The sequence below is a fragment of the Sediminibacterium sp. genome (genome assembly GCF_051861365.1).
In the GTDB taxonomy this organism is placed as follows: Bacteria; Bacteroidota; Bacteroidia; order Chitinophagales; family Chitinophagaceae; genus Sediminibacterium.
On the sequence record NZ_JBHYCW010000003.1, the window covers coordinates 84,799 to 174,365 of the forward strand.

General features: G+C 38.8%; 69 protein-coding genes and 1 riboswitch. Of the genes, 37 read left to right on the plus strand and 32 right to left on the minus strand.

The genetic code is table 11. The features are described from left to right. Positions 1 to 58 precede the first annotated feature (58 nt). Genes ACTIEV_RS02070 through ACTIEV_RS02080 form a run of 3 tightly spaced genes read right to left on the minus strand, consistent with a single transcriptional unit; the run spans position 59 to position 4,986 of the window. Positions 59 to 1,438, minus strand: coding sequence for a RagB/SusD family nutrient uptake outer membrane protein (locus tag ACTIEV_RS02070; protein ID WP_322196028.1), 1,380 nt, complete (start codon positions 1,436 to 1,438; stop codon positions 59 to 61). Positions 1,439 to 1,455: 17 nt separating this feature from the next. Next, entirely contained in the window at positions 1,456 to 4,659 is a 3,204-nt protein-coding gene (locus tag ACTIEV_RS02075; RefSeq protein ID WP_322196029.1) for a SusC/RagA family TonB-linked outer membrane protein, read from the minus strand. 60 nt (positions 4,660 to 4,719) lie between these two features. Then, the gene (locus ACTIEV_RS02080) at positions 4,720 to 4,986 is read right to left on the minus strand and encodes a hypothetical protein (protein WP_322196030.1); all 267 of its coding nucleotides are present in this window, start codon (positions 4,984 to 4,986) and stop codon (positions 4,720 to 4,722) included. A 325-nt stretch (positions 4,987 to 5,311) separates the two neighbouring features. Here ACTIEV_RS02080 and ACTIEV_RS02085 point away from each other — a divergent pair, with 325 nt between their 5' ends. Next, positions 5,312 to 5,545, plus strand: a complete 234-nt coding sequence (locus tag ACTIEV_RS02085) for a helix-turn-helix domain-containing protein (protein ID WP_322196031.1) — start codon at positions 5,312 to 5,314, stop codon at positions 5,543 to 5,545. 149 nt (positions 5,546 to 5,694) lie between these two features. Here ACTIEV_RS02085 and ACTIEV_RS02090 read toward each other — a convergent pair whose 3' ends face one another. Together ACTIEV_RS02090 and ACTIEV_RS02095 are read right to left on the minus strand one after the other, a co-directional pair. After that, the gene (locus tag ACTIEV_RS02090; protein ID WP_322196032.1) at positions 5,695 to 6,699 is read right to left on the minus strand and encodes a hypothetical protein; all 1,005 of its coding nucleotides are present in this window, start codon (positions 6,697 to 6,699) and stop codon (positions 5,695 to 5,697) included. A gap of 135 nt (positions 6,700 to 6,834) precedes the next feature. Continuing rightward, positions 6,835 to 8,190 (minus strand): thioredoxin family protein, encoded by a 1,356-nt coding sequence (locus tag ACTIEV_RS02095; protein WP_322196033.1) that lies wholly within the window; start codon positions 8,188 to 8,190, stop codon positions 6,835 to 6,837. Between the two features lie 510 nt (positions 8,191 to 8,700). Between ACTIEV_RS02095 and ACTIEV_RS02100 the strand changes: the two genes are divergently transcribed. The 4 genes from ACTIEV_RS02100 to ACTIEV_RS02115 all read left to right on the plus strand — a co-directional run bounded on the left by ACTIEV_RS02100 (position 8,701) and on the right by ACTIEV_RS02115 (position 16,335). After that, positions 8,701 to 10,410: an amidohydrolase gene (locus ACTIEV_RS02100; RefSeq protein ID WP_439515972.1), complete on the plus strand. Its 1,710-nt coding sequence runs from the start codon at positions 8,701 to 8,703 to the stop codon at positions 10,408 to 10,410. Positions 10,411 to 10,509: 99 nt separating this feature from the next. Beyond that, positions 10,510 to 13,773 carry a S41 family peptidase gene (locus tag ACTIEV_RS02105; RefSeq protein WP_322196035.1) on the plus strand — a complete coding sequence of 1,088 codons (3,264 nt, stop codon included), beginning with the start codon at positions 10,510 to 10,512 and terminating at the stop codon, positions 13,771 to 13,773. A gap of 151 nt (positions 13,774 to 13,924) precedes the next feature. Further along, entirely contained in the window at positions 13,925 to 15,280 is a 1,356-nt protein-coding gene (locus tag ACTIEV_RS02110; RefSeq protein ID WP_322196036.1) for a Gfo/Idh/MocA family protein, read from the plus strand. Positions 15,281 to 15,288: 8 nt separating this feature from the next. Continuing rightward, positions 15,289 to 16,335, plus strand: coding sequence for a phosphotransferase enzyme family protein (locus ACTIEV_RS02115; RefSeq protein ID WP_322196037.1), 1,047 nt, complete (start codon positions 15,289 to 15,291; stop codon positions 16,333 to 16,335). 12 nt (positions 16,336 to 16,347) lie between these two features. Here the strand turns inward: ACTIEV_RS02115 and ACTIEV_RS02120 are convergent, their stop codons facing one another. Next, the gene (locus tag ACTIEV_RS02120; protein WP_322196038.1) at positions 16,348 to 17,388 is read right to left on the minus strand and encodes a sensor histidine kinase; all 1,041 of its coding nucleotides are present in this window, start codon (positions 17,386 to 17,388) and stop codon (positions 16,348 to 16,350) included. A gap of 151 nt (positions 17,389 to 17,539) precedes the next feature. Here ACTIEV_RS02120 and ACTIEV_RS02125 point away from each other — a divergent pair, with 151 nt between their 5' ends. Further along, entirely contained in the window at positions 17,540 to 19,009 is a 1,470-nt protein-coding gene (locus tag ACTIEV_RS02125; RefSeq protein ID WP_322196039.1) for a M28 family peptidase, read from the plus strand. A 206-nt stretch (positions 19,010 to 19,215) separates the two neighbouring features. On the opposite strand, the gene ACTIEV_RS02130 is transcribed toward ACTIEV_RS02125, so the two are convergent. From ACTIEV_RS02130 to ACTIEV_RS02145, 4 genes are read right to left on the minus strand one after another with little or no spacing between them, the layout of a single operon-like run. Then, positions 19,216 to 20,493, minus strand: a complete 1,278-nt coding sequence (locus tag ACTIEV_RS02130) for an alkaline phosphatase family protein (protein WP_322196040.1) — start codon at positions 20,491 to 20,493, stop codon at positions 19,216 to 19,218. Positions 20,494 to 20,553: 60 nt separating this feature from the next. Further along, positions 20,554 to 21,156 (minus strand): phosphatase PAP2 family protein, encoded by a 603-nt coding sequence (locus ACTIEV_RS02135; protein ID WP_322196041.1) that lies wholly within the window; start codon positions 21,154 to 21,156, stop codon positions 20,554 to 20,556. A 44-nt stretch (positions 21,157 to 21,200) separates the two neighbouring features. Beyond that, positions 21,201 to 22,457, minus strand: a complete 1,257-nt coding sequence (locus ACTIEV_RS02140) for a homoserine dehydrogenase (RefSeq protein WP_322196042.1) — start codon at positions 22,455 to 22,457, stop codon at positions 21,201 to 21,203. A gap of 6 nt (positions 22,458 to 22,463) precedes the next feature. Then, complete coding sequence (locus tag ACTIEV_RS02145) at positions 22,464 to 23,645, minus strand: cystathionine gamma-synthase (protein WP_322196043.1); 1,182 nt, start codon at positions 23,643 to 23,645, stop codon at positions 22,464 to 22,466. Between the two features lie 174 nt (positions 23,646 to 23,819). Continuing rightward, positions 23,820 to 23,934, minus strand: a riboswitch (SAM riboswitch). Between the two features lie 185 nt (positions 23,935 to 24,119). Between ACTIEV_RS02145 and uvrA the strand changes: the two genes are divergently transcribed. Beyond that, on the plus strand, positions 24,120 to 27,038 hold the full coding sequence (gene uvrA, locus ACTIEV_RS02150; RefSeq protein WP_322196044.1) for an excinuclease ABC subunit UvrA: 2,919 nt from the start codon (positions 24,120 to 24,122) through the stop codon (positions 27,036 to 27,038). A gap of 49 nt (positions 27,039 to 27,087) precedes the next feature. Here the strand turns inward: uvrA and ACTIEV_RS02155 are convergent, their stop codons facing one another. Then, positions 27,088 to 27,552, minus strand: a complete 465-nt coding sequence (locus tag ACTIEV_RS02155) for a GNAT family N-acetyltransferase (protein ID WP_322196045.1) — start codon at positions 27,550 to 27,552, stop codon at positions 27,088 to 27,090. A gap of 104 nt (positions 27,553 to 27,656) precedes the next feature. On the opposite strand from ACTIEV_RS02155, the gene ACTIEV_RS02160 reads away from it, so the two are divergent. Beyond that, positions 27,657 to 29,132 carry an NAD(P)/FAD-dependent oxidoreductase gene (locus ACTIEV_RS02160; RefSeq protein WP_322196046.1) on the plus strand — a complete coding sequence of 492 codons (1,476 nt, stop codon included), beginning with the start codon at positions 27,657 to 27,659 and terminating at the stop codon, positions 29,130 to 29,132. Between the two features lie 136 nt (positions 29,133 to 29,268). Here ACTIEV_RS02160 and ACTIEV_RS02165 read toward each other — a convergent pair whose 3' ends face one another. From ACTIEV_RS02165 to aspS, 4 genes are all read right to left on the minus strand, one after another. Next, the gene (locus ACTIEV_RS02165; protein WP_322196047.1) at positions 29,269 to 30,630 is read right to left on the minus strand and encodes a M28 family metallopeptidase; all 1,362 of its coding nucleotides are present in this window, start codon (positions 30,628 to 30,630) and stop codon (positions 29,269 to 29,271) included. Positions 30,631 to 30,728: 98 nt separating this feature from the next. After that, entirely contained in the window at positions 30,729 to 32,006 is a 1,278-nt protein-coding gene (locus tag ACTIEV_RS02170; RefSeq protein WP_322196048.1) for a replication-associated recombination protein A, read from the minus strand. 42 nt (positions 32,007 to 32,048) lie between these two features. Continuing rightward, positions 32,049 to 32,564: a hypothetical protein gene (locus ACTIEV_RS02175; protein WP_322196049.1), complete on the minus strand. Its 516-nt coding sequence runs from the start codon at positions 32,562 to 32,564 to the stop codon at positions 32,049 to 32,051. A gap of 88 nt (positions 32,565 to 32,652) precedes the next feature. After that, positions 32,653 to 34,485, minus strand: a complete 1,833-nt coding sequence (gene aspS / locus ACTIEV_RS02180; RefSeq protein ID WP_322196050.1) for an aspartate--tRNA ligase — start codon at positions 34,483 to 34,485, stop codon at positions 32,653 to 32,655. Between the two features lie 134 nt (positions 34,486 to 34,619). On the opposite strand from aspS, the gene ACTIEV_RS02185 reads away from it, so the two are divergent. Both ACTIEV_RS02185 and ACTIEV_RS02190 read left to right on the plus strand, forming a co-directional pair. Continuing rightward, positions 34,620 to 35,765 carry an MFS transporter gene (locus ACTIEV_RS02185; protein WP_322196052.1) on the plus strand — a complete coding sequence of 382 codons (1,146 nt, stop codon included), beginning with the start codon at positions 34,620 to 34,622 and terminating at the stop codon, positions 35,763 to 35,765. Between the two features lie 102 nt (positions 35,766 to 35,867). After that, the gene (locus ACTIEV_RS02190) at positions 35,868 to 36,314 is read left to right on the plus strand and encodes a hypothetical protein (RefSeq protein ID WP_322196053.1); all 447 of its coding nucleotides are present in this window, start codon (positions 35,868 to 35,870) and stop codon (positions 36,312 to 36,314) included. A 74-nt stretch (positions 36,315 to 36,388) separates the two neighbouring features. Here ACTIEV_RS02190 and ACTIEV_RS02195 read toward each other — a convergent pair whose 3' ends face one another. Continuing rightward, entirely contained in the window at positions 36,389 to 36,526 is a 138-nt protein-coding gene (locus tag ACTIEV_RS02195) for a hypothetical protein (protein WP_178889742.1), read from the minus strand. A gap of 582 nt (positions 36,527 to 37,108) precedes the next feature. Further along, complete coding sequence (locus ACTIEV_RS02200) at positions 37,109 to 37,480, minus strand: hypothetical protein (protein WP_322196054.1); 372 nt, start codon at positions 37,478 to 37,480, stop codon at positions 37,109 to 37,111. Between the two features lie 38 nt (positions 37,481 to 37,518). Between ACTIEV_RS02200 and ACTIEV_RS02205 the strand changes: the two genes are divergently transcribed. Genes ACTIEV_RS02205 through ACTIEV_RS02215 form a run of 3 tightly spaced genes read left to right on the plus strand, consistent with a single transcriptional unit; the run spans position 37,519 to position 38,955 of the window. After that, a complete protein-coding gene (locus tag ACTIEV_RS02205) occupies positions 37,519 to 38,475 on the plus strand; it encodes an IS1595 family transposase (protein WP_322196055.1) in 957 nt (318 codons plus the stop codon). Positions 38,476 to 38,485: 10 nt separating this feature from the next. Then, positions 38,486 to 38,638 (plus strand): hypothetical protein, encoded by a 153-nt coding sequence (locus tag ACTIEV_RS02210; RefSeq protein WP_322196056.1) that lies wholly within the window; start codon positions 38,486 to 38,488, stop codon positions 38,636 to 38,638. Next, positions 38,635 to 38,955 carry a hypothetical protein gene (locus tag ACTIEV_RS02215; RefSeq protein ID WP_322196058.1) on the plus strand — a complete coding sequence of 107 codons (321 nt, stop codon included), beginning with the start codon at positions 38,635 to 38,637 and terminating at the stop codon, positions 38,953 to 38,955. The genes ACTIEV_RS02210 and ACTIEV_RS02215 overlap by 4 nt, the downstream gene beginning before the upstream one ends. A gap of 304 nt (positions 38,956 to 39,259) precedes the next feature. Here ACTIEV_RS02215 and ACTIEV_RS02220 read toward each other — a convergent pair whose 3' ends face one another. Continuing rightward, positions 39,260 to 39,661, minus strand: coding sequence for a hypothetical protein (locus ACTIEV_RS02220; protein ID WP_322196059.1), 402 nt, complete (start codon positions 39,659 to 39,661; stop codon positions 39,260 to 39,262). 52 nt (positions 39,662 to 39,713) lie between these two features. Further along, positions 39,714 to 40,814: an NAD(P)/FAD-dependent oxidoreductase gene (locus tag ACTIEV_RS02225; RefSeq protein ID WP_322196060.1), complete on the minus strand. Its 1,101-nt coding sequence runs from the start codon at positions 40,812 to 40,814 to the stop codon at positions 39,714 to 39,716. A gap of 109 nt (positions 40,815 to 40,923) precedes the next feature. Between ACTIEV_RS02225 and ACTIEV_RS02230 the strand changes: the two genes are divergently transcribed. Next, positions 40,924 to 41,469, plus strand: a complete 546-nt coding sequence (locus tag ACTIEV_RS02230; protein WP_322196062.1) for a hypothetical protein — start codon at positions 40,924 to 40,926, stop codon at positions 41,467 to 41,469. Positions 41,470 to 41,498: 29 nt separating this feature from the next. Here ACTIEV_RS02230 and ACTIEV_RS02235 read toward each other — a convergent pair whose 3' ends face one another. From ACTIEV_RS02235 to ACTIEV_RS02250, 4 genes are all read right to left on the minus strand, one after another. Further along, on the minus strand, positions 41,499 to 47,882 hold the full coding sequence (locus ACTIEV_RS02235; protein ID WP_322196063.1) for an alpha-2-macroglobulin family protein: 6,384 nt from the start codon (positions 47,880 to 47,882) through the stop codon (positions 41,499 to 41,501). Between the two features lie 526 nt (positions 47,883 to 48,408). After that, on the minus strand, positions 48,409 to 49,281 hold the full coding sequence (gene sucD, locus ACTIEV_RS02240) for a succinate--CoA ligase subunit alpha (protein ID WP_322196064.1): 873 nt from the start codon (positions 49,279 to 49,281) through the stop codon (positions 48,409 to 48,411). Between the two features lie 97 nt (positions 49,282 to 49,378). Continuing rightward, positions 49,379 to 50,218, minus strand: coding sequence for a DUF4198 domain-containing protein (locus tag ACTIEV_RS02245; RefSeq protein WP_322196065.1), 840 nt, complete (start codon positions 50,216 to 50,218; stop codon positions 49,379 to 49,381). Positions 50,219 to 50,363: 145 nt separating this feature from the next. Then, complete coding sequence (locus tag ACTIEV_RS02250) at positions 50,364 to 52,349, minus strand: PKD domain-containing protein (protein WP_322196066.1); 1,986 nt, start codon at positions 52,347 to 52,349, stop codon at positions 50,364 to 50,366. A 305-nt stretch (positions 52,350 to 52,654) separates the two neighbouring features. Between ACTIEV_RS02250 and efp the strand changes: the two genes are divergently transcribed. The 4 genes from efp (at position 52,655) to ACTIEV_RS02270 (ending at position 56,469) form a co-directional block, all read left to right on the plus strand. After that, on the plus strand, positions 52,655 to 53,221 hold the full coding sequence (efp, locus tag ACTIEV_RS02255; protein ID WP_178889926.1) for an elongation factor P: 567 nt from the start codon (positions 52,655 to 52,657) through the stop codon (positions 53,219 to 53,221). A 248-nt stretch (positions 53,222 to 53,469) separates the two neighbouring features. Beyond that, on the plus strand, positions 53,470 to 53,952 hold the full coding sequence (gene accB / locus ACTIEV_RS02260) for an acetyl-CoA carboxylase biotin carboxyl carrier protein (RefSeq protein WP_322196067.1): 483 nt from the start codon (positions 53,470 to 53,472) through the stop codon (positions 53,950 to 53,952). 136 nt (positions 53,953 to 54,088) lie between these two features. After that, positions 54,089 to 55,426: an acetyl-CoA carboxylase biotin carboxylase subunit gene (accC, locus tag ACTIEV_RS02265; protein WP_178889924.1), complete on the plus strand. Its 1,338-nt coding sequence runs from the start codon at positions 54,089 to 54,091 to the stop codon at positions 55,424 to 55,426. A gap of 113 nt (positions 55,427 to 55,539) precedes the next feature. Continuing rightward, complete coding sequence (locus ACTIEV_RS02270) at positions 55,540 to 56,469, plus strand: proline iminopeptidase-family hydrolase (protein ID WP_322196068.1); 930 nt, start codon at positions 55,540 to 55,542, stop codon at positions 56,467 to 56,469. 73 nt (positions 56,470 to 56,542) lie between these two features. Here the strand turns inward: ACTIEV_RS02270 and ACTIEV_RS02275 are convergent, their stop codons facing one another. Both ACTIEV_RS02275 and ACTIEV_RS02280 read right to left on the minus strand, forming a co-directional pair. Then, on the minus strand, positions 56,543 to 56,905 hold the full coding sequence (locus tag ACTIEV_RS02275; protein WP_322196069.1) for a hypothetical protein: 363 nt from the start codon (positions 56,903 to 56,905) through the stop codon (positions 56,543 to 56,545). Between the two features lie 257 nt (positions 56,906 to 57,162). Beyond that, positions 57,163 to 59,346, minus strand: coding sequence for a glutamine synthetase III family protein (locus ACTIEV_RS02280; protein WP_322196070.1), 2,184 nt, complete (start codon positions 59,344 to 59,346; stop codon positions 57,163 to 57,165). A 251-nt stretch (positions 59,347 to 59,597) separates the two neighbouring features. Here ACTIEV_RS02280 and ACTIEV_RS02285 point away from each other — a divergent pair, with 251 nt between their 5' ends. From ACTIEV_RS02285 to proC, 5 genes are all read left to right on the plus strand, one after another. Then, positions 59,598 to 60,122, plus strand: coding sequence for a hypothetical protein (locus tag ACTIEV_RS02285; protein ID WP_250685027.1), 525 nt, complete (start codon positions 59,598 to 59,600; stop codon positions 60,120 to 60,122). 223 nt (positions 60,123 to 60,345) lie between these two features. Beyond that, positions 60,346 to 61,068 carry a head GIN domain-containing protein gene (locus tag ACTIEV_RS02290; protein WP_322196071.1) on the plus strand — a complete coding sequence of 241 codons (723 nt, stop codon included), beginning with the start codon at positions 60,346 to 60,348 and terminating at the stop codon, positions 61,066 to 61,068. 178 nt (positions 61,069 to 61,246) lie between these two features. Then, entirely contained in the window at positions 61,247 to 63,451 is a 2,205-nt protein-coding gene (purL, locus tag ACTIEV_RS02295) for a phosphoribosylformylglycinamidine synthase subunit PurL (RefSeq protein ID WP_322196072.1), read from the plus strand. 2 nt (positions 63,452 to 63,453) lie between these two features. Continuing rightward, the gene (gene rfaD / locus ACTIEV_RS02300) at positions 63,454 to 64,473 is read left to right on the plus strand and encodes an ADP-glyceromanno-heptose 6-epimerase (protein ID WP_322196073.1); all 1,020 of its coding nucleotides are present in this window, start codon (positions 63,454 to 63,456) and stop codon (positions 64,471 to 64,473) included. 150 nt (positions 64,474 to 64,623) lie between these two features. Further along, positions 64,624 to 65,424, plus strand: coding sequence for a pyrroline-5-carboxylate reductase (proC, locus tag ACTIEV_RS02305; RefSeq protein WP_322196074.1), 801 nt, complete (start codon positions 64,624 to 64,626; stop codon positions 65,422 to 65,424). A 131-nt stretch (positions 65,425 to 65,555) separates the two neighbouring features. Here the strand turns inward: proC and ACTIEV_RS02310 are convergent, their stop codons facing one another. Continuing rightward, positions 65,556 to 66,434, minus strand: coding sequence for a dienelactone hydrolase family protein (locus ACTIEV_RS02310; RefSeq protein ID WP_322196075.1), 879 nt, complete (start codon positions 66,432 to 66,434; stop codon positions 65,556 to 65,558). Positions 66,435 to 66,757: 323 nt separating this feature from the next. On the opposite strand from ACTIEV_RS02310, the gene ACTIEV_RS02315 reads away from it, so the two are divergent. Continuing rightward, on the plus strand, positions 66,758 to 68,404 hold the full coding sequence (locus ACTIEV_RS02315) for a CTP synthase (protein WP_322196076.1): 1,647 nt from the start codon (positions 66,758 to 66,760) through the stop codon (positions 68,402 to 68,404). Between the two features lie 169 nt (positions 68,405 to 68,573). Here ACTIEV_RS02315 and ACTIEV_RS02320 read toward each other — a convergent pair whose 3' ends face one another. Then, the gene (locus tag ACTIEV_RS02320; RefSeq protein ID WP_322196077.1) at positions 68,574 to 69,773 is read right to left on the minus strand and encodes a DUF4407 domain-containing protein; all 1,200 of its coding nucleotides are present in this window, start codon (positions 69,771 to 69,773) and stop codon (positions 68,574 to 68,576) included. Positions 69,774 to 69,968: 195 nt separating this feature from the next. Here ACTIEV_RS02320 and yidC point away from each other — a divergent pair, with 195 nt between their 5' ends. Both yidC and ACTIEV_RS02330 read left to right on the plus strand, forming a co-directional pair. Further along, positions 69,969 to 71,816, plus strand: a complete 1,848-nt coding sequence (yidC, locus tag ACTIEV_RS02325) for a membrane protein insertase YidC (protein WP_322196078.1) — start codon at positions 69,969 to 69,971, stop codon at positions 71,814 to 71,816. Positions 71,817 to 71,928: 112 nt separating this feature from the next. Then, positions 71,929 to 72,558, plus strand: a complete 630-nt coding sequence (locus ACTIEV_RS02330; protein WP_322196079.1) for a hypothetical protein — start codon at positions 71,929 to 71,931, stop codon at positions 72,556 to 72,558. 13 nt (positions 72,559 to 72,571) lie between these two features. Here ACTIEV_RS02330 and ACTIEV_RS02335 read toward each other — a convergent pair whose 3' ends face one another. Next, positions 72,572 to 72,928: a hypothetical protein gene (locus ACTIEV_RS02335; RefSeq protein ID WP_322196080.1), complete on the minus strand. Its 357-nt coding sequence runs from the start codon at positions 72,926 to 72,928 to the stop codon at positions 72,572 to 72,574. A gap of 133 nt (positions 72,929 to 73,061) precedes the next feature. On the opposite strand from ACTIEV_RS02335, the gene ACTIEV_RS02340 reads away from it, so the two are divergent. The 3 genes from ACTIEV_RS02340 (at position 73,062) to ACTIEV_RS02350 (ending at position 76,068) form a co-directional block, all read left to right on the plus strand. After that, positions 73,062 to 74,483, plus strand: a complete 1,422-nt coding sequence (locus ACTIEV_RS02340; RefSeq protein ID WP_322196081.1) for a tetratricopeptide repeat protein — start codon at positions 73,062 to 73,064, stop codon at positions 74,481 to 74,483. An 82-nt stretch (positions 74,484 to 74,565) separates the two neighbouring features. Further along, positions 74,566 to 75,330, plus strand: coding sequence for a phosphosulfolactate synthase (locus tag ACTIEV_RS02345; RefSeq protein ID WP_178889674.1), 765 nt, complete (start codon positions 74,566 to 74,568; stop codon positions 75,328 to 75,330). A gap of 3 nt (positions 75,331 to 75,333) precedes the next feature. Continuing rightward, positions 75,334 to 76,068: a shikimate dehydrogenase family protein gene (locus ACTIEV_RS02350; protein ID WP_322196082.1), complete on the plus strand. Its 735-nt coding sequence runs from the start codon at positions 75,334 to 75,336 to the stop codon at positions 76,066 to 76,068. Between the two features lie 97 nt (positions 76,069 to 76,165). On the opposite strand, the gene ACTIEV_RS02355 is transcribed toward ACTIEV_RS02350, so the two are convergent. The 3 genes from ACTIEV_RS02355 to ACTIEV_RS02365 are packed head-to-tail and all read right to left on the minus strand — an operon-like array spanning position 76,166 to position 77,716. Beyond that, positions 76,166 to 76,600: an acyl-CoA thioesterase gene (locus ACTIEV_RS02355; protein WP_322196083.1), complete on the minus strand. Its 435-nt coding sequence runs from the start codon at positions 76,598 to 76,600 to the stop codon at positions 76,166 to 76,168. Next, positions 76,597 to 77,184 (minus strand): RdgB/HAM1 family non-canonical purine NTP pyrophosphatase, encoded by a 588-nt coding sequence (rdgB, locus tag ACTIEV_RS02360; RefSeq protein WP_322196084.1) that lies wholly within the window; start codon positions 77,182 to 77,184, stop codon positions 76,597 to 76,599. Before rdgB ends, ACTIEV_RS02355 begins: the two co-directional genes overlap by 4 nt. 1 nt (position 77,185) lies before the next feature. After that, positions 77,186 to 77,716, minus strand: a complete 531-nt coding sequence (locus tag ACTIEV_RS02365; protein ID WP_322196085.1) for a hypothetical protein — start codon at positions 77,714 to 77,716, stop codon at positions 77,186 to 77,188. Positions 77,717 to 77,779: 63 nt separating this feature from the next. Between ACTIEV_RS02365 and ACTIEV_RS02370 the strand changes: the two genes are divergently transcribed. Then, entirely contained in the window at positions 77,780 to 78,178 is a 399-nt protein-coding gene (locus ACTIEV_RS02370) for a hypothetical protein (protein ID WP_439515973.1), read from the plus strand. Positions 78,179 to 78,193: 15 nt separating this feature from the next. Then, positions 78,194 to 78,844: an aminotransferase class IV gene (locus ACTIEV_RS02375; protein WP_439515976.1), complete on the plus strand. Its 651-nt coding sequence runs from the start codon at positions 78,194 to 78,196 to the stop codon at positions 78,842 to 78,844. Positions 78,845 to 78,993: 149 nt separating this feature from the next. Here the strand turns inward: ACTIEV_RS02375 and ACTIEV_RS02380 are convergent, their stop codons facing one another. Beyond that, entirely contained in the window at positions 78,994 to 84,021 is a 5,028-nt protein-coding gene (locus tag ACTIEV_RS02380) for a hypothetical protein (protein ID WP_322196087.1), read from the minus strand. A 271-nt stretch (positions 84,022 to 84,292) separates the two neighbouring features. Between ACTIEV_RS02380 and rpsL the strand changes: the two genes are divergently transcribed. The 6 genes from rpsL to ACTIEV_RS02410 all read left to right on the plus strand — a co-directional run. Next, the gene (rpsL, locus tag ACTIEV_RS02385) at positions 84,293 to 84,673 is read left to right on the plus strand and encodes a 30S ribosomal protein S12 (RefSeq protein ID WP_026767866.1); all 381 of its coding nucleotides are present in this window, start codon (positions 84,293 to 84,295) and stop codon (positions 84,671 to 84,673) included. Between the two features lie 36 nt (positions 84,674 to 84,709). Next, on the plus strand, positions 84,710 to 85,177 hold the full coding sequence (rpsG, locus tag ACTIEV_RS02390; protein WP_178889681.1) for a 30S ribosomal protein S7: 468 nt from the start codon (positions 84,710 to 84,712) through the stop codon (positions 85,175 to 85,177). Positions 85,178 to 85,701: 524 nt separating this feature from the next. Further along, positions 85,702 to 86,172, plus strand: a complete 471-nt coding sequence (locus ACTIEV_RS02395; protein WP_322196088.1) for a hypothetical protein — start codon at positions 85,702 to 85,704, stop codon at positions 86,170 to 86,172. 16 nt (positions 86,173 to 86,188) lie between these two features. Then, complete coding sequence (locus ACTIEV_RS02400) at positions 86,189 to 86,683, plus strand: T9SS type A sorting domain-containing protein (protein WP_439515974.1); 495 nt, start codon at positions 86,189 to 86,191, stop codon at positions 86,681 to 86,683. 206 nt (positions 86,684 to 86,889) lie between these two features. Next, positions 86,890 to 87,729 carry a hypothetical protein gene (locus tag ACTIEV_RS02405; RefSeq protein ID WP_322196090.1) on the plus strand — a complete coding sequence of 280 codons (840 nt, stop codon included), beginning with the start codon at positions 86,890 to 86,892 and terminating at the stop codon, positions 87,727 to 87,729. Between the two features lie 90 nt (positions 87,730 to 87,819). Beyond that, on the plus strand, positions 87,820 to 89,567 hold a 1,748-nt coding region (locus ACTIEV_RS02410), incomplete at its 3' end, for a beta strand repeat-containing protein (protein ID WP_439515975.1).

Sequence of the window (89,567 nt, forward strand, 5' to 3'; positions counted from 1 at the left end):
AAGCAAGTGATTAAAAGGATGCTTTTATGAATGGTATACATATGATTGATTTAAAGGGTTATCTGGGATTTTGTTGAATTTGGCTTTGCTCGATTTCTTCTGCCGGTATGGGCAGGGTATACAGGGGACTATTGGGTGGCAACGTGATCGTATTGCCATTTAAGACTCTAATCAAGCTAATAGATGCACCTTCACTATTGAATCTTTTGAGATCCAACCAACGATGTCCACGCCATACCAATTCTTTTCTTCTTTCCGTCAGCACTTTGTTCAAAGCATCATTTGCATTGATGGCAGTCAATGGCTGAAAAGTGCCTATGCGGAATCGTTTGGCTAATAAAGTATTAAGATCTGTCATGGCTGCTTGGGTATTACCTGCCCTAGCATAGGCTTCTGCTCTTATTAAGTAGATTTCATCCGTTGCCAATCCGGTAAAGACAAAAACAGTTCCACTATATCCTCTTTTGAATCCGATATCATTTCCGGAAATGCTTCTAAAGAAAATATTCCTGCGAAGGTCATTGGTTGCATAGGAGCGGTAAAGTGTTGTATCTGCCCATGCTACAGCAGAAATAGTTTGTAACAAACTATAATTGTTGGCCTGGCAATAGTAGATGGTTTCATCGTTTGATCTTGGAAATGGGGTGACAGCAGTTGCACTGATGGTATTGTAATCTATCAATGACCGGTACAACTGTAGACTGCTGTCTGCAAAAAGTAATGCGCGATCGTATTGTTTGGTGTACAAACAAACCCTTGCCAATAAACCATAAGCAGCAGCTTTAGAAGGTCGATTTTTTTCTGTAATGGGTTGCTGAAGAGATAATAATCTGACTGCTGTTGCTAGATCCGTTTCTACTTGATCAAATCCTTGTTTCAGTGAGGACCTTGTAAAAATCTTATTAATGTCGGTACTTGTTCTGAGCGGAATACCCAATTGTGTTGTTGCAGTCTGTGGATGATAGGCCGGTGCAAAATGTTGTAAAAGACTTGTAAATGCATAGGCTCGCAAAAACAAGGCGGATCCTTTTATATCATTCAAAAGTGGTTGCTCTGATTGGAGCGGTTTGATCTTCTCACATTGTTCCAAAACGATATTTGCATACAATACCTGTTGGTAAGGAACAGACCAATCACTGTTTTGTCGAATTGAAGCATACAAATCTTTCTCCCAACTATAGGCATTTCTTTCCAATAGGTTTGCAGCCAACCAGTTGGTAGAGGAGAGATAATAGTTATCAGCAGAGAGTTCACCCAAGCCCGGTGAAAAGGTAAAAATATTGGTATTGTCAAGTAACCATCTCAGCTCTTCCAAGGAAGTGGGTATGATGATACCACTATTGGGTTTCTTTTCTAAAAATTCTTTTTTTGAACAAGCGAAAGTCATCCATGCGATGGTAGAAATATATAGGATGGTAATGATGTTTTTTATTTTCATGATCTTTTTTTTGAGGGTTAAAAATCAACATTGATACCTAAGGCATAAGACCTTGGTGTAGGATTTCCGGTAACGTGGTTGGGATCGATGCCCTGTTGATTGGCTCTCCAAATGATGCCTATATTGTTGATATAGCCATACAGTTGTGCTCTTTTAATGATTTTGTTTTGCCATTTATGAACAGGTAAATCATAAGAGAGTCGCGTATCTCTTAATCGAATATGGTTTCCATTTTCAACCAAAACTTCTGCGTATTGGTAGAACTCATCTCTTGCCGGAACTGCCGGATACACCCTGGAAGGAACCTGTGTATTTTTTTCGTCTCCCGGCTTTTGCCATCTCATCATGTAATCACCATGTACGAGGTTGCCATATTGTATCATGCTGCTGTAATGTGTGTTATAAGCAACAGAGGATCTTCTAAAGTAAAATCCCCATTCATACACGATATTGAATGAGAAAGCAAATCTGCCCCATGATAAATCGTTTCGGATACTTCCGAAAGAAGTGGGTCTACCTGAACCAAAATATTTTAAATCGGCAAAAGAAGCCGGTGTCACCAATGCAGAATAATTATTGGAGGGCTGTCCTTGTATGATTCCCAATGGATCCCCGTTGTTACTGCTCAATCCTGCCCATGGGTATGCAAAAACAGCCGACCAAGGTTTACCCTGCAAAGGGTTTAAAGGCATTGAGCTGAGATAGGATTTAGCCTGTTGCGGGGTTACTAAATATTTGGTTACAATATCCTGAGAATGACTGTAGAGTAAATGAATGTCCCAACGCCATTTTTTTCGCATAGCTTGGATATGCAGATTCAGGTCCCATCCTTTGGTTTCCAGATTGGCGATATTTTGTCTGAATTGTGCTACACCTGTTTGAGTAGGAACAGGACTGTTACCAATCAAATCCTTACCAGATTTTATATAGTATTCAATGGATCCGGAAATGCGTTGATTCCATAATGCAAAATCTACTGCTGTATTCCACATGCCAATTCTTTCCCAAGACAAATTGGGGTTCGGAGGGTTAATGATAAAAGATGCAGGTTGGGCAAACACACTACCCAATCCAATACCTGCTGTGGTGAAAGCTGTTGTTGATTTATCCAGATTGCCATTAAAACCATAGGTTGTTCTTAATTTCAATTGATTCACCCACTTTAACTTTTGTATGAATGACTCTTTATGCAAATTCCATCCCAGCCCCATTGACCATAGTGGTACCCCTCTTTGATTGGCATTAACTCCGAAAATATTGGACTCATCTTTTCGAATGCTAAGATTCACCAGATAGCGTTGGTTCAGTACATATCCTGCATTCAAAAAGTAGGATACAAAGCGATCGGTTAATTTTCTTTGTGTATTACCCGTTGCAATACTTCCCGGGTTTCCGATGGGTAAAGTGGGTAATTGTGAAACGGAGTTCACAGGTATATCTGTTTGATTTTCTTCATTGTAACCGTACCGCCTGAAACTTGTATTACTGTTATGATAATCTCTTACTTCCGCACCAGCCACTGCAGTTATGCTGTGTTTTTCAGCAATGGTTGTTGTATAATTCATTTGTAATCGCAGATTATGCGAATAATACTGCGTGATGGATCTATCCATGATCCCACCAATGGGTATTTGTCTGGTAGGTACACCGGTTATATAATTGGGAACCGTAAAACGGTTGATAAGATCTCTGGTAAAATAGGACTGTCGGGATCTGTGTTGATGCCCATGTTGATTTCCTTGTTGCCACTGATAACTTAAACTAAGTCCCCAACCTTTTTTGAAAGTATAGTTGAAAGTTTGTAATAAACGCAGGTCTGTAAGCATGGATCGATTGCTAACATGATCTCTATCATCTAAGGGACGATAGGTCCAATCCAATAATTGTCGCTGCGCAATGGTATCCAGCCATTGACTTCTATAATCACGATACACAGGTAGACCTGTACCTTGTGGGTCTACCAGATCGGTGTAAATCGGATAGCTGGTAAGGGTGATATCATTGTACGTGATTGTTCTGGTATTGGTGAGTGTTAAATCTGTTGTAGATTCTAATTTCGAAGGGAGTATTTGCCAGTGTTGGCGTGTGCGGAGTGTGAATCGTTCATTTTGGTTGCCGATCAAATCTCCTTGGTTCTTATCATAACCGATTGCCCAATGGTATTGACCCAAGTTATGACGACCATCCATTGAAAGTGTGTATTGTTGGTTCATGGATGGTCGATAAAAATGATCATTCAAGTCTTTTCGATAATCTTGCTGGATCAGGTTGTTGACAAGCTGTAAAGAATCTGCTGCTGTAATAATTCCTGCTCTTCTTTGAGCCAGCATGGTAATCAACGGCGAGAGGGAAAGATGAGGTGTATTGATACGTCCATTATAATGGCCACGGTCAAAAAGAAAAGTTTCTAAACCCATGTATTCACGTGCATCGGTTACTGGTTGATACCGGAGATTGGGTCGTTCATGGAAAGTGCTGTTCATGTTGAAACGAAATACCGGTTTTGCGGATTGGGTTCCTTTTTTGGTGGTGATAACGATCACTCCGTTTCCGGCACGTACTCCCCATATAGATGCAGCTGAAGCATCTCGCAGTATGGTGATATCTTCTATGTCGTTGGGGTTGATGGTAGATATATCTGCATCATAGGGAAAATTATCTAAGATGATCAGCGGCTCAGTAGAGGCAAATAGTGTACTTCTTCCTCTGATCATGATGGGAGATTCATTGACGCTGGGATTTCTATTGCGATTGAAAAGGAGGGAGCCAGCAATACCATCCAGACGATCCAAAATGTTACTACCAACTCTCCTTTCTAGCAATTGATTGTCAATTTTGACAAAAGAACCGGTGGCTCTTTCTTTCGGTGTGGTTTGGTAGCCGGTATTGACAATGACTTCTTCCAAGTTTTGTACCATGGGCTCCATGAATAATCGTAGAGGAAAAGTGGTGTTTTCATCTAATGTGATTTGTAACAGTTGATAACCCATATGAGTAGCGATCAGGGTATCTGATCCGGTGAAATTGCCGAGACTAAAAAATCCATTTTCATCTGAGCGTGTTTTTTTTCCTGTTTTTTTCAAGGTCAGACTCACCAGATATATGGGAGTACCATTGGTTGTTTGATAGATTGTACCGGTTAATATTCTATTGGATGGTTGATGAATTTGTGTCCAGCCAAGTAATGGGCATAGCAATGCCAGTAAGCAAAATTTTCGCATTTTTTACAGTTAATTAGTGAGCAATAAAGTGAGGATAAGGATGAGCAGACGCTCTAATGGCTACACCGGATTTTTTGGTTTTTTGGCATACTGGGTTTTGAGTAAACACCAGGCAGTACCAAGTGGATGAACGAGGATAACGTGGTTTTTCATTTTAAAACCTTGGCGACGCGTAATGATTTTCAGATGTGGACGGTAGGTAGGTAAACCTTCTTTCTCCCTAAATATTTTTCGTTTGAGTAAATGACAAAGAATAGCATCCAGTGTTTCTTTTGAAACACCGGAACGAATCACCCATAACATTGTATCCAAGCGGCATGGTTTCATGCGTATAGCTTTTATGATCAATAATGTTGGGGAGTCTTTGTGTAAGAGAGGTCTGAAAAAAGGACGTGGAACTCAACTTACCGCTATAGAGGTCCTAGGAGACCCATGCACGAATAAGAGAGCCCACGCCGTAACGTGGGCATTCCACTTATTGTCTCATGCATGTTGAAATTTCCTAGGTTTCTATAGCGAGACTCAAAGCGAATGCTTCAATAGCTTATATGAAGAATCGCAATTTAAAAATTCTGAGTAAATATACTGAAATTATCATATAAAGGGACATATCCCTTTGATTTTTTTGCACATTTTGTCTCACTTGCCAACTGTGGCAGAAACAAATAAAATAGATCGCTTCGTTATTCAAAGAGTGAAAGATTTTCGTGTAGAAAACGGAATGACTCAAATGGCTTTGTCGCAGAAGTTAAATATGAGCGATAGTTTTATTGGTCATGTCGAAAGCCCCAAACGCAGAGATAAATATAATCTCACACACTTGAATGCGTTGGCTAAAATATTCAAATGTTCTCCCCGAGATTTTCTGCCGGAAAAACCTTTGTAGTCATAGCCTGATCTAACAGCCTCTTAAAGGAAATAATAAGATATGTTCTTATTCCTTCTTCTTCAGTACAAGACAATCAGCACTGCTGCGCTTTTCCTCCGTTATAAGTGCGTTACAAGTCCGTTATAGGTCCGATATTCATTCGATATTCATTTGACTATCGTCCACTGCTCATTCGAGAGCTCTTCTAGACTACGGAGGGGTATCTGTACATAAGGTAAAGGGTATTGTATATAGGTTTGATAGTATCGGTCTTTTACAGGGATGCTTAGTTGCACAGATAAGTTTATAAGTCTCGATAATAGAAACGATCGTGATAAATTTTTAAAGCTAGACTGTATTAAATCAAAAGCTACATGTAGTTGGCTACTGTCTTTGATATAAGGCTGTGTAGTATTGAAAAGTTTAAAATAAATAAATGTTTCGGTAATTTTTACCAATATAGTATTTGCAGCATCAGCATTTAAATCTTTTTGACTGACAATTTTTTTAAAAGTTCTTCTTTCCCAAGATTTAAACAAACTGGAGGAGCGTTCTAAGCTCTTAAGTTTACTAAATAAATATATTGAATCTAAAATGGCAAACTGATGAATAAAATCATGTGCAATTTTTCTATACTCATCAGTCATTTTTTTTGAATGGTTGTATGAAATCAGAAAGGATAGTCTTTTCTTCTTAAGATGTTCAATTTGAGTAGCTCTGGATTTTAATTCACGTAAGCTTATGACATTTAGTAATCTAGTAGAAGGACAAAAGATATCCGTTTCATGAATCATCTCATTTAAAAAGTTCAAGTCATTTGTTCTTTTATTGTCTAGTTTATTGTTAAAGTGTAAAACGCCTTGATTATCTTGGCTTATTTCAACTCGTTCACCTGGATATAGAATATATGGGCAATTGGTAGCATCTTCCTGTTGTATTATCGTGAGTGGAGTAGCTGAATAAATTTTATTTTCTCCTTTCAGTAATTTTAGATTGTTTCTCTCTCCTTCTTTATTTGTGAATTCAAAGTTCAACTTATATTTACTGCCATCATTTATTAGTACTGAAGAATCTTTTATTTCTATGTATACCATTTTATCATTACTATACTGAAAGCCAGATACAATATTGAAAGGTATAGCTAGTAGTAAAATGAGGATGATGCGTACCATAATTCTTTTTTGATATGTCAGTAATACCGGTCGCTGCATTTATATAATTTATATTCTTTTGCTAGGAGTGTTTAAAATCAGGAGTTGATATAAAAAGTAAAATCAATAATTGACTGTGTATAATATACGCGATAATTATTGGACAATCAGCTTTCCTTTTTTCATCTGCATAAGCTGTTTTTGATACATTTCTGTTGCATCACTTTCTTCTAAAACTTTTGATGCAGCAATCGCTAAAGTCTGATATCGAATAGCTTCCTTTTGATCTTTAAGCTTATAATGTACTTTAGCCAGATTATTCAATGAATGTGGATATATGTTTTTGAAGTAAGTGGTATCAAGTAAACAAATATCTAAAGCATTTTTTGCCCATTTTTTTGCAGCTAAAAGATGATCTATATTGTTATCATTATCTATGATATAATCTGTTATTGAATTGTACAGCCTAACAAATTGTACACTTTGAGTATGTTTATAATCTAGCTTTGCCTCTTGTATCTCTTCAGGAGTTGCATCTTTATAGTCTTCGCTATTTATAAGTTCTAACAAAACAATACTATCTAGGGCAGCCATTTTTTTGAGCGTGTATTTAGAGAGTTGGTTTTTTATAAAGGAATCTGCTTCTTTATAAAACTTAGTTTTATTGTTAAGGCCAGAGAAGTACTTGAGCTTGACTGTTGATATATTGTCAAAAATATTTTTTTTATCAGTATACTTTAATACCAGATTTAAGAGGCTATCACTTTTAAATTCAATGGCTTTGCCTAAAGTCTTTTTTCTTGCATTTTCAATATAATATTCAATCGGGTAAGCATTTTTTAGCGATTGTAATTTTTGCTTATTATCTATAAGAGTTTCAAGTCCGATCCCTACTTGTAAACTCTTATTGATCCGATTTCCATTGTCTATCAGAAGTTGAAGGGTCTCAGTTCTAATTCGTTCTTCTCGTGGTAGTAGTTGAATATAATGGTCAAGCAAATCTGAGTTATCTAATTTCAGTTTCGTTCTTCGACTTAAGTAATCTTTTAAAAATAAAAGATCGTGACTCTTTTGCTTAAATAGACTGTCTAACTCAAGAACTGTAATACTTTCTTTTGATTCTATTATGGCATTTGCAATTTGCTGACTAAAATCATAGGATGACATGTATCCAACCGTTCTGTAAACTAAAACTCCTTGATTATTCAGAAAAAGGTATGTTGGATACGAAGTAACATTATATTTCTTCGCTAATGAAATTCCTTGTCCTTCCTCAGCATTTACTTTCAAAGAAATACAGTTTGAATTGACTTGCTTTATAATGCTACTATCTGTAAATACCTCACGATCCATTCGTTTGCATGGACCACACCATGTAGTATAAAAATCAATTAAGATCAATGGCTTATCTGATTTTTGAATAATATTATCCAGTTCAAATTTTTCAATAAAATCAATTCTTTGGGCATGAACTTGATTGATGAATAGGAGTAAATAGATAATGTATTTCATTATTGACGCTTATTTTAGCAATATCCTTTTTTTTGAAGGCTATTATATATCATAAGACAAAAGGGAAGAAGTTTTACATAAAATTGATTCTAGCATTTTAATTCTTCTCTTTGTTAGTATGTATTCTTTTATGTCTTGCACCAATTGTTTAAATATACGAACCCTTTATTCATATAACATTTTTTTTAACTGTTAAAATTTTGAAATTTTCTTCTCTATGATATCTCACATTTTTCTTCTTCGCAGGGTGTCCAAATAAAAAGGAAGTTCGTCGCATCGTCTCTCGATCTCGCCTTGGGCGAGAGAGGGGACATTGCGGTGTTACACAGATAGGGTGATTGTGTTTAATAGTAGATTTAAACATACTGAAACAAAAGTGATCGTGTAAAATAAAACCATAGGTTGTCTCGGTTCGGTCACCGCAACGTCCCCAATCTTTTGCCTTTGGCAATAGAGGGAGATGATGCAGAGAAAAAAATTGCCTACATTAGATATCCTTTAATTGCTCGTATGAGAAAAACCCTACTGCTGCTTTTATTAGCTGTCCTTGCACTGCTATCCATGAAAAAAGATCCGTTGGTTACGGATATCGCTGATCAATTGTATATCAATGGACATATCTGGACTACTGACCCTTCCCTTCCTTTTGTAGAAGCATTAGCAGTAAAAGGAGATAGAATTCTGGCAGTAGGTTCCAATGCTGATTTGAATCAGTTTAAAAATGCTTCCACCAAAGTAATTGATCTGAAAGGAAAAATGATGATGCCCGGATTCAATGACGGACATGTTCATTTTTTATCCGGCTCCTTAGGTTTAACAGTCGTAGATCTTGTAGACGCTAAAACCATGCAAGAAGCAATTCAGATGATTGCTGACTATGCGAAAAAACATCCTGAACTACCTTGGATCACCGGTGGCGGCTGGCAATACAGTTTATTCCCCGGAGGATTACCCAATAAACAAATGTTAGATGCCGTCATTCCAGACAGACCTGTTTATTTAAAAGCCTATGATGGTCATAGCGGCTGGGCCAATAGTAAAGCATTATCTATTGCAGGAATTACGAAAGAAACAACATTCAAAGGTTTTGGTGAATTGGTGAAAGATAAAAATGGAGAGCCTACCGGTGCTTTCAAGGAAAGTGCAACAGGCTTGGTAACTCGATTTGTACCGGGGCCTGATAAAGCAGCCAAGTTCAATGCATTACTAACAGGATTAAAGTATGCTGCTGCTCTGGGAATTACCAGTATTCAGAATGCAAGTGGTTCCAGAGAAGAATATGAATTGTATGATTCATTACTGAGAACTGATCAACTCACTCTACGAACTTCTATTGCATTCAGTGCCGGAAGAAGTCCCAACGAAAAAGATATCATCGGCTGGAAATCGATTAGGTCACAAAACAAAAATCCAAAATGGTTGAAAACAACAGCTATTAAATTTTTATTGGATGGCGTGATCGAATCACATACAGCAGTAATGATTGATCCCTATAGCGACTTATTACAATTGGATAGTATTTACAGAGGTCAATATGCCATACCAATTGATCAATATGAAAAATGGGTGAATCGATTGGATCAAGAAGGATTTCAAATCTATACACATGCTATTGGCGATGCTTCTGTACGATCTGTATTGAATGCTTATGAAAAAGCCATGGCTACCAACGGACAACAAAATAAAAGACACAGAATTGAACATATTGAAATGACCACCACAGTGGATATTGAAAGATTTCATCAACTCGGTGTATTGCCTTCTATGCAACCCATTCATGCATATCCCGGAACCATTGATGTGTGGAGTAAAGCAGTAGGAGAACAAAGATTACCCTTGTCATTTCCTTGGGCATCATTTCTGCAAAACAAAACCAAATTGGTATTTGGTAGCGATTGGCCTGCTTGTATCAGTTTAAACCCCATTCGAGGTATCCATAATGCAGTGAACCGAATGACAACAGATGGTAAGCCTGTTGGTGGCTGGATTCCTGCACAAAAAATCAATTTGCAAGATGCCTTGTATGCCTATACCGCAGGTGCTGCTTATGGTTCTTTTGATGAACAAGAAAAAGGGCAACTTAAAAAAGGGTACCTGGCGGACTTTATTGTACTCTCACAAGATCTTTTTAAGATCAAACCGGAAGATATTTATAAAACAAAAGTGGAGTTGACAGTTGTAGGCGGTAAGAAAGTTCATCCAACTGGTCTTTATGAATAAAAGCAGCAATAACACTATAGAAAACGATAGCATATTTTTTAGAAATGCATTTTAATATAGTAAGATTATAAACGAATCGCTTATTTGAAAACCAACCATATGAAAAATAAATATTTCGGTATTTGCAGAATAGTTTTCTGCCTTGTACTCTTAAGTACATATGGTACTTTGTTTGCGCAAGGTACTATGTTACTTCGTCAACCCAATGCCAGTAAAGATCATATCGTCTTTGTACATGCAGATGATATTTGGGTCACTACTATGAATGGTGGAGATGCCCGTAGATTAACATCCGCTATGGGAACAGAACTCAATCCTAAAATCAGTCCTGATGGTAAATGGGTAGCTTTTACCGGTCAGTATGATGGTAATACGGATGTATATATTGTTTCGATTGATGGTGGCGAACCAAAAAGAATGACATGGCATCCCGGTGCTGATATTGTTCATGGCTGGTTGCCTGATGGAACGGGTGTTTACTTTACTTCCGGCAGAGAAGGATATCCCACTGTGAATACCAAGTTCTTTACAGTCAGTGTCAAAGGAGGAACGCCAACTGCCATGCCTTTACCTTTTGGTTTCTCCGGTACTTTATCTCCTGACGGACAAACCATGGCATACCTGCCTTATAGTTTGTGGGATCCTGAATGGAGAAACTATCGTGGTGGTCAGGCACAGCCCATCTGGTTATTCAATATGAAAACCTTTGAAACAGTAAAAACGAAACAAGGAGATAGAGAAAGACATAGTAGTCCGACCTGGAACAATGGTATTTTATATTTCTTATCTGAACAGGATTATATCAATAATGTGTGGTCGTATGATCCGAAAACAAAAGCACAAAAACAGATCACGTTTCATAAAGATTTTGATATCAAAAATGTTTCTGCTGCCAATAATAAATTGATCTATGAGCAAGGAGGTTATTTACATAGCTATGATATTACAACACAAAAAACACAAAAGCTGGAGATTCATGTGAAAGCTGATCTGAATTGGGGTCGCCCTCGTTGGAATAATCTTAGTGGGGGTAGTCTGATTAATGCGAGTTTATCTCCTACGGGGAAAAGAGCACTGTTTGAGAGTAGAGGGGAAATATTTACCGTACCCAAAGAAAATGGAGATTGGAGAAATATCACCAACTCTACAGGTGCTGCTGACAGATCACCTATTTGGTCGCCTGATGGACAAAAACTTGCTTGGTTTTCAGATGCCAGTGGTGAATATCAGTTAATGGTAAGAGATCAGTTTGGATTACAAGAGGCACAAGCATTTCCGATTCCGAATAAGAAATTTTATTTCACACCTGCCTGGTCGCCTGATAGTAAATACATTGCATTTACAGATACCGATTATAATATCTGGTACATGGATGTGAAAACAGGTACCATTAAAAAGGTAGATACCGATCGTTATGCGCATCCTAACAGAACCATGAAGCCTGTTTGGTCACCGGATAGTAAATGGATTGCGTATGTTCAGTTGCAGAACAATCAGTTCAAAGCAGTAAAAGTATACAATCTTGAAACCGGTGTGAGTAGGCAATTAACGGATGGTTTATCTGATGCTATTGATCCGCAATGGGATGAAACTGGTAAGTACTTATACTTTTTAGCAAGTACTGATTTTGGATTGGCAACAGGTTGGTTGGATATGAGTAATTACAATTATCCGGTAACACGTACATTATACATTGCAGTACTGAGTAAAGATGCAGCATCTCCATTAGAACCCAAAAGTGATGATGAACCCGTGAAGAACCCTGCTGATACCGGTTCTAAACAAACAAAACCAACAGCCGCTTCCGGTGTTCAAGTGAAAATTGATTTTGATGGATTGGATCAGCGAATCATTGCTGCGAATATTCCATTGAGAAATTATACAGGCTTAGTAGCAGGACCTGATGGCACCGTGTTTTATATGGAAGCAATACCCAATCAGCCTGGTGTAGTATTGAATAGATTCAGTACGAAAGATCAAAAAACGATTGAGTTTGCTAGAGCTGTGAATAGTGCAGTTACCAGTGCTGATCGCAAAAATTTATTGTATCGTTCAGGTGCCGGATGGTACATCGTTGGTACGTCGGCAGCTCCTCGTCCGGGTGAAGGCAGATTGGCAACCGATGCCATGAAAGTATATGTGGATCCCGGTAAAGAAGCAGAACAGATCTATAAGGAAGGATGGCGTTTGCAAAGAGATTTTCTCTATGTGGATAATGTACATGGTGCACCATGGGATAAGATCTATGAGTGGTACAAGCCTTGGGTAAAACATGTAAAACACAGATCAGACCTTAACTATATCATTGATATTATTAGTGGAGAAGTAGCAGTTGGACATTCTTATGTGAGTGGTGGTGATTTCCCGGATGTGCCCACTATTCCGGGTGGATTATTGGGTGCAGACTATCAAGTAGATAATGGTTATTTCAAGATCAAAAAAATATATACCGGTGAAAATTGGAATCCTGAATTAAGATCGCCGTTGAGTGGTCCGGGTATCCATGTAAAAGCGGGAGACTATTTGCTGGAAGTGAATGGAGAAAAATTGGATGCATCCATGAACTTGTATCGTTTGTTTGAAGGCACTGCCAATAGACAAATTAAAATCAGGGTGAATAGTAAGCCTACTTTAGAAGGCTCTCAATTGATAACAGTTGTTCCCATTGCCAATGAAGCCGCACTGCGTTCTCGCGATTGGGTAGAAGGCAATCGTCGAAAAGTAGATGCATTATCCGGAGGCAAACTGGCTTATGTATATGTGCCGAATACAGGTGATCCCGGATATACTTCATTCAATCGTTATTATTTTTCTCAACAGGATAAACAAGGTGCCATCATTGATGAAAGAAATAATGGTGGAGGATCTGCTGCTGATTATATGATTGATGTGATGAGTAGAAAATTACAAGGATACTTCAATAACAGGGTAGAAGGGCATCGCGTTTCAACCACACCGATGGCTGGAATTTGGGGTCCTAAAGTGATGATCATTAATGAAAATGCAGGATCAGGTGGTGATCTGTTACCGTATATGTTTAGAAAGATGAAACTGGGTCCATTGGTAGGAACAAGAACATGGGGTGGACTGGTAGGTACTTGGGATACACCGCCGTTCATCGATGGTGGAAGAATGGTGGCACCCAGAGGAGGGTTCTTTGATACAGATGGTAAATGGGCTGTAGAAGCAGAAGGTGTGGCGCCTGATATTGAAGTGTTTCATGATCCAAAAGTGATCATCGAGGGACGAGATCCACAATTGGAAAGAGCTGTTCAAGAAGCTTTACGTTTAATGCCTACACAAGGAATTGAATTGAAGAAAGAACCTACTCCACCGATTCGATCCTTCCGTCCGAAGAATTAGTATTGTATCATTTTATTTTTATCGCCTGATCTTTTTGATCAGGCGATTTTTTTTAAATAGTAATCTGGGATTATCTGAATAGGTATTCTTTGGATAGCACTTACTATTTTATTTTTTATCCCTTACATTGTGGTTGTCTAAAATAAATGCCATGTTAAGAAGAAAATTTATTGCACAGACAGGATTAACAGCTGCTGCTATGACTGTACTTCCTTCCATCAACACCTATGCTGAAACAAAAGCAGAAAAAGTACGTCTAGCCATTATTGGAACAGGTCTTCGTGGACAAAATCATTTGGACTTGATCTTACGCAGAGCTGATACAGAGCTAGTAGCCATTTGTGATATCAATGATAAAATGCTGGAATCAGCTAAAGCCATGATTACGAAGAGTGGTAAAGCTATGCCACAGGTATTTACGGGAGACCCTTATGCATGGAAGAAAATGATTACAACCCATCAGCTTGACGGTATCATCATCGCTACTCCATGGGAATGGCATAAAGAAATGATTATCGGATCCATTCAAGCAGGTATCAAATATCTTGGCTCTGAAGTAATGATTGGCATTAGTTTGGAAGATCATTGGGAAGTGGTACGTGCTGCAGAATCTGCAAAAGCGCATGTGATGATGCTGGAAAATGTTTGTTATAGAAGAGATGTGATGGCGGTATTGAATATGGTTAGACAGAACTTGTTTGGAGAGTTGATTCATTTACAGGGAGGCTATCAACATGATCTTCGGGAAGTGAAATTCAATGATGGAATTCATCCTTATGGTCATGGTGTAGAGTTTGGTGAAAAAGGATTTTCTGAAGCTGCATGGCGTACGGCTCATTCTGTGAATCGAAACGGAGATTTATATCCAACACATGGTATTGGTCCGGTTGCTCACTATATCAATATCAATCGTGGGAATCGTTTTGTTTCATTGTCTTCATTTGCTTCCAAAGCAAGAGGCTTGCACAATCATATTGTAAAGAATGGAGGTGAAAACCATCCCAATGCCAAAGTGAAATTTAAGTTGGGAGATGTAGTTACCACAAATATTCTTTGTGCCAATGGCGAAACCATTTTATTGCAGCATGATACCAACTTACCAAGACCCTACTCTTTGGGTTTTAGGGTGCAAGGAACCGAAGGAATCTGGATGGATGTAAACAAGGGGATTTATCTGGAAGGTAAATCGGCCAAAGCACATCAATGGGATAATAGTAAAGAATGGTTAGATAAATATGATCATCCTTTATGGAAAAGATGGAGTAAGGAAACAGATGGTGCGGGACATGGCGGTATGGATTTTTTTGTGATCCACTCATTTATAGAATCCATTAAAAGAAAACAAGCAACGCCTATGGATGTATATGATGCAGCTAGTTGGAGTGCGATTACACCATTGAGTGAACAATCCATTGGTTTAGGTAATCAGACTGTTCCATTCCCTGATTTCACCGGCGGGCAATGGATGTATCGAAAGCCCATATTTGCATTGAATGATGAATATTGATACATGCTATGTCAAATCATATTCCTCCCATATCGGTATTGAAAGCGTATGACTTACATGATCTTTCAGTAGAAGTAAGTACAATTAGTAATGGGTTGATCAATCATACCTGGAAACTAAGTAACGGCAACAATACCTGGATTCTTCAAAGAATCAATACCACTGTTTTTCAACAACCTGAATGGATTCAAGAGAATATTGAGCAACTAGGTAGGTATATTCAATCCTTTAATCCCCAATACCTATTTGTAAAGCCGCTGAGCGCGTCGGATGGAACTACTTTAGTACAACAAGATGGAAATTTTTATCGATTGTTTGTCTATATCCCAAATTCACAAACGATCACAGTAGTAGAGAATGTTCAACAAGCAAAAGAAGCGGCTTTTCAGTTTGGGAACTTCACCAGACAATTTGCCAATTTTGATTGTTCCCGGCTACATACAACGATCAAAAATTTTCACGATCTTTCGTTTCGATATGAACAATTTCAGCAAGCACTTCGTAATGGCTTACAAGAACGTATCCTAGAGGCTGAAAAATGGATAGCTTTATTGGCATCCTGCTCTTTTATTGAACAAACTTATCGATCTATACTGATTGATCCGGAATTCAAAGTGAGGGTGACGCACCATGATACCAAGATCAGTAATATTTTATTCGATCAAAATCATCATGGACTATGTGTAATCGATCTGGATACGGTGATGCCGGGTTATTTCTTCAGTGATCTGGGTGATATGTTCCGAACATATTTATCTCCGGTGAACGAGGAAGAAAAAAACCTGAGTTTAATTCAGGTACGAACCGATATGTATAAAGCCATTGTAGATGGATATGCGCAAGGTATGGGAGATATTCTCACAGAAAAAGAACGACAATCTTTTTTTGATGCAGGTGCTATCATGATTTACATGCAGGCACTTCGTTTCATGACTGATTTTTTGAATGGGGATCAGTATTACCAAATCCGGTACCCGACACATAATTATGAACGTACAAAAAATCAGATTACTTTATTACAGCATTATTTGAATAAGAGAGAAGCGCTTGAGTAGAGAAACAGAATTCTATAAAGGGATACAAACAGCGGCTTTGATCATACCCGCTTCAGGGTTGTCTACTAGAATACGCGCTTTTTGTCCATAGATACTATAAATACGTTTTCTGATCTCACTCAAATGTTCATTTTCCTGTTCTAAGTAATTCGAGAAGTTGCCTGAGCTAATGACACCAAAGCAATGTAAGTCCTCCTTGTATTCAGAATAAATATGAATACTACCTGTCTTAATTTGATCGTCAAAACCATGTCGAATTGCTTTTTCTACAAGATACTGCATCACCATTGCAGGAACAGGCTGGTCTAAAGTATCTTCTTCAATATCATATTGAACAAATAGCTGGTCTGCAAAACGAATCTGTTCTAGGGCAATATAATCTTTGATGATTGATAACTCTTTTTCAAAAAGCGTTTTTTCAGCCTTGTCAACCTGAATACTGTTGCGCAAAATATTACTCAACATGGTAATGGCTTTCCGGGCTCTTACAGGATCATCTGTAACGAGTGATCGAATACCATTCAAACTATTGAATAAGAACTCCGGATTGATATGCGATTTTAAAGTAGTGATTTCTAATTCACTCAATAGGTTCTCCAGTTTGGCTTGTTCTATATTTTGTTCTCTGGTTTTTTGTACAAAATGATAAACGAAGTATAGTAGATTCCAGATTAGTACAAAATGGAAATAGGAAAATGCAAATCGGATCGCGATATCCAGAAAAGAGAAACTGGCGAGATCAAAAGATTGAATATCCATCCACGATTCTGTAGCAACAATACTAACACCAATAAAAAATGAAAATATCAAAGAGAGTATACTCAAAGAAAATATCTGCTTCTGCAGACTAAGTTTTAGGATCCCCAATCGCTGAATGACCATGCGCATAATATGGGTTAGCCAAAATCCAATAAAAACATGGGTGAGTAATTGCTCAAAAAAATGAGGCTGTGGAGCAGCACGTATGGATAAATAAAAGAAAATATAGATCAAGCAGTAGAGAGACCATCCCGCTGTTTGAAAGATCCAATATGTTCTTTGGTGTTTATTCATACGGGACTAAGATATTAAATATGTACATATCCCTTCAGGCAATGTATATGTTCGGTCCAACACCGATAAAATCAGGTAAATAGGCTATTTATAGATTATTCTGTTCATGTTCCGTAATAATCTATAAATTTCACGTTCATAAATATCTGATATGATCAAACAACTAACTATCGGATTAGCAGCGATGCTGTTGATCAATACTTTGACTCTTGCACAGGCAAAACAAGAGTGGAATACTATTTTTAAAACCATTAATGATGAAGTACAGCAAAACTCAAAAGCCTATAGTGCTTTAAAAGATGCCACTGAAACCATTGGTCATCGTCTCACCGGTTCGAAGAATGGAGAAAAAGCTGAAGCCTATGCATACAATCTTCTAAAATCCTATGGATTTAAAGATGTAAAATATCAACCTTTTGAAGTAGAAAGTTGGAGCAGAGGAACTTTATCTGTTCAGATCGGAACCAATACATCTGCTTTAAAGGAGGTGAAATCTGTTTCCTTGGCACATTCTCCCGTAGCTGCAGATGTTACACTTGAAGTAGCAGATATGGGCAATGGATTGGAAGAAGACTATTTAGCCAATCCCGGAAAAGTAACCGGAAAAATTGCACTGGTATACTTAGGTGTATTGCCAGGTTCTAAGCCGGGTACCAGAAGTTTACATCGTTCAGAGAAAACTGCATTGGCCACCAAATATGGAGCAAAAGGAATTATTATCATCAATACAGCAGATGGTGGAATTTTATTAACAGGCACTGCATCGGTAACAGGAAAACTAATACCTATTCCTGCAGTTTGTATTGGTAAAGAAGATGGAATGGCTTTCAAAGCTGAAGTAGCAAAAGCTACGCACTTTGCACATATCAAAATGACCAATTTTTCCGGCATGATCAAAGCAAGAAATGTAATTGCTACCATCAAAGGAAAAACACTACCGAATGAAAAAATTGTAGTGGGGGGACATTTAGATAGCTGGGATCTAGCAACCGGTGCTATTGATAATGGTATCGGATCTTTTTCGGTACTGGATATGGCACGTACTTTCAAAGTTTTAAAATTACAACCACAACGCACCATTGAATTCGTAATGTTCATGGGAGAGGAAGAAGGTTTGTTAGGCTCAAAAGCTTATGTAGAGCAAGCTGTTAAAAATAAAACCATTGATCAGTTGCGTTATATGCTGAACTATGATATGACCAACGATCCTAAAGGCTATTCAACTACTGCTGAAGAAAGTAAAGAATTGTTTCAATCGATAGGCGCCATTGCAAAAAGTATAGATACTAGTTTCACCAACATTTTCAGAAGTGGAGCCGGATTGCATAGCGATCATCAACCATTTATGTTGCATGGTGTTCCAACAGGAGGTGCAGCAGGGGGTAGATTACCCAATAATGCTGGCCCTTGTTATCATGCAGATTGTGACGATTTTAAATTGGTAGATCCACAAGGAATGAAGAATACGGTCAGATTCAATGCCATGTTGTTATATGGTATTGCAGATACAGATATCATCAAAGCGAAACACTTTACCGATGCTGAAACCAGAGAGTTCTTATTAAAAAACAATCTTAAAGAACCGCTAAAAATAGCAGGGGAATGGCGTTGGGAAGACTAGGATGATAGAATACGAAACAAGAAATACGAAACAAGAAATAAGAAACAAGGGACAAGAAAGTTCCAAGAGATAATACTCAAGTTTAAATAGCGCCGGACTTTAGTCCGGCGAATAAGAGAATGAGAAATAAGAGATAAGGAGGTTGTAAGAGCTAATATTTACAGCAGAAGGTGAAAGCATCGATCTTGAATCTTATACCCTGTGCCTTACTTGTTCCCTGTTTCTTGTTTCTTATTTAATACTGCTCTAAGTATTTCTGCTTTCCCATCAATTCTTGCTGCATCATATTGCAGTCCGAGTATATCTGCAATTAATGGATAAACATGAATGTTCTCAAATCCCTGAATACGTAAGTCTTTTTTAAAAGCGGGACCCCATGCCTGAAAGCTGGCACGCATATCGGGATGATGAGGGTCATAACCATGTTTTCCCGGACCAGTAGGGCGTCCAGCTCTATTGAAAACCTTGGGGAGACGAGCTAAAAGAATGATATCGCCGATTCTATTGTAACGATCATCGGCAGTGCTGTAATGTAAATTAACAGGCATGTTTGATTTTAAATACACATCATAATCTATAGCATTCTTTTTCAAAGTCTCATAAAATGGAGTGATGGCATTTTTGTCTTTTGCATACAATTGTAATACAGCACTACCTGAATTCATGGAAAACAATGTCGTATCTATCAACGGATAGGGAATGGTATTTTGATGATCTACTTTTGCCATACCATGATCGGCAACAAAAACAAAATTTACCGGTAATCCGGATGCAGCAGCAACTGCTTGAAGTTTTCCAATGCTTTCATCTACAAATTGAACTGCTTCAGCTGTTTCTTTACTATCAGGGCCAAAACTGTGTGCTGCATGATCTACTTCTGGGAAATAAAAACTAATAAAATGCGGTCTTTTATCTTTCGGTAAAGCCAGCCACTGTTTCACCGTTTCAATACGTTGATCGATACCAATTTTTTCATTGTAAAAATAATGATAGGTAGGCGGTAATTGTTGTATAGGAGCTTCAGACGCTACCCAATAAAAACTAGCAGCAATCATTTGTTGTTGCTCTGCTAACACCCATAACGGGGTTCCCCCATACCAGTATGGATCCGCTACCATCTTCTTGTCCTGCATACCATAGGTTTGCTGACGCCCACGATCATAAAAACTATTGTCTACTAGACCATGATGCGCAGGGTATAAACCTGTTACAATCGTATAATGATTTGGAAAGGTAAGGGATGGAAAGGATGGCTGCATGTAATCAGCTACTACACCTTGTTTTCCCAATGCAATCAAATTTTTTGCATCGTATTTTTTAGCAAAATCACTTCTGAAACCATCAGCCGATATAAGAATCACATAGGGTTTATCCTGCTGATGAGTGGCATTTTGTCTACCCGGCATGATTTGCTGGGTAGTATCTTGTGCAAAAGAGCAGATGGCACAAAAAATAAATAGACTGAAAATTATTTTTTTCATCATGTCAGAAGATTGAATTACAAATCTAATCAGATATAGTCTAAAGTCTGTGTGACTTTACTGTCAATTCTTGACCCATTTGTTTTGAATAGTGATCGATATCAAAATCGTTAAGATGGCGGCAATAATACCTCCTGCTACATCTATCGGAAAATGTTGTGCTAAATAAATGCGCGAATAGCCGGCTAGGATGGCATATAATAATCCAACAGGTAATACCCATTTTTTATTGATGAGTATAGTCCCTAAAAGAAAAATGGTAAAAGCAGTAGTGGTATGTCCGGATGGAAAACTATTCAAACTATGCAATTCTACCCCGTTAACACTATGAAATAAAGAATGATCCGGTATCGCCAAGGTAGGACGAGGAACTCCTTTGAAAAAAATATTTTTACTCAGCTGGGCGAATAGGGTAGAAAAAACAATGGAACTGATAACCAGTAATAGCGGTCTCCTTTTGAAAAAAAATGTCAATAAAACAATGGGCACCCATATAACTCCATCTGCCGTATGGGTCCAATATTGGAAGAAATAGTCCGCAGACAGTCCAAGATCATTATTGAGTAATAAAAAAGCGTTTTCTTTCCCCAGCCAAAATGAAAGCGAAAAAAGTACCATCCCTATAACAAGTGAAATCAGGATTGCGTACTTGGTAGTTTGCTTCATAGATCAAAGCTAAGAAAAGGAAAACGCTTTTCTATGATTTCTGATCATACAATTCCGGCCAATTCCAAACTTTTCTTTTTTAGTTTGATGATGTCTAGGTTATCAATGATGGGGTCAGTAGATAAGATCAGTGAGGTATTATTCTCCTTCCACCAGCTTCCTTCGATCAGTTTGCTGACATGTAATACACCTACCAAATATTTTCTTTCTGCATCCGCATGCCATTCTTCAATCCATTCAAAATCTTCTTTGGAAATATATTTCCAGTCATCAAAACTAACATACACTTTTAAGTAATAATCAGTGGTCAGTTCATGTGGTCGGTGATGATATAGTTTTTTGTATTCATATCTGTAATTATACCTGAGTGCTGATATATCACTCAATACCGCAGATGCGGTAGGGAAGCTGCCGGCACCTTTGCCATAAAAAAACTGCTTGTCTGCAAATCCGCTCTCAATTACAACACCATTGTACTCGTTTTTCACAAATGACAATGGCTCATCCAGTTTTACAAACTGTGGTAAGACAAATGCGGCTACTGAACCATTCTTCAATTTTTTTGCCTGAGCAATTAACTTGATATCATAATGTTTCTCTTTCGCAACCAATGCATCACTTAGCTGAATATTTTGAATACCACTAAAGAGAACGTCTTCCGGACTGGTAATAATACCATAAGCATGGTTCAGCAGAATCACCCATTTATTCAAAGCATCATAACCTTCTACGTCAAGTTTAGGATTACTTTCAGCAAATCCGAGTTGTTGCGCCAATAACAAAGCCGATTGAAAATCGAGCTTGTCTTCAAACATTTTAGTAAGAATAAAATTGGTAGATCCATTCACGATCGCTTTGATGGAATGAAGCAGATCATTGTCATAATACTCTTCCAGGTTTCTGATCACCGGTATAGAGGCACAGGCTGATGATTCATACAGGAAAGGCAATCCTGTTGCTTCTTGTAGTTGCAGTAAAGCAGGTAAGTTTTCTGCAATCATTTTTTTACTGGCACTGACTACTGCTTTTCCATTGTTCAAAGCAGTTGAAACAATTTCAAATGCAGCTTTAGCATCATCAATTACTTCTACAATCACATTGATCTCCGGGTCATTCAATAGTATTGTTCGATCTGTAGTAAAAAGAGAAGTAGGCGCATCTCTCTTTTTTTCAGGGTTACGAATACATACTTTTTTTATAGATGCTTTCAGTGATGGGGTTTGTTGTAAAACCTTGTAAAGACCTTCGCCTACTACGCCAAATCCAAATAATCCAATTGTTAATTGCTTGTGAGCTTCCATGATTGATTATGCTATTAATGTTGATGAGAATTGATGATTCAATGATGTTGATTTTTGAAAAGCTTGATCCAGATCCTGTATCAGGTCTTCTGTTTCTTCCAAACCAATGGATAAACGAATCAAACTATCTGATACGCCTGCAGCCCTTCTTTTTTCAGCAGGAATAGATTTATGAGTCATGTTAGCAGGATGTGAGATCAAGCTCTTGATACCGCCCAAACTTTCTGCCAGTTTGAATAACTGTGTCTGTGTTACAAAATCAATAGCGGCCTGTTCGGTGTCATTTTTTAAAGAGAAGGATACAATACCCCCAAAACCTTTTGATTGTTTTTTGGCGATGTCGTGATTGGGATGCGATGGCAATCCCGGATAAAATACTTTGTCAACAGCCGGATGTTGCTCCAAAAACTTAGCTACTTCAAGTGCAGATGCACAATGCTGACGAATACGTAAATGCAAGGTTTCAATGCCCCTGATCACCAACCAACTGTCGAACGGACCTAAAACAGCTCCACAGGCATTTTGCAGATACTTCAATCGGTCTCCTACCACTTTATCTTTGGCAACTACAATACCTGCAATCAGATCGCTATGACCGCCGAGGTATTTGGTAGCACTATGAATTACAATATCAGCTCCCAGTGAAAGAGGTTGTTGTAAGGCGGGTGAAGCAAAAGTATTATCCACGCAAAGTAAACAGGCATTGGCTTTAGCTACTTGTGCAATCGCGGCGATATCAGAAATCTTGAGCGTTGGATTGGTAGGCGTTTCCACCCATATTAGTTTTGTTTGAGGAGTAATGGCATCCACCACTTTGGCAATATCTGAAGTGTCGACATAATGTACTTTAATGCCAAACTGTTCATACACATTGTTGAATAAGCGAAAGGCACCGCCATAAATATCATCCACCGCAACTATTTCATCTCCTGTTTTCAGTAGTTTGATGACTGTATCGATAGCGGCCAATCCGCTGGCAAATGCCAATCCGGTTTGACCATTTTCCAGTTTTGCAATCAATGATTCCAATGTTGCGCGGGTGGGGTTGCCACTTCTCGCATAATCATATCCTTTATTCACACCGGGAGCATCCTGAACGAAAGTGGATGTTTGGTAAATAGGCACAGATATAGCACCGGTAAGTGGGTCAACAGGAATGCTGTGAATCAGTTGTGTTGCGTTGCTCATGTTAAACAGTTTTGTTCCTTTCTTTTGAAAGGGTGAATGATGTTGTTATATTTTTTTGTGCAACTGATCGAGAAGGAGTGGACTTAACTGATGAGCATAAAAAAGCTCATCTGTTAAGTCAGATGAGCTTGAAATATATAGAACGGCGAACCGTTTTGAATCAAACTTTACTCTGACTTATCTTCTCCCGCGTGAACGAGATCGGATTTGGCACCTTCATATCAACGAGTGATGATATGGGTTGCCAAGGCTTCATCGGGCCAATTCCCTCTGCCTTTCTTGATAAGTTGTTGTTTAAAGAACTGGTACAAATGTATAAGCAGCTTGGTCAAATTACCAAATTCTGTTTCAAAAAAAATAATTAATTCGCTGAAACCCTTTGCTAGAAAGGGTTTTAATTTCTACTTTTTTTCCTAACAGTCGTTCGGTTTCAACTTTATGGCTACTTAGATGTTCTTATCTTTACACATCATCATGGCAAAAAAGATCAGTAAGGAAGCAGTTATTCATCCTGTTCAGCATCAGGAAGAAACCATCTCCGTATTTGGAGCACGCGAACATAATCTGAAGAATATCGACATCAATATTCCTAAAAATAAGTTGGTGGTTTTTACAGGTGTGAGTGGAAGTGGTAAATCATCTCTTGCATTTGACACCATTTATAATGAAGGTCAGCGCAGATACATGGAAAGCTTTAGTGCTTATGCAAGACAATTCATGGGCGACATGGAAAGACCTGACGTGGATAAAATCACCGGACTATCACCCGTAATATCCATCGAACAAAAGACCACCAATAAAAATCCAAGATCCACCGTTGGTACCGTTACAGAAGTCTATGACTTTTTGCGACTTCTGTTTGCAAGAATCGGCGAAGCCTATAGTTATAATACCGGTAAGAAAATGGTGAAATTCAGCGAAGAAGAAATCGTTGAAAACATTTTCCAGAAATACAAACAAAAAAAGATCACTTTACTGGCGCCACTCATTCGCGGACGAAAAGGACATTATCGTGAACTGTTTGAAGATATCCGTAAAAAAGGATTTTTGAAAGTGCGCGTAGATGGCGAAATTATTGACCTTACACCTAAGTTACAGGTAGACCGATACAAGATCCACGATATTGAAGTGGTCATCGATCGTTTACAGGTAACTCCGGATATGAAAGTGAGATTGAGTCAGAGTGTACAACAGACTTTACGCATGGGTAAAGACCTGATGTTTTTGTTGTTGAATGACACACAAAAAACAGTGCAATACTCCAAGCAACTCATGTGTGAAGATACCGGTATCAGTTATGAAGAACCGTCTCCCAATGCATTTTCTTTTAACTCACCTTATGGTGCATGCCCGGTTTGTAAAGGTTTGGGAAATGTATATTCAGTGAGTATGGAAGCTGTATTGCCTGATCGCTCTCTTTCGATCAAAGAAGGTGGTATCGCTCCTTTAGGCGAACAGCGAGATGCGTATATGTTTAGGAATGTAGAGACATTGGCGAAAAAAAATAAAATCAGCTTAGATAAACCGATCAAAGACCTCCCAGAAAAATCACTCAATATTTTATTATACGGTAATCCTGAAGGCATTACAGAAGAGATCATCGATATGGATGAAGTGTCTGGCGGAATGCCTTATGATGGTGTATTTGAAGGAATCATCCCCATGCTGAAACGATGGTTTACGGGTACGAGCAGCAGTGAAACACTCCGCGAGTGGGTAGAACAATTCATGGAGTTAAAAACTTGTACAGAATGTAATGGTGCCAGATTAAAAAAAGAGAGTCTTTGGTTTAAAGTAGATGAAAAAAATATCGCTGAATTGAGCCATCTAAATCTGGATAAATTACATCAATGGTTTACGAATATTGAAAAGCGTCTCGATACAAAACAGAATGTCATTGCAAAAGATATTTTGAAAGAGATCAGGGAAAGACTTCAGTTTCTACTGGATGTAGGGCTTACTTATCTCTCCTTGAATCGTCCGTCCAGAACCCTGAGTGGTGGCGAGTCGCAGCGTATACGTTTGGCTACGCAGATCGGTTCTCAATTACAAGGTATCACTTATATATTGGATGAACCTTCTATCGGACTACATCAACGCGACAACCATCAGCTCATCAAAGCGCTTCAAAATTTGCGTGATATCGGCAATACGGTATTGGTGGTTGAACATGATAAAGACATTATGTTGGCAGCCGATCATCTGGTAGATATTGGTCCGCGTGCAGGTAGTTATGGTGGACAAATTGTTGCTGCAGGTACTCCAAATGAGGTATTGAATAGTTCTTCTGAAACCGCCTTATACTTGAATGGTAAAAAAAGTATTGAAGTACCTGCTGAAAGACGAGCCGGTAATGGTAAAGTATTGGAATTGAAAGGCGCTTCAGGGAATAACCTGAAACAAGTAAGCGTAAAATTTCCTTTGGGTAAATTGATTGTAGTGAGTGGAGTAAGTGGAAGTGGTAAGTCTACACTGATCAATGAAACTTTATATCCATTGCTCTCTAAACATTGTTACAATAGTCGAGTAACACCTATGGACTTTAAAAGTATCAAAGGTTTAGAGCATGTAGATAAAGTAATAGAGATCGATCAATCTCCTATTGGAAGAACACCAAGAAGTAATCCGGCTACTTATTGTGGGTTCTTTACGGAAATTAGAACCTTGTTTGCTTCTGTTCCTGAGGCAAAAATTAGAGGATACAATGCCGGACGTTTCTCTTTCAATGTAAAAGGAGGAAGATGTGATATGTGCGAAGGTGGAGGTATGCGTGTGATTGAAATGAATTTCTTGCCGGATGTATACGTGCATTGTGAAAAATGTAATGGAAAAAGATACAATAGAGAAACACTCGAAATACGATACAAGGGAAAATCCATCAGCGATGTGTTGAATATGACCGTTGATGAAGCCTGTGATTTCTTCCAGCCTGTTCATTATTTGTATAGAAAAATAAAAGTATTACAGGATGTAGGTCTGGGTTATATCACACTCGGACAATCAGCAGTTACGCTAAGCGGAGGAGAAGCACAACGTGTAAAACTGGCTACTGAGTTGGGAAAAAAAGACACCGGTAAAACATTCTATATCTTGGATGAACCTACTACCGGACTTCATTTTCAGGATATCAGACATTTGCTGGATGTGTTGAATAAACTGGTAGATAGAGGTAATACCGTACTAGTGATTGAACATAATTTAGATGTGATCAAAGTAGCCGATCATATCATTGATCTTGGACCGGAAGGTGGGGATGGTGGTGGATTGATTCTATTTGAAGGTACTCCTGAAGAAATGATTCATAATAAGCAAAGTCATACTGCAAGGTTTGTCAAAGAAGAATTAGCTGTTAGGCCGCAAACTTCAAGTAGCAAGCTGCAAGGAAGAAAATAAGTGTATTATTACTTGAATATTGAGCACTTGTCTTCTTCCTTGTCCCCTGTCACTTGTCACTTGAACCTTCCCTTTTCATTTCAATATGTGGAATATTGTCTTCCAGATACATGTCACTGACCTGTACAAATCCCAATGACTCATAAAATTTCTGTAGGTACAATTGTGCTCCAATCCTGATGGGCTGATCTCCGAAAAGTACTTTACAGGTTTGAATGGCAGTCTCCATTAATGTTTTACCGGCACCGGTGCCTCTGTAGGCGGGGGAGCTTACCACTCTGCCAATGGATACTTCAGTGAAAGCCAATCCTGCCGGAAGTAATCGGCTATAAGCTACTAATTGGGTTCCATCCCAGCCCATCAGGTGCCAAGACGACAAATCTTTTCCGTCAGCATCCAGATACACACAATTCTGTTCTACTACAAAAACCTCACTTCTTAAATGCATGATCGCATATAATTCATGGGGTGTTAATTCAGTAAAGGGCTTATAATACCAATTAAAGGTGCTCATGTATATGATTAAATGATGATGGTGGGCAAAAATAATGGTAGTCCCACATTTATTTCACAACTTTGGCGCATGACAGGGAAATTATCCTGTATTTCTACAACAATATGAAAAAAAGAATAGCCATTATCGGCGCCGGACCTGCGGGACTTACTGCAGCTTATTTATTGGCAAAAGACGGACAACAAGTGACCGTGTTTGAAAAAGATCCACAATATGTAGGAGGAATTTCCAGGACAGAGTCATACAAGGGATATCATTTTGATATCGGTGGACATCGGTTCTTTTCTAAATCAAAAGAAGTGGAAGATTTCTGGACAGAAATTTTAGGTGATGAGATGTTGGAAAGACCAAGAAGTTCCAGGATTTATTACAACCATAAATTCTTTTCTTATCCATTGGTAGCTTTTGAAGCACTCAATAAACTGGGTATCATAGAAAGTGGTTTATGTGTATTAAGTTATCTGAAAGCAAAAGCATTCCCAATTAAAAATCCAACCAACTTCGAAGATTGGGTAACAAATCAGTTTGGTAAACGACTTTTCAATATTTTCTTTAAAACATATACAGAGAAAGTTTGGGGTATTCCTTGTAAAGAAATCAGTGCTGATTGGGCGGCACAACGTATCAAAGGACTTTCATTGAGCAGTGCTATTTGGAATGCTTTATTCAAGCCTGCTAAAAAAGCTGGAGATAAAGATAAAGTGATCAAAACCTTGATCGATTCATTTCGTTATCCCAAACAGGGGCCTGGTATGATGTGGGAAGTGTGTACTGAGAAAGCAAAAGCCAATGGGATGATACTTGAAATGAATTGTGGTGTTCAGAATATCAGTTATTCCCATCAAAAATGGACAGTACACACGACTTCCAAAGGGTCTATTGGTGATTTTGACTTTGTACTTTCATCCGCTCCTATGCGTGAATTGATTGCCAGTGTACAACCGGCATTTCCTCAACAGGTGTTAGAAGCTGCTGCTGCATTGTCTTATCGCGATTTCCTGACCGTTGTATTGATTTGTAAAGATGAAGATGCATTTAGCGATAACTGGATCTATATCCATGACCCAAGTGTGAAAGTAGGTCGTGTACAAAATTTCAAGTCTTGGAGTCCATATATGGTTCCGGATCTATCGATGTCTTGTTATGGATTGGAATATTTCTGTTTTGAAGGTGATGGATTATGGACCAGCAGCGATGCGGACTTGATTGCATTGGGGAAGAAAGAAATCGAAAAGATCGGGTTGACAAAAGGAACTTCTGTTGTAGATGGTTATGTCGTTCGTCAACCCAAAGCCTATCCTGTGTATGATCAGGATTATAAAGAACGCGTAGCATTGGTTCGGCAAGGAATCAAAGCTTATCCAGGTTTGTACTTGGTTGGAAGAAATGGTATGCATAAATACAATAACCAGGATCATAGTATGATGACAGCCATGCTGGCTGCAAAAAATATCATTGCAGGGAATGAGTTATTTGATATTTGGGAAGTGAATGAAGATGCAGAATACCATGAAGGAGGCAATCGCGGAGCAGAGGATAAAGTTGCGGGAAGAATGATCCCTACGAAAGTGAATGCTTGATATCATTAGCCACAGATTCACAGATTTTCATGATGTATTTTGATGATTGCATTTATCTGCGCTCATCATGACAATCATGAAAATCTGCGTTCCATAAAAGCAATAATCTGTGAATCTGTGGCAAAGATTGCCGCTCTTATCTCCCCGGAACAGGCACCACCGGTAAACTTTCGTTTCCTGATTCATTCACAGATTGCACTGCGAAGAAATAATTGTCTTTGGAATACGGTAATTGATAGCTGTTATCCGTAGTGAATATTTTTTTCTGCCAAACAGCACTAGTAGTTTCACGCATCAGAATATAATATCCTTTTACTTTTCCTGTCTTAGGTGTTGCCCAAGTCAATAAGCTATAATTGGTCAATCGTCTGGTTTCGATCTTCACATCTTCCGGCATAGCAGGTGCTTTAGCGAGGTTAGCCAGATTACTTAAGTTAATAGCCGTATTTTTACGCAGGTATTCAAAATCCATAAACTCAGGTAAGTCACCATATTGAATACCATTTTCAAGACGTACATTTTGGTGTTGATGATAATAGTTCTCATTCATTTCTGTAAAACGAACAGCTGCATAACCCTGTTCTACAAATGAAGTATGGTCACCACCACGTAGGAATCGATCATTGCGATAGATCATCACTACTTCCAGATTATCTACATAACGTTCTCCCACTTCTTTAACATATCGTGCCAGTTGTCGGGCTTTGCCATCATTCTCCAATCCCAGTTGACGAATATTCCTAGCAGCTTTTTCTGTTTCATAGGCAGGCAAACCTTCACTAAATACGCGGATACGTGTATTATCAATGATATTGGTTTCACTGGTATTATTGCTACCCATGATATCATTGTTCAATACCGCTTCAATATTCCAACCTTGGTTTTTTGCCTTGGTCGCCATAAATTTTGCACCCAATAATCCTTGCTCTTCACCACTTACAGTCACGAAAATGATGGTGGCGGGAAAACTTTTTTGGGTCATAATTCTTGCGCATTCAATCACGGCAGCACAACCGCTGGCATCATCATTGGCGCCGGGAGCATCACCAACACTATCTCTTACATTGGTACGCATATTATCGAGGTGACCACTGATAACAAATATTCTTTTATCTGCCGTATCCGTTCCTTTCAGAATACCTACCACATTGCCCAAAATAACCGGTCTTTCAACCCTGCTTCCTGCAACGGGTTGAAGGGTAGTGGTATCAATAAAAGAGGAGAATCGTCCGTTAGACTTTTTAGCGAATTCATTGAATTTTTGCAAGAGCCAATTACGGGCTGCTCCAATTCCACGATTGGGGTCTGATTGTGTACTCAATGTATTTCTGGTGCCATAGCTCACCATTTTGAGAATATAGGATTTGAGTGAATCAGCATTCACTTCTTTTACCATTTTTTCAATTTCCGGATCGCGCTGAATCAATGTTTGTGCAGATGAATAGAGTCCGAAGGATGTCAGGGCTAGAACAATCAATAATTGTTTTGTGATTTTCATAATATTAGCATTGGGTCTTAAAACTACATATAACAGCCATTCTTGTTGAGAGTTCTGTAGATAAGTCGGTAAAAGCCAACCGGTGAAGGGTGAAATGCTTAGTAATTGTATTTATCCTTCCAGCGGTCTTTCAAAAATTTCCTTAGTTCCTGTTCACGGGCATTATTGCCGGGTTCATAAAATTTTGTTCCGGCAATTTTTTCGGGTAGGTATTCTTGCGGAATGAAATTGCCTTCGCCCATATGTGAGTACTGATAGCCTTTGCCATAATCCATATTTTTCATCAATTGTGTAGGGGCATTTCTGATATGCATGGGAACAGGCAAATCACCATATTTATTAACGGCTGATAAAGCATCATTGATGGCTACATAGGCTGCATTACTTTTTGCAGAAGATGCGAGATAGGTAGCACATTGCGATAAGATGATTCTACTTTCAGGGTAGCCGATCTTATTGACTGCGTCAAAAGTGGTATTGGCCAAGAGTAAAGCATTGGGATTGGCATTGCCAATATCTTCACTGGCAAAAATGACCATTCTGCGTGCAATGAACTTCACATCTTCACCACCTTCAATCATTCTAGCGAGCCAATAAACAGCACCATTAGGATCACTACCGCGCATACTTTTGATAAATGCAGAAATGATATCGTAATGCTGTTCACCCTGTTTATCATATAAAGCCACTTTCTTTTGCGCTACTTGCATCACCAATGCGTCAGTGATTACAATCTCTTTCTGTGCGGTTTTGTTGGCTTCTGTACTAATCACTAATTCAAATAAATTCAAGAGTTTTCTAGCATCTCCTCCGGATATATTAATCAGTGCAGTTGTTTCTTGAATGGTTACCGTAAAATTTTGAAGTACTGCGTCTTTTTGTAAAGCATGTTGTAATAAGCGAATCAAATCATCATCTTGTAATGATTTCAACACATACACCTGACACCTGCTCAATAAGGCACTATTCACTTCAAAAGAAGGGTTTTCTGTGGTGGCGCCAATTAATGTGATGATCCCTTTTTCGACAGCACCTAATAAAGCATCTTGCTGACCTTTATTAAAGCGATGGATCTCATCAATGAATAAAACAGCCCCACTTGTATGCTTGGCTTCTTCGATTACTTCCCGAACATCCTTCACACCACTACTGATGGCACTTAATTGAAAATAAGGAGCTTGTAAACTATGTGCAATAATATTGGCAATCGTAGTTTTGCCTACCCCCGGTGGTCCCCATAGCAACATAGAAGGGATATGCTTATTCTCAATAGCAGTTCTTAAAATACTGCCTTTACCGGTCAAGTGTTCTTGTCCGACAAGATCATCCAATGTTTCAGGACGTATTCTTTCTGCTAATGGAATATGACTGTTCACCTTTGTAAAATACAGAAAAGATATTTTCTGATCGAGGAAATATTAAGACAGTGGAGATGATTGGAATACATGTGCGAATTGCTTCAGCATTTTAAATGTCAAGATCACATGCACCAAAATAAGGATGCTGACTACCAGCATAAAACCGGCTACGCCTTTGATAATAGAAACAAAAAGACTGGAATCAATGCCCTCAGGCAAATTTGGTTGTGATTCCATGGCGCGTTCCACAAAATCCTGTAAAGCAACCGGACCGAGCATGTAAATACCTATGGCATTTAAAAAGAAGAGAGCACCCATACCCAGACAAACAAAAGCATTCACTCGAATCCAATCGCGCAACGAAGATTTGCAGGGAGCATTTCGGTCAATTCCGTTGGATAAAAATTTAAGACTTGAAAATGTATAAATCACCAAACCGGCAAACATGAATAACATGAACCACATGGGTGGATTGCTTAATGCCGGGATCAAAATCAGAAAACCCATCAAACCAAAGAAACAGGCAACGGGAATAAGGATATAAGTCAATATTCGGTAAATGGTTAATTGTTTCATAGCCTTAAAGTTGATAACAGTATGTTTATTTTAAGCTACAGATGCACAGATTACATGAACTAATCTGTGCATCTGTGGCTTAAATAATTTACTGATTTTTAAGATCCAATTTAATTTGCAATTCATCAAACTGATGTGCGTCAATACTACTTGGTGCATCGAGCATAACATCTCTTCCACTATTATTTTTCGGGAAAGCAATAAAGTCGCGGATACTTTCACTTCCTCCAAGAATGGAACAAAGTCTGTCGAAACCAAATGCAATACCACCATGTGGGGGAGCACCATATTCAAAAGCACCCAATAAGAATCCGAATTTGTGTTGTGCTTCTTCCTCACTCATACCCAAGGCTGCAAACATTTTTTCCTGCAATTCACGCTGGTAGATACGAATAGAGCCACCTCCAATTTCATTTCCATTCAATACCATATCATAAGCGTTGGCTTTGATATTTGAATAAGGATGTTCTAAATATTTATCTGCGTTCTCAATAACCGGATTGTTATTGATCATTACACTGATCTGATCAGGCTTCGGAGAAGTAAAAGGATGGTGACGTGCTACCCATCTATTTCCTTCTTCATCATATTCAAATAATGGAAAATCCAATACCCATAATAATCTGAATTCATCTTCTTTCCTAAGTCCCAAACGTTTACCCATTTCAAGTCTGAGTTCACTAATGGCTTTACGCGTTCTTTCTTCTCTTCCCGCCAATACCAATATAAGATCTCCTGCTTTTGCGCCTGCCGCATCAGTAATGGCTTTCAGTTTATCTTCTGTATAAAATTTATCGACACTGCTTTTGTAAGTGCCATCTGCATTACACTTGATGTACACCAAACCCTGCATACCAATCTGCGGACGCTTCACCCATTCTGTTAATTCATCTGTTTGTTTACGCGTATATTCACTACAACCCGGTACAGCAATGGCCAACACAGTTTCAGCATTATCGAATACACCAAATCCTGCACCATTAATGAGTTCACCGGTTGCAACGATTTTTCCACCTTTGAGAAAAGCAGATTTCAAATTAGCGATCTGCATGCCAAAACGGATATCGGGTTTATCATTACCGTAGGCCCACATCGCATCTTCCCAGGTCATGCGTTCAACCTTGTCGGTGTAGTCAATATTCTTCACCTGTTTGAATATGCTTTTGATCATTCCTTCAAACATGGTGAGAATATCTTCTTGTTCCACAAAAGACATCTCACAATCTATCTGTGTAAATTCAGGCTGACGATCTGCCCGCAAATCCTCATCTCTGAAACATTTTACAATCTGATAGTATCGATCATAGCCACTCACCATCAATAACTGTTTGAATGTTTGTGGTGATTGTGGCAAAGCATAAAATTGTCCGGGATTCATTCTGGATGGCACCACAAAATCTCTGGCTCCTTCCGGAGTAGATTTGATCAAAAAAGGTGTTTCGATATCCATGAAATGATTTTCATGCAGATAATTGCGAGCTGCACGATTTACGGCATATCGTAACTCCAGATTTTTTTTGACAGCATTACGACGAAGATCAAGGAAACGATATTTCATACGTAGGTCATCACCTCCATCCGTATCATCTTGAATCGTAAAAGGAGGAACGGCTGCTTTATTCAAGATCTTAAAACTGCTGATATGTATTTCAATATCTCCGGTAGGAATATTGGGATTTTTATTACTTCTTTCAGCAACAGCACCTGTAGCCTGAATCACAAACTCTCTTCCCAATGGTTGTGCATCCAATTCAGTATTGAGTTCTTCACCAAATAACAATTGAGTAATACCATAACGATCACGAAGATCCACAAAAGTGATCGCACCAAATTTGCGAACGGTTTGTACCCAACCGGCCAGGGTCACTTGTTTTCCGGCATCACCGGTTCTTAACTCTCCACAAGTATGTGTACGGAACATAGAAATTTTTTTTGAGTCCATGGACCATGGACGATGGACCATGGTCTTGCAAGGCCGCAAATATACTCCAAAACCCCCAAGCCCCGAGAGGATTTGACGATGGAAAAACTGTGATTTTATACCATCTTTGTAGAATGCAGGCAAGCCGAACACGCAAAGTGAACAGAATATCTGTTGCCGTTTTCTTTTTTATGGCCGGTATTTGTTTCGCCAGTTGGGCGAGTCGAATACCGGATATTAAGTTACAATTGGGATTAAGCGATGCAGGATTGGGTGCTGTATTGCTTGCCCTGCCTTGTGGATTGATGCTCAGTTTGCCCGTTTCCGGTTGGGCTGTTACTCGTTTCAGCAGTAAGACCATGGTAACCATTGCTGCAGTAGGTTACCCACTTACATTGATTGTAATTGGTTTAGTAACCGCCACCTGGCAATTGGCAGCGGTATTATTCGTATTCGGAATTTTTGGGAATTTATATAATATCTCTGCTAATACACAGGCAGTAGGGGTTGAATCATTGTACCAACGATCCATCATGGCTACCTTTCATGGTATCTGGAGTCTGGCCGGATTTTCAGGTGCTGCTGTTGGTACTTTTATGATTGCGCAACAGGTAGCGCCCTTGCATCATTTTATCATTGTTTGTATTTGTTGTTTGGTGGTGGTGTTATTGGCGCAAGGAAAGATATTACCTGAAGATGCCAAATCAACAACCAAAACACCACTTTTCGCAAAACCGGATGCGACCATATTAAGATTGGGATTAATTGCATTTGGTTGCCTGGTATGTGAGGGCACTATGTTTGATTGGAGTGGTGTATACTTTCAAAAAGTAGTAAATGCTCCGAAAGAATTGGTAACACTGGGTTATTCTGTCTTTATGGGAACAATGGCTACCGGCAGATTTGTAGGTGATAAACTGATCACAAGATTTGGTATTCAACGTATGTTGCAAACCAGCGGTATTATCATCTGTACCGGATTATCCATTGCCGTATTATTCCCAACACTGGTACCGGCAACCATTGGTTTTTTTCTGGTAGGTTTTGGCGTATCTTCTGTTGTTCCGCTTGTATATAGTGCAACCGGAAAATCAAAGACCATGTCGCCGGGAGTGGCTTTGGCTGCTGTTTCTACGATTGGATTCTTAGGATTTTTAATCGGTCCACCCTTAATTGGTTTTATTGCTGAGATAGCAGGATTGCGTTGGTCGTTTACGGTGATCGCGTTGATTGGACTGTCTACCACCATCATGGCTACTTTCATGAAATGGGATCGTTAAATAAAATCTAAAAGGACTCGGTTCTTCTGTAAAATCATTTTTTGGTCAAAGAATTGAATGTTGTTCTATGTAACAACTTTTTGCACCCTGAAATGATTTTGTATGAAACGACTTTTACTTTTTTCTACACTGATTGTATTCCTTTCTTCTTGTTCAAAAATTGTAGTGATTCCTGAACAAAGATCTATTGAAGGATCTTGGGTATTAGCAGAAGCCTCACGCAGCAATGGTTTTGGCTGGCAATATTTTCGATCCGGTTTGGAAGACGGCGTATTTGATTTTTATAGGAATGGTAATGCTGAATTTGATGATGGCTTTAGTTTGATGCGCGGAACATGGCGTATCAGAACCGTTTCTGGTGGTTACTATGATCAATATGGCAACTATTATGATCGACTCCATGATAGTTGGGAAGTGAATGTATACGATGCTTATAATCGTAGTTCCATCGATATGTATTTTGATGAGATCGTAGTATACAACAATCGCATTGTAGCTACACATTATGATGGTTACTATATTCAACGCTATACATTCCGAAGAATATAATCTGTGAATCTGTGGCAATAGATAGCCACAGATTTACAGATTTAGGGTGGGATGTTTTTCATACTGTTACCCGTTTATTTACGGACTGTTTTAATGGTGTTGACAATCGCTGCTCTTTTAGCAGCAGTTTGTTTTCGTTGTTGATGTTTCGGGTTGCCAAGGCAGAGGAATAACAGGGCACTGCCGGCAATCACCACTACAAATGGTTTCATTTTTTATAAGCATAGAATGGTTAGGAAAAGGTATAGGTCGACCCTTACCGTCACTGACGGCACCATTGGGAACCTGAGATATAGGGTATTAGAACACAGCTGCAGCTATGCACCTCTATACCCTAATTCAGGTTTTTTTCCGGAAATGGTGAACGGGAAGATTTAGTTCAGATGAACTTCTGGTGGCTTCACGCGCTGGCGGAAACGAGCAAACAGAAATTCGGTGTGGTGGTTCATATTACATGGGAGCGAGGCTCCATTTATTTTGAAGACATAAAGGTATATGGGGGGTGAATATGCGCATATAAAAACAGGGATAAACGGGACTTGCGCTTTCACAAACGGTAAAGTACCTGTGATGAACGACTATGACATACAATGATGGACTAAACTTGAATAACAATGAGTTGCGCATTGAAAATGCAGAAAAAGAAGTATCAGAAGAAAGTGCATTAAGTAGGGATGAACGGAAAGTATGGGAACTTTTGGAAGCTACGAAAACAGACCCCGAACTAACGAGTATTTTAGCTGAAATGGATATTTTAAAAAATAAGTTTGAAGCCAGATTAGCGGAATTAAGGGCTACTTACCCTGAAAAGTATAAGGAGTTATTTTTGAGAAGTACATCTCCACTCCCTCATCGTTAAGAAGCCTAAACTGTCCTGCACCTCCGTTTAGAAACCAAATTCGATATTCTTTAACCTCATCTTTATCTATCGTGTGTAACCAAGTTTCAAAAAATTCAGGCTCATCTTTCGCATCTGTTAATACAATTTTATATTCCATTGGCGGTGTGATTGGCACAAGGATTTCTTGTTCACTTGCGTGTAATTTTCCTGTTTTGCCAACAGATGAGGTCGGATGAAAAAACATAAACAACTGATTATCCTCTCTAAACCAAAAACCAATTAACGCATCTTCAATAGCTAATATTCTTTGCTCTTTTACCGTCATAAAATTTGCTTTGAAACAAAATACTAAAAACTATTTATATGTTCAAAAACTTACATGAGTTAATTGCCCAGATGCCCGATGAAAAAAGTTGTCGGTTGTGGTTAGCTGAACAAAGATGGAACGGTAAGCCTGTATGCCCTCACTGTGGTTTTGATGGGAAGATATATGTGATTGAAGGGGGTAAAAAATACAAATGCGGTTCACAGACTTGTTATAAGAAATTCAGTGTAACAGTAGGTACATTTTTAGAAGGTAGCAATATCCCGTTAAATAAGTGGCTTATGGCTATCTATATATGTACAGGACATAAAAAAGGGATAAGCAGTTATCAGTTGGGGAAGGATATAGGAGTAACGCAAAAATCCGCTTGGTTTATGCTCCATAGAATTAGGGCTATTATGACCGAAAAGGTAGATGTACAAATGACGGGAATAGTGGAAGCGGATGAAACGTATATGGGTAGGAAATACAGGTCTGACTATGTGGGATTAAGCCCCGAAGAAATAGACTACAAACTAAAAACACCGCAGAACAAGAAAGGGGCTGTTTTAGGCATAGTAGAAAGGTCAACGGGTAAAGTAAACGTAAAAGCATTTAGCGAGATCAAACGGGATGCACTTACCGACTATATGAGAGATAAGGTAGAAGAAGGAAGTACACTGCATACAGATGAAAGCAGCTTATACAGGAAATTAGAGCATAATGGATATGGAAGGGAAACCGTAATCCATAGCCGTAAGGAGTTCGCTAAAACGTCTGTAACAGGGTATAGAGTACATTGTAATAATGTAGAGGCTTTTTGGTCAGTAATGAAACGGGGAATACATGGTATTTATCATCAAATAAGCTACAAGCATTTACAGCAGTATTGTGATGAATTTTCATTCAGGCACAACCACAGACACCTAAAAGACCATGAGAAATTCCAAATAGTATTCAAAGGGTTAATCGGACGTTTACCCTATAAGGAATTGGTTGCCCCAAAAAATAACTAACTTAGTCCCTATGGCTAAGAAAGTAAAACCTATTATACTCCCCCCCGTACCCAAAATGACTAAAAAGGCACTTGCAGAAGAAAAGCCTTTAAAGGTCAATTTAACAGCAGATGAACTTTTAAAAAAAATCTTAAATAGTCAAATTAAAAAGAATAAAAAATGAATATAGTTTGGCAAATGTATTTAGATGATAATACCTGTTTTGACAATATTACCGCAGAAGAAAAAATATTATTTGATTGTATATGGGATTATGTAAAAGGTAGATTAATGCCTTTAAAGGATGAAATAGACAAGGAAGAAGCAAAAGACATGGGAGTAAAAAATAAAGGTGTTATTATCGGATTCCCGTATAAGGGAATAGGGTGTCAAGGCTATTCAAATGAGTTACAACAAAAAATATTGTCATGTTTTGACCAAAACGGGATAGATGCAATGTATTTAGCCTGTAATGAGAAATTAAAAGCCCTTAATAATTGACCACAAAAACAAAAAGCCACCCCAATTAAAATCCTTCCAATTAATTGGATTGCCTCCTACTACTGTTCCTTTAAATTTATCTAAGTCTATATAATCTTTAGATGTCATTCACCATTTACTAACTAAGGCTTTTACTTTCTCTTGTCCTTAATAGTAAGTTGATACGGCGTTGGCGGCAAAATAAGTGTATCGGCGGTGTTTGGCCTTGATGAGTGGTAATACTGATCAACAATCGAAAAACCATCAAAAAACAGTATCCATTCAGCATGAATCATCTAGTGATGCTTTTCTGAAGAATACCGCATTAATAAGCTTCTTTATGTCTAGGTTTCCAGATCAGGTAATAAAAAGCCAATATGAGAATACCTGTTACAAAAGGAATGAGTGCGAGATCTTTATACGTGTAATGAGCAAAAAGTATCTTTTCATCAAATTCTAAGAATTCAGTGATCATCCAGTAGGAGTTGGCACTGATCCATACAGCAATGGCGAGATTATGACAGAGTTCAGAAACGATATGTCTTGTTCTCCAACTTATGACCAATGCAATAATAAGCGTAGGAAAGATCATGGAGATGCCAAAAACAGCAAAGCCTAAACACCAGGCCACATCTTTAAACAACCAGAATACGATGTGCAGATTTTCCATTTTGCGATAGCGCAAGGGAATAATATAGTCTTGTTTGCTCCCGCCAGGTTCAGCCATTGATTTTAGTTTTTTGAAGGTAATGGCTGCAATATTAATTTTTTGTCACCAATCAGCGGCTTAAAATGCGTGTAAATCTTGTGACATCAGCGGCTGGGGTCATAGGTTTTCCTTCCGTCAGGTATTGTGCAAACTCATGGGCAAAATAAGGAGCCAACGAACATCCTTTTGTTCCCATTCCATTAAAGACACCCACTGACGGATGCAAAGGATGTAATCCTACAAAAGGTCTTCTCTCCATATTGGTCGGACGTTCAGCAGCCATATGATCTAAAATCTGATAGGGCAGTTTCAACCAATATTTCAGTTGTTCTTCTGTTTTCATCCTGAAAGTTTCTGATGGATTAAGATCTGTAAAATCCCATTCATAGTTAGAACCTATCCACCATAACCCATCTTGCCAAGGAACCAGATGGATACCTTGTTTATAAATATTGGTAGCAGGCAATCCTTCAATAGCAGCGATGATGGCTTGACCTTTATTCGGCGCATAAGGTAATAGATGGAAGTATGGATTTTGAAAGCCGGCAGCCCCTTCACAACAAATGATTGACTTCGCCGTGATATGTTGATATTGTACTTCAGATGCTTTGATGGTACAATCTTTCCAATCAAATCTTTGTTCTAATAAAATACCTTTCTGTTGTAATTTTTTTCTCCATTCTTTTAATAAGCGGTTTAGATCAATCAACCAGCAAGGATTGATTTCTCCAACTCCAAAATCAAACTGAAAAAAAGATCTTAGTTCTTCAATTTCATCAGGTATGCGCAGGTATTCTTGTTCTTCCGGTAATCTTTCTTTGAAAGCCAACATCATTTGTGGTGTTGGATGAAAATCCAGAATATTGGTTTGCCTGATCAGGGAGGTATTTAATTCTTTTTCAAATGCGCGATACACTGCTACCGCAAAAGGCATGATCTTTTCAATTTCCCAGGTTCGTACAATTCTTCTGCCGGTAACCGGGTTGATTACACCACTGGCTACTTTAGAAGCGGTATAAGGACCTGGTTCATCTATGACCAGAACTGTTTTACCTGCCTTCAATAAGTTATGACTCAGCATTGTTCCACAAATCCCTTGTCCAACGATTATATAATCCACCACCATATTCGTAAGCGATAATAAGCTGCAAAGTTCATTAAATAGGTTCATTCTTTTGCATGGAATATCTTTTATCCTTTCTTGAAACCGTCAATCCAAAAATAATATGACGCAGGCATCATTATTGGGTTGGGCTGTGTCATGCTTCAAAATCAATTGCATGAAAAAACTGTGGATGGGTTTATTACTGCTGTGTATTTGTTCTGAAACGATAACAGCACAATCAAAAAAATTTCGATTAACACTATTGCCAGAGGCCGGCTTGGTAAGTTTTGATGGAAAGAGTGGAAGCGGCTGGGGGCTATATGCAAAAGGATCATTTGTTACCGGTTCAACAGGAGCATTAACGCTAACAACAGGAATAGGAAGAGCTAGTTTGAAGAAGCTGATTGGTTCCTCTGAAGACTATGTCATACGCTCTATCCCTGTATTGCTTGGATATGAACATGCCATGGGGAATTTCAGAATAGAACCACAACTAGGTTTGGGAGAGTTGGGTGGTAAATATACTTTGTCGGGAGTGGTAGCTCGTCCATCCGTTGCTTCCTTATTTTCAGCACTGACCCTTAGATACCAATGGAAACCGATATCGGTTGGTCTCAGAGCCCAATACCAAAAATCCATTGAAGGAAAAGAGGTAGGAACATGGTATCGTTCAAGAATGGGATTTTACACCATTCAGGTAGGTATGCCCCTGGTGAAATGATCTTTGATTTTTTGATCAAAAAATCAAACTTATTCTTCTACCCTCAATATCATTCCCCCCGAATTGGCTGTAAACTCAGGTGCGTACATACATTGGATACTTGCATTACCTGTTGAGAATACGCCGGTGTGGGTGATGTATACAGGATAGTCGAATACATAAGTCCCTTTATTCAGTTGACCAATAAAGAAATTTGTACTGGCATCTTTGGTGCTTTCATAATAGCCAAGTCTGTCTTGCCACTTGAATCCACTCAACACATTCACAGGTTCCATGGTGGCAGATCTGGTATCTTTTAGGTGGAGGTATTCCATCGGACGATCACTTTTGATGATCATTCTGACGATTACTTTATCGCCGGGTTTTACCACATCATTTTCTTTTAATGCTTCCAGTACTTTGCCGGCATTGCTATTTTTCTCAACAAACAATTCTTTGGTAATTGACAATGGAGTTGCAGAAGGAGTGATCTTATCCATATCCTCAAAATATTGCCAATGTACAGCACCCCATGATATGGATTCCTTAGATCCTGTTCCTTTTGTTTGTACCGTGATTTGAATATTTCCCATCTCTGGTTTTACCAACCTACCCTCTACACGTTGCTGGTAATAACCTGTACCTACTTCTTTTGTATGGGTTTGGTTATTATAAAGTGTATTACCTAATTGGATGGTAATATTTTTATCTGTGTGCAGCAGGTCTGTACCTGTCATAATCAATGAATAAGCGGCATCGGCAGTTGCTACTGTGGTATTCCAATGATTGGTTTGTTTGTTCAGCAGCAACCAGTTTCTGGCGTGATTAATACTTTTTTGTCCGCCTACAAAATTTTGATCTTGCAAGACTTCTTGCAAAAATTGGATCACTGTACTTTGATGTTCTATCTGTGAAGTATACCATGAATAGCCGGATCGATCTTTCCAATAAACGGTTGCTTTTGATGGATCTTCCACAGCATTTTCTAAAACAGGGCTAAGAATATTTACATTCACAAACCTCTTTTCGTTATTTCTAAAATAAACCAAGCCTAACAAAGACTTATTGTAAATACTTTGTCTTTGAATATTCTTCTTACCAAGATCATAATAATAGCTATAAGCATCATAAGTACCGGTTTGCTGAATATCTCTAAAGAAACTTCTCATATACAGATACTGAAGTTCAAATCCGGAAAGTATCGGCTTGATAGAATCGAGCTTTGCAGCTTTTAATACACGGTAGTCTCTAGTGATACTAGCATCAAGGAATTTTATGGCTTTATCGATGAGGGGTTTAAGTCTGATAGCAATATCCGGTGTCATCGCTCCCAGTCTTTTTAGTTTACCAATACCTGTCATGACATAATTGGTCATATATCGATCTGCATAACCACCTTTAAACCAACTAAAGCTACCATCGGGCAGTTGCATGTCTTCTAATTTTTTGATCAATTGATCTGATTGTTGGTTCATGCGAAAGACATCAAATAATAACGCCAAGTTTTTGTTTTTCTGTTCTTGTGTTTCGGCTTCAAAAACCCAAGGTGTTTCTTCCAGCATTACTTGTTTCAAAGATTCGTTCAATTGCAGTTTGCTTTTCAAAGCAACCGTATCTTTTTGCCAAGCTTCAAATACTTTTTTGATTTTGGCATCCTTATTTATGATATAGTGTGCCAATGCATTTGCATAAAACCTATTAAAGGTTTGTTCAACGCACTCATATGGGTATTCCATGAGATAGGGTAGAGAACGGATGGCTTCCCAAATGGGATTGGCTGTGTAGCTGATGGTTAATGCTTCATGTGTTAAACTCGGACTATTGGCATTGATGAGTTTTTCAAAACGAAATTTTTGTGTGGTATCTTTTGTAATGAGGATGGGTAAACTTTCAGTCACCAATTGTCTGTTTGTCAAGACAGGAAGCGTATTTTCTTCGCCATCACTATAATTACCTGCCTTTGCTACCAATCGCCAAGTAAGGGCACGATTGAAACTAAAAGGTATTTGGATAGGAAATTTTACAACTGAACTCTGTTTAGCAGGTACGGTAAAATATTGTGAAGGAAATACATTTTGAAACCAGCCATCCACTAAAGAACCCGCACTTGCATCAATGAGTTCCAGCATTATTTGTCCTGATAGCTCCTGATCACTTAAGTTAGAAACTTTGGCACTGAATTCCATTTTATCGCCTTCACGCATGAATCGAGGAGCATTGGCTTGCACCATTAAAGTTTTCTGGGTAATGACATCAGCTTGACCACTGCCAAAAGCTAGGTCTTTGTTATGTGCTATCGTCATCCATTTCCATTGTGTAACTGCTTCCGGCATCGTAAAACTGAAACTGTAATTGCCGGTACTGTCTGCATGTAGATGCGGATAAAAAAAGGCTGTTTCATTAAAATTTTTACGAATGACTACAGGCGTTTGAGCATTTTTTGTGGTAATAATCAAAGCACCCTTTTCGGCTTTCTGTCCAAAGCGTTTAACTGCTTCAACCGGCTCGAGATACTCCGAAGAAATAATATCGGCAGGATTAATATTCGAAATACTAGGCACAATGACACCATCCACTAATAACAAACTACCCGGCACTATCGTAGAAATACCTGCTCCTCTAATTTTAATATCACCATATCCTACAGAAGCATCATAAGAAAATAATCCCGTGGCGGTATCGTCATTAAGACCGGTAGTAGCTTTTTTAGCAGCGGCTGTTAAAACCGATGGCGGACTCATGGCTTTATTCTGATCCATCAACTCATTGCGATGGTTACTAAAATAATACTTCGATGTGTATTGCAAACTTTCTATCAAATGCTTTTTTGCTTGGATAGAAAGCAAGCTAGAAGGCTGTTGAGACCAATATTTAAGATTCTGAACCATCAAATCTTCGGAATTTGTGGCTATTCTGTCCAGCTCAACCTCTTCATACTGAACAAATGGAATGTCTACGTATTTGGCTAAAGATTGTTGTATGGTGAAATTATCTCCGGCATAGAAATAATTATTCCATCTGTTATTCAGCCATAATGCCGGTTTTTGCCATTGATGTTGCTTGAATTGATCTAAAGAAGCATCATACATGCCGGTGAGTACCTCGGCATCCGTATGATCACCTTTTAAACCCTTGATCTTGATCGTCCAATTTTCTTTACTTCCAGGTTCCGTTTTATTGCGATAAGAACTGTATTCAACATCCAATTGTTTATTGGTCCATGGAACATCGATCATGTATGTTTGTGTATACATCCTATTGTGAATCACATAGGCTTGTGTAATCATCATACCGCCTCTATCTGTTTCGGTTGGAGAAAAACGGATATCTGTCAATCCATTCTTGCGGGTTTGATATTCAAGAACAGCTTTTTTATTAAAGCGTTCTGTTTTGCTGATGACAAATATTTCATTAGCTGATGCTCCATGAATAAATACAGCAGTATCCCCTGGTTCAACCGTTTCTTTCTTTGTGAAAGTAAAATCATATTCAGGTGAGGGTAACTGTCTTGATACGGAATTAAATACCTTGACATAATTCACTGTTTTTACGACAGGGCCATTTTTATCCTTGGTTGTTGCTACTATTTCATAATGACCGGGTGGCAATGGTTTTGTCAAGAGAAACTTATCCGTATTTTTTGTATCAATATTAGTTTGTTGCAACACAGATACTCTTGACCATGTGGATGGATCGGATTCATTTTCATACTCATCATTAGGAAATAATGAGATGAAATCTTTTGGATTGTATAAGAATAGGTCAGGACGTTCCCATAATCTTTTTTTGATCAGTCTATCTGGATGTTGAAGTGAGGTGATTTTTATTTGAACAATGGCGGGTTCTTTTTCATTACTTAAATTGGTTGTTAATACAGGAATCTCTTTAAATAGATTAGCATCTGCCCATTCAGGTATAGTTAGAGAAAGCGATAGTGAGGTATTGCCGGTAGTGATGGCAGTTTGAGCATTTCTTGTTTCGCCATTGGCATCTGTGACCGTTGCGCTGACAGAGAAATCAAATAATTGATTGGATTCTTTATCAATATTAATATCGTCAGTAGTGGCTTTGAATTTGATTTGAAAATTACCTGCTGCATCTGTCGTGAGAATTCCTTGGCTGATCTCTCTTCTGTTATAAGAATTGGTGGGTCTTTGACGGTAATTGTAATACCGAAATCTCACATCTCTTGTTACAGTATATGTCACTTTTGCGCCATCAATGCTATTCCCTGCGAATGCTCTAGCAGTACCGGAAACTGTGATGCTGTCATTGAGTTGATAAGCTTCCTTAGGTTTTTCTAGTATTACAGAAAATGTTGGTCGCTTGTATTCTTCAACTGAAACATAGGCAGACGAATTACCATATTCTCTTTTGGTATAGATAGAGTAGCTGCCGGTGAGCCCTTGCATAGGCAAAGTGAAACGGCCACTAAATGACCCATAACTATTCAACTGATAGCGAGCAGAGTCAATCGTTTTTCTGTTGACATTTTGTAAGTACACCCAAATTGAATCCTTTGTACTGATCACTTTGTTTTGTTGGGTCACATAGTCTTTCATGGTGCCAATACCTTTGAAAAATAAGGTTTGTCCGGGTCTATAGATGGATCTGTCTGTAAAAAATAAAATTCTTTTCGTTTTATTTTCATAGTCAGCTATTTCACTGCTCTCAGTAAGTTCCTTTGTTGTTGGTTCGAAATAATTTTCATATTCAGTTCTGCTAAATGAAAGACGATCATTTTTGGTTTCAAAAGTATACTTGTAAGTTGCGTAGCTTTTTTTCTCAATGAAATTTAGATAGCCGTTTTTATCAGTCGTTTTTTTGGCAAGCAATTTTAGCTGATACTTATACAATGCAGAGTTATAAGTGTTTTCAAAGATTGATACAGTTACATTAGCCAATGGCTTACCTGTTTCACGATGTACTACAAAAATGTCATTTTTATTCTTGATATAACTAATATTGGAAATGATGAAACGTTGATGACTTAGTTTACTAACGTCATTATTTTTGAACATAGGGTCATTCGAGCATAATAATTCATATTCCCCAGATGGTAATTCAGGTAAGGCAATTTCAACACCGTGGTATTGATGATCTGTTGTTTTTGGTAAGATTTGAGCAATGGTTTTAAATGGAGAGATCGATACTATTTTTTCCCAAAACTCATTTTTCCATACCTCAGCTTGCTGATCGTCATTTCCGGCTTTTAGAATACGGATATATAATGTATCAATATTTTTATATGCTACGCGCGCTCGAAATTTTTTATTAATTGGGTTGACATGTTCTGTCTTGATAGACCAACTCGGAACTGTTATTTCCGATAAAAGTGTTCGCATTTTTTGTACGGCAGGTAGGCTGGTATCAAAACTTGATTGTACATCAGTGATTATTTTTTTTGCATGGGTAAGTGCATATCGGTGTGTAGTATCTAAAAAAGGTTGATACGAGTCGCCTTTTCTTTTTTCATTAGCTGCTAAAGCGTACCAATACGAAGCGATAGCAGGAGTGCTAGGATATAATGCAGTAGTCTTTTTCAGGGTATTTTCATAATGATGATCTTTGTTGGGAAATCTAGCTTGTTCATATGCCCATTCGATTCTTTCAAGATTGAATTGAAGTAGCCATCCCAAACTGTTTCGGTTTTTATGCTTTCTTAAAAGTTGCTGGTATAACTGTAGTGTTATGAAATGATGTGCATCATCATTCGGGGAAGTAAATTTTGTTTCTATAAATTCATTCAATTCATTCAATACAGCAGGATCTTGTAAGGAGAAAAAATCACTGGTTCTGCTGACGAAATACTCTTCAGATTTATAAAAACCAATCGCTTCCACTAAGCATAGATCTGCCAGGTCAAGCGGGGCATAAGAATAATGGCCTTTGATAAGAATGGCATCATATTGATCTACCGTAATTTTCTCAAGAGAAGAAATATGTTTTAAAATTTCCTTGAATTGCAGAGCAATGTTTTTCCTGATGTCATCAATAGTCCATGTATTGATATCTGTATTTTGATTATTCACAACAGACTTTCTGTTGTAAATGACCCATCTATTGTTTTGAAAATATTTTTGTAATTGTTTATTGAATAGTAAGCGATATAAGCTTTGTACAACGGGATCGTTATTGTTTTTTATTTCTGCTTGGAGATCGGCGGCTATTTCAATAGGTCCTTTTGCTGAAACAATATTTTCTAAAGAATAACGATAAATCAAACATTTAATCTTTTGAGCGGGGAGGTTTTGCTTATTTGCTCTCTCATACAGTTGGTTTACTTTATCCAGAGCTGTTTTCGTCAAACCATTTTTTAATATCAGTGTATCAATGTGTAACCATTCTCTGGTAAAACTGGTGTCTTTTTGTTGGGAGAATGAATTGATGGATACGAATAATAAAACTGCGAAAAGAAACTTCTTGAGCATCATGCAATGAAATTTGGTAGAAAAATACGTCCTATTTCATAGGGATGCAAACATCCTGTAATATTCATACAAAGTGAATTGGATTAACAAAAGTTTAGGGCAAAAAAGAAGCTTGCAGCAATTGCTACAAGCTTACCCCCAATTTGTAGTTGTTGTTTATCCCTGCGGACTGATTTTCCAACAAATGCAATTTCCAATTTTTTAATGATGACGCAATACCTGTAAATGGGTATTTTATCTTGGTAACAATTAAATAATAGGGAAAGAAATAAGAAACAAGGAACATGAAACAAGAAAGTTTCAAGTGAGTAAGCGACAATTTTAAATAGCGCCGGACTTTAGTCCGGCGAAAAGAGAATAGGAGATAAGGGTGAATCTATAAAACAAGAAGAGGAAGTCTCAAAAGTAAAAAGAAGGCTTTGAGAATCGCCTAAATGAAAACTTTCTCCATCAGGTACCCGAATAAAAAGAGGCTGTATCGGACTTTTGATACAGCCTCTTGTAAAAGAAAATGATATGAATTTGCTGATTACTTTTTGAGAGCTGCAGCCATTGTTTTACCAATGTCAGCAGGGCTGGCTACTACATCGATACCACATTCTGCCATGATTTTCATCTTAGCTGCTGCAGTGTCATCGGCACCACCAATAATAGCACCCGCATGTCCCATACGACGACCCGGAGGAGCGGTTTGGCCTGCAATGAAACCAACTACCGGTTTTGTTTTATTGTCTTTGATCCAACGAGCAGCTTCTGCTTCCATGCTTCCGCCGATCTCACCGATCATGATGATACCATCGGTTTCAGGATCGTTCATTAATAATTCAACGGCATCTTTTGTAGGTGTACCAATGATGGGGTCACCGCCAATTCCGATGGCTGTACTGATACCTAAACCTGCTTTCACCACTTGGTCAGCAGCTTCGTATGTGAGTGTACCACTCTTAGAAACGATACCGATGCGACCCGGTTTGAAAATAAAGCCTGGCATGATACCTACTTTTGCCTCTCCTGCAGTAATAACACCCGGACAGTTAGGTCCGATCAAACGGGTATTTTTACCCAAAAGATAGTTTTTAACTTTCACCATATCCTGAACAGGAATACCTTCTGTGATACATACAATCAGGCTAATTCCTGCATCGGTAGCTTCCATGATCGCATCTGCCGCGAAAGCAGGGGGAACGAAAATGATACTTACATCTGCACCTGCAATTTTAACTGCATCAGCTACGGTATTGAATACCGGACGATCCAAATGCGTTGATCCGCCTTTGCCCGGTGTTACACCGCCAACTACATTGGTACCATATTCAATCATTTGGGTAGCATGGAATGTACCTTCTGTTCCGGTAAAGCCCTGAACAATGATCTTCGAGTTTTTATTCACTAATACTGCCATGGTAATGGTTTCTTGTATTTGAAATTTGCGGCAAAAATAGGAGAAAATGAACGGATACCACCCAATGATCCAAACTTTGTTCAATAGATACCTCAGATCAGCGTCCGATGCTGAAAAATGAAGAGTATTCAAAATTCAAACTCGCCCAGTAACTCTGCCAATCTGCTTTTTCATCCCCATTGAGTCTTTCCATATAAACAGCACTTACCATAAATGGACCTGAATATCTTTTCACAGTCACTGTTCCGCGGTTATTCGTGCGGTATTCCTGCATCTGTGTCGCGCCATTTTTTTCTCGGTGCCAAGTCTTTACCAGCAAATTGACCAATGGCTTCCCCTTGAATAATACCCTGAATTTCACAGTTGGTAGGTTATCGGAAGGTAACCTGGCAGGGCTGGCGTAGGGGTTTTCAAATGGAATTATATCGAGCGGAAGAGTTGTCGGCTCAATACAGGCATCTGTTTTTACATCACCTACCTGGATAATGGTTTTTACAGAACGCTGATAGTATTCCTTACCCGGCTTTTGATTTTCATTATTTTTTTGCCGGAAATCCAGCGCTGTCTGCAGTCCATCTTCTTTCAAATAATCATTGAATTTGTCGCCTTCCAACTCAATATGTGAATTGATACTGTTGAATACCACCATATGCGTGCCTTCGACTTGTAATGGCAACCTGATGGAATCTCCTTTTTGGATGGATAGTTTGTCAGCAATATCCACCATTGTTCCATTGGGGAGATAATGGGTGAGTCGTTTGATTTTTTCTTTATTACCAGTCCAATTTTCTCCTGTGAAATTTTCACCCACCTGAAAACGAATCAATGCGATGTCTCGGATGGTATAAAAATATTTATCAGGGGCCAGCCAAAACTCGTGAGCGGAGAGTAAAAAGGCTGCCATGAGAAAAAAGAATGACAAAAACAGTTTTTTCATTACTGCAATGTACTTAAATGAAATCGTAATACAGCCGAGTACGGAAGACTAGTTAGGTGGTTGAAAATAGATCATCTGAAGCATGGATTTATTGCCACTGTCCAAGGGACTCCTTCGGACAGTGGCAATTTATATTACTAAACCACTATAATTTATAGAACAACCTACTATCATTACCAACAGCACTGGTTACTCTCAAGAAATAAGGACCTGTTTTTAACTCTACAGCCGGAATTTCAATAAAATTATTACCGCTGAGTAATCCTTTCTTGGTTTTCCATTTGATGGTGCCATAAATATCATAGATGCCAATCTCCACTTCAACACCCACTTTGACCCAGATCGTCGTTACAAAACGAGATATAACCGGATTGGGATTGATTTGGATGATTTTGATGCGCTGACTAATAGGTTCATTCACCGTACTGTCTTTTATTTCGAATACTTTACATACTTCACTACTACAACCCGCAGCCGTTTTTATTTTCAGACAAACTGTATAGATACCTTTTTGGCGGTATTCTTTTTCCGGTGCAACTATATTTCCACCTAATTCAGTACCGTCACCAAATTTCCATTTGCGTTCAATGATACTGTCACCAGGAACAGCTGTTGAACCCACGCTATTGAATTTGATTTTTTTCTGCGCTAGTCTTTGATCAGAGAATGTTGCAACACATCGGTTATTCGGAGCTGTGTACGTGATGTTCTCACAATACCTGCTCTCACAACCTTTTGCTGTTTTAATAACCAAGCAAACATTGTACACCCCTGATTTACGATATTGATAGATTGGGTCTTTTCTATTGCCTGTTAAAGCGGCAGCGCTATCACCAAAATACCATGTTCTGCTGATGATACTATCACCCTGTGGTGCTACCGCGCCCAGACTATTAAATTGTATGGACTGTTCTTTCTTTGTATAACTAAATATGGCTTTACAATACAAAGGTGGATTCGCAATCGTAGGATCTTTAACAAGAATGGTACTGCAATACATAGCTTCACAACCCTTGGCAGATTTTATTTTCAAACAAACGGTGTAGGAGCCGGTGTCTTTAAACGTTTTTGAGACACTCATTTCATTCCCATCAATAGCCGTTCCATCACCCAAAATCCAGATGCGCTGTATGATGCTGTCGCCATTGGATGCCAAACTTCTGGCACTGTTAAATCTAAAACTGCGATTACCGTTTTTTTCAAACGTATACATGGCAGTACAAATAAGAGGTTCTTCAATTTCAATAGTAGTACAATACCTGCTTTCGCAACCTTTGGCGGTTTTTGTATACAGACATACTTGGTATTTACCGGATTTGCTGTATTGGTACACAAGTTCTTTAGCGCCACTTTCTATTATTTTGCCATCACCCAAAATCCAGCCATACTTAACAATACTATCATTGTTGATAAAACTGCTGGTGCTATTGAAGACTACTTTTTTTCCATCTATTCGGAAACTGAATTTAGCCTGACAGGTAAGCGTTGGTTTTACGATTGAGTCGCGTACAATGATGGTTGCACATACTTTGCTTTCGCAGCCCTTTTGCGTTTTAATGTATAGGCAAACATTATACACACCGGTGTCTTTAAATTCTTTTAGTGGACTAATTTCTCTTCCCTCAAGTATGCTGCCATCACCGAAAATCCATTTTCTAAGGAGGATACTATCACCGGCAGGTACCGTACTATTTTTTGAACTGAATCGAAATGTTTTTCCCTGAAGCTTTTCATATGTCAGTACTGCTTTGCAATTCGCTGGTGGAATGCTACTACCAGGTGTACAGAGTATAAAATTACTTTCTGCGTAGTTGCTGGTGTTATTGATATTGGGATGATTGATGAGTAGTTGCCCATCACAATTCTCTGTACTCACTTTTATTTTCGTAATAGTACTGTTACATCGAATCGTATCTATATAAAAACCATTTGGATTGGTTTTTACTGTTTTGACTATACAACAAGCGGCAGACACACTACTGCTATCGATTCTAATAGTGATTACTTTGTTGCCAGCAGGTTGACCATTGCTGTATTTTACGGTACCTTTTACTATAATGGTATTCGCAAAACTGCCCAGCGGAAGTAATAAAAGCATGAGACGGCAGATCAATCGAATGACGTTTTCCATAGGTTTAGTTTTTTGATCTCTTTAACAGATACCATCTTTTTCAATACCGCAGTCCAGACCTAATATTTTTTTAATAGCGCTACTATTCTAAGTCAAAAATCTCTGCCTTATCTCTGGTTACTTCAATTCTCTGCGGTAAATAAAACATAGTTTACTGCAGAGAGCATGCAAAAGGAGTGTTTACGCAGCGGCATTTATTAATCGGGAACTTTTTTGGGGTAATTGGGAGAAAAATCAGGCATCCGACATCCGACATCATAAAATCCCCCCAAACCCCTACTTTTGCGGCAGAAATAAACCTTATTATGGCAACTACATCAGACATCAGCCGTGGCATGATTTTAAAGCTAGACGGCAGCTTATATTCAGTGGTAGAATTTGGTGAGAACAAAACAGCCCGTGCAGCAGCAAAGGTTTGGGCCAAGCTGAAAGGGGTGGATAACAAACGTTCTATTGAAAAAACCTGGAACAGTGGAGAAAACATTTTCCCAGTGCGTGTGGAGAAAAAAGCTTTTCAGTTCTTGTACAAGGACGAAAGTGGTTTTAACCTGATGAATAATGAGACATTCGAGCAGATTGCGCTGGCGGAAGAAATGATTGACGCTCCTCAGTTTCTGAAAGATGGTTCTGAGGTGTTTGTTTATATCAATACCGAAACAGATCAACCTATTGGTGCTGAATTACCTGAAAAGATTGTTTTAAAGATCACTTATTGTGAGCCGGGTTTAAGAGGTGATACAGCTACCCGCGCCCTAAAAGCCGCTACTGTTGAAACAGGTGCTACCGTAATGGTACCCTTGTTTGTGGAAGATGGCGAACTGATTCGCGTAAACACCAAGACTGGTGATTATGTAGAACGTGTTAAAGAATAATGAAATTCGTTTATAATAGGAAAGGCACTTTCGGGTGCCTTTTTTGGTTACAAAGGATAGTTGACAGTTGATAGTTGACAGAAAGAAGGATATTGTATTCCTATCAACTATCAACTGTTAAATATCAAGTGTCAACCTCAAAAAAGAATATCCCAAAATCAAAGAAATCCCCTGTTTTTATCAAAAAAAAGCTATTTTGCCCCTCGATTTGACCTAAACTAACCGATTTTACCCCAAAAATTGCCATTATGGATTTAAAGCAAATTCACGAGTTGATCAAGATCATCAATAAGAGTAATATTGGTGAAATCAGTATAGAAGATAAAGATGGTAAGGTAACCATCAAGCAGAAAGAAGAGCCTGCAGTAACAGTAGCTGCTGCTCCTGCGCAGGTTTTCCATACGGCTCCTGCTCCTGCTCCTGCCACAGCCCCAGCACCCGCTGCTGCAGCCCCCGCGGCACCTGCTGCTCCGGCTCCTAAGTCAGACAACCTGATCACGATCAAAAGTCCTATGATTGGAACTTTTTATCGCAGAGCTTCTCCCGATAAGCCTGTTCTTGCAGACGTAGGTGCAGAAATCGCACCCGGAAAAGTGGTTTGTATCATTGAAGCTATGAAGCTGTTCAATGAGATTGAAAGTGAGATCAGCGGTACCATCGTTAAAGTATTGGTGGATGACGCAAGTCCGGTGGAATATGACCAGCCACTGTTTTTAGTAGAGCCGAAATAAATAATTTGAAAATGAGGTAATTTGTCCCGCATTTTTTGCGGGATGAAAATAGGATATCCTGTTTTCAAATTTTCGAATTATCCATTAATACTTTCATTTTCAAATTTTCAAATTTTCAAATTTTCAAATTACCTCAATGTTCAAGAAAATATTGATTGCCAACAGGGGAGAGATTGCACTTCGTGTAATTCGTACCTGTCGTGAGATGGGGATCAAAACAGTAGCCGTTTATTCTACAGCAGATAAAGACAGTTTGCATGTGAAATTTGCGGATGAAGCTGTTTGTATTGGAAAACCCCATGGAGTTGATTCTTATTTGAATATACCGCACATTATGGCTGCGGCTGAAATCACCAATGCAGATGCTATTCATCCGGGTTATGGTTTCTTGGCTGAAAATGCCCGCTTCTCTCAGATCTGCGCCGATCATGGTATCAAATTCATTGGTCCTACACCTGAGATGATCAATAAAATGGGTGATAAGATCACTGCAAAAGAAACCATGATCAAAGCCGGTGTACCTGTGGTGCCGGGCGGAGAAGGATTATTGGATAGTGTGGAAGAAGCAAAAAAACTTGCTAAAGAGATCGGCTATCCTGTTATCCTCAAAGCAACTGCCGGTGGTGGTGGTAAAGGTATGCGTGTTGTGAACGAAGAGAGTGAACTAGAGAGAGCTTATACCACTGCAAGAACAGAAGCAGCTGCTGCATTCAAAAACGATGGCGTTTATATGGAGAAATTTGTGGAAGAGCCTCGTCACATTGAGATCCAGGTTGCTGGAGACCAATATGGTACTGTTTGTCATATGAGTGAGCGTGATTGTTCTATTCAACGTCGTCACCAAAAACTGGTAGAGGAATCTCCCTCACCATTCATGACACCGGAGCTTCGTAAAAAAATGGGTGAAGCTGCTTGTAAAGCTGCAGCTGCCATCAATTATGAAAGTGTCGGAACAATTGAATTCTTGGTTGATAAACATCGCAATTTCTACTTCATGGAAATGAATACCCGTATTCAGGTAGAACATTGTGTTACGGAAGAAGTGATCAATTTTGATTTGATCAAAGAACAAATCAAAATTGCAATGGGTGAGAAGATCAGTGGAAGAAACTATGAACCGCAAATGCATGCAATTGAATGTCGTATCAATGCAGAAGATCCATACAATGATTTCAGACCTTCTCCTGGTAAAATAACAGTGTTACATACTCCGGGTGGACATGGGGTTCGTGTAGACAGTCATGTGTATGCCGGGTATGTGATTCCTCCTTATTATGATTCTATGATCGGTAAACTGATCACCATCGCACAAACTCGTGAGGAAGCTATTGATACCATGTACCGTGCACTGAGCGAGTATGTGATTGAAGGGGTGAAAACAACCATTCCATTCCATTTGCAACTCATGCAGAATGAAGATTTCAGGAAAGGAAATTTCACTACTAAGTTTTTGGAAACATTTAAGATGAAATAAACTGAATCTAATTTTTATTAAGCCCCAATATTTTCTTGGGGCTTTTTTATTATACACTTTTCATCATTGAAATATTATTTTTAGTAGTAAATGGTTTTTATGAATAGAAAATTATGGATCCATATTTATACTTTGTTTTAGTGATTATTGTATGTGGCTGTGGAACAAGTTCTTCTATTTTGCCTCATGAAGGCTATGCTCAAGTAAAAGGAGGACGAGTATGGTATCGCGTATTTGGTGAAGGCAAAGGCACGCCCATCATGATGTTACATGGTGGTCCGGGTGGAACCAGCAGATCGTTTTATCAGTTTGAAGAGATCGGAAAAGATCGCCCCGTTATTATTTTTGATCAACTGGGTGGAGGCAGATCAGATTATCATACCGATACAATATTGCTGACTGTAGATAATTTTGTAGAACAAGTGGAAGCAGTACGAAAAGAATTAGGATTAACCTCTTTTTACTTGCATGGACATTCGTGGGGAACGGCGTTGGCTTTAGAGTACTATCTCAAATATCCTCAAGCTGTAAAAGCGATTTCATTTAATAGTCCATACTTCAGTACAAAAGTTTGGAAAGCAGATGCTGATACGCTGATTGCATCTTTACCCGATTCTATTCAACAATACATAAGGACAGGAGAACAAACCCATACATTCGACTCGCCTGAATACCAACGAGCCAATATTTTTTTTGTGAAAAATTTCGGATTGAGGACAGAGCGAAGAAAAAGTCATCTCGATACTGCTGATGTCAAGAGTAATAAATTCATTTATCGCTACATGTGGGGACCCACTGAGTTCACTGCTACAGGTTCTTTGCTGAATTATGATCGCATTGAAAGCTTGAGAACCATTCGAGTACCGGTACTTTTTATTACGGGAGCATTTGATGAAGCCAGACCACAAACAGTACAGCGTTTCCAGCAAATGATACCGGGAGCAAAGTTTACTGTGATACCCAACGCCGGTCATTCAACGATGCATGATAATAAAGAAGAGAATATTAAAGTGCTGAAAGCATTTCTTGATCAACTGAAATAAAATTAGCCACAGATTCACAGATTAAATTGAATGGTAATCTGTGCATCTGTGGCTAAAATCAATGAGGTAATAATTATCTACCACCACCTCTACCGCCACCCGGACGAGTAGCAAAAATATCCATTACTTTTTTAATTTGCTCTTCAGGGATACCAGCCTTTGCCATTCTTTTTGCTCTAATCTCGCTCCACTCTTTCATTTTTGCTTGTCTGTCTTCCGGACTCATGTCTCTCAGATTTGCGCCAGCCATGATATTACGATCCATCATAATGGCAATAACCGAGTCTGTATGAACAGGTGAAAGTCCAGCAGGCTCAAGTCGCTGTTTCATCATGGCGATTCTTTCTTCAGGTGTCATTTGTGGTCCGCCACCACCTTGTGCCATTGCAGCAGAGCTGATCAGTACAACGGCTAATAATCCGATTAATTTTTTCATGTTTTTGAGTTTAGTTTTTATTAGACAGAAAGTTATCATTTAGGTTTATTCAGCAAAAGAGGTTTTCGGTGAATGGTGATTAGGTAGTGGTGAATGGGGCGATGGTAGTCCATGGTCGATGGTCCATAGTCCATTGCAAGAAATGAAGTCAATGTCATCTTCCTACTATGGACTATCGACTATGGACCATGGACTAAAAAAAGCCCCACGCCGGGAACGGCACAGGGCTATGATTGCTCAAGTCAAAAAGAAAACGTTTATCTTAAAAATAACATTTCACGATACTTAGGCAGTGTCCATTTTTCATCATCAACGAGGTGTTCCAGTTTGTCAACATGGTAACGGATCTCATCGAAATAGGTAGACTTAATAGATTCGTATGCGATGGCTTTCTCACGTGAGTGCTCAATATTGTTGGCTACTTTACGCGCTTCTACCATGGCATTTACTTTATCGTGAATCACCTGAATATGTTCGCTTACTTCTTTCAGGATATTCAGTTGGCTCTTGTAAGCAGATTCGGCTAGTCCTGCAGATTTTAATCCATTGATATTGGTCAATAATTCATTCTGATAAGAAATAGCCGCCGGAATAATATGGTTGATTGCTAAATCACCCATCACTCTTGCTTCGATCTGTACTTTCTTGATGTATTTCTCCAGTTCAATCTCATGACGTGCTTCTAATTCAACATGGGTATATACACCATTGTTTTCAAACAGTTTCTTGGCTTTGTCAGTTACAAAAGCATCCAGGGCTACCGGAGTTGTTTTCAGATTTGGTAAACCTCTGCGCTCTGCTTCTTTATGCCATTCTTCACTATAGCCATCACCTTCAAACAATACATTTTTGCTTTCTACAATGTAACGCTGAATCACTTGCATGATTGCGATTTCTTTTTTGTCACCTTTTTCAATGATTGCATCCACATCTGCCTTGAATTTCTTCAAAGTATCTGCCATGATGGTATTCAATACAGTCATGGAGATAGCACAGTTTGCAGAAGAACCTACTGCGCGGAATTCAAATTTATTACCGGTAAAAGCAAATGGAGAAGTTCTGTTACGATCGGTATTATCCAGCAATAACTCAGGGATGCTGCGATGTAAATCAAGTTTCAGGATCGCTTCATCTTGTTCATCGAACTTGGTGCTAACACGGGTTTCGATATCCGATAAAACCTTCGCTAGGTATTGTCCAACGAATACTGATATGATAGCAGGAGGAGCTTCGTTGGCACCCAGACGATGATCGTTAGGAGCAGAAGCAATGGCTGCGCGCATGATATCAGCATAGTCATGAACCGCTTTGATCGTATTCACGAAGAAAGTCAGGAACATGAGATTGGTCTTCGGTGTTTTACCTGGAGCTAACAAGTTCACACCTGTATCCGTAGCCATACTCCAGTTATTGTGTTTACCACTACCGTTGATACCTGCGAATGGTTTTTCATGCAACAATACTACCAGCTTATGGCGCTTGGCAACACGTATCATGACATCCATCAATAAAGTATTGTGGTCAACTGCGATGTTTACTTCTTCGAAAATAGGAGCACACTCAAACTGAGCAGGCGCTACTTCATTGTGACGAGTACGCAAAGGAATCCCCAGTTTATAAGATTCTTGCTCGAAGTCACGCATAAATGCATACACTCGCTCAGGGATAGATCCAAAATAATGGTCTTCCAATTGCTGTCCTTTTGCAGGAGCAGCACCAAAAACGGTACGTCCGCACTGGATTAAATCCGGGCGGGCAGTAGCCAATGCTTCATCTATCACAAAATATTCTTGTTCCCAACCGAGGGTAGGGGTTACTTTGGTAACATTCTTGTCAAAATAATGACAAACCTCAACAGCAGATTTATTCAAAGCCTCAATTGCTTTCAACAAAGGCGCTTTATAGTCGAGTGATTCTCCTGTGTATGCAACAAATATGGTAGGGATACATAAAGTTTTACCCTGTCCGATTTCGATGATGAATGCAGGTGAAGATGGATCCCATGCTGTATAACCACGAGCTTCAAAAGTAGCGCGTAATCCACCGCTCGGAAATGAAGAAGCATCGGGTTCTTGTTGGATCAATGCAGCACCATCAAATTCTTCGATAGCGGTACCATCTCCTTTGAGGGTGAAGAACGAATCATGCTTTTCAGCAGTGGTTCCGGTTAAGGGTTGAAACCAGTGGGTATAGTGTGTAACGCCTTTACTTTCAGCCCAGGCACGAATGCCATTGGCAATTTGGTTGGCTACATTACGATCAATTTTTTTGCCGCCGCGGATGCTGGTGATCAAACTTTTGTAGGCTTCATCACTTAAGTATTCACGAGCTGTTTTCAGGGTAAATACATTGGTTCCGAATATTCCTGTGATTTTGGCACTGGCCGGAACGGCTGTTTCAGTGTTGTTGATGTTACTGATTGCGTCGAAGCGTAAAGACATAGGGTTGTTTTTTTTGGCTGCGTAAAATTAGGCGTAAAAAACAATAAAATATCATTTTATATAAGCTATGACATTAAAAAACGGACTTTTTGTGGAAAAAAATTAATATAGATTTTATTTTAATTTGTATGACACTTAGAAAATTTTACCCATAAATATCTGACTATTAGCTTGTTAAGCTGGGTGTAAGAATATTTTTCTATTTATGTAATCTTTTGAGCAGTTTCGCAACCTATATCAAAACCGAAAAAATGAAAAAACTTGTATTAATCGCAATGATCGCTTTAGTGAGCTCGGCTTTTACGATCATAACAGAGGATTGGAAAAAAGTAAGTGTAATGGATAAGGTAACTGTAGAAATGCCTGCTGAACCCGTTGAAGTCAATACAAATGGCGGTCCACAGAAAGTAAAAAGATGTACGGTAGCTGATTCAACGGAAATGGCCACCATCTTACTGGATTTCACTGCATTTGGTATGACTGAAGAACAGATTGAAGGCTTGAAAGATACCGAAGATTTTAAAGAGCAATTGAAAATGGGTATGACCCAGAGTGGTGGAGAAATTTTGAGTGAATCAGAGGGAAAGTACAAAGACAAGTACCTGTATTATCAGTTTGAAATCAAGACTGTAAAAGATGGTAAAACTTCAGTTTCTACCAATCGAATGGTTTTCTACAAAGCCTATGCGATTACTTTAGGATACAAAGCGGGCAAGAATGGTGAGAACAAAGAGCTGCGCGACAAATACTTCAATTCTTTGGCAATAGCTGAATAGAAGGTGAGGCTTATGGCTCATGGCTAATGGTCCATAGTACATAGTCCATAGTAAAATATGAGGCTGTATCAAAAACCTGGTACAGCCTCTTTTTATTTAAATGAATCTCAGGGTCTTTACATATCTCTTTTGCTATGGACCATGGACCATGAGCCATGAACTATAAGCCATCAAATTGTAACTAATCTTCATCTGCATCGTTCCACCTCAAAAACACCTGAGTATGAAAAAAATATGGATTATTGCTTTACTGATGATCAGTATGGGCGCTTCGTCTCAATGGAATTGGAAGAGTATTGATGGAAATGGGATTCTTAAAAAGGAAACCAGAAAAGTGCAACCTTTTACGGGTATCAGTTCCTCCGGTTCATGGGATGTAATGGTTGCTTATGGTAATAGTACGGATGTAACAATTGAGGGCGATGAAAATCTATTGGAACACATCGAGACCGTTGTCGAAAATGGTAAACTGTATATCCGTGCAAAAAAGTATGGGAATATCCGGTCAAAAAATAAGATTACAGTTTATGTAACAGCCACAAGACTTCAGCATCTTTCCCTTTCCGGCAGTGGTGATATCATTGGCAGAGGCGAATTTAATAATGAAGGAACCACCAATGTGATGGTATCCGGTTCAGGTAATATCCGATTTGAATTTGATCAATTCAATGAAATAGATGTTTCTGTATCAGGAAGTGGAGGTATCAAAATGAAGGGTACTGCTAAAGAAATCGAAGCCCGTATTAGCGGTAGTGGTAATATTGATTGTAAAGAAGTAATCTCCGATGATGCCAGTGCTCATATCAGTGGCAGTGGTAATATAAAAGTTCATGCCAACACATCTATCGATGTTCATATCTCCGGCAGCGGCAACGTACACTACTCCGGCAACGCCCAAAACATTCGTACACATAAGAATGGTAGTGGAAGAATTGTGAAGGGCTGAGAGGTGAAAAGTGAGAGGTGAAAGGTGAAAAGTGAAAGGGGGAAAGATAACTCGGTCTGATCTAAATGGGCAGTGTTCAATTTGTCCTACCATAAGCCATGGGCTATGGACTATGAACCATAAGCCAACCAACCTTTCACTTTTCACCTTTGACTTTCTTACTTACCTTCGCAGCATCATGGAAATTACCGTTCAAACCGCCGAAAAACTGCGTCTTACAGCAGAAGAATTCGAACTCATCAAGCAAAAACTAGGCAGAACTCCCAACTTTACTGAGCTATGTGCTTTTAGTGGTATGTGGAGTGAACACTGTAGTTATAAAAACTCCATTAAGTGGTTAAAAACCCTTCCCCGTGATGGTGGCAGAATGCTGGTAGCAGCAGGTGAAGAGAATGCCGGATTGATGGATATGGGTAATGGTTTTGGTGTGGTCTTTAAAATTGAAAGTCATAATCACCCCAGCGCTATTGAACCCTTCCAGGGGGCAGCTACCGGAGTAGGTGGTATCCAAAGAGATATTTTTACGATGGGGGCAAGACCCATTGCATCATTGAATAGTCTTCGCTTTGGAAATTTAAAAGATAAAAAGACACAACGTTTGTTGAGTGGTGTGGTACACGGTATTGGTCACTATGGTAATTGCTTTGGTGTACCCACGGTAGGGGGCGAAGTTTATTTTGAAGATTGTTATCATACCAACCCATTGGTGAATGCCATGAGTGTAGGTATCATGAAGGCAGGTGATATGATTAGTGCCACTGCCGCTGGTATTGGTAACCCTGTTTTCTTTGTAGGAAGTGCAACCGGTAAAGATGGTATTGGTGGTGCGTCTTTTGCATCTGCTGATATCACTGCGGAAAGTGCGGAAGAACTACCTGCAGTTCAAGTGGGAGATCCATTTCAAGAAAAGAAACTCTTAGAAGCTTGTTTGGAATTGATCGATACAGGTGCTGTTGTAGGTATGCAAGACATGGGTGCAGCAGGTATCATTTGTTCTACTGCTGAAATGAGTGCGAAAGGTGGAGTAGGGATGCGTATCGATCTGGAAAAAGTACCTACCCGTCAACAAAATATGAAAGCTTGGGAACTGTTACTAAGTGAAAGCCAAGAACGCATGTTGATCGTTGTTGAAAAAGGTAAAGAGGAAGCAGTGTTGAAAGTATTTGAGAAGTGGGATCTTTCAGCCAGTAATATCGGAGAAGTAACCGGTGACGGCTTATTGAAATTCTATATGCATGGAGAACTGGAAGCAGAAATTCCGGCACATGAACTCGTATTGGGTGGCGGAGCTCCGCAGTATACACGTGAATACCGTGAACCCAAATATTTTGAAAAGATCAATGCATTTGACATCAATAGTATTGCAGATGTAACAGATCTGAAATCTGTTGCAGAACAATTGGTTCAAATTCCCAATATTGCTTCAAAGCGTTGGGTATACACGCAATATGATAGCATGGTGGGAGCTGCGAATACTTCTACCAACTCACCTAGTGATGCAACTGTAGTATTGGCAAAGGGAACCGGAAAAGGATTAGCAGTAACGGTTGATTGTAATAGTCGCTATGTGTTTGCTGATCCATACAAAGGTGGAATGATTGCTGTTGCAGAAGCAGCCCGAAATATTGTTTGCAGTGGCGGGGAACCCATCGGTGTTACCAACTGTCTCAACTTTGGTAATCCTTATGATCCTGAAGTGTATTATCAATTCGTGAAAGCCGTTACTGGAATGGGCGATGCTTGTAGAAAATTCAATACCCCTGTAACAGGAGGTAATGTGAGTTTCTACAACCAGAATCCGGATGGACCTGTATATCCAACACCAACCATTGGTATGGTGGGTATCGTAGATGACGTACATGCGAAGATGACCCTTGATTTTAAAAATGAAGGAGATGTGATCATACTGATAGGTACACAACAAAATGATATTGCTTCTTCAGAGTACTTACATAAACTCAAAAAAGTAGAATTTTCACCAGCCCCTCATTTTGAACTGGATGAAGAATATACAGTTCAACAACTGATTGCATCATTGATCAAAGAAAAGAAAATCAATAGTGCACATGATATCAGTGAAGGTGGATTAGCCATCACTTTATTGGAAAGTGGTTTCCATCGTAACCTAGGATTTGCAGTACAAGCCAATAGCGCTATTCGTAAAGATGCTTTCTGGTTTGGAGAAGCGCAAAGTCGTGTAGTGGTGAGTTGTTCCGCCGACCAATTAAATAATATTGAAGCCGCAGCACAGAAAGCAGGTATCGCTGTTACCGTTTTAGGTACCGTTACTTCAGGCAATATTGAAGTGAATGGTGAATCTTGGGGTAATATTGAGACCTGGAAGAATTTGTATGATACTGCTATTGAAAAACTGATCAAGTAAACATGTCGGAAAACCCTTCCTATATCATTGTCACCGGTGCTGCCGGATTTATCGGTTCTCGCATGGTGAGATACCTGAATGAGCTGGGATATCGGGATTTAATATTGGTGGATGATTTCGGAATAGAGGCCAAAAGAAAAAACTGGGAAAAAACAGCATATGCACATATCGTTGAGCGATACAATCTCATAGACTGGTTGGAACTCCATCAACCCAAAATTGAATGTATCATTCACCTTGGTGCCAGAACAGATACAACGGAGTTTGATTATAGTATTCATGAAACACTCAATGTTGAATATTCAAAAGCTGTTTGGAAGTACTGTACGCTTCATCAAATACCATTGATCTACGCATCTTCTGCAGCAACTTATGGAGATGGTGCTTTTGGATACAATGATGATCATGAAGTCGTATCAAAACTGCAACCACTCAATCCCTATGGTATCAGTAAAAATGAATTTGATAAATGGGCTTTAGCACAAAATGAACATCCGCCTTTTTGGGCCGGACTCAAATTCTTCAATGTGTATGGTCCTGATGAATACCATAAAGGAAGAATGGCCAGTGTGATATGGCATGCATTTAATCAGATTCAAAAGGAGGGTTACGTAAAACTGTTCAAAAGCCATCGTCCTGATTTTAAAGACGGAGAACAACTCCGTGATTTTATTTATGTCAAAGATGTAGTGAGTGTCATTGAATGGATTCGCAAATCTATGTCCAAAGGACTCCTTTCGGAGGACCATGGACTATGGACCATGGACCAAAACGGTTTATATAACTTAGGTACCGGTCAAGCCAGAACGTTTATTGATCTAGTAAAAGCCACATTTGCCGGCCTTGATAAGGAACCGGCGATTCATTTTATCGATATGCCGGAAGATATTCGTGACAAATACCAATATTTTACCGAAGCCAATATGCAAAAACTACGCAATGCAGGTTATACAATTCCTTTCACTTCTCTGGAAACAGGCGTTACTGATTACGTAAGGAATTATCTGAGAACTTTGGGGTAAATTTGGAGGGAGCAGTATGCGTTATGGCTAATAGATCATATCCAATAGCTTACAATTGATGTTTAATCGCAAATGCTAATTTTATGTTGCTGTAAGTGTTATTCTATATGCTATAAGCTATCAACTATTAGCTCAACAAAAGCAATCGTCATGAACAAAAAATTAGCCATCATTGGTGGAGGTAATCTAGGTGCAGCTATGGCTGAAGGTTTAATCAACAGTGGATTTATCCTACCTGAACATCTTATTGTTACCAAGCGAAATATTGAATCACTAAAGCCACTTGAAGAAAAAGGAGTCATCATTAGTGATGATAATACTGCCGCAGTGAAGTATGCGGATTGTATCATACTGGCTGTGAAACCTTTTCAAATCAAAGAAGTATTAACACAACTCAAACCCTCGTTGAATGAAAAACGGCATGTGCTGGTGAGCGTTGTAACAGGTGTATGGATCAAAGATATTCGCGAGATTGTTGGTAATCAAATTGCTTTATTTCGTGTGATGCCCAATACAGCCATTGCCATTCAACAAAGTATGACCTGTATCTGTGCATCTGAAGCAGATCAAGATCAACTCTTGTATGTTACTTCTTTGTTTAATCAGCTTGGAAAGACCGTCAATATCGACGAGAAATTAATGGATGCAGCAACAGTACTAGGAGCATGTGGCACTGCGTATGCAATGCGTTATATTCGAGCAAATATCCAAGGAGGTATTGAAATTGGTTTTAGTGCGTCGGTAGCTTCTTTGATTGCAGCACAAACAGTAAAAGGCGCAGCAGAATTATTATTGACAAAAAATACGCACCCGGAACAGGAAATAGATAAAGTAACAACACCCAAGGGCTGCACCATTGCAGGCCTCAATGAAATGGAACATCAAGGATTTAGTTCTTCGCTGATCAAAGGAATTGTTACGAGCTATAAGAAGATTGTGCAGGATATGTAGAAGAATAGCTAATGGCTGATGGCCCATAGCTTATAGTAGAACCATAAGCAATAACTCATTCGCCATTAGCTATCCACTTTCTTGTAACCTAAAACTTGCTGCTTGAGGCTTGTAGCTTGAAGCTTTGCTCCCTACATTCTCTCTTTCAAGAAAGCCACTGCTTTTGCATGTGCATCTGCTGCTGCCTCTTTGTTGAATACAGGATTGCTTGGATTGGCAAAACCATGTCCGGCATCATACTTATTGGCAATCAATTTTTTTCCAGCTGCTTGCATATCGGCTTCAAATTTATTCACCACTTCAGGTGAAGGGCTACGGTCTTTATTACCAAAGAAACCAATAACATCACAGTTCAATGTTTTGAGTTTCTCAACATTGTTTTCAGGTTTTCCATAAAACATCACACAACCTGCTGCTTGTTTACCCGCCAATAATGTACTTTGTAAACTCCACATGCCACCAAAGCACCAACCTACAGTGTAGATTTTGGCATCAGTTCCTGCATAAGCAATTGCGCCTTTAATGATACTCTCAAGTCTATCAGTTTTGACAGACTGAATCAGTTTCATAGCACTATCAGCTGTGGCAGCAATTTTGCCATCATATAAATCCAAGGCAATGACATTCACATCTTCTAGGTCATTGTAATAGGTTTCACTTTCTTTTTTAATGTAATCATTCAATCCCCACCATTCCTGAATCACAAATAACCATTTGTTACTTTTTTTCTTACTCCGAATTTCATAACCCATGGCATTGGTTCCATCTGCTGCTTTGAATGTGACAGGCTTGCCTAATGGATCAGCAGCAACATATGGAATCGGGTTATCATGCATCATGGCAAATGAAGCAGTGGAGGCTTCTGCTTTGAATTGATCCATGATTTCAGTGGTAAAACAGCTCACATAACATTCCGGTGTTAAAGGCTGGGGAGCAGGTGTTTTGTAACTATAGCTGAGAAATGCGGCAGTACAAAATGCAGCGAATGTCAGCGCAACGAGTTTTTTCATAGCAAATTTTTTTTGATAAAGATGTTCACGTCAAGTTAACACATTCTAGAGCCGGTGGTTCAAAATAAAGCCGCTGTTTTTTTTATCCGTCTTTTTACTGTACGTTTGTACGACCTCTGAATTTTATTACACCGTTCATTTACAAGGTCAAATTGTTTTTTCCGTTATCTGCTTGTATTTCAATACAATAGGTATCGGTTTTTTATTGTTTCATGAACCCTGATCAGTGCTGTTGACCGATTTGTCGGACTCCGTCGCAGTTCTTTATGCAATAAAAAATGTAAGAACGGATAGGTTTTAAACGAATAAACAATACGATAAACATGGCCAAGTACATTTTTGTTACAGGAGGTGTAACAAGTAGTTTAGGAAAAGGGATCATTGCGGCTTCTCTCGCCAAATTATTACAGGCAAGAGGATTAAGGGCTACTATCCAAAAATTCGACCCTTATATCAACGTTGATCCCGGTACATTGAATCCCTATGAACATGGGGAATGTTATGTAACAGAAGATGGTGCAGAAACAGATCTGGATCTTGGTCACTATGAGCGTTTTTTAAATATTTATACCTCTCAAGCCAATAATGTTACAACCGGTCGTATTTATCAAACGGTGATCAATAAAGAAAGAGCAGGGGAGTTTTTAGGAAAGACCGTTCAGGTGGTTCCGCATATCACTGATGAGATTAAAAGAAGAATGTTATTATTAGGGGAAGACAATACATACGATATCATCATTACAGAAATTGGTGGTACCGTAGGTGATATTGAGAGTCTTCCTTTTATTGAAGCCGTACGTCAATTGCAATGGGAGTTGCCTGAAGAAGATGTAATGGTGGTACACCTTACATTGATTCCTTATTTGCGTGCTGCAAAAGAATTGAAAACAAAGCCTACACAACACAGTGTAAAAATGTTGAGTGAAACAGGCGTTCATCCGGATATTATTGTTTGCAGAACTGAAGAGCCGTTGAATAATGATATCAAACGCAAAATCGCATTGTTCTGTAATGTAAAACCGGAAGCAGTGATCGAGGCAATGGATGCATCTACTATTTATGAAGTACCCTTATTAATGTTGCGTGAGAAACTGGATCTGATCTGTTTGAAAAAATTGAATATCTCACAATACAGTGAGCCCAATCTCGATAAATGGAAAGGCTTTCTCGATAAACTAAAGTATCCAAAGAGCAAAGTTACTGTCGGACTCATCGGTAAATACATTGAGTTACAGGATGCCTACAAATCGATCCTCGAAAGTTTTGTACATGCAGGTGCTATGAATGAAGTAAAAGTACAGGTAGTGAATGTGCATAGTGAATACATTACACAAGAGAATGTGGCAGAAAAGCTTGAAGGGTTGGATGGATTGCTGGTAGCACCCGGTTTCGGTCATCGTGGTATTGAAGGAAAAATCATTGCAGTACAATATGCCAGAGAAAAAGGATTGCCATTCTTTGGTATTTGTTTGGGTATGCAGATGGCCGTGATAGAGTTTGCCAGAAATATCTTAGGTCTGAAAAATGCACACTCTATGGAAATGGACACTTCTACCGATCATGCGGTGATCAATATGATGGAAGAGCAAAAGAAAATCAAGATGATGGGTGGTACCATGCGATTGGGGGCTTATCCTTGCGAAATCAAAGAGGGAAGTTTAGCGCATACTATTTATGGACAAACAAACATTTCAGAGAGACATCGCCATCGCTATGAATTCAACAATGATTATTTTGATCAGTTTGAGTCGAATGGAATGATAGCCAGTGGACGTAATCCTGAAACCGGACTGGTGGAAATTATGGAGATTCCTTCACATTCATTTTTTATCGGTGTTCAGTATCATCCGGAATTAAAAAGTACGGTAGAAAATCCGGCTCCGCTGTTTGTACATTTCATTGGGGCAGCTAAAAAATATAATGAGCAGCGTAGTCAAAGTAAAAAGCCAAGTCTGCAAGGCGAAAAATAATTATCGTAATAATATCAACATACATCTATTTCGGCCCCGATCTATGTCGGGGCTTTTTGTAATCCTATCTCCTTCTTTTCGCCGGACTAAAGTCCGGCACTATTTAAACTTGTGTATTGGCTTTTGAAACTTGCTTGTTTCTTGTCCCTTATTTCTTGTTTCTTATTTTTTACTCTTCTTGTTTCATCATCATATCTCTTTTCAAATCTGTCCATGTATCATTCAAAGACTGATTATTTTCTTTTTTCCAAACATTGATCTGTTCTTTCATTTTTTCTTTTCTTTCAGATGCTGATGCTTCAAAAAATTGCTGAACAAACTGACCGTCTTGTTCAAAAGCTGTTTGGTTGAATTGTTCTTTTAAAGCCAATTCTCTTTTATGATTGTTTTGTGTAAGCGTTGTTTCCAACTCTTCACGTAGCCTTACTTTTTCATCATAACTGCCATTGGGTAATAATATCTTGGCAATTACCGGCATCAGTTCTATCAACATTAATAGGGCTACCAGTAAATAGTATCGAATGGCTACAGCGGTATTGTTACTGACCAGATTATTCAGTGCTTCAATTCTTGTAATAAAACCATTGTTAAGCAGTGCTTCGAAATTCGTTTGCTCTTTTTGGATATTGTTTTCAATAACCAATAGAGAACTGTCAATAGAAGCCAGCTGTGGTTTAAATTGATTCTCCAGACTGCGATAATCTGCATCCAATTGTAAGTATTCTCTTTGTTTGGCTTGTGCAATATCTTTTAATCCAATTTTGCCACTTCCTCCGGTACCATCAGTTTCAGAGATAAACCGATCTCTGGCAATACTTACTTCCTGATATCTTGTTCTTAATTGTGTTTCTATTCCCGCTTTTTGATTGAGTAATTCTTTTTTCACAGCAGCATATACCGTATCCTGACTGGCTCTTTTTTCTCTTTTTCTTTTTTCATTATCGATGGATACTTGTACTTTGATTTCTTTGTCAAACAAATACAAAAGAGCTGGTTGTGCCATGAATAACCCTATCGTTAATGCCAGCGCAATACGAAACAATACTGGAATGAATTTATTTTTGTTGTTTCTGGAAATCCCTTTGATTAATGCTCTGTCAATGGTAAGAATGATACCTCCCATAAAAATACCAAGCAGTACTGCTGCTATCCAAGACCCTGTTACGGTGGAGAAGAAATAGGTCCATGTAAGTGTCGCAAACAACCAAGTACCCAATACGGTCATTCCTACAATTGCGTACCTGTTTCTATCGATCACGCAGGTTTTGATCAAATCTTCTTCAGCAGTGGCTAACCACCATAAAAATTGCTGCCACTTGTTATGGGGCACACTACTTTCCTTTTCGGAAATGGTTACATTTTCAGACATACAAAGGTTTTAAGCAATAAAATGGGTAGAAGTTGGAAATCCGCCTTTGGTTGAAGTAGGAGAGGGTATAAAGAAACAACGATTTTGCCTGATTTCTACATTTTGCACCCATTTTGGGCTGATTTTAACGGTAGGAAACTTAGGGTTCTAATCTTCCCCGCAAATATTACCTTTGCCCCTCAATTTAAAACTAGTATGAAGACGGACAAGAATACGGTCATTGGCTTTGTTTTATTGGGTGTTTTGTTTTTTCTGTACTTCTGGTACAGCAATAAGCAACAAACGGCCCTGGTAGACATGAAAAAAAGGCAGGAAGACTCCATTGCCAGGGTGAATGCGGCAAAGTTACCTGTAGTGGATAGTGCATCACTTCAATTAGATTCTCTGAAAAGAGACTCACTGAGTAAAGTGATGATGGCCGGAGATTTTACGGCTGCTGCCTTGGGCACCGAATCTTTGGTTACCCTTGAGAATAGTTTGATGAAGATCACTTTTACCAATAAGGGCGGACAAGTAAAAGGGATTGAATTAAAAAAATACAGCAAAGCGGATAGCACTCCTGTTGTGTTATCTGATAAAAATAAGTTAGGTTATACCATTAACACCGGTGCTAATCAATCTGCAAATACTGCTGAACTTTTCTTTACGGCTGCGGAGCCTATTAAGAAGGCGGATGGCAGTCAGGTGATCAATTTTACATTGTCAGCCGCGAATGGACAACAAATCAGTCATCAGTATATCATTTATCCGGATGCGTATATGATCGACTGGAATGTATCTCTTACCGGTGCAGATAAATTGTTGAGTCAGGGTGCTTTGAATATGAAATGGAATCTGGAAACCACTCAACTGGAACGTTCTGCAGAGTATGAGCGTCAGATGTCTAATATCTGTTTCTCGGAAGACAATGAGTTTGATTATATCTCTGTGAATACAGAAAAACAGTTTGAAAAACCGGTACAATGGGTGAGTGTGGTGCAGCAATTTTTCAATCATACATTGATTGCTAAGAATAATTTTAATACCGGTGATGTAAAGTGGCAACGTAAAACAGATACTACTAACTCATTGGCAACCACAGAAACCAATCTTCAAATGAAATTGCCGGTAGCGGCAGCGGTGACTGTACCATTTCAATTGTATTATGGTCCGAGTGATTATGCAATATTGAAAAAGCAAGCACCTGAAATGGATCGTATTGTGAATCTGGGGCGCGATATGTATTCTTTTGTTCGTCCGATCAATAAATATATCATCATGCCGGTATTCGATTTCTTTGCCGGTTTTGTATCCAATTATGGTTGGGTGGTATTGCTGTTAACGCTCTTTATTCGTTTGGTAACTTCACCATTAACATATAGCAGTTATCTCAGCGGTGCGAAAATGAAAGCACTCAGACCTGAGTTGGATACCATGCGCGAAAAATTCGGAGATGATAAACAAGGATTTGCCATGGAACAGATGAAACTGTTCCGCGAGGCAGGCGTTAATCCTTTGGGAGGCTGTATACCGGCGTTGTTACAGATTCCTATCTTCTTTGCCTTGTATAGCTTCTTTAATGCAAATATTGAATTGCGTGGACAGTCATTCCTTTGGAGTGAAGATCTTTCATCGTATGATGTGATTGCTACTTTGCCTTTCTCTATTCCTTTAGGCTTTGGAGATCATATCAGTTTATTCACTATTACAGCGGTGATCACCAGCTTTTTGATTTCTATTTACAATATGAGTATGACACCAACACAGGATAATCCTATGTTGAAGTATATGCCTTATATATTTCCTTTTATACTCTTATTCATTTTCAACAGATTGCCGTCGGCATTGACTTGGTATTATACGGTTTCTAACCTGGTAACATTGGGATTACAATTTGTGATACAGAACTACATTATTAATCATGACCTGATTCTTGCTAAGATTGAAGAAAAGCGTAAAGCACCCAAGAAGAAAAGCAAATGGCAAGAACGGTATGAACAAATGATGGAAAGTCAAAAGAAATTGCAGGATTTGAAAGAAAAAAATCAAAAAAGAAACAAATAGTCTTTCATTGATTTTCAGTCTATTATAAACTTTAAGAAAGCCCTACAACTCTTGTGGGGCTTTTTTATTAATCTTGGCATAGAATTCTGTTATGGTATATAAAATCGTTTGCATGAAAAAGTTAATCGGATTGGTTGCCTTATTGATGATAGTGTTGAATGTTGTTGCACAGCAGCGTGTGGTTGCAGAATGTACCATTACTTATGCCATTAATATTGATGATTCTCAAGCAAGCAATGATGCCATCGCTTCTTTGAAATCGAGTAGTAAAACGGTGTTTATCAAAGGAGTGAACAGTAGAACAGACCTCATAAGTCCAACTTTTATGCAGTCCATGATCTATCAGAAAAATACCGGTACAGCTGCGATCTTACGTGAATTTGGAGCCAATAAGTTCATGACCAAGCTTGATGCGGCTAAATGGAAAGAAGAAAATAAAAAGTTTGAAGGCATGCGCATTGAGACGAGTTCTGAAACTAAAACGATTATTGGTTATGAATGTAAAAAAGTAAACTTGGTGATGTCTAACGGAAGTACTTTTTCAGTGTACTATACGCCTGCTATTGTACCATCAGTGAAAGAATTTGAATACCAGTTTAAAGATATTCCCGGATTAGTACTTGAATCAGAAAGCATCGATGCAGAGGGAAATAAAATTCGTTATACTGCGAAGCAAATCAATTTCAATCCGGTACCACCCTCAAAATTTGATATCCCAACAAGTGGGTACAGAATACTTTAAATAAGGGATATTTCTAGCGTTGAGCTGGAGAAGGTGTTTTGAACTTGGGAACCTTTACTTTGAATTTGTAAGGATATACAAAGCTGGTGTTGCCATTATCATAACGTAATACAGAAGAAACTTCAACACCGTTTTTCAAAGTTGATTGAGTTGTTACAGAGGCTGTACTCTTCAAGTGTAACGAATACTTAAGCGAAGAGTAAGAAGCAGCTTTCGCAGACAAGTGATGCATATTTTTCAATGTATACTTGCTGTCTTTTGCTTTCTTTTCGGTAATGCCAGTTAATGTAAACGCAGCAAATGCCATTTGAACACCTACGATGAGCAGGGATGCAAGAGCTATTTTTTTGATATGTTTACGAACTAACATTTGAACAAAAGTACTGATTTGTTAAATTAAAACATAATTATTATACTATTATGTTAACGTTTCTGGATAAAAAAAGTTACGGGAAACTTGGAAAAAAGGTTTTTTAAGTCTATTTTAGGTAAACCCATTGAAGATGAGAGAAAATCCGTACCGCGAAGACAGAGAAGCCCTCAAAGAACTCCTCCAACAGTACCAGAATCTCAAACAAGGTCGTCACCACAGCTTTATTGAAGAAGATGCTTTTGAACGTATTATAGATTATTACGATGAGAAAGACGATATCAATGAAGCACTTGAGGCTGCCGATATCGGATTGGAGCAGTATCCTTATTCTTCTCAATTGATGATCAAAAAGGCAGATTTATTGCTGGCATCCCGAAAATACAGGGAAGCTTTGGATGTATTGGAGAATGCCGAATTATACGATAGCAGCGATATCAACCTGTATATTTTAAAAACAGACGCTTATCTGGCACTTGACCTGCAACCTAGGGCTGTGGAACTGTTAGAAGCGGCATTGGGTATGTTTGAAGGGGAGGAAAGACTGGATTTATTGTTCGAATTGGCGGATGTGTACGACGATTATGAGGAATTTGACAAGGTTTTTGACTGTTTGAAACTGATATTGGAGGAAGATCCGTCCAATGAAGAGGCTTTATATAAAATTTGCTTTTGGACCGATTTCACAGGTCGCAATGAAGAAAGTATCCGTTTGCACCAGCAGATCATAGAAGAACAACCTTTTAGTGAATTGGCATGGTTTAATTTGGCGGCTGCATATCAAGGGCTGAAATTGTATGAAAAAGCAATCGATGCCTATCAGTATGCAGTAGCCATTGATGAGAAGTTTGATTATGCTTATCGCAACATGGGCGATGCATATCTGCGTTTACGTAAATACAAAGAAGCCATTGATGTACTCGAGAAAGTATTGGAATTAACACGTCCGGAAGACGTGATCTATGAAGCCATTGGACATTGTTACCATAGAATGGGGAATTTTGCACAGGCTAGGTTTCACTATAAAAAAGCCGTTCACCTCAATCCTGATGACAGTAAGCTGCACTATAAGATAGCTGTAACTTATATGTTAGAGGAACAATGGCAAAGTGCGGTGAAACAATTGGAGTTGGCCATGCGTATTCATCGTTCCATAACGGAGTACAATCTGGCCATGGGTGAATGCAAAATGAACTTGAATCAATTTAAAGATGCCATTCAATATTTTGGTACCGTTGTTCGTCAGAAAACCAAGAATGTAGCAGGCTGGGAAGCGTTGATTCGATGTCTGATCAAAGCCGGTTTTCATGAAGAAGCCATTGAGCAATGTATTGCGGCTGCCAAAGCTACAGATAACAAGCCTATCTTTTTATTTTACCACAGTGCCATGTTATTCATGCTTGGTAAATCCAAAGAAGGGTTGTTGAAATTAGAAGCAGCCATGGATAAAGCACCACGTTCGCTGAAGAAATTTATTGAACTCAATCCTTCTATATTGCAAAACAATCAGGTGGTGGATCTGGTAGCCCGGTATAAAAAAGGCAAAAAAATATAACAAGGCTAATCTTCTTCTAATTCTTTAGGGATGCTTAAATGGGCTGTTTAACTTATTTTTGCGTGCGAAAAAAACAACCTGCATGAATTTTAACCTTTCTCAGATACCTGTAAGAACACAGCAACCTCGTACATCAGGCTTAACCATGGTCATGGACAAAGGACTTAGCATTAATGAAGTCCATAATTTCATGAGTGTTGGCAGACCCCATGTTGATATTGTGAAATTAGGATTCGGTACTTCCTTTGTTACACCCAATCTCCGTGAGAAAATTGAAGTGTACCATTCCTACAATATGCCCATTTATTTTGGGGGCACTCTTTTTGAAGCATTTCTGATCAGAAATCAATTTGAAGATTATATCAGTGTTTGTAAAGATTATGGTATTAAGTATATGGAAGTGAGTGATGGTTCCATCAGTATTCCACATGCTGAAAAATGCGGGTATATTGAAAAACTTACACAGCATGGTACGGTATTGAGTGAAGTGGGAAGTAAAGATGCCGCACATATCATTCCTCCTTATAAATGGATCGAACTAATGCGTGCAGAACTGGAAGCAGGATCTTCCTATGTAATTGCAGAAGCTCGTGAGGCGGGTAATGTGGGTATCTACAGAGGTAGTGGTGAAGTAAGAGAAGGACTGGTACAAGAAATTCTAACACAAATACCAGAAGAGAAAATCATTTGGGAAGCACCACAAAAAGCACAACAATTGTATTTCTTGGAATTGATTGGTTGTAATGTAAACCTCGGAAATATTGCTCCTCATGAAATTCTTGCATTGGAAGCAATGCGTATTGGGTTACGTGGGGATACTTTTGAATTGTATCTGAACAAGCTCTAATTCATGAAACGTTATGGTTTGATTGGTTATCCATTGACACATTCCTTCTCTCAAAAATATTTTTCTGAAAAATTTTTGAAAGAAGGAATGACGGATCATGCATATGAGAACTTTCCGATTGAGTCCATTGCCGCATTAAAAGAAGTACTTTCTTCTCACAAAGATCTTCGTGGGTTGAATGTGACCATTCCCTATAAAAAGGAAGTGCTGAGTTATTTGGACGAATCCTCACCCGCGGTTGAATTGATTGGAGCCTGTAATTGTATCAAAATAACTGAAGAAAAAATTTCGGGATTTAATACAGATGTCATCGGCTTTGAAAAATCTTTACGCCCTTTTCTCAAACCTGAACATACAGCAGCTTTGATTTTAGGAACCGGTGGTGCTGCCGTAGCTGTGGCTTATGTGATGCAACAATTGGGCATTCGTTATCAATATGTATCCAGACAAAGAGCAAAGAATAACATTACTTATACGGACTTAGATCAGCAAATCATCGAAGAACACACCCTCATTATCAATACTACGCCCCTTGGCATGTATCCATCGGTGAATGATTGCCCACCATTGCCTTATAGGTGGTTAAGTTCTAAACATCATTGCTTTGACCTCATCTACAATCCTGCAGAAACATTATTCCTACAAAAAGCAGCGGCACAAAAAGCCACTATTCAGAATGGGGCAGAAATGCTCATCATTCAAGCGGAAGAGAGTTGGCGGATTTGGAATGAGATTTAGATAAACAAAATAAATGTCTTCTCCATTCATTTATTATATCACCTTATTCCTTCCATACAAAGTCAATATATCGCGATATGGTAGTATTGATGATTGCCTAAAGATGTTGCAGCTTCTGTAAAGCTTTTTCGGGTATTGAGGTTTTCTTTTTCGCAGAATAATCATAACAAATCATACCTGTTTTAGCTTTTCCTGCTAGAACAAGATCGTCTGTTTGAATAAGTTCAATTTTGTAAAATAAATCGAATCCCAATTTATCAAAATCAGCTGCACAAACTGAAATTCTTACTGTATCACCATGGTTGAGTTCTTTCTTGTACTCCAGCACAGCATCTGCCATAATCAGTCCTACACCTGCAAAAGACAATTCCTGGTATCCATGTTGCATTAAAAACTGTTGCCTGGCTTCATGTATCAAAGCAAGAAATACATCATTACCTACATGTCCACCATAATTGAGATCAGTGATACGAATTTTTATATCGGTGTGGAAATGAAAATGATCCGGTAACGTTATTTTGATACGATTCATAATACGGGTTGTTGTTGTAGAAATTCAATCAATTGAACAATGGCTTTTTTTCTATGACTGAATTGATTTTTTTCTGCCATACTCATTTCCGCAAAGCTGTTATTACTGCCCTTGGGAATAAAAATAGGATCATAGCCAAAACCACCAGTTCCTTTTTGAATGGATGTTATATACCCTTCACAAATACCCTCAAATTGATATTCTTTTCCTTCCCAAATAAGCGATACTACAGTTCTGAAACGCGCAGTTCTTTCCGGATGATCGCCAAGCTTTGATAATAGTTTATCGATATTGGCTTGAAAGTTTTTTTCTTCACCTGCATACCTGGCACTTTTAACACCGGGTTCACCTTGTAAAGCGTCTACTTCCAAACCGGTGTCTTCACTGAAAACATTTTGATGGGTAAGTTGATAAATGACTGATGATTTTTCTGTGGCATTGGCTTCCAAGCTGTCATGCGGTTCAGGAATATCAATATCGATACCAGCTTCCCTTAAAGTGATGACACGGATATTCTTTCCAATGATGGAATTGATCTCATCAACCTTGTGCTGGTTATTCGTGGCAAAAACAAGTGTATGCATACTATAGATTGAACATGTTTTTTAGACTTAACCATAACTTACTTTTTTCAAGTTTGGCTTCTCTGCTATCGCCCATCATGGTATGAAATGATGGGGCAAATAGAAGAGAGCATTGGTCATACAGTTGAACCTGGTAAAGCGGTAATTTGAATGGCATTCGTATCAGTGATGCTTCAATATCAAAAAGGATCATATACTTTGGAGTAAGCCACTCTTTTATTGCCGGGTAAGAAAGGGGGTGATTGGCTAAGTTCACAATGGCAACATCACCCAAATTCAGTTTACATGCAGTGAGTATAGCAGATAAAAATTGCAAAGCCTGGTCATTTACAAAAACGGCTTCTTTGTCTGATACCAGAATCGTGATTTTTTTCTGGTTATTTCCCAAAAATTCCGGCTCTTTTGTATCTGATACAACCGTTTTTTCCTCAACTTTATTGTAGACAGATGGTTCATTTACAATGACCAAATGATGCTTATAAAGATCGGGTAACACGAAATCAGGTAATCTCATATCATTGTTGTCGGTCATTCTGTAAATATTAACAGTTGTTAGTTTTCTTTTTTTTCGTTTCTTTGCGCCAAATATAGAATTATGACAGCAGCACTAGACATAAACATCACGAAAGTTGAGACAAGTAAGTTACTGGATATGACGCTGGAAAACATCCCTTTTGGAAGATATTTTACAGATCATATGTTGGAAGCGGACTATGAGAACGGAGAGTGGAAAAATGTGGAGATTAAACCCTACCAACCTTTATTATTAGAACCATCAGTAGCTGCGCTTCATTATGGACAAGCTATTTTCGAAGGGATCAAAGCCTATAAAGACAAAGACGGTAATGTTGCCATTTTCCGTCCACAAGATAATTTTAAACGTTTCAATATTTCGGCTGAGCGTATGCAAATGCCGGTGGTACCTGAGGAAATCTTTATGGAGGGTATGCGGATGCTGATTGACTTAGATAAGAACTGGGTACCTTCTATGTAGGATCACTCACTCTACATCAGGCCTTTTATGTTTTCATCTGATCCAGTGATCGGTGTAAAACCCTCTGAGTCATATAAATTCATGATCATATTGAGTCCAACAGGTCCCTACTACACCGCACCTATGAAGATTTATGTGGAGGAGAAATATACCAGAGCTGCACCGGGTGGGGTTGGTTTTTCGAAAAATGCAGGTAATTACGGAGCCAGCATGTTGGCAACTGCTTTGGCAAAGAAAGCGGGTTATGATCAAGTACTTTGGACTGATGCTTTTGAACATAAATACTTGCAGGAAGTTGGTACAATGAATGTCTTTTTCATTATTGGCAATACAGCTGTTACCCCTTCTTTAGAAGAGGGAACTATTTTGGCAGGTGTTACCAGAGATAGTGCCATGACTGTATTGAAGGATATGGGTTTTGAAGTGATAGAGAAAAAGATCAGTATTGAAGACCTGATGGATGCGCATCGTGCGGGTATCTTATACGAAGTATTTGGAACCGGCACCGCAGCTACCATTTCTTTGATCAAAGAATTGCGTTATAAAGATTATGTAATGCATTTTGATACAGACAAATGGAAAACAGCTCCTGAATTAAAACAAAGACTCAATGATATTCGTGAGGGCAGAGCAGCAGATACACATGGTTGGATGTATCAGGTTTAATGGGGTATGGCTTATAGTCCATGGGATATGGAGTAGGAGGTCTTAATAGTAAAATATAGAGCTTGAGATTTGCTTGCATGAAAAGTTGCTCTATCGAGTTCGAAATAAAAAGAGGTTGTGTCAGACTTTTGATACAGCCTCTTTTTTGTTTACAACTTGATGAAAGTATTGGCTACAAAACGGTTACTACAATGGATTTCTAAAATATAAGTACCATTCAATAGTCCATTAAGTGTTATTTGAAAATTCCCTTCTTGTTGTTGTCCCAGTACTTGTTTACGAAGTATTTGTCCGTTCATATTTTTGATTAAGACATAGCTATACCCGGGCTGATATGATTTGAAATAAAAATTCAACTCATGATGAGCCGGAATAGGAGATAATTTCAGAATAATAGGCTCTTCCTGTGGACCCGGTGGTATGGGTGTTCTTAGTACAAATCGTTTTTCTCCAAGACTATTAGTGTCAGCAGTAATCTGAAAATGAACGATACTGTCTTGTTTTACTTTCGTGATATTTCCGGTAAAAAGATCGTGCAACTCTAGTTGTAACTTAGGGGGTAACCAAACGCGATCAAATTTGATGGAATAAGATCCTTGGGATATTGCTTGAATACCTATGGGGATATAAGTTTGATTGTTGAGGTTTCGAGCATCAACTGCCAAGGCGATTTTATCATAACTCAAACTGTACAAATTATAGTTGTTGTTGTATAATTTTTCAGCATCATCTTCATCAAAACGAATACTGGAAGTATCTATGTCTAACAATAAGCATCTATCTAATAGCATTTGATCTTTGTAAAGTAATAATGCTACTTGATAGCGGTTTTCAATGATGCCATCGATACTATCCGGTAATGCTGCTGTGATTTTTGCTTGTTCTGAGAATCTAATCGATACATCGTTTCCGGGTTGGGTCTTCATGATGAATCCTTGCATGGGTTCAATGATATGGTTACCAGCAAAAGCTTTGGCCGTATATCCTCCTGTCTCTGCTAAACTGCTATCCCAAACCCAGAAATAATGACCGATATGGTGACTGCGAGAAATATTTTTAGAAAGCGTTTTTGCTATGTATGGATTTCCTATAAAATGATATTGTGTATCTTGCACAAACGAAAACGATATTTCTTCATCACCAATGATTGGGTTACCAAAAAGATGCAGGGTGGTATGATCTGTTTTTTCAAATGGTTGGAATAAGCTGATACCGGTTGATCTTTGCCATTTATATGCGGAACCATTATTGTCCTGCTCAAGCATTTTCCAAACTGGTTTTTGGGAAGCAGGATAATTTAAAACTGATAAAGTATAAGGGCCTGCTTTTTCGTTTTTCTGGTCTTTAAATATGGCATGAGATGGAACTACTGATATATGCTGAATCGGTCTATGGGTTGCGAGAATATTTTCTTTAAAAGGATTTGTCATCCAGCTATTTTGTAATAGCCATTTTTTTGTAATTCGGCCGATTAGTTGTGTGCCTCCCGCATTTGGAGCAATCATTGCTTGCATATGTAAGATCAGCATATCTTGGGTGAAAAATTTCCCTTGTATGAGTTGCAATGATTGCTTGAGGTGTAAGGAATCTGTTAATATCAATTCAGTACCTCTTACAACCAGATGATCTATCTGATTGTTTTCAAAAGCCTGTGCCGTTAAATATTGTTTGGTTTTTCCAGTCGCAACAAGCGTTCCATTAGCTGATAGAATGGCTTGATGTCCAATCAGATCGCCCCCATAACTCAACACGCCGGATAAAAGCAATCGACTTTGATCCAATAATTGTAAGGATCTGCAAAATGCGCTATCCGTTATTTGTACGATTTGATTATTTGCTTGTATGATTACATCCGTTTGTTGATCTGGAACTAATGCGCTACACCAATTACTACCGATATGCCAACTGTTGTTTTGTTTGCCCAGCCAAAGTCCTTTTGTTTTTACCTCAATTAAAATACTTTGAGATGTGTCTGTACATCCACCCGATTGAACAATTCTTCTAAACCAAGTAGATTGTTGAAGACTGTTTGGTTGAAGTGAAGCATATGTATTGGATACTAAGGATTGAAACAAAGATTGTGTTGCCATTTGCCATTGATAAGTATACAGGTTATTACCTCCGGAAGGAATATTACCCTTGATTAGTTCAGGCGTAGTGCCGGCGCAGATAATCTGATTCTTATCAAGCATATTATTGCTGATCTCGGGGAAGAATTCAAATACCAGTTGTTTGCGAATACGATTGATACCATCTGAAACCTCAATCACACAAGTATCTTTTAACGCTTCATGATGCGTATGCGTATACACCAAATTTTTAGATTCATGTATGTCTGTGGTTTGCTTACTGCTGAATGGAAGTCCGGTAATATAACCTTGTCTTGGACTATCTACGATATGCCATTGTATTCCACCTGCTTTTTCTTCATCATATACTTGTACAAACTTATCTAAGCTTAATAGTCCTTTTTTACATACCGGAATAATTGTTTCAATAGAGTCTATCCATTTGGGTGCAACTCCATCAATGCTAATAGCACTTAGTGCTCCAATATTTTTGAGTAAGGGTATAATCGGATTACCAATATCATCAGTAATGGAATAAGCATTAAAGAGTTGATTGGTTAAACTGATGCCGTTTTTATCCAACATCCCTTTTTCGATAGGGAGCTTAAAAATGAATGCATTTCCCGGAGCACCATAACTATATGAAATTTTATAAGTGGTATTCCCAATTACAGTTTCAAGAAAAGGGGTTTCCTGTGGATGAACATCAACAGGCTCAGAAAAAAATATCCGAAACTGCAATGTATCATTTAGGCCATACAATTGAGCAGTTGGCGTAGCTACTCCAATGATTTCCGGTAAGATTGCATCTACTAATATATCTGTGATGATACCTGCAGCTGGAATATTATTCAATACAAGATTTCCTGCAAGATCTTGAATGATAGAATTATTGAGTGTAATGCTATTTGCTAGTCTGATACCATCGGCATCAAATTCATCGCTTTGAATCGTATAAATGAATTGCATACTGGTATCAGTAGTAGCGTTGAGTAACGGATTGCGGATACGAGTTCCAATCGTAACAGATAGTACAGGTTTGCCCAATGTGGTATCGCATAAAATCTTTTCATTGAATAGAAGATTAAATGACAAACTATCGCCGGATTTGTATTTTTTTCTTTCAGGAAGTATCAGAGATTTAATGATAGGTCTTGAATGATCAATCGCATCGTTGTCTTGTATGATCGTGAAAACAGAACCCGAATTTTTATTACTCGCACTGTCTTGTATCTCTAAAAGAATGTTGTGTGCAGCACTGGCTTCTATTTCGTTACCTCCTGCTGTTATAACGCAAAAAGCGCTGTACAGACTGTCGTTTTGTTTGCGCCATCCTGAAATTGGATATCCTGATAGACGACCTTCCAATAACTTAAATGAAGAAGTATCGGGTAGTGTTACAATGCTTATTGGAATGCTATCTTTTATCTTATAAGATTGGTTGGGAATCCCCACTTTTACGATCTCCGGCGGAGTTCTATCTAATATTGTTTTGTTTCCTTCATACAATGCCGGATCTATATGTGGCAACTGTTGCATGTTACGATACAATACCGGTTGAAGAATGGCATCTGCGTTACCGGCATGAATCTTCACGGTATAAGTGGAATCATTTTTTCTTTCTAGTGCAAAAACAGATGCGCCATTTTCAGGTATGCTTTTTACCATAAAATGTGAAGCAGTAATGAAGTCAACAGGCTGCTGAAGTCGTAATTCATACAACAGAGTATCCTTGTTGCTATGCGTTGGTGATGAAGTAAATGAACGAACAGAAACAGGTGTACGAAAGCTGAATGGAATTCCGTAACCAATCCCTTTTTCATTTTGTGCATAGGAGCGAATAAAAATAGTGCTATTGGGTGGGGGGTCTCTGAGAGTGATGATTAATATCGAATCAATCATAGTAACCGGTAATCGATTATGATCGATGTATGGTATGTGATTGATTGCCCAACAAAAACCTGTTTCTGAAATTGCAGCGCCGTTATCTGATATCAATTTTCCAAACACATTGAATACGCCAAAATCACTGTTTATAATCGTATCCGTCCTAATATCAGGAATAGAAGTAATGGTTGTAAATTCAGTGGTATCAGTCATTCTTGAGCCGATGGTATTACTGGCAATCCCTCTCACAAAATATTTTTTACCCGGACTAAGTCCATGCATTTGCCATTTGACAACCGTGCTTCCTGAGCCGGCAGTAATTGTAGTGGTAGAAACAATGATCGGGTGAGACATTACAGCGTTGGTATCATATTCAAATCTGACTGCTGTATTGGAAAGATGATCATTCACTGTTGTTCTTATGGATGCTGTTTTTGTTCCAATACTGTCAATCATAAGCTTACCAATAGTGGGGACATTGATTTCGGTAGTGGCTGAAAAAAGAAAGTCGTCAATGGCCATGCCATCATCATTTCCTGGTTCATCTAGATCATCCCAACGCAGGATTAATTTTTCACCGGGTTTCCAAACAATATCACGAATGGTGATTGAGATCGGGTATTGGTTGATCGAAAGGTGTCCATTCAGTGTGGCACTGCCGGTAGAATGGTGTATGGAGATCAGATTGCCTTCATTTTTTTTAATCAGGTTGCCCGTATCAATACTGCTTGCATGTCTGATTTGATAAGAAAATTGCCATTGATTGCTATTCCCCGAGCCGCCTTTGCGCCATTGGGTAGCTTTATAGTGAATTTGTATTTTATTAAGAATGCTTCCGGTCAGGTTTTCAAACACGACACCAAACGTGTAAACTCCGGTTCCTGAGGCAAGTGAGCCCAATGCGCGATTGTTGTTGCCGGAAAGTCCATAGCTGTAAATACCGCTACCCGTACCCGAGCCTGTGCCTGTTAGCATATTCGTATTAGATTGACTACCGCTGATTTGCAGTAGTTGCCAGCCGGAAAGGCTGGGCAATGAAAGAGGGGCTTGGTCTAAAGCGTGAGGACCTTTTCCGGTCAGGTTAAAGGATCCGGAAGAGGGGAGCTGATTAAAATTTTGCTCATAGCTAGTACCGGCAGTTGTGTAGGCAATTGCAGAAAATTGAGCATAGGAATTTAGTTGGCTCAAAAAGAAGGTCAAAAACAATGGCCATTTGTTCATACAATGAGGTCTTAGGGTATAAACCTAGCTATCAAAATACCAGCGTTCTAGGGTAGGAGCTTAATCGCGTATTAATTCAAGAGATTAGCAGGTATTTTTACCTGATGGATAGAAAAAATAGAATCTTTAAAGGGCGATAAGAGGGCTATTTATGCCCAAATCGACTTAAAAATGAATGCTTATCCACAGATTGGATCAAAACTTTTGAAAAGTTTTTGATTTTTCAGTTGCAGCCATTACCTTTGCCGTCCGAAATTTTAAACGGTAAATAATGCCTACAATACAGCAATTAGTTAGAAAAGGTCGCGAAATTATCAGGGCCAAAAGTAAATCAAGGGCTTTGGATGCTTGTCCGCAGCGTCGTGGTGTATGTACTCGTGTATACACCACCACTCCAAAGAAGCCCAACTCAGCTCTGCGTAAAGTAGCGAAAGTGCGTTTGACCAATAAAGTAGAAGTTATCGCTTATATTCCTGGTGAAGGTCACAATCTTCAGGAGCACTCAATCGTATTGATTCGTGGTGGTCGTGTGAAGGATCTTCCGGGTGTACGTTATCACATCGTTCGTGGTAGCCTTGATACTGCCGGTGTTAAGGATCGTAAGAAGAGCCGTTCTAAATACGGAACTAAGAAAGAAAAGGCAAAAAAATAACCTAATAATCTGTTAATCAGCTAATTACTATACGTCATGCGTAAAGCACAAGCCAAAAAATTACCACTTGCACCAGACGGTCGTTTCAATGACAAACTGGTAACCCGTTTCATCAATAACCTTATGTGGGATGGTAAGAAAAGTACTGCAATCAATATTTTTTATGATGCAGTGGATAAGGTTACTAAAATGACCGGTGAAGATGGTTATGAAACCTGGAAAAAAGCAATTGCCAATGTAACGCCTTCTGTAGAAGTAAGAAGCCGTCGTATTGGTGGTGCAACTTTCCAAATTCCATCTGAAGTACGTGCAGACCGTAAGATTTCATTGAGTATGAAATGGTTGGTTCGTTACAGCCGTGAGCGTAATGGTCGTACCATGGCTGATAAGTTGGCGAATGAGATCGTAGCTGCCAGCAAGGGTGAAGGTGCTGCTTTCAAGAAAAAAGAAGATACCCATAGAATGGCAGAAGCTAATAAAGCGTTCTCTCACTTTAAAGTATAAATAAAATAATTGTATATATAAGCCCTCTTCGGAGGGCTTTTTTTTTGAGATTATAATTCCATTAAAACCTTTAAGTAGTGTTTTTACTACACGGATATAGTAATATATTTGCATTACAATATCCAATCCTACAAAGCACCAAAGCTTTTAATCCGCGCCCTTACAACCAAATGAGTAACCCCTCATTTGAAAAATCTACACCTAATCCAGTCCTTGAAAAGCTGTATTGTGTCTATGCCGATGTATTGATGATCAATATTTCGCGATTTCAAAAAATCCTATTCTCTGAAGACAGCGTTGATAAACGCCGGTTAACACTGGTGCATATCAAACCTGACTTATCCCAATCCTCTGAAACCAACCGATCCAATCCATCCACGGCTTTTTGATCTGTACGGTATCCAGGTTATTCCAACAACCAACCATTCAGAAGACAAGTAAGACGTTATCCTCTGTTAGGCCCGTTCAAACGGATGTTCCGATTTGAACGCAACCCAAACAAATTCCACGGAAATCAATCAAAGATGAAACCAGTTCAAAAAATCAGGGCATTTATTTTGGCTACCCTATTGGTGTCAGGTGCTTTATTTTTTTCAGGATGTGGTAGAGGTGAGCAAATTGTTCCTAAATCAGAACATGAAAAGCTGTTTGATAACCTGACCAGCCCTTTAGGAAACAAGCAATGGTTTTTAAAAGCGATTTATGTGAACGGGGTATTACAACCGTTAACTGATGCACAGAAAAGGTATTACAAAACCTACACCAAAACCCAGAAACCATTCACAGCAACATTTTTGGATGATGATGGAAACAGAGGTGAGGCCTTTTTATTGAGTGTAATCCAATTAAGAGAAAACATTACGAATGGTCCATTGGGAGCTCTTACCCGCGATTATGTGGTAAAGGAGCTAACTGAAAAAACATTAGACATTGAAGTGGTAAATCCTCCTGGAACGCCGACTCAGATTGTGAGAGAAGTTTATTATGCCAATTAAGAAGTTAACATATTTCATGCTGTTCCTGATATTTACCTGCACGGTGGGTAAAGCTCAGGTATCCTCTATGGGAACTAGTTTCCTGAGTGGAAATGGCGGAATTATTACAACTCCTACCATGCCGGTTTCTGGATCTGGAAAATGTTTGTCGGTAGGCGGTTATGCTTCAGCATTGTATATTTCAAACAATGGTACTGGTTTATTTGGATCAGCATGTACAGAAAAGCCTCCAGTTGCAGATACTACAACATTCTCTTTGTCGTTAAATGTGTATCCAAATCCAACCAGAGGATCAACGATTTTGAAGGCAACCGGTGATTTCGATGAAAAACTCTCTTGTTTGGTAAAAGTGATTGCCATGGATGGTAAAATACTCTTAGGTCAGATGGTGCCAATGAAAGACGTGAAAAAGGGTTATATGATCAATGGAAATGCATGGGTAGCAGGTAATTACACAGTAATGGTTGAATTGATGAATAAGCGCTATAGTTTAAGGTTAATTAAATTATAGTAATTCGGTAAAGGGTTGATTATATGGTATTTTTGTAAGCGAAAAAAACGTAACTTACTGGATACCAATGAATATAAAGACATTGACATATCCTATGAAAAACCAATTTTTAAATGTCATGTCCTCTGAACAACTATTGAAAGCCGTATCCTATGAAAAACCTTTAAGTCTAAACCTTAATGGCAGCCGTATTTAAAGAAACGTTTATGAAAAGTACCATTTTTAAAATGAACATGCTCTTTGTGTTGGTTTTACTGACTGGTAGCTTGTTCGCACAACCACCGGGAGCTTTTTATTTAACAGGTGTTGCAAAAGACAACCAAGGTAATCCGGCACGTAACCGTACTATACACTACGAAGTTACTGTTCGTCAAGGAACAGTAACTGGTACGGCTGTATACCAAGAGTCGCACAAAGTACAATCTAACAATGATGGGGTATATGAGGTGGTAGTAGGTAGAGGGATCAGAAGTACCGGTACTGGTTTAACTGACTCATTATCTAAGATTAATTGGTCAAATGGACCTTATTTCTTGAATCAAAAAATTGCCATTGCTCCATCTATTCCTGCACCATGGTGGATACCTGCCAATAATTTTGTGGATTTAGGAACCCAACAAATATTGAGTGCGGTGTATGCTATTTATGCGGGTAATGCAAGTGTAACAAATGTAAATACCAATATATCACCCGGCCCTAAGAATACTTTTTTAACAACAGATAGCTTGGGAAATGTGAACTGGACAACCCCACAAGCTGCTCAGGTGAATGTGACTCAGGTTACAAATGTTAATTTCTCGCTTAATATTATTGCAGGACAAAATGCAAGAATTGCACCGAATACTACTACAGTTATAACCATTAATGTTCCTCAAGCTAGAAAAGGAGATCCAATATTAATAACCGCACAAGATGATTATACTGATTGGGCTGTTTATACTGCATGGTGTGGAACTGATGGAGTAGTATCTGTTCGGTTAGCGAATTTCACAGCGCTGCCAGTGGATGTATTAGGTAGCCAATATAAAATTGTTGTTATTAAATAGTGCTGGTAAAATATTTAAATTTAGCAAGTGGTACCAAGATTGAAAATGTTTGAACGAATGGTTAAAAAACACAAGTACATAGTCATATGTATGTTGATGATTTTTGCTATGGTATCTACTGCCCATGCACAGCGATTTGGTGACAATTTTGGAGACCATAGAGCGACTGACACTTTACGCATGAACAATTTTAGAATTGTGAATGCCCAAGGTATTGCTATTGGTACCGCACGAATTCTAAATAATAATATTGCCCTTCAGATTGATGGATTAGACAAAGCCCTTTTGCTGCCACGCGTTTCAGATACACTGGCTATACCAAATAACAATGCAGTAAATGGTATGTTGTTGTACAGCTTGGCAGATGATAAATTCTATTATCGTCAGGCAGGTATTTGGAAACCTTTTGGTAGTTCGGATGGCAATGGTGTAGTATCTTTTAATGGACAAGTAGGAGCCATCAATATGAATGGAGATGGTACAACTATAACAGTTACCAATACAAGTGGGAATGATTGGGTAGTAGCTGCTAAGAATACAATAGCTTTATGGAATGCCAATCGATTGATGGGACGTCAAATTTCAGGAACTGTACCCACTAACGGACAAGTGTATGTTTATAATACTATTACTCAAGTTTGGGAGCCAAGATCAATCGGTAACTTGACGGCACCTACTATCAACGGGCAACGTTCAGATTCTCTTGTTACCACACTAAATGGGGTTCTCAGGAAAATTGCTTCTTCGGATATACTTTTTGTTGCAGATACAGCCGCTATGTTAAGCGGCTATGTTCGTGAAAATAGGTTTCTAGATTCATTGGCTGCTATCAGAGCTAGTATCAAAAGAATTGATACACTGGCAAATCTCGTTGTAACAGGAACCATTAGTGGCGGTACATTCAGTGGAACTTTGTCTAATACAGCACAAGCGAGTATTACCAATCTTGCCAATTTGCAAAATATAACTGCAACAGGTAATATTAGGGCCAATACATTGGGCGGTACATTGATTACGGGAGCTCAACCCAACATTACTTCAGTAGGAACATTGACGAATCTTTCTGTTGCTAATAATATTTCAGCAGGAGGCACTATAAGTGCCAATACTTTAAGTGGAACACTTTCAAGCGGACCTCAACCAAATATCACTGCACTCGGACCGCTTACGAATTTAAGTGTCTCAGGTATAATTGAAGGAGGAATGTTTAGTGGAACATTGTCTCCAGCTTTAGTTGCTAGTTTACAGAATACAGGAACATTTACGAATATTACGGTTACCAACTTTATTTATGGTAACCAAATTAGTGGAACCCTGACTACCGCAGTGCAACCCAATATTACTTCTGTCGGTAATTTATCAGGGTTAACAGTAACCGGTACAGCTCAGGCTGCAACGATGAGTGCTACTACCGGTAACTTCACCACAGCGAACATTACAAACCTAGCTGGTTTAACCAACTTAAGTGTTACGAATACGATTCAGTCAGCGACCGTAAGTGCAACGACGGGTAACTTTACGAATATCAATGCAACGGGTACGATCACCGGCGGAACCTTCAGTGGTACGATCAATCAGGGCTCTGCAAATACGATTACGAGTCTGACGAATCTGACAACACTGTCAACTACCAATGCGACAGTAAGTGGTAATTTGACAGCTACGAATGCAAACATCACAAACCTGACGGGTGTCAATAATTTGAGTGTAACCGGAACAGTAGATGCGAACACAATCAGTGCAACGACAGCGAACATTACGAACCTAGCTGGTTTAACCAACTTAAGTGTTACGAATACGATTCAGTCAGCGACAGTAAGTGCAACGACGGGTAACTT

Coding starts and splice junctions, on each gene's coding strand:
- ACTIEV_RS02405 (WP_322196090.1), top strand. CDS start 86,890: ATGAAAAGTACCATTTTTAAAATGAACATGCTCTTTGTGTTGGTTTTA.
- ACTIEV_RS02215 (WP_322196058.1), top strand. CDS start 38,635: ATGAATATAGTTTGGCAAATGTATTTAGATGATAATACCTGTTTTGAC.
- ACTIEV_RS02310 (WP_322196075.1), bottom strand. CDS start 66,434: ATGAAAAAACTCGTTGCGCTGACATTCGCTGCATTTTGTACTGCCGCA.
- ACTIEV_RS02120 (WP_322196038.1), bottom strand. CDS start 17,388: ATGAATAAACACCAAAGAACATATTGGATCTTTCAAACAGCGGGATGG.
- purL (WP_322196072.1), top strand. CDS start 61,247: ATGGAAATTACCGTTCAAACCGCCGAAAAACTGCGTCTTACAGCAGAA.
- ACTIEV_RS02350 (WP_322196082.1), top strand. CDS start 75,334: ATGAAACGTTATGGTTTGATTGGTTATCCATTGACACATTCCTTCTCT.
- ACTIEV_RS02340 (WP_322196081.1), top strand. CDS start 73,062: ATGAGAGAAAATCCGTACCGCGAAGACAGAGAAGCCCTCAAAGAACTC.
- ACTIEV_RS02320 (WP_322196077.1), bottom strand. CDS start 69,773: ATGTCTGAAAATGTAACCATTTCCGAAAAGGAAAGTAGTGTGCCCCAT.
- ACTIEV_RS02205 (WP_322196055.1), top strand. CDS start 37,519: ATGTTCAAAAACTTACATGAGTTAATTGCCCAGATGCCCGATGAAAAA.
- rpsG (WP_178889681.1), top strand. CDS start 84,710: ATGCGTAAAGCACAAGCCAAAAAATTACCACTTGCACCAGACGGTCGT.
- yidC (WP_322196078.1), top strand. CDS start 69,969: ATGAAGACGGACAAGAATACGGTCATTGGCTTTGTTTTATTGGGTGTT.
- ACTIEV_RS02140 (WP_322196042.1), bottom strand. CDS start 22,457: ATGGAAGCTCACAAGCAATTAACAATTGGATTATTTGGATTTGGCGTA.
- ACTIEV_RS02195 (WP_178889742.1), bottom strand. CDS start 36,526: ATGAAACCATTTGTAGTGGTGATTGCCGGCAGTGCCCTGTTATTCCTC.
- ACTIEV_RS02235 (WP_322196063.1), bottom strand. CDS start 47,882: ATGATGCTCAAGAAGTTTCTTTTCGCAGTTTTATTATTCGTATCCATC.
- ACTIEV_RS02285 (WP_250685027.1), top strand. CDS start 59,598: ATGAAAAAACTTGTATTAATCGCAATGATCGCTTTAGTGAGCTCGGCT.
- sucD (WP_322196064.1), bottom strand. CDS start 49,281: ATGGCAGTATTAGTGAATAAAAACTCGAAGATCATTGTTCAGGGCTTT.
- ACTIEV_RS02190 (WP_322196053.1), top strand. CDS start 35,868: ATGAAACGACTTTTACTTTTTTCTACACTGATTGTATTCCTTTCTTCT.
- ACTIEV_RS02130 (WP_322196040.1), bottom strand. CDS start 20,493: ATGATGAAAAAAATAATTTTCAGTCTATTTATTTTTTGTGCCATCTGC.
- rfaD (WP_322196073.1), top strand. CDS start 63,454: ATGTCGGAAAACCCTTCCTATATCATTGTCACCGGTGCTGCCGGATTT.
- aspS (WP_322196050.1), bottom strand. CDS start 34,485: ATGTTCCGTACACATACTTGTGGAGAGTTAAGAACCGGTGATGCCGGA.
- ACTIEV_RS02095 (WP_322196033.1), bottom strand. CDS start 8,190: ATGAAATACATTATCTATTTACTCCTATTCATCAATCAAGTTCATGCC.
- ACTIEV_RS02270 (WP_322196068.1), top strand. CDS start 55,540: ATGGATCCATATTTATACTTTGTTTTAGTGATTATTGTATGTGGCTGT.
- ACTIEV_RS02210 (WP_322196056.1), top strand. CDS start 38,486: ATGGCTAAGAAAGTAAAACCTATTATACTCCCCCCCGTACCCAAAATG.
- ACTIEV_RS02380 (WP_322196087.1), bottom strand. CDS start 84,021: ATGAACAAATGGCCATTGTTTTTGACCTTCTTTTTGAGCCAACTAAAT.
- ACTIEV_RS02100 (WP_439515972.1), top strand. CDS start 8,701: ATGAGAAAAACCCTACTGCTGCTTTTATTAGCTGTCCTTGCACTGCTA.
- ACTIEV_RS02165 (WP_322196047.1), bottom strand. CDS start 30,630: ATGAAAATCACAAAACAATTATTGATTGTTCTAGCCCTGACATCCTTC.
- ACTIEV_RS02315 (WP_322196076.1), top strand. CDS start 66,758: ATGGCCAAGTACATTTTTGTTACAGGAGGTGTAACAAGTAGTTTAGGA.
- accC (WP_178889924.1), top strand. CDS start 54,089: ATGTTCAAGAAAATATTGATTGCCAACAGGGGAGAGATTGCACTTCGT.
- ACTIEV_RS02345 (WP_178889674.1), top strand. CDS start 74,566: ATGAATTTTAACCTTTCTCAGATACCTGTAAGAACACAGCAACCTCGT.
- ACTIEV_RS02225 (WP_322196060.1), bottom strand. CDS start 40,814: ATGAACCTATTTAATGAACTTTGCAGCTTATTATCGCTTACGAATATG.
- ACTIEV_RS02230 (WP_322196062.1), top strand. CDS start 40,924: ATGAAAAAACTGTGGATGGGTTTATTACTGCTGTGTATTTGTTCTGAA.
- ACTIEV_RS02125 (WP_322196039.1), top strand. CDS start 17,540: ATGATCAAACAACTAACTATCGGATTAGCAGCGATGCTGTTGATCAAT.
- ACTIEV_RS02115 (WP_322196037.1), top strand. CDS start 15,289: ATGTCAAATCATATTCCTCCCATATCGGTATTGAAAGCGTATGACTTA.
- rdgB (WP_322196084.1), bottom strand. CDS start 77,184: ATGCATACACTTGTTTTTGCCACGAATAACCAGCACAAGGTTGATGAG.
- ACTIEV_RS02245 (WP_322196065.1), bottom strand. CDS start 50,218: ATGAAAAAACTGTTTTTGTCATTCTTTTTTCTCATGGCAGCCTTTTTA.
- ACTIEV_RS02070 (WP_322196028.1), bottom strand. CDS start 1,438: ATGAAAATAAAAAACATCATTACCATCCTATATATTTCTACCATCGCA.
- ACTIEV_RS02335 (WP_322196080.1), bottom strand. CDS start 72,928: ATGTTAGTTCGTAAACATATCAAAAAAATAGCTCTTGCATCCCTGCTC.
- ACTIEV_RS02220 (WP_322196059.1), bottom strand. CDS start 39,661: ATGGCTGAACCTGGCGGGAGCAAACAAGACTATATTATTCCCTTGCGC.
- efp (WP_178889926.1), top strand. CDS start 52,655: ATGGCAACTACATCAGACATCAGCCGTGGCATGATTTTAAAGCTAGAC.
- ACTIEV_RS02370 (WP_439515973.1), top strand. CDS start 77,780: ATGACAGCAGCACTAGACATAAACATCACGAAAGTTGAGACAAGTAAG.
- ACTIEV_RS02175 (WP_322196049.1), bottom strand. CDS start 32,564: ATGAAACAATTAACCATTTACCGAATATTGACTTATATCCTTATTCCC.
- ACTIEV_RS02105 (WP_322196035.1), top strand. CDS start 10,510: ATGAAAAATAAATATTTCGGTATTTGCAGAATAGTTTTCTGCCTTGTA.
- ACTIEV_RS02365 (WP_322196085.1), bottom strand. CDS start 77,716: ATGACCGACAACAATGATATGAGATTACCTGATTTCGTGTTACCCGAT.
- rpsL (WP_026767866.1), top strand. CDS start 84,293: ATGCCTACAATACAGCAATTAGTTAGAAAAGGTCGCGAAATTATCAGG.
- ACTIEV_RS02080 (WP_322196030.1), bottom strand. CDS start 4,986: ATGAAACCATGCCGCTTGGATACAATGTTATGGGTGATTCGTTCCGGT.
- ACTIEV_RS02280 (WP_322196070.1), bottom strand. CDS start 59,346: ATGTCTTTACGCTTCGACGCAATCAGTAACATCAACAACACTGAAACA.
- ACTIEV_RS02185 (WP_322196052.1), top strand. CDS start 34,620: ATGCAGGCAAGCCGAACACGCAAAGTGAACAGAATATCTGTTGCCGTT.
- ACTIEV_RS02135 (WP_322196041.1), bottom strand. CDS start 21,156: ATGAAGCAAACTACCAAGTACGCAATCCTGATTTCACTTGTTATAGGG.
- ACTIEV_RS02355 (WP_322196083.1), bottom strand. CDS start 76,600: ATGAATCGTATCAAAATAACGTTACCGGATCATTTTCATTTCCACACC.
- ACTIEV_RS02145 (WP_322196043.1), bottom strand. CDS start 23,645: ATGAGCAACGCAACACAACTGATTCACAGCATTCCTGTTGACCCACTT.
- ACTIEV_RS02160 (WP_322196046.1), top strand. CDS start 27,657: ATGAAAAAAAGAATAGCCATTATCGGCGCCGGACCTGCGGGACTTACT.
- ACTIEV_RS02395 (WP_322196088.1), top strand. CDS start 85,702: ATGAAACCAGTTCAAAAAATCAGGGCATTTATTTTGGCTACCCTATTG.
- ACTIEV_RS02275 (WP_322196069.1), bottom strand. CDS start 56,905: ATGAAAAAATTAATCGGATTATTAGCCGTTGTACTGATCAGCTCTGCT.
- proC (WP_322196074.1), top strand. CDS start 64,624: ATGAACAAAAAATTAGCCATCATTGGTGGAGGTAATCTAGGTGCAGCT.
- ACTIEV_RS02330 (WP_322196079.1), top strand. CDS start 71,929: ATGAAAAAGTTAATCGGATTGGTTGCCTTATTGATGATAGTGTTGAAT.
- ACTIEV_RS02400 (WP_439515974.1), top strand. CDS start 86,189: ATGCTGTTCCTGATATTTACCTGCACGGTGGGTAAAGCTCAGGTATCC.
- ACTIEV_RS02075 (WP_322196029.1), bottom strand. CDS start 4,659: ATGCGAAAATTTTGCTTACTGGCATTGCTATGCCCATTACTTGGCTGG.
- ACTIEV_RS02090 (WP_322196032.1), bottom strand. CDS start 6,699: ATGGTACGCATCATCCTCATTTTACTACTAGCTATACCTTTCAATATT.
- ACTIEV_RS02200 (WP_322196054.1), bottom strand. CDS start 37,480: ATGACGGTAAAAGAGCAAAGAATATTAGCTATTGAAGATGCGTTAATT.
- ACTIEV_RS02155 (WP_322196045.1), bottom strand. CDS start 27,552: ATGAGCACCTTTAATTGGTATTATAAGCCCTTTACTGAATTAACACCC.
- uvrA (WP_322196044.1), top strand. CDS start 24,120: ATGGCAAAAAAGATCAGTAAGGAAGCAGTTATTCATCCTGTTCAGCAT.
- ACTIEV_RS02250 (WP_322196066.1), bottom strand. CDS start 52,349: ATGGAAAACGTCATTCGATTGATCTGCCGTCTCATGCTTTTATTACTT.
- ACTIEV_RS02290 (WP_322196071.1), top strand. CDS start 60,346: ATGAAAAAAATATGGATTATTGCTTTACTGATGATCAGTATGGGCGCT.
- ACTIEV_RS02110 (WP_322196036.1), top strand. CDS start 13,925: ATGTTAAGAAGAAAATTTATTGCACAGACAGGATTAACAGCTGCTGCT.
- accB (WP_322196067.1), top strand. CDS start 53,470: ATGGATTTAAAGCAAATTCACGAGTTGATCAAGATCATCAATAAGAGT.